This is a genomic window from Streptomyces sp. NPDC018693 (assembly GCF_044391385.1).
GTDB lineage: Bacteria > Actinomycetota > Actinomycetes > Streptomycetales > Streptomycetaceae > Streptomyces.
The window spans coordinates 579173-694515 of sequence record NZ_JBIRZZ010000001.1 but is presented as its reverse complement, the minus strand read 5'-3'; the positions used below and the strand labels follow the sequence as shown (position 1 = coordinate 694515).

General features: G+C 71.5%; 97 protein-coding genes, 2 tRNA genes, 2 pseudogenes and 1 riboswitch (2 of these 102 running past the window's edge). Of the genes and pseudogenes, 42 read left to right on the top strand and 59 right to left on the bottom strand.

The genetic code is table 11. The features are described 5' to 3' along the window. Positions 1–568: the 5' portion of a rhomboid-like protein gene (locus ACH5AC_RS03295; protein WP_398859866.1), read on the bottom strand. It extends 167 nt beyond the left edge of the window; only the first 568 of its 735 coding nucleotides appear in the window; the start codon lies at positions 566–568; the stop codon falls past the left edge of the window. A gap of 172 nt (positions 569–740) precedes the next feature. Between ACH5AC_RS03295 and ACH5AC_RS03290 the strand changes: the two genes are divergently transcribed. From ACH5AC_RS03290 to ACH5AC_RS03275, 4 genes are all read left to right on the top strand, one after another. After that, positions 741–1418, top strand: a complete 678-nt coding sequence (locus ACH5AC_RS03290; protein ID WP_398859865.1) for a spermidine synthase — start codon at positions 741–743, stop codon at positions 1416–1418. Between the two features lie 135 nt (positions 1419–1553). Beyond that, positions 1554–2294, top strand: a complete 741-nt coding sequence (locus ACH5AC_RS03285; protein ID WP_398859864.1) for a response regulator transcription factor — start codon at positions 1554–1556, stop codon at positions 2292–2294. Next, positions 2291–3415, top strand: coding sequence for an ATP-binding protein (locus ACH5AC_RS03280; RefSeq protein ID WP_398859863.1), 1125 nt, complete (start codon positions 2291–2293; stop codon positions 3413–3415). Before ACH5AC_RS03285 ends, ACH5AC_RS03280 begins: the two co-directional genes overlap by 4 nt. Positions 3416–3643: 228 nt before the next feature. Further along, complete coding sequence (locus ACH5AC_RS03275; RefSeq protein ID WP_398859862.1) at positions 3644–7462, top strand: multifunctional oxoglutarate decarboxylase/oxoglutarate dehydrogenase thiamine pyrophosphate-binding subunit/dihydrolipoyllysine-residue succinyltransferase subunit; 3819 nt, start codon at positions 3644–3646, stop codon at positions 7460–7462. Between the two features lie 66 nt (positions 7463–7528). Here ACH5AC_RS03275 and fxsT read toward each other — a convergent pair whose 3' ends face one another. The 8 genes from fxsT to ACH5AC_RS03235 all read right to left on the bottom strand — a co-directional run bounded on the left by fxsT (position 7529) and on the right by ACH5AC_RS03235 (position 22385). Then, positions 7529–10540 carry an FxSxx-COOH system tetratricopeptide repeat protein gene (gene fxsT, locus ACH5AC_RS03270; protein ID WP_398859860.1) on the bottom strand — a complete coding sequence of 1004 codons (3012 nt, stop codon included), beginning with the start codon at positions 10538–10540 and terminating at the stop codon, positions 7529–7531. Positions 10541–10719: 179 nt separating this feature from the next. After that, on the bottom strand, positions 10720–11748 hold the full coding sequence (locus ACH5AC_RS03265) for an aKG-HExxH-type peptide beta-hydroxylase (RefSeq protein WP_398859859.1): 1029 nt from the start codon (positions 11746–11748) through the stop codon (positions 10720–10722). A gap of 878 nt (positions 11749–12626) precedes the next feature. Continuing rightward, positions 12627–13778 (bottom strand): FxsB family cyclophane-forming radical SAM/SPASM peptide maturase, encoded by a 1152-nt coding sequence (locus ACH5AC_RS03260; protein ID WP_398859858.1) that lies wholly within the window; start codon positions 13776–13778, stop codon positions 12627–12629. Positions 13779–13932: 154 nt separating this feature from the next. Then, positions 13933–14094 carry an FxSxx-COOH cyclophane-containing RiPP peptide gene (fxsA, locus tag ACH5AC_RS03255; protein WP_398859857.1) on the bottom strand — a complete coding sequence of 54 codons (162 nt, stop codon included), beginning with the start codon at positions 14092–14094 and terminating at the stop codon, positions 13933–13935. Between the two features lie 31 nt (positions 14095–14125). After that, entirely contained in the window at positions 14126–17548 is a 3423-nt protein-coding gene (locus ACH5AC_RS03250) for an SAV_2336 N-terminal domain-related protein (protein WP_398859856.1), read from the bottom strand. 7 nt (positions 17549–17555) lie between these two features. Continuing rightward, the gene (locus ACH5AC_RS03245; protein WP_398859855.1) at positions 17556–18578 is read right to left on the bottom strand and encodes an AAA family ATPase; all 1023 of its coding nucleotides are present in this window, start codon (positions 18576–18578) and stop codon (positions 17556–17558) included. Positions 18579–18720: 142 nt separating this feature from the next. Beyond that, positions 18721–21936 carry a trypsin-like peptidase domain-containing protein gene (locus ACH5AC_RS03240; protein WP_398859854.1) on the bottom strand — a complete coding sequence of 1072 codons (3216 nt, stop codon included), beginning with the start codon at positions 21934–21936 and terminating at the stop codon, positions 18721–18723. Positions 21937–21947: 11 nt separating this feature from the next. Next, positions 21948–22385, bottom strand: coding sequence for a CU044_2847 family protein (locus tag ACH5AC_RS03235; RefSeq protein WP_398859853.1), 438 nt, complete (start codon positions 22383–22385; stop codon positions 21948–21950). Positions 22386–22547: 162 nt separating this feature from the next. Between ACH5AC_RS03235 and ACH5AC_RS03230 the strand changes: the two genes are divergently transcribed. Then, positions 22548–22727, top strand: a complete 180-nt coding sequence (locus tag ACH5AC_RS03230) for a DUF6104 family protein (protein ID WP_028420339.1) — start codon at positions 22548–22550, stop codon at positions 22725–22727. A gap of 86 nt (positions 22728–22813) precedes the next feature. Here ACH5AC_RS03230 and ACH5AC_RS03225 read toward each other — a convergent pair whose 3' ends face one another. Continuing rightward, entirely contained in the window at positions 22814–23656 is an 843-nt protein-coding gene (locus tag ACH5AC_RS03225) for a hypothetical protein (RefSeq protein WP_398859852.1), read from the bottom strand. A gap of 223 nt (positions 23657–23879) precedes the next feature. Here ACH5AC_RS03225 and ACH5AC_RS03220 point away from each other — a divergent pair, with 223 nt between their 5' ends. After that, entirely contained in the window at positions 23880–24875 is a 996-nt protein-coding gene (locus ACH5AC_RS03220; protein ID WP_398859850.1) for a DUF4097 family beta strand repeat-containing protein, read from the top strand. Position 24876: 1 nt separating this feature from the next. Continuing rightward, complete coding sequence (locus ACH5AC_RS03215; protein WP_398859848.1) at positions 24877–25929, top strand: helix-turn-helix transcriptional regulator; 1053 nt, start codon at positions 24877–24879, stop codon at positions 25927–25929. 48 nt (positions 25930–25977) lie between these two features. Here ACH5AC_RS03215 and ACH5AC_RS03210 read toward each other — a convergent pair whose 3' ends face one another. The 4 genes from ACH5AC_RS03210 to ACH5AC_RS03195 form a co-directional block, all read right to left on the bottom strand. After that, positions 25978–26553 (bottom strand): Clp protease N-terminal domain-containing protein, encoded by a 576-nt coding sequence (locus ACH5AC_RS03210; RefSeq protein WP_398859847.1) that lies wholly within the window; start codon positions 26551–26553, stop codon positions 25978–25980. Continuing rightward, positions 26553–26762 (bottom strand): helix-turn-helix domain-containing protein, encoded by a 210-nt coding sequence (locus ACH5AC_RS03205; RefSeq protein ID WP_018571396.1) that lies wholly within the window; start codon positions 26760–26762, stop codon positions 26553–26555. The genes ACH5AC_RS03210 and ACH5AC_RS03205 overlap by 1 nt, the downstream gene beginning before the upstream one ends. Before the next feature lie 144 nt (positions 26763–26906). Beyond that, positions 26907–27872, bottom strand: coding sequence for a zinc-binding dehydrogenase (locus ACH5AC_RS03200; protein WP_398859846.1), 966 nt, complete (start codon positions 27870–27872; stop codon positions 26907–26909). Between the two features lie 245 nt (positions 27873–28117). Continuing rightward, positions 28118–29359 carry an NADP-dependent malic enzyme gene (locus ACH5AC_RS03195; protein WP_398859845.1) on the bottom strand — a complete coding sequence of 414 codons (1242 nt, stop codon included), beginning with the start codon at positions 29357–29359 and terminating at the stop codon, positions 28118–28120. Between the two features lie 596 nt (positions 29360–29955). On the opposite strand from ACH5AC_RS03195, the gene ACH5AC_RS03190 reads away from it, so the two are divergent. Genes ACH5AC_RS03190 through ACH5AC_RS03180 form a run of 3 tightly spaced genes read left to right on the top strand, consistent with a single transcriptional unit; the run spans position 29956 to position 32694 of the window. After that, positions 29956–30921: an ABC transporter substrate-binding protein gene (locus ACH5AC_RS03190; RefSeq protein WP_398859843.1), complete on the top strand. Its 966-nt coding sequence runs from the start codon at positions 29956–29958 to the stop codon at positions 30919–30921. 31 nt (positions 30922–30952) lie between these two features. Then, positions 30953–31891, top strand: coding sequence for an amino acid ABC transporter permease (locus ACH5AC_RS03185; protein ID WP_398859842.1), 939 nt, complete (start codon positions 30953–30955; stop codon positions 31889–31891). Beyond that, positions 31888–32694: an amino acid ABC transporter ATP-binding protein gene (locus ACH5AC_RS03180; protein ID WP_398859841.1), complete on the top strand. Its 807-nt coding sequence runs from the start codon at positions 31888–31890 to the stop codon at positions 32692–32694. The genes ACH5AC_RS03185 and ACH5AC_RS03180 overlap by 4 nt, the downstream gene beginning before the upstream one ends. 63 nt (positions 32695–32757) lie before the next feature. Here the strand turns inward: ACH5AC_RS03180 and ACH5AC_RS03175 are convergent, their stop codons facing one another. After that, positions 32758–33528 carry a class I SAM-dependent methyltransferase gene (locus ACH5AC_RS03175; RefSeq protein ID WP_398859840.1) on the bottom strand — a complete coding sequence of 257 codons (771 nt, stop codon included), beginning with the start codon at positions 33526–33528 and terminating at the stop codon, positions 32758–32760. A gap of 101 nt (positions 33529–33629) precedes the next feature. Here ACH5AC_RS03175 and ACH5AC_RS03170 point away from each other — a divergent pair, with 101 nt between their 5' ends. Continuing rightward, complete coding sequence (locus ACH5AC_RS03170; protein ID WP_398859838.1) at positions 33630–34259, top strand: CGNR zinc finger domain-containing protein; 630 nt, start codon at positions 33630–33632, stop codon at positions 34257–34259. Here the strand turns inward: ACH5AC_RS03170 and sodX are convergent. Further along, complete coding sequence (gene sodX, locus ACH5AC_RS03165) at positions 34163–34597, bottom strand: nickel-type superoxide dismutase maturation protease (RefSeq protein ID WP_398859837.1); 435 nt, start codon at positions 34595–34597, stop codon at positions 34163–34165. The two genes, ACH5AC_RS03170 and sodX, sit on opposite strands and share 97 nt — an antisense overlap. A gap of 145 nt (positions 34598–34742) precedes the next feature. Here sodX and sodN point away from each other — a divergent pair, with 145 nt between their 5' ends. Both sodN and ACH5AC_RS03155 read left to right on the top strand, forming a co-directional pair. Beyond that, positions 34743–35138 (top strand): superoxide dismutase, Ni, encoded by a 396-nt coding sequence (gene sodN, locus ACH5AC_RS03160; RefSeq protein WP_390822500.1) that lies wholly within the window; start codon positions 34743–34745, stop codon positions 35136–35138. 191 nt (positions 35139–35329) lie between these two features. Beyond that, positions 35330–36169: a VOC family protein gene (locus ACH5AC_RS03155; protein ID WP_398859836.1), complete on the top strand. Its 840-nt coding sequence runs from the start codon at positions 35330–35332 to the stop codon at positions 36167–36169. Here the strand turns inward: ACH5AC_RS03155 and ACH5AC_RS03150 are convergent. The 5 genes from ACH5AC_RS03150 to ACH5AC_RS03130 all read right to left on the bottom strand — a co-directional run bounded on the left by ACH5AC_RS03150 (position 36166) and on the right by ACH5AC_RS03130 (position 40297). Next, entirely contained in the window at positions 36166–36516 is a 351-nt protein-coding gene (locus tag ACH5AC_RS03150) for a DUF952 domain-containing protein (RefSeq protein WP_398859834.1), read from the bottom strand. The two genes, ACH5AC_RS03155 and ACH5AC_RS03150, sit on opposite strands and share 4 nt — an antisense overlap. A gap of 25 nt (positions 36517–36541) precedes the next feature. After that, positions 36542–36796, bottom strand: a complete 255-nt coding sequence (locus tag ACH5AC_RS03145; RefSeq protein WP_398859833.1) for a hypothetical protein — start codon at positions 36794–36796, stop codon at positions 36542–36544. Between the two features lie 26 nt (positions 36797–36822). Continuing rightward, positions 36823–37410 carry a dihydrofolate reductase family protein gene (locus ACH5AC_RS03140; RefSeq protein WP_398859832.1) on the bottom strand — a complete coding sequence of 196 codons (588 nt, stop codon included), beginning with the start codon at positions 37408–37410 and terminating at the stop codon, positions 36823–36825. 258 nt (positions 37411–37668) lie between these two features. Continuing rightward, complete coding sequence (locus ACH5AC_RS03135) at positions 37669–38805, bottom strand: family 2 encapsulin nanocompartment cargo protein polyprenyl transferase (RefSeq protein ID WP_398859831.1); 1137 nt, start codon at positions 38803–38805, stop codon at positions 37669–37671. 85 nt (positions 38806–38890) lie between these two features. Next, a complete protein-coding gene (locus ACH5AC_RS03130; protein WP_398859830.1) occupies positions 38891–40297 on the bottom strand; it encodes a family 2B encapsulin nanocompartment shell protein in 1407 nt (468 codons plus the stop codon). 311 nt (positions 40298–40608) lie between these two features. Between ACH5AC_RS03130 and ACH5AC_RS03125 the strand changes: the two genes are divergently transcribed. Further along, positions 40609–41199: an N-acetylmuramoyl-L-alanine amidase gene (locus ACH5AC_RS03125; RefSeq protein WP_398859829.1), complete on the top strand. Its 591-nt coding sequence runs from the start codon at positions 40609–40611 to the stop codon at positions 41197–41199. A 67-nt stretch (positions 41200–41266) separates the two neighbouring features. After that, positions 41267–42163, top strand: a complete 897-nt coding sequence (locus ACH5AC_RS03120) for a 1-aminocyclopropane-1-carboxylate deaminase/D-cysteine desulfhydrase (protein WP_398859828.1) — start codon at positions 41267–41269, stop codon at positions 42161–42163. On the opposite strand, the pseudogene ACH5AC_RS03115 reads toward ACH5AC_RS03120, so the two are convergent. Beyond that, positions 42138–43066, bottom strand: a pseudogene (locus ACH5AC_RS03115) (cation:proton antiporter); the annotation flags it as partial. The gene ACH5AC_RS03120 and the pseudogene ACH5AC_RS03115 sit on opposite strands and share 26 nt — an antisense overlap. Before the next feature lie 457 nt (positions 43067–43523). Here ACH5AC_RS03115 and ACH5AC_RS03110 point away from each other — a divergent pair. Next, the gene (locus tag ACH5AC_RS03110) at positions 43524–43940 is read left to right on the top strand and encodes an anti-sigma regulatory factor (RefSeq protein ID WP_398859826.1); all 417 of its coding nucleotides are present in this window, start codon (positions 43524–43526) and stop codon (positions 43938–43940) included. Positions 43941–43957: 17 nt separating this feature from the next. Continuing rightward, complete coding sequence (locus ACH5AC_RS03105; RefSeq protein WP_398859825.1) at positions 43958–45067, top strand: SigB/SigF/SigG family RNA polymerase sigma factor; 1110 nt, start codon at positions 43958–43960, stop codon at positions 45065–45067. 56 nt (positions 45068–45123) lie between these two features. Here the strand turns inward: ACH5AC_RS03105 and ACH5AC_RS03100 are convergent, their stop codons facing one another. After that, positions 45124–45573, bottom strand: coding sequence for a hypothetical protein (locus ACH5AC_RS03100; protein ID WP_398859824.1), 450 nt, complete (start codon positions 45571–45573; stop codon positions 45124–45126). A 112-nt stretch (positions 45574–45685) separates the two neighbouring features. Between ACH5AC_RS03100 and ACH5AC_RS03095 the strand changes: the two genes are divergently transcribed. Both ACH5AC_RS03095 and ACH5AC_RS03090 read left to right on the top strand, forming a co-directional pair. Next, positions 45686–46654, top strand: coding sequence for a diacylglycerol/lipid kinase family protein (locus ACH5AC_RS03095; RefSeq protein ID WP_398859823.1), 969 nt, complete (start codon positions 45686–45688; stop codon positions 46652–46654). A gap of 320 nt (positions 46655–46974) precedes the next feature. Further along, positions 46975–47232, top strand: a complete 258-nt coding sequence (locus ACH5AC_RS03090; RefSeq protein WP_016639615.1) for a WhiB family transcriptional regulator — start codon at positions 46975–46977, stop codon at positions 47230–47232. A gap of 196 nt (positions 47233–47428) precedes the next feature. Here ACH5AC_RS03090 and ACH5AC_RS03085 read toward each other — a convergent pair whose 3' ends face one another. Beyond that, positions 47429–48895, bottom strand: a complete 1467-nt coding sequence (locus ACH5AC_RS03085) for a PAS domain-containing sensor histidine kinase (RefSeq protein ID WP_398860069.1) — start codon at positions 48893–48895, stop codon at positions 47429–47431. Positions 48896–49294: 399 nt separating this feature from the next. Between ACH5AC_RS03085 and nagB the strand changes: the two genes are divergently transcribed. Further along, positions 49295–50080, top strand: a complete 786-nt coding sequence (gene nagB / locus ACH5AC_RS03080; protein WP_398859822.1) for a glucosamine-6-phosphate deaminase — start codon at positions 49295–49297, stop codon at positions 50078–50080. 139 nt (positions 50081–50219) lie between these two features. Here the strand turns inward: nagB and ACH5AC_RS03075 are convergent, their stop codons facing one another. The 4 genes from ACH5AC_RS03075 to ACH5AC_RS03060 form a co-directional block, all read right to left on the bottom strand. Then, the gene (locus ACH5AC_RS03075; RefSeq protein WP_398859821.1) at positions 50220–51698 is read right to left on the bottom strand and encodes a glycoside hydrolase family 3 protein; all 1479 of its coding nucleotides are present in this window, start codon (positions 51696–51698) and stop codon (positions 50220–50222) included. 10 nt (positions 51699–51708) lie between these two features. Then, positions 51709–52551, bottom strand: coding sequence for a carbohydrate ABC transporter permease (locus tag ACH5AC_RS03070; protein ID WP_398859820.1), 843 nt, complete (start codon positions 52549–52551; stop codon positions 51709–51711). Next, the gene (locus ACH5AC_RS03065; RefSeq protein WP_398859818.1) at positions 52548–53537 is read right to left on the bottom strand and encodes a carbohydrate ABC transporter permease; all 990 of its coding nucleotides are present in this window, start codon (positions 53535–53537) and stop codon (positions 52548–52550) included. Before ACH5AC_RS03065 ends, ACH5AC_RS03070 begins: the two co-directional genes overlap by 4 nt. A gap of 285 nt (positions 53538–53822) precedes the next feature. Further along, a complete protein-coding gene (locus ACH5AC_RS03060; protein ID WP_398859816.1) occupies positions 53823–55109 on the bottom strand; it encodes an extracellular solute-binding protein in 1287 nt (428 codons plus the stop codon). A gap of 339 nt (positions 55110–55448) precedes the next feature. On the opposite strand from ACH5AC_RS03060, the gene ACH5AC_RS03055 reads away from it, so the two are divergent. From ACH5AC_RS03055 to ACH5AC_RS03030, 6 genes are all read left to right on the top strand, one after another. Next, positions 55449–56213 (top strand): GntR family transcriptional regulator, encoded by a 765-nt coding sequence (locus ACH5AC_RS03055; RefSeq protein WP_398859815.1) that lies wholly within the window; start codon positions 55449–55451, stop codon positions 56211–56213. A gap of 132 nt (positions 56214–56345) precedes the next feature. Continuing rightward, positions 56346–56615, top strand: coding sequence for a DUF3311 domain-containing protein (locus ACH5AC_RS03050; RefSeq protein WP_398859813.1), 270 nt, complete (start codon positions 56346–56348; stop codon positions 56613–56615). Beyond that, a complete protein-coding gene (mctP, locus tag ACH5AC_RS03045) occupies positions 56612–58213 on the top strand; it encodes a monocarboxylate uptake permease MctP (RefSeq protein ID WP_398859812.1) in 1602 nt (533 codons plus the stop codon). The genes ACH5AC_RS03050 and mctP overlap by 4 nt, the downstream gene beginning before the upstream one ends. A 129-nt stretch (positions 58214–58342) precedes the next feature. Then, on the top strand, positions 58343–58846 hold the full coding sequence (locus tag ACH5AC_RS03040; RefSeq protein WP_398859810.1) for a GNAT family N-acetyltransferase: 504 nt from the start codon (positions 58343–58345) through the stop codon (positions 58844–58846). Between the two features lie 6 nt (positions 58847–58852). After that, a riboswitch (cobalamin riboswitch) is annotated at positions 58853–59039 on the top strand. 128 nt (positions 59040–59167) lie between these two features. After that, the gene (locus tag ACH5AC_RS03035; protein WP_398859809.1) at positions 59168–61531 is read left to right on the top strand and encodes a ribonucleoside-diphosphate reductase subunit alpha; all 2364 of its coding nucleotides are present in this window, start codon (positions 59168–59170) and stop codon (positions 61529–61531) included. Continuing rightward, a complete protein-coding gene (locus ACH5AC_RS03030; RefSeq protein ID WP_398859808.1) occupies positions 61531–62544 on the top strand; it encodes a ribonucleotide-diphosphate reductase subunit beta in 1014 nt (337 codons plus the stop codon). Before ACH5AC_RS03035 ends, ACH5AC_RS03030 begins: the two co-directional genes overlap by 1 nt. 51 nt (positions 62545–62595) lie before the next feature. On the opposite strand, the gene ACH5AC_RS03025 is transcribed toward ACH5AC_RS03030, so the two are convergent. From ACH5AC_RS03025 to ACH5AC_RS02985, 9 genes and pseudogenes are all read right to left on the bottom strand, one after another. After that, the gene (locus tag ACH5AC_RS03025; protein WP_398859807.1) at positions 62596–63966 is read right to left on the bottom strand and encodes a cytochrome P450; all 1371 of its coding nucleotides are present in this window, start codon (positions 63964–63966) and stop codon (positions 62596–62598) included. A gap of 3 nt (positions 63967–63969) precedes the next feature. Next, positions 63970–65055 (bottom strand): epi-isozizaene synthase, encoded by a 1086-nt coding sequence (gene cyc1 / locus ACH5AC_RS03020; RefSeq protein ID WP_398859806.1) that lies wholly within the window; start codon positions 65053–65055, stop codon positions 63970–63972. A gap of 282 nt (positions 65056–65337) precedes the next feature. After that, positions 65338–65988, bottom strand: a complete 651-nt coding sequence (def, locus tag ACH5AC_RS03015) for a peptide deformylase (protein WP_398859805.1) — start codon at positions 65986–65988, stop codon at positions 65338–65340. A gap of 97 nt (positions 65989–66085) precedes the next feature. After that, positions 66086–67069, bottom strand: a complete 984-nt coding sequence (locus tag ACH5AC_RS03010) for a tetratricopeptide repeat protein (RefSeq protein WP_398859804.1) — start codon at positions 67067–67069, stop codon at positions 66086–66088. Positions 67070–67186: 117 nt separating this feature from the next. Next, positions 67187–67342, bottom strand: a pseudogene (locus ACH5AC_RS03005) (metal-dependent phosphohydrolase); the annotation flags it as partial. 289 nt (positions 67343–67631) lie between these two features. Continuing rightward, complete coding sequence (gene rsrA, locus ACH5AC_RS03000; RefSeq protein WP_398859803.1) at positions 67632–67961, bottom strand: mycothiol system anti-sigma-R factor; 330 nt, start codon at positions 67959–67961, stop codon at positions 67632–67634. After that, positions 67958–68653: an RNA polymerase sigma factor SigR gene (sigR, locus tag ACH5AC_RS02995; RefSeq protein ID WP_398860068.1), complete on the bottom strand. Its 696-nt coding sequence runs from the start codon at positions 68651–68653 to the stop codon at positions 67958–67960. Before sigR ends, rsrA begins: the two co-directional genes overlap by 4 nt. Before the next feature lie 302 nt (positions 68654–68955). Then, positions 68956–69597, bottom strand: a complete 642-nt coding sequence (locus ACH5AC_RS02990; RefSeq protein WP_398860067.1) for an alpha/beta family hydrolase — start codon at positions 69595–69597, stop codon at positions 68956–68958. Positions 69598–69642: 45 nt separating this feature from the next. After that, positions 69643–70458: an SOS response-associated peptidase gene (locus ACH5AC_RS02985; RefSeq protein WP_398859802.1), complete on the bottom strand. Its 816-nt coding sequence runs from the start codon at positions 70456–70458 to the stop codon at positions 69643–69645. A gap of 49 nt (positions 70459–70507) precedes the next feature. On the opposite strand from ACH5AC_RS02985, the gene ACH5AC_RS02980 reads away from it, so the two are divergent. The 4 genes from ACH5AC_RS02980 (at position 70508) to ACH5AC_RS02965 (ending at position 74089) form a co-directional block, all read left to right on the top strand. Further along, the gene (locus ACH5AC_RS02980; protein WP_398859801.1) at positions 70508–71230 is read left to right on the top strand and encodes a M50 family metallopeptidase; all 723 of its coding nucleotides are present in this window, start codon (positions 70508–70510) and stop codon (positions 71228–71230) included. Positions 71231–71351: 121 nt separating this feature from the next. Further along, entirely contained in the window at positions 71352–72668 is a 1317-nt protein-coding gene (gene aroA, locus ACH5AC_RS02975; protein ID WP_398859799.1) for a 3-phosphoshikimate 1-carboxyvinyltransferase, read from the top strand. Between the two features lie 10 nt (positions 72669–72678). Next, positions 72679–73689: a ribosome small subunit-dependent GTPase A gene (gene rsgA, locus ACH5AC_RS02970; RefSeq protein ID WP_398859798.1), complete on the top strand. Its 1011-nt coding sequence runs from the start codon at positions 72679–72681 to the stop codon at positions 73687–73689. A 76-nt stretch (positions 73690–73765) separates the two neighbouring features. Continuing rightward, positions 73766–74089, top strand: a complete 324-nt coding sequence (locus tag ACH5AC_RS02965) for a DMT family transporter (protein WP_398859797.1) — start codon at positions 73766–73768, stop codon at positions 74087–74089. On the opposite strand, the gene ACH5AC_RS02960 is transcribed toward ACH5AC_RS02965, so the two are convergent. After that, positions 74086–74715, bottom strand: coding sequence for a TetR/AcrR family transcriptional regulator (locus tag ACH5AC_RS02960; RefSeq protein WP_398859796.1), 630 nt, complete (start codon positions 74713–74715; stop codon positions 74086–74088). The genes ACH5AC_RS02965 and ACH5AC_RS02960 overlap by 4 nt on opposite strands. Before the next feature lie 385 nt (positions 74716–75100). Here ACH5AC_RS02960 and hisN point away from each other — a divergent pair, with 385 nt between their 5' ends. The 3 genes from hisN (at position 75101) to ACH5AC_RS02945 (ending at position 76971) form a co-directional block, all read left to right on the top strand. Then, positions 75101–75901, top strand: coding sequence for a histidinol-phosphatase (gene hisN / locus ACH5AC_RS02955; protein WP_398859795.1), 801 nt, complete (start codon positions 75101–75103; stop codon positions 75899–75901). A gap of 130 nt (positions 75902–76031) precedes the next feature. Continuing rightward, positions 76032–76430, top strand: a complete 399-nt coding sequence (locus ACH5AC_RS02950) for a cyclic nucleotide-binding/CBS domain-containing protein (RefSeq protein ID WP_398859794.1) — start codon at positions 76032–76034, stop codon at positions 76428–76430. A 124-nt stretch (positions 76431–76554) separates the two neighbouring features. Continuing rightward, on the top strand, positions 76555–76971 hold the full coding sequence (locus ACH5AC_RS02945; RefSeq protein WP_398859793.1) for a Fur family transcriptional regulator: 417 nt from the start codon (positions 76555–76557) through the stop codon (positions 76969–76971). Between the two features lie 81 nt (positions 76972–77052). On the opposite strand, the gene ACH5AC_RS02940 is transcribed toward ACH5AC_RS02945, so the two are convergent. The 4 genes from ACH5AC_RS02940 to ACH5AC_RS02925 all read right to left on the bottom strand — a co-directional run bounded on the left by ACH5AC_RS02940 (position 77053) and on the right by ACH5AC_RS02925 (position 82548). Then, a tRNA-Met gene (locus ACH5AC_RS02940) sits at positions 77053–77126 on the bottom strand. Between the two features lie 101 nt (positions 77127–77227). Further along, entirely contained in the window at positions 77228–79231 is a 2004-nt protein-coding gene (locus ACH5AC_RS02935; RefSeq protein ID WP_398859792.1) for a tetratricopeptide repeat protein, read from the bottom strand. A gap of 206 nt (positions 79232–79437) precedes the next feature. Then, positions 79438–79511 (bottom strand) — tRNA-Met (locus tag ACH5AC_RS02930). A gap of 43 nt (positions 79512–79554) precedes the next feature. Continuing rightward, on the bottom strand, positions 79555–82548 hold the full coding sequence (locus ACH5AC_RS02925) for a UPF0182 family protein (RefSeq protein WP_398859791.1): 2994 nt from the start codon (positions 82546–82548) through the stop codon (positions 79555–79557). A gap of 141 nt (positions 82549–82689) precedes the next feature. Here ACH5AC_RS02925 and ACH5AC_RS02920 point away from each other — a divergent pair, with 141 nt between their 5' ends. Then, the gene (locus ACH5AC_RS02920) at positions 82690–83232 is read left to right on the top strand and encodes a PPA1309 family protein (protein WP_398859790.1); all 543 of its coding nucleotides are present in this window, start codon (positions 82690–82692) and stop codon (positions 83230–83232) included. Positions 83233–83308: 76 nt separating this feature from the next. Here ACH5AC_RS02920 and ACH5AC_RS02915 read toward each other — a convergent pair whose 3' ends face one another. The 4 genes from ACH5AC_RS02915 to ACH5AC_RS02900 all read right to left on the bottom strand — a co-directional run bounded on the left by ACH5AC_RS02915 (position 83309) and on the right by ACH5AC_RS02900 (position 86578). Continuing rightward, positions 83309–84406 carry a PDZ domain-containing protein gene (locus ACH5AC_RS02915; protein WP_398859789.1) on the bottom strand — a complete coding sequence of 366 codons (1098 nt, stop codon included), beginning with the start codon at positions 84404–84406 and terminating at the stop codon, positions 83309–83311. 61 nt (positions 84407–84467) lie between these two features. Further along, positions 84468–84659: a hypothetical protein gene (locus ACH5AC_RS02910; RefSeq protein WP_398859788.1), complete on the bottom strand. Its 192-nt coding sequence runs from the start codon at positions 84657–84659 to the stop codon at positions 84468–84470. Positions 84660–84799: 140 nt separating this feature from the next. Next, on the bottom strand, positions 84800–85261 hold the full coding sequence (locus ACH5AC_RS02905) for a molybdenum cofactor biosynthesis protein MoaE (protein WP_398859787.1): 462 nt from the start codon (positions 85259–85261) through the stop codon (positions 84800–84802). A gap of 204 nt (positions 85262–85465) precedes the next feature. After that, positions 85466–86578, bottom strand: coding sequence for an SDR family oxidoreductase (locus ACH5AC_RS02900; RefSeq protein WP_398859785.1), 1113 nt, complete (start codon positions 86576–86578; stop codon positions 85466–85468). A 194-nt stretch (positions 86579–86772) separates the two neighbouring features. On the opposite strand from ACH5AC_RS02900, the gene ACH5AC_RS02895 reads away from it, so the two are divergent. Both ACH5AC_RS02895 and ACH5AC_RS02890 read left to right on the top strand, forming a co-directional pair. Then, positions 86773–88200 (top strand): zinc-dependent metalloprotease, encoded by a 1428-nt coding sequence (locus tag ACH5AC_RS02895; RefSeq protein ID WP_398859784.1) that lies wholly within the window; start codon positions 86773–86775, stop codon positions 88198–88200. Continuing rightward, a complete protein-coding gene (locus ACH5AC_RS02890; RefSeq protein ID WP_398859783.1) occupies positions 88197–88721 on the top strand; it encodes an NUDIX hydrolase in 525 nt (174 codons plus the stop codon). Before ACH5AC_RS02895 ends, ACH5AC_RS02890 begins: the two co-directional genes overlap by 4 nt. A gap of 64 nt (positions 88722–88785) precedes the next feature. Here the strand turns inward: ACH5AC_RS02890 and ACH5AC_RS02885 are convergent, their stop codons facing one another. The 4 genes from ACH5AC_RS02885 to ACH5AC_RS02870 form a co-directional block, all read right to left on the bottom strand. Further along, positions 88786–89538: an AIM24 family protein gene (locus ACH5AC_RS02885; protein ID WP_398859782.1), complete on the bottom strand. Its 753-nt coding sequence runs from the start codon at positions 89536–89538 to the stop codon at positions 88786–88788. A 27-nt stretch (positions 89539–89565) separates the two neighbouring features. Further along, on the bottom strand, positions 89566–90243 hold the full coding sequence (locus tag ACH5AC_RS02880; protein WP_398859781.1) for an AIM24 family protein: 678 nt from the start codon (positions 90241–90243) through the stop codon (positions 89566–89568). Between the two features lie 8 nt (positions 90244–90251). Next, the gene (locus ACH5AC_RS02875) at positions 90252–91898 is read right to left on the bottom strand and encodes a TerD family protein (RefSeq protein ID WP_398859780.1); all 1647 of its coding nucleotides are present in this window, start codon (positions 91896–91898) and stop codon (positions 90252–90254) included. Positions 91899–92036: 138 nt separating this feature from the next. Next, entirely contained in the window at positions 92037–92654 is a 618-nt protein-coding gene (locus tag ACH5AC_RS02870) for a M48 family metallopeptidase (RefSeq protein WP_398859779.1), read from the bottom strand. Between the two features lie 314 nt (positions 92655–92968). Here ACH5AC_RS02870 and ACH5AC_RS02865 point away from each other — a divergent pair, with 314 nt between their 5' ends. Together ACH5AC_RS02865 and ACH5AC_RS02860 are read left to right on the top strand one after the other, a co-directional pair. Beyond that, positions 92969–94219: a TOMM precursor leader peptide-binding protein gene (locus tag ACH5AC_RS02865; RefSeq protein ID WP_398859778.1), complete on the top strand. Its 1251-nt coding sequence runs from the start codon at positions 92969–92971 to the stop codon at positions 94217–94219. Next, positions 94212–95582 carry an ABC1 kinase family protein gene (locus ACH5AC_RS02860; protein WP_398859777.1) on the top strand — a complete coding sequence of 457 codons (1371 nt, stop codon included), beginning with the start codon at positions 94212–94214 and terminating at the stop codon, positions 95580–95582. Before ACH5AC_RS02865 ends, ACH5AC_RS02860 begins: the two co-directional genes overlap by 8 nt. Positions 95583–95748: 166 nt before the next feature. Here the strand turns inward: ACH5AC_RS02860 and ACH5AC_RS02855 are convergent, their stop codons facing one another. From ACH5AC_RS02855 to ACH5AC_RS02840, 4 genes are all read right to left on the bottom strand, one after another. Beyond that, positions 95749–96072, bottom strand: a complete 324-nt coding sequence (locus ACH5AC_RS02855; protein ID WP_398859776.1) for a hypothetical protein — start codon at positions 96070–96072, stop codon at positions 95749–95751. Next, positions 96069–96437, bottom strand: coding sequence for a WhiB family transcriptional regulator (locus tag ACH5AC_RS02850; protein WP_005480495.1), 369 nt, complete (start codon positions 96435–96437; stop codon positions 96069–96071). The genes ACH5AC_RS02855 and ACH5AC_RS02850 overlap by 4 nt, the downstream gene beginning before the upstream one ends. Before the next feature lie 174 nt (positions 96438–96611). Further along, on the bottom strand, positions 96612–96935 hold the full coding sequence (locus ACH5AC_RS02845) for a hypothetical protein (protein ID WP_398859774.1): 324 nt from the start codon (positions 96933–96935) through the stop codon (positions 96612–96614). Positions 96936–97101: 166 nt separating this feature from the next. After that, on the bottom strand, positions 97102–99312 hold the full coding sequence (locus ACH5AC_RS02840) for an ATP-dependent DNA helicase UvrD2 (RefSeq protein WP_398859773.1): 2211 nt from the start codon (positions 99310–99312) through the stop codon (positions 97102–97104). Positions 99313–99494: 182 nt separating this feature from the next. Here ACH5AC_RS02840 and ACH5AC_RS02835 point away from each other — a divergent pair, with 182 nt between their 5' ends. Beyond that, positions 99495–99737, top strand: coding sequence for a mycoredoxin (locus ACH5AC_RS02835; protein WP_128434519.1), 243 nt, complete (start codon positions 99495–99497; stop codon positions 99735–99737). A gap of 63 nt (positions 99738–99800) precedes the next feature. Here ACH5AC_RS02835 and nudC read toward each other — a convergent pair whose 3' ends face one another. The 5 genes from nudC to ACH5AC_RS02810 all read right to left on the bottom strand — a co-directional run bounded on the left by nudC (position 99801) and on the right by ACH5AC_RS02810 (position 110262). Continuing rightward, positions 99801–100745 (bottom strand): NAD(+) diphosphatase, encoded by a 945-nt coding sequence (gene nudC, locus ACH5AC_RS02830; protein WP_398859772.1) that lies wholly within the window; start codon positions 100743–100745, stop codon positions 99801–99803. 152 nt (positions 100746–100897) lie between these two features. Next, positions 100898–102310, bottom strand: a complete 1413-nt coding sequence (locus ACH5AC_RS02825; RefSeq protein ID WP_398859771.1) for a dipeptidase — start codon at positions 102308–102310, stop codon at positions 100898–100900. A gap of 10 nt (positions 102311–102320) precedes the next feature. Then, on the bottom strand, positions 102321–105890 hold the full coding sequence (locus ACH5AC_RS02820; RefSeq protein ID WP_398859770.1) for an ATP-dependent helicase: 3570 nt from the start codon (positions 105888–105890) through the stop codon (positions 102321–102323). Positions 105891–105992: 102 nt separating this feature from the next. After that, positions 105993–109646: an ATP-dependent helicase gene (locus tag ACH5AC_RS02815; RefSeq protein ID WP_398859769.1), complete on the bottom strand. Its 3654-nt coding sequence runs from the start codon at positions 109644–109646 to the stop codon at positions 105993–105995. Positions 109647–109875: 229 nt separating this feature from the next. After that, positions 109876–110262, bottom strand: a complete 387-nt coding sequence (locus ACH5AC_RS02810) for an MGMT family protein (RefSeq protein ID WP_398859768.1) — start codon at positions 110260–110262, stop codon at positions 109876–109878. A 185-nt stretch (positions 110263–110447) separates the two neighbouring features. Here ACH5AC_RS02810 and ACH5AC_RS02805 point away from each other — a divergent pair, with 185 nt between their 5' ends. From ACH5AC_RS02805 to ACH5AC_RS02795, 3 genes are all read left to right on the top strand, one after another. Further along, the gene (locus ACH5AC_RS02805; RefSeq protein WP_398859767.1) at positions 110448–113210 is read left to right on the top strand and encodes a YbhN family protein; all 2763 of its coding nucleotides are present in this window, start codon (positions 110448–110450) and stop codon (positions 113208–113210) included. Between the two features lie 135 nt (positions 113211–113345). Next, on the top strand, positions 113346–114893 hold the full coding sequence (locus ACH5AC_RS02800; protein ID WP_398859765.1) for an alpha/beta hydrolase: 1548 nt from the start codon (positions 113346–113348) through the stop codon (positions 114891–114893). Positions 114894–115028: 135 nt separating this feature from the next. Next, a protein-coding gene (locus ACH5AC_RS02795) for an alpha/beta hydrolase (protein ID WP_398859764.1) crosses the window boundary here: on the top strand, positions 115029–115343 show its 5' portion. It continues 1239 nt past the right edge of the window; 315 of the gene's 1554 nt are visible here — the first part of the coding sequence; the start codon lies at positions 115029–115031; the stop codon falls past the right edge of the window.

Genomic DNA, 115343 nt, shown 5'->3' with positions numbered 1-115343 from the left:
AGGGGCGCAGGAGGCCGGTCAGCGCGCCGGCGCATGCGGCGACGCCGTAGCTGACGCCGTAGTCGAGGCGGTGCAGGGAGCTGTCGGGGAGGTGGCCGACGAGGACGGCGAGGCCGACCGGGATCTGGGTGGCGAGGGTGGCCAGCGTGTGGCCGAGGAGGAAGACGCCGGCCGTGCGCAGGGCGCCCACGCGGCGCTCCAGCGCGGTCAGGACGACGAGGAAGGCGAGCGTGAACGGCGAGGCGAGACCCCCGGACACCCACAGGGCGCTGGCCACCAGGACCAGCACCGGCGTCCGGAGCAGGTGGGCCACGTCCGTGCTGGAGCCCTGGTGCAGGGCCGCGACCAGGGCGGGGTCGGCGTGGTCGGCGACGTAGGACGTGACGGCGAGGACGGCGGTGTAGCCGAGGGTGAAGGGGACGGGTATCCGGCGCCACAGCGGGCGGCGGGGTTCGGGGGCGGGCTCCGGCGGCGGCGCGGGTGCCGGTGTGCGCTGCCGTGGCACGCCGTTCAACAGCGTGGTCACGTCCTCGCTCGACGGCGTGGTCACGTCCTCGGTCCGTTCCACGAGAGGCGCTCCTTCCGGTTGCCTTCACCCTCGGTGCCGCACCCGCCCGCTGTCTGTGACCGACGCCACCCGCGCGGCGATTCTCAGAAACCTCTCAACGAGGGTCTTCGCACATTCGGATGACAGGGGAAATTCCCTCAACGATCCGTCAGGAAAGTGCCAGGATGGACTGATGCTCACCTCTTACGACACCCCCGTCGTCCTGGACCGTCGTGAGGGCCCCCACGGCGAGGTGGTGCTGCGCCGGCACGGGGAGTTGCTCCAGATCATCGCCAACGGCTGCTTCCTGATGGACACTTCCGACGGCCGCTCGGAGCGGCTGCTGGTCGACACCGCGCTGGGCGCGCTCGACGGGCGTCCGGCACCGCGGGTGCTGATCGGCGGCCTGGGCGTGGGGTTCTCGCTCGCGCACGCGGCCGCGAACCCGCGCTGGGGCGGGATCACGGTCGTGGAGCGTGAGGCCGCGGTCATCGACTGGCATCGCGACGGTCCGCTCGGCGCGCTGTCGCAGGAAGCGCTCGCCGACCCACGCGTCACCGTCGTACACGACGATCTGCTCGTTTACCTCAATGAGACATCGGACACGTACGACGCCCTGTGCCTCGACATCGACAACGGCCCCGGCTGGACCGTCACCGACGGCAACGGCGGACTGTACTCGCCGGCCGGACTCGCGGACTGCGCAAGGGTGTTGAGATCCGGCGGCGTCCTCGCGGTGTGGTCGGCGCAGCCGTCTCCGGAATTCGAGGGAAGCTTGGGGAATGCCGGGTTCACTCAGGTGCGTACCGAAGAGATCCCCGTTGCCCGAGGCGTGCCGGACGTCGTGCACCTCGCCGTCCGACCTGGATAGCAATGCCGTGGTGACTCCGGGTACGTTGCTGCCCTGACGCCGATCATTCATGCGTCAACCGCAGTCATGCGCAGACAGGGGCGCAGGCAAGGGATCACCCCACTGATTCCGGAAAGCACACCTCAGGGGCGGGCGATGGAGCAGACACACACCTCGCACAGCGGCACGACGACGGCTTCCCCGGGCGCCCAGCGCCGCGTTCTGGTCGTCGAGGACGACCCGACGATCGTCGACGCCATCGCGGCCCGCCTGCGCGCCGAGGGATTCCTCGTGCAAACGGCGGGAGACGGTCCGGCGGCGGTCGACACGGCCGAGGCATGGCAGCCGGACCTGCTGATCCTCGACATCATGCTGCCCGGCTTCGACGGTCTGGAGGTCTGCCGGCGCGTGCAGGCCCAACGGCCGGTACCGGTTCTGATGCTGACCGCCCGCGACGACGAGACCGACATGCTGGTCGGGCTCGGCGTGGGCGCCGACGACTACATGACCAAGCCGTTCTCGATGCGGGAGCTGGCCGCGCGGGTGCATGTGCTGCTGCGGCGCGTGGAGCGGGCCACGCTGGCGGCCGCGACGCCGCGCTCCGGCATCCTGCGCCTGGGCGAGCTGGAGATCGACCACGCGCAGCGGCGGGTGCGGGTGCGCGCGGAGGACGTGCACCTGACGCCGACCGAGTTCGACCTGCTGGTCTGCCTGGCGAACACACCGCGCGCGGTGCTCTCCCGTGAGCAGCTGCTGGCGGAGGTGTGGGACTGGGCCGACGCGTCCGGCACCCGTACCGTCGACAGCCACATCAAGGCGCTGCGGCGGAAGATCGGCGCCGAGCGGATCCGCACGGTGCACGGCGTGGGCTACGCGCTGGAGACACCGGCGCCATGACCGGCGGGCCGGACGGACCGAGAAGCCTCAACGATCCGAGAACCCCCGCGGAGCCCTTCGGAGGCGTGCGCCCGTTCTCGATCAAGACCAAGCTGGGCGCGCTGGTCGTCACCTCGGTGCTGATCACCACCGGCCTGTCGGTGATCGCGGTGCAGACCAAGACGGAGCTGCGCTTCATCACGGTCTTCTCGATGATCGCCACACTGCTCATTACGCAGTTCGTGGCGCATTCGCTCACCGCGCCGCTGGACGACATGAACACGGTGGCCCGGTCCATCTCGCAGGGCGACTACACACGCCGGGTCCGCGAGAACCGCCGTGACGAGCTGGGCGACCTGGCCCAGACGATCAATGCCATGGCCGATGAGCTGGAGGCCCAGGACCGCCAGCGAAAAGAGCTGGTGGCGAATGTCTCGCACGAGCTGCGCACCCCCATCGCGGGCCTGCGGGCCGTCCTGGAGAACGTGGTCGACGGCATCGCCGAGGCCGACCCGGAGACCATGCGCACCGCGCTGAAGCAGACCGAGCGCCTCGGCCGCCTCGTGGAGACGCTGCTGGACCTGTCCCGCCTGGACAACGGCGTGGTACCGCTGCGCAAGCGGCGGTTCGAGGTGTGGCCGTATCTGTCGGGGGTGCTGAAGGAGGCCAACATGGTCGCCTCCGCGCGCGCGGGCATGGCCTCGGGCTCCGGCAGCCACACCCGTACGGACGTCCATCTGCACCTGGACGTGTCGCCGCCGGAGCTGACCGCGCACGCGGATCCGGAGCGCATCCACCAGGTGGTGGCGAATCTCATCGACAACGCGGTCAAGCACAGCCCGCCGCACGGGCGGGTCATGGTGAAGGCACGCCGCGGGGCGCAGCCGGAGTCGCTGGAGCTGGAGGTCCTGGACGAGGGTCCGGGCATTCCGCGGTCGGAGTGGCGCCGCGTGTTCGAGCGGTTCAACCGGGGCGCGGTCAGCCGGCCGCACGGCCCCGGCAGCGACGGCGGCACGGGACTGGGGCTGGCGATCGCCCGCTGGGCGGTGGATCTGCACGGGGGCAGGATCGGGGTGGCCGAATCCGAGCGAGGATGCCGGATTCTTGTCACGCTTCCGGGGGAGCCGTCCGCGTCAAGTTGACGTAAAGTTCGATCAAGGTTCGCATCCGTGGGGTGCCGGACCTGCACTGTCGTACTCGTTTCACAGCGGAACCCCGCTTGTTTCCCGCCATTTCCGGCGCCGAAACACGGTCCTCGATGTGACTTACGCGACGATGCGGTGGCCCGACCTGACCTTCCTGGTCTTGGAGGCGTAGCCTTTATTCCCGCTGTCCATCACCTTGTGAAGCGGAAGAGGGCGGTTGCCGCCGTGTCGCCACAGTCCCCCAGTAACGCATCGAGCGCCCCGACGACCGAAGCGGACCAAGCGGGCAAGAACCCCGCTGCCGCGTTCGGTCCCAACGAGTGGCTCGTCGACGAGATCTATCAGCAGTACCTCCAGGACCCGAATTCGGTAGACCGAGCCTGGTGGGACTTCTTCGCCGACTACAAGCCGGGGGCCGCGAACGCCTCGGCTCCGGCGGGTACCGCGGCCGCGGGGGCCGCGGGGACCACCTCCACGGCCCCGGCCGCACCCGCCGCCCCGGCCGCGCCCGCGGCTCCGGCGGTTCCCGCACCGGCCCCGGCCGCCCCGAAGCCCGCGGCCGCCGCGCCCGCCCCGGCCCCGGCTGCCGCCCCGGCCAAGCCGGCCGCCGCCAAGCCCGCCGCCGCGAAGCCGGCCGCCGCCGCCCCGAAGGCCGCGCCCGCCACCGGAGCCCCGGAGGGCCCCGAGCTGGTCACCCTGCGTGGCCCGGCCGCCGCGGTCGCGAAGAACATGAACGCCTCGCTGGAGCTGCCGACCGCCACCTCGGTCCGCGCGGTCCCGGTGAAGCTGCTGTTCGACAACCGCATCGTCATCAACAACCACCTCAAGCGGGCGCGCGGCGGGAAGATCTCCTTCACGCACCTCATCGGCTTCGCGATGGTCCAGGCCATCAAGGCGATGCCGTCGATGAACTGGTCGTTCGGCGAGAAGGACGGCAAGCCGACCCTCGTCAAGCCGCCGCACGTCAACCTCGGCCTGGCCATCGACCTGGTGAAGCCCAACGGCGACCGCCAGCTCGTCGTGGCCGCCATCAAGAAGGCCGAGACGCTGAACTTCTTCGAGTTCTGGCAGGCATACGAGGACATCGTCCGTCGCGCCCGCGACAACAAGCTGACGATGGACGACTTCACCGGCGTCACCGTCTCGCTGACCAACCCCGGCGGCCTCGGCACCGTCCACTCCGTGCCGCGTCTGATGCCCGGCCAGTCGGTCATCATGGGCGTCGGCTCCATGGACTACCCGGCCGAGTTCCAGGGCACCTCCCAGGACACGCTGAACAAGCTGGGCATCTCCAAGGTCATGACGCTGACGTCGACCTACGACCACCGGGTCATCCAGGGCGCCGCCTCCGGCGAGTTCCTGCGCCAGGTCGCCAACCTGCTCCTCGGCGAGAACGGCTTCTACGACGACGTCTTCAAGTCGCTGCGCATCCCCTACGAGCCGGTCCGCTGGCTCAAGGACATCGACGCCTCGCACGACGACGACGTCACCAAGGCCGCCCGCGTCTTCGAGCTGATCCACTCCTACCGGGTCCGCGGCCACGTCATGGCCGACACCGACCCGCTGGAGTACCAGCAGCGCAAGCACCCCGACCTGGACATCACCGAGCACGGCCTCACCCTGTGGGACCTGGAGCGGGAGTTCGCCGTCGGCGGCTTCGCCGGCAAGTCGATGATGAAGCTGCGCGACATCCTCGGCGTGCTGCGCGACTCGTACTGCCGCACCACCGGCATCGAGTTCATGCACATCCAGGACCCCAAGCAGCGCAAGTGGATCCAGGACCGCGTCGAGCGCCCGCACTCCAAGCCGGAGCGCGAGGAGCAGCTGCGCATCCTGCGCCGCCTGAACGCCGCCGAGGCGTTCGAGACCTTCCTGCAGACGAAGTACGTCGGCCAGAAGCGCTTCTCCCTGGAGGGCGGCGAGTCGGTCATCCCGCTGCTGGACGCGGTCCTGGACAGCGCGGCGGAGTCCCGGCTCGACGAGGTCGTCATCGGCATGGCCCACCGCGGCCGCCTGAACGTGCTCGCGAACATCGTCGGCAAGTCGTACGCCCAGATCTTCCGCGAGTTCGAGGGCAACCTCGACCCGAAGTCGATGCACGGCTCCGGCGACGTGAAGTACCACCTGGGCGCCGAGGGCACCTTCACCGGCCTGGACGGCGAGCAGATCAAGGTCTCCCTGGTCGCGAACCCCTCGCACCTGGAGGCGGTGGACCCGGTCCTGGAGGGCGTCGCCCGCGCCAAGCAGGACATCATCAACAAGGGCGGCACGGACTTCACCGTCCTGCCGGTGGCGATCCACGGCGACGCGGCCTTCGCGGGCCAGGGCGTGGTGGCCGAGACCCTGAACATGTCGCAGCTGCGCGGCTACCGCACCGGCGGCACGGTCCACATCGTCATCAACAACCAGGTCGGCTTCACGGCCGCCCCGGAGTCGTCCCGCTCGTCGATGTACGCGACGGACGTGGCGAGGATGATCGAGGCCCCGATCTTCCACGTGAACGGCGACGACCCCGAGGCCGTCGTGCGCGTCGCCCGTCTGGCCTTCGAGTTCCGCCAGGCGTTCAACAAGGACGTGGTGATCGACCTCCTCTGCTACCGCCGCCGCGGTCACAACGAGTCGGACAACCCGGCCTTCACCCAGCCGCTGATGTACGACCTGATCGACAAGAAGCGCTCGGTGCGCAAGCTCTACACCGAGTCCCTCATCGGTCGCGGCGACATCACCCTGGAAGAGGCCGAGCAGGCGCTGCAGGACTACCAGGGCCAGCTGGAGAAGGTCTTCACGGAGGTCCGCGAGGCCACCGCGCAGCCGGCCGCCGCCGCGGGCTCCGACCCGCAGGAGGGCTTCCCGGTCGCGGTCCCGACCGCGGTCTCCACCGAGGTCGTCAAGCGGATCGCCGAGTCCCAGGTCAACATCCCCGACCACATCACCGTCCACCCGCGTCTGCTGCCGCAGCTGCAGCGCCGGGCGACGATGGTCGAGGACGGCACCATCGACTGGGGCATGGGCGAGACCCTCGCCGTCGGCTCCCTCCTCCTGGAGGGCGTCCCGGTCCGCCTCGCCGGCCAGGACTCCCAGCGCGGTACGTTCGGCCAGCGCCACGCGGTGATCATCGACCGGGAGACCGGCGAGGAGTACACGCCGCTGCAGTACCTCTCCGAGGACCAGGCGCGGCTCAACGTCTACAACTCCCTGCTCTCCGAGTACGCGGCCATGGGCTTCGAGTACGGCTACTCGCTGGCCCGCCCGAACGCGCTCGTGATGTGGGAGGCCCAGTTCGGTGACTTCGTCAACGGCGCCCAGACGGTCGTGGACGAGTTCATCTCCTCGGCCGAGCAGAAGTGGGCCCAGACGTCCGGCGTCGTCCTGCTGCTGCCGCACGGCTACGAGGGCCAGGGCCCGGACCACTCGTCCGCCCGCCCGGAGCGCTTCCTCCAGCTGTGCGCGCAGAACAACATGACCGTCGCCATGCCGACGCTCCCGTCGAACTACTTCCACCTCCTGCGGTGGCAGGTGCACAACCCGCACCACAAGCCGCTGGTGGTCTTCACCCCGAAGTCGATGCTGCGCCTGAAGGCCGCCGCGTCGAAGGCGGAGGAGTTCACCGCGGGCGGCTTCCGTCCGGTCATCGGCGACACGTCGGTCGACCCGGCGGCCGTGAAGAAGGTCGTCTTCTGCGCGGGCAAGGTCTACTACGACCTGGAGGCCGAGCGGGTCAAGCGCGGTGTCACGGACACGGCCATCATCCGTATCGAGCGTCTGTACCCGCTGCCGGGTGCCGAGCTCCAGGCGGAGATCGCCAAGTACCCGAACGCCGAGAAGTACCTGTGGGCCCAGGAGGAGCCGGCCAACCAGGGCGCCTGGCCGTTCATCGCCCTGAACCTGATCGACCACCTGGACCTGGCGGTCGGCGCGGACATCCCGGCCGGCGAGCGCCTGCGCCGCATCTCGCGGCCGCACGGCTCGTCCCCGGCCGTCGGCTCCGCCAAGCGCCACCAGGCCGAGCAGGAGCAGCTGGTGCGTGAGGTGTTCGAGGCGTAAGCCCGACACCGGCCTGTCGAAAGGGCCCGGCCGCGGAGAGATTCCGGGGCCGGGCCCTTCGGCGTGTCATGTCGCCTGGGGTTCGAAGTCCCAGTACGGGCGGTTGCGGGAGCGCGCCGAGATGGTGTGGACGTGCTGCTTGCCCAGGGTCGCCTCCAGGTCGGACAGCGCCTCCTGCTCGACCTTCTCGGCCTGCTGCCGGTCGCGCAGACCGCGCAGGTCGGCCGCGTGGGCCACCCGGGCGGACAGGGTTTGAGGATGGGTGCGGCCCAGGCTCTCGATGGCGCGGGTGACGGTGTCCCGGCTGAGCGCGGCCGCGCCCTCGGTGTCGCCGACCAGGTTGCGCAGGGCGGAGGCGTTGATGGCGACACCCAGGGTGTAGGGGTGGGTCTCGCCGACCGCGGCGGTCATGTCGGCGAGGGCCTCCTCGACGAGGACGTGCGCCTGGTCGCGTTCGCCGACGCTGCGCAGGATCAGCGCGTGGTTGGCACGGGCCCCGGCGATGAACGGGTGCCCGGCGACGAGCAGCTGCTCATAGCGGGCCATGACGGACTCACTGGCCTCGCGGGCCTGGTCGATGTCGCCGAACTCGCGGGCGAAGCAGCTCTGGCTGACGGCGGCGGCCAGGGTCTCCGCGTGCCGGTCGCCGAGCTTGCGCTCGTAGCGCTCCAGGACGCGGGTGAGCAGGGCACCGGCGCCGGGCCGGTCGCCGGCGCGCAGCCGGCACAGCGCCAGGTTGTGCTCGGCGCGCAGGGTCTGCGGATTGTCGCCGCCCAGCACGAGCCGGCACTCGCGGACGTTCTTCGCCTGGATGGACTCGGCCTCGGTGTAGCGGCCCAGCAGCCGCAGCCCGATGGCGTAGGAGACCTCCGAGAGCAGCGCCCAGGGGTGGCGGGCCTTGAGGACCCGGCGGCGCAGCTCCAGGGTCGTCTTGTCGATGTCCAGGGCGTCCTGGTAGCGGCCGAGCAGCCGGTGGGCGAAGCCCAGGTTGTTCAGCGCGTTGAGGGTGCGGGAGTCCTCCTCGCCGAGGAGGTCGCGGTAGGTGGGGTACAGCCACTGGTAGAGCTCCAGGGCCTCGTCGTAGCGGCCGAGCCCCCACAGGTCGGCGCCGAGGCCGTTGACGGCCCGCAGATAGTCGAGGTCCCGGTCGCCGCGCTCCTCGCGGAGGTGGTCGGCGGCCTGCCGTTCCAGGGCCTCGGTGCGTTCGTAGTCGCCGGAGGAGCGCAGCAGGTTGGCGTAGTGGTAGGTGAGTTCCCAGATGCGGGGGTGGTGCTCGCCGAGGGAGGACCGCCAGGCCCGCAGGGCGCGTTCGCCGAGCTTGACGCCGGAGGTGTACTCGCCGGCGAAGTACATGTAGCGCAGGCAGTTGAGGACCAGGCGCTGCACCCGGGCGTCCTGGCTCTTCAGCACGTCGGCGTACTTCAGGTGCGGCACGATCTCGGCGTACGAGTCCCACAGGCGGGTGTCGGTGGCCCGGCCGGGGTCGGCGGCGGCCAGGGCGCGCCGCACGACGTCGATGAACTCCTGCCGGTCCGCGTCCGGCATGTCCTTGCGGACGATCTGGTGGACCATGCGGTGCAGGTACAGCGACTCGCCTGAGGCGGACGAGCCGGGCTCACCGGACGACTCGTGGGACTCCAGGCGCACCACGGAGTACTGGCGCAGCTGGTTGATCGCCCGGTTCCACAGCAGCGGGTCCTGGAGCAGCCCGACGAGCTGTTCGGGCAGTTCGTCGTGCGGCATGTCCTTCAGCAGGCGTACGGGGACGAAGCCGGGCGCGAAGAACGTGCACAGGCGGAGCAGGTCGACCGACTCGGGGACGGTCTCACGGAGTTTGTTCAGCAGTATCGACCACGCGGTCTGGAAGGCCAGCGGGAAGTCGGCGGACACCTTGACGACGTCCTGGTCGATGCCGCCCTCCAGCAGGCCGATGTAGTCCTCGACGGACAGGTCGGAGTCGTTGAGCCAGCCGGCCGTCTGGTCAAGGAGCAGCGGCAGGTCCTCCAGGGCCTCGGCGAGCTGGTCGGCCTCCGCCTCGGTCAGCCGGGGCGCGCGGCGCCGGATGAAGGCGACGGACTCGTCACGGGCGTACACCGGGACCTGCATCAGCTGGCTGTTGTGCTCGCCCCACTGCGGATTGCGGGAGGTGATCAGGACGTGGCCGGGGCCGGTGGGGACGAGGTCCCAGATCTGGTCGGGGTCGTCGGCGCCGTCCAGGATCAGCAGCCAGCGGGAGAAGGGCTCGCCCCGGCGCAGCGCGTCGCGCACCGCGCGCAGCCGCTCGCCGTACTCGGCGCCGGTGGACAGGCCGAGTTTCGGGGCGAGTTCGGCGAGCAGCCGGCGGTACGACACGCGCTTCTCGGCGTTGATCCACCACACGACGTCGTACTCGGAGCTGAACCGGTACACGTACTCGGCGGCGAGCTGGGTCTTCCCGACGCCCGACATGCCGTACATCGTGAGGACGCCGGCGCCGGGCTCGCTGCCGTGCAGCAGGTGGTACGCGTCGTTGAGGAGCGGCTCGCGGCCGGTGAAGCGGGTGTTGCGGCGCGGGACGTTGCCCCACACCTCGGGCATGGCGGACGGGAAGCGGGGTGCGCGGCGGCCGTCGGCGAGCTCCGGCAGCGGCTCGTACGCCAGATCGAGGCGTTCGACGAGGCGGCGCTCGGCCTCCTCGGGGCCGATGTTGACCAGGTCGACGGGGGCCAGGGCGGCGATGGCGGTGGGCACGGGTGCGGTGGTGACCGAGACGGCCGCGAAACGGGACGCGTCCGGGGCGACGACCTCACGCAGCGCCGCGTTCCACTCCTCGAAGGTGCGCGGGCCGAGCCGGAAGTACCAGTCGCTGACCAGCATGAGGACGCGGCCGTCGGCCAGCGCCAGGTCGCGCAGCAGGTCGGTCAGCGGGACCTCCGGTGGCGCGTCCCAGCGCAGATACACCACGCGCAGGCCGCGCCGCTCCAGACGGTCGCCGATCCAGGCCGCCCAGGCGCGGTTGAACCCGGCGAAACTGATCGTGACGGTCTGCCGCGCGGCCCCCCTCTCGACTGACCCGACCGGCCTACGAGTTCCAGACATGCAGCGGCCTCCCGCACGAGATTTTAGAAGCTGGGCACGGCTCCTACCAGATGGGCAACGACCCCTACCTCCCCACGCAACGGATCACTCACACGACTGGCTCAGCCACGCACTGCAGGGGTGCGGGTCTGTGAACCACCACGCACCCGCACCCGCGAACGGACTGACCGTCCCGAGCTCTATACGCGCTGCGCCCACAGACGACGGGCGGTACGAACATACTCACGGGCGCGTACACGGTGCGCTCGCGGAGCGGGACTGTCGGCCATCCGCTCATGCGCGGCCACCATGACCTCCACGAACCGCCGCCCAGGCGGAGTGAGTTCGTCGGAGCCGACGAGCGCGGGCAGCGCGGCACCGACCTGCGCGTGCAGACGCGCGAACTGACCCCAGTCCGTGTCGAGGTGCGCCCGGTCCGTGCCGTCGAGGGCGCGGCGCTGGTAGAAGTCGGCGAGCGCCAGATGCGCGTAGGCGCCCTGGAGGAGGCCGTCGTACGGTCGCGGGTCGGGCCGCCAGGGTGCGAAGTGCCGGGCGCGGTCGTCGGCGTGATGCAGCGGCACCATGTCGCTGACCACGGCGAGTTTTGCGTGGTGGAGTTCGTGCACCAGGGTCGCGGCGAGGCGGGCCGCGTCGGGCGGGGTGCTGCTGAGCACGGCTCCGAACGCCTCCCGCCGGGTCGCGCTGCACGACCCGCGGGTGCGCTCCTCGGCGGAGGTCCCGTCGGGCAGGGCGAGCGGCACCAGGCAGCGCAGCAGGGTGACCGTCTCGGTGAGCCGCTGCTCACCGCCGAGCCGCAGCGCCGCGGCCGTGCCCGACCACGCCTGGAGCCAGTGCTTGCGCTCGGCGTCGTCGAGGGTGGCGGGGCCGGTCAGCCCGTAGCACTGCGGGTCGCCGTGCGCGGCGCGGTACGGGTCGAGGTCGTCCAGGGGCAGCGGGGTGCCGCCCGGCAGCAGGGCGGGCAGGGCGTACGCCGGTGTCCAGGCCCGCGAGTCGGACCAGGCCCCGAAGTCCCCCTCCAGCCGGACGACGACGTCCACCGCACCCGGCCGACGCAGGGTCAGCCGCCCCTGCCGGTGCACGACGTCGACGGGCACCGGTTGGGTCCCGTCCAGGTGCAGCGCCCCGATGGCCGGCAGCACGAGCTGCCCGCCGTGAGCGGTGAGCCGCAGCGCGAAGGGCACCCCGGCGCGAGCGGCGACCGCGGCCACAACAGCACTGAAGTACGCCAGATCCTCAGCAAGTTCCCGCCTGCACCGCTCCCACTCACCTACGGAGCCCACCCCGAACGACCCGGGAACGGCATCGGCCACCACCGAACCCACAGAATCCGCGACACCCGCCGACCCCACATAGCCCCCGGCACCCGCCGACCCCGCATAGCCCCCGGCACCCGCCGGTCCCGCATAGCCTGCCGCAGCCGCCGATCCCGCGTAGCCTGCGGCACCCGCCGATCCCGCATAGCCCCCGGCACCCGCCGACCCCGCATAGCCCCCGGCACCCGCCGACCCCGCATGGCCTGCCGCAGCCGCCGATCCCGCATAGCCTGCGGCACCCGCCGGCCCCGCATAGCCTGCCGCAGCCGCCGACCCCGCATAGCCTGCCGCAGCCGCCGACCCCGCATAGCCCGCGGCACCCGCCGATCCCGCGTAGCCTGCGGGCAGTCGTGCCGCTGGGGCGGCACGGGTGGGCGCAGGCGGCACCCCGTCAGCGCCGGGCTGCGCGACCTCCCCCCGGCCCGCTCCCAGGTCGCCCCCAGTGCCCCCCGGCGCCAGCCCCTGAAGGCAGCGCCGTGCCCAGGGGCCGAGCAGGGGATGGCCCAGGGCGGTGCGGACCGGGGAGTGCCAGGGGGCACCGGGTGGCGAGGTAAGGGCCTCCGTTTCCGCCAGGAGGGCCCAGTCCTCGCGGAGGCGGTCCCGGGCGGCGGGTGGGCAGATGCCGCGGTCGGCCGACTCGGCCGCGTCGAGGACGGCCCGAAGCAGCAGCAGCCGTCGGGTGTCCTGATCGCGGATGAGGAGGGCAAGGGTCTCGGGGCCGCCTCCGGTGCCGCCGAGTTCGGCGAGGGCGAAGTCGGTGAGCGGCGGAAATATCACGGAGTGCCTCCTTCGGCCGAGGAGGAGACCGGTGCGGGGACCTCCTCGGTGAGCCGTCGCGCCACGTGCCGGATGAAGCGCTGGAGGTCGGTGCAGTACACGGACGGGTTGGCGAAGCCGTGCCCGGCACGGTAGCGGTGCGCGTACTGGCCGCCGCCGCAGACGCGCAGCAGGGGGCAGGCCCGGCAGGTGGCGCCCAGCGCGTCCGCGCCCGCCTGCCGTGCCGCCACCGCCGGATGGCGCAGCGCCTCGTCGAAGGTGTGCCGGAAGACGTCGAGGCCGGTCTCGGCCGCTCCGTCGTAGGCCGATTTCAGGGAGTCGACCTGCTCGATCGAACCGTCGGTCTCGACGACCACCGTGTCGAAGGGCGCGAGCCCCAGCGGCTCGACCGCGACGGGCCGCCCCAGCAGCAGCGCGACGCACGCCTCGAACAGCCGGACCCTGGTCTCCCGCCGCCCGGCCCCCCACCAGCGGTCGAAGACGGCGCACAGCCACCGCCCGTAGCGGTCCCCGTCCAGGTGCGGCGGCGGCGTCGACCAGTTGCCGTGCGGCAGGAGCAGGTCCAGGGCGGGAGGGCGCAGGGTGAGCAGTGACTCGTAGGTCTCGACCGGGTCCAGCGTCGGGTCGACGACGGTGAGGACGCCCGCGTACGACGCCGGGAAGCGGTCGGCGAGCAGCCGTACCCCGCGTGACGCGGCGGCCCAGGACGGGCGTCCGGCGTGGTCGACGCGGCGCGTGTTGTGGCCGGGCAGCCCGCCGTCGAGGCTGACGCCGACGCGGATCCCGGCGGCGGCGAGGGTGGCGAGACGGTCCTCGGTGAGCAGGGTGGCGTTCGTCTGGACCGCCGCGTGGACGGTCGTGCCGTGCGGGACGCGGTCACGGACCAGGGAGGTGAAGCGGGCGAGCCGGCCGGCGCCGGCCAGCAGGGGTTCGCCGCCGTGCAGCACCAGGGAGAGGTCCGGGCGGCCGTGGGCGCGCGCGTGCTCGGCGATCCGGGTCGCGGTGCGGTCCAGTACGGCCGGGGAGGCGGCCGCGGGGCGGCCGCGCCAGGTCCGGTCGGGTCCCTCGTAGAGGTAGCAGTAGCGGCAGGCGAGATTGCAGCGGCCGTGCACCTTGACGATGAACTGCCGGAAGGGGAAGGAGGCCATGCCGTACGACACTCCGTCACCCCCTGCCCAAGGCACGCCGTCTCTGGCCGCATTCCCGGGCGGGGCACCCGCAAAGCACATCCCTCGCGAACGCATGCTCCGAAGAGGCAACTTGACCGAATCACGTCGCCCCTTGACGCCCACCGGGTCCGGTTCAGAACGCGCTGCCGTACCCCCAGAGCATCTCGCCGGGCTGTGCGGCCCGTTCGCGCAGATCCTCCAGCACCTCGCGCAGCACAGGATGCTCGACCGTCCTCAGGTCGGCCAGGCTCAGGCCCAGTACGTCCCCGAGCGGCTCCTCCGGCTCCGCACTCATCGGCGCGCTCCCTCCCTCGTCGCTGTTGTCGTCATTCCAGCTCCGCGAGCCTGCGCGTCGTGTCCTCGGCGGTGGGCCCGGCCGTGCCGGTCCAGCCGTCCGGCAGCCGCTGCCACTCCGTCCGTGCGGTGCGGTACGCCTCGCGGGCGGCGCGCGGGCGTGCGGCCGCCTCATAGGTCCTACCCCGCCAGTGGTGCGCCTGAGCGCACAGTTCGACGGCCTCCTGCCGCGACCGCTCGGTCTCGGCCCGCTCCTCGGCCTCCCGCGCGGACTCCGCCGCGTCCCGGAAGGCGTCCACGGCGGCATCCAGCCGGGTGGGCCGGTGCAGGCTCCGGTAGACCTCGAAGTGGGCGCGGCCGAGGGCGAGCCGGCAGCGGGCGGCGAGCAGCGCGTCGTCCGCCGCTGCCGCCGCCAGCCCGAAGAGGTGCTCGGCCTCCCTCAGGTCCACGGGGTCGCCGCGGGTGCCGTAGCGGGCCATCAGCGCCCGGCCCAGCAGGAACAGCCGGTGGGCGAGCCGGGGGTCACCGGAGGGCGTCTCGGTGCGGCACTCCCGCAGCACACGGATCGCCCGGGACAGCGGTCCGAGCGCCCGGCCCCCGCTCTCCGGGCGGGCCAGCCGCAGCAGGGCCTCGCCCCACTCGGCGAGGACGTCGGCGTGCGCGGGCGCGTCCCGGGGCATGCTGGCGGCGGCCAGCTCGAACCGGTCGGCGGCGGTGTGCAGGGCGCGCGGGTCACCGGTCTCGGTGTGCCGGGCGGCGGCGATGCGCCCGGCGCGCACCAGCAGGGCGGACCGCAGGGCGCGCTCGCGGGTGAGGCGCAGGGCGTCGTCGACCCGGTCCTGGGCCTCGTCCAGCGGGCCGCCGGACTTCAACAGCGCGTCGACCAGATCCAGATGGACCCGGACCCGCTCCCGCACGGGCTGGTCGGTGTCCGCCTCGGCGGCGGTCTCCAGGGCGTCGCGCAGCGAGCGGGCCGCCTGGTCGGCGTGGCCGCGGGCCTGCTCGGGGTCGGGGGTGGCGTCGGCGAGGCGGAGCAGGATCCGGCCGTGGGCGAGGGGCAGTTCGGGCGGGCGCCGGCGACGGTCCGGCCAGGCGTCGGCGAACGCCTCCAGCATGCCGACGGCGCCCTGCAGCAGCGCGGCGTCGCCGCCGAGCCGCCACTGGGTCTCCAGCGCGCCCACGCGTTCCAGGGTGAGTTCCAGTGCCTCGTCCTCCGTGAGGCCGGGGGCGGCGCAGGCCACCGCGTACTCGCGGTCGGCGCGGCTGAGCAGGTCCAGCGCGCCGTGCTGGTCACCGCGCCGGCGGCGGTCCACGGCGGCGGCGCGCAGCACCCGGGCGAGCACGGCACGCTCCCGCAGCGCGTGCGGGTGGGCGACGGCCCGCTCGGCGGCCCGCTCCGCCTCCCGCAGCAGCTCGGGCCCGCCCTGCACCTCCCACAGCCGCAGGGTGCTGTGCGCGTACTGCGCCCACAGCTCGGGGTCGGCGCCCTGCGGCCGCTCGTGCTCGGTGGCGCCGCGCAGCAGCTGCACGGCGTCGATGAGGTCCTGCACCATGCCCTCGTCGTCGAACCGCGCGACCAGGAAGCGGGCCCGGACGACGGCCTGGTGGGTGGGCCGCTCCTCGGGTGCCGCCCCGGCGGCGGCCCGTGCGCCGTACACCGCGAACTGCTCCGGCAGCGGCATGAACCGCTCCAGGACCCGCACGGCGACCTCCGCGAAGGGCTGCGGCACGAGGGTCACGTCGCCGTTGTCGCCGGGGTAGGCGCCGCCGGGCGCGTACGGCCGCCCCGAGCCGCCGTTGCCGAGCTGGGCCAGGGCGAGGGCGGGGAAGTTGGGGCCGCCCTTGCCGTAGCGCTGCTCGATGTACTCCGAGCAGTGCTTGAGGACGAGTACGGCCTCGTCGCGGCCGAGGGTGGACAGCAGCGCCTCCTGCACGTCGGGCTGCATCTCGTACCACTGGGCGCCGTCGTCGCCGTGGTCCTCGCCGGCGCGGGTGACCAGTCCGCTGAGCAGCACCTCGGCCAGCTCGGAGGGGCCGGAACCGGGGAGCATGGTGCGCTGCACGAGCTGCATCACCGGCAGGCACAGCGGAGCCGCCGCGAGGTAGACGGCGAGCCGGCCGGCGTCCGGAGAGGCGGTGGAGCGGAACCGGCCGACGCGCTCCACCCACGACAGGGAGCGGGCGGCGGAACCGGCCGGGGCGGGCGGCTGGTCGGCGCGCACCCAGCCGACGGCTCCGTCGACCGGCGCGGAGCCGGCCCCCGACAGCAGGCGCGCCCAGGAGCCGAGCGCGGCCGGGTCGGGCGGCAGCACCGGCAGCGGCAGCCCGGCGGTCCGGCGGTGTCCCCCCGGCGTGCGCACCCGCAGCACGGCCGCCCCGCCCAGCGACTCACCGCGGGTGAGCTCGCCGTACGTCACCGGCAGCCGGGTCCGGCTCCACAGGCGCTGCGGGAGCGGCTGGAGCACGGCGGCGGGCGCCTGCCGGGCCAGGTGGTGCAACAGCCGGTGGGCCTGCCCGCTGCGCCACAGCGGTCCCGCGCAGTCGCTGACCAGGAGCGTGATCCGGCGCCCGGTGGGGTCGCTGAGCCGGTCGGCGGCGTGCAGCGGAGCGGCGTGGGCGTCCGGGCTCCGGCTGATGACCGGCTCCCCCTCCGGTCCCTCGTGCAGATGGCTGACCTGGACGTCCCCGAACGCCCCCAACTGTGCGAACACACCCTCCAGTTCGGCGAACAGACGCTCCCACACCCGCATCGACGGCGAGGCGTCCAGCACCAGCTGCAACCTGGTGTCCCCGCGGGTCACGGCCCGGTACACGGGCATCACCAACCCACCGGCACGGGCACTCAGCTCGGCCGTCGCCACCTCGTCCAGTTCCTTGTGCAGCGGCGGCGCCGGACTCCGGTACCCCTGCAACGGCCGCAGCGCACGCTGCAGTTCCAGCGTCGCGGGCAGCACCGGCGCGGCGGGCACCCCGATCGGCAGCGCCGCCCCGCCCTGCCCCTGCGCCGCGTCCGCCCGCGCCGCCCGCCCCCGGGTCGGCGGATACAACGCCACCCGCCCCTCGCTCCCCGCCTCGTACACCGGCGGTTCACTCACCTCCGGCCGCGCCTCGTCCCGCGCGCCCCGCCCCGGCTCCCGCCGCCCGTCTCCTCCCGGCCTCTCCTCCCGCCCCGGCCGCCGCCCACCGTCACGACCCCCCGGCTCTCCCTCCTCGGCCTCCGGCCCCACCCCCGGCCGCAACCACCGCGCCAGCCACAACGCATCACTCAGCCCCTCGGCATCCGGATCCATCCCGCCCTGCCGAAGCCGAGCCACCAGTTCGGCGATGGGGTCAGGGGGCGAGCCGCCGGAGGAACTGGGCTCACCTCCGGCGCACACCGCAGGCGCGGTGGGGGCGGGTCGGTTCGGGGTGTGGTCGGGGTCCGTCGGGCCGTGGCGGGGGGCTGCGTCCGGCATCAGCGGCTCACCTCGGGCGGTCGAGCCGCTGGATGAGCAGGTCGGCGAGGCGGTCGCGGCTGGGCGGGGCGGCCGCGGCGGTGAGGTGGATGGCGTTCAGGAGCTGGTCCGCCGCGAGGAGTTCGGTGCGCGAACGCTCCAGGAAGCGGGTGATCAGGTCGTCGCCGGCCCGCGCCGCCTCGTCTCCGAGGTGCGCCCGTACGAAGGTGGCGAGCCGGTTGTGGTCGGGCCGCCCCAGCTCCAGATGGATGCAGCGCCGCATCAGCGGTGCCGGGAAGTCGCGCTCGCCGTTGCTGGTCAGGACGACGAACGGAAAGGCCCGGCAGCGCACCCGCCCGTCCCGCACCCGCACCTTGGTGCCGTCGGCGGTGAGCACCTCCGCCTCCCCGTCCGGCAACCGGTCGGCGACGCGCTGGAGCTCCGGTATCTCGAACTCGCCCTCCTCCAGCACGTTCAGCAGGTCGTTGGGCAGGTCGATGTCGCTCTTGTCCAGCTCGTCTATGAGCAGCACGCGCGGTGTGTCGGAGGGAAGGAGGGCGGTTCCGAGCGGCCCGAGACGGATGTAGCTGCCGAGGCTCTCCACCGCGCCGGGGCTGCCGGCCGCCGCCCCGAAGCCGCCCTGCGCGGCGATCTGCACGTCCTGGAGGCGGGCGATGGCGTCGTAGTGGTAGAGCCCGTCCCCCAGGGTGGAGCGGCTGACGATGGACCAGCGCAGCACCTCGCCCAGCCCCAGCTCGTACGCCACCGAGTGGGCCAGTGTGCTCTTGCCCGCGCCGGGGCTGCCGGTGACCAGCAGCGGGCGGCGCAGATACAGCGCCGCGTTGATCATCTCCAGCTCCTCGGCGCCCGGCCGGTGCAGCTCCGCCAGATGCCGGTGCGCGCCGAGCCGGCGGTCCTGGGAGCCGTCGCCGGGCCCGGCCGCGTCCCGGCCGGAGAAGTCGCGCCAGGGCGGCGGCGGGGGCAGCCGGTCCATCCCGTCGTGGGGTTCGCCGGCGCCTCGGTAGATGAGCCACTCATTGGAATCGGTCATGGTCCGGTCCTCGTGTCGTCAACTCGTCAACTCGTCCATGGCAGCCGTCGAACGTGCATCACGGTATCGATCCCCGGGGGGCCTGGTAAGAGGCCAGGCGGCCTGGTGAACGGCCGAAAGGCGTCCCCGGTCCGCCTCAGCCTCACGGCGCCTCCAGCAGGTCGCCGGTACCCGGCAACGGATCATGGGGGTCGTCGTAGTAGAGCGCGATGCCGTCGGCCCAGAACGCCTCCGTCAGGCCCGCCCGCAGCTTGGTCCGCATCGCGTGCACGACGTCCGGCAGCAGCTCGGTGCTGACCCCGTCGTCGACGGCCTGGCGCGCCCCGCGGTGGAACTCCCCGCAGACCGCGTCCGGTTGGCCGGGCCAGCGCCGCCACAGGGCCACCCCGAAACCGGCGTGCACGATCCGGACGAGGGCCGCCCCGTCGTCCTCGTAGCGCTGGTCGCCGTAGCGGCACAGCACGGGCACCGCGCGCCGGGCCAGGCCGCGCAGGTCGGCGACGTCCGGCACGGGCTGTCGTATGCCCTCGTCGCAGTCGAGGACCTCGGCGCGGGCGCCGTGCGTGTGCAACCAGCGCCAGCGGTCCCGGCGTTCGTGGCGCCCGTCGTCGCCGGCCGGGTCGCTCCCGTAGTAGTAGTCGGTGTCGTCGTCGGGTAACTGATCGCGGTCGGAGCAGCGCACCACCACCGGGCGCTGCACCCCCAGCGGCGGTTCACCCGGGCGCAGTCGCCAGTCGTCCACCGGAAGGGCGAGCAGCAGATGGGGCAGCGCGGCCTGGAGCGGCGCGGGCCGGTCCGGTTCGTCGCAGCGGCGGAACGCCTCGGTGAGCGGCTCGGCGACCCGCACCGGGAGCTGGTCGAGGGGCGTTCGCTCGGCCTCGTAGAGCCGTAACACCTCACCGTCGGGGCGGGCCACGGAAACCGACCAGTCGCACCGGTCGGGCTCCCAGCCCCGGCGTAACACCTCCAGCAGAACGGACAGACGGGGCGGGGCGACCCGGGCATGGTCACGGGCGGCCCCGCCCGGCAAGTGGGACCGGCTGTGGTCAGCGGCGGTCGGTCCTGGCGAGTGCGGCTGGGGAGCGGGCTCCGGCGAGACGGACCCGTCCTGGTCCCCGGCGGTCGGAGCGGGCACGTACGGCAAGGTGTCGGACTCCGGCAAGGCCGACCGGCCCTGCTCCCCCACCGCCCCACCTGCCGAGTACGCCCCGATGCCCGCCTCCCGCGAATCCGGCCTGGCCTCCCCCTCCGGCACGACGGACCGGCCCTGATCACCGGCGGTAGCACCCGGCACGTACGGCAAGGTATCGGCCTCAGGCAAGGCCGACCGGGCCTGCTCGCCGACGGCCCGGCCGGGCCCGTACGACCCCGGGTCCGCCTCCGGCGAGGCGGCCCGACTCCGGTCACCGGCCGTGGCACCCGGCACGTACGGCAAGGCATCGGCCTCAGGCGAGGCCGACCGGGCCTGCTCGCCCACCGCACCAGCTGCCGAGTACGCCCCGATTCCCGCCTCCCGCGAATCCGGCCGCGTGTCCCCCTCCGGCACGACGGACCGGCCCTGATCACCGGCGGTATCAGCCGGCACGTACGGCAAAGTGTCGGACTCCGGCAAGGCAGGCCGGGCCTGCTCGCCGACAGCCCGGCCGGGCTCGTACGACCCCGGGTCCGGCTCCCGCGAATCCGGCCGGGTATCCCCCTCCGGCACCACGGACCGGCCCTGATCACCGGCGGTGGCACCCGGCACGTACGACCGGGCGTCACCCTCCGACGCGCCAGACCGATCCCGGTCGCCGGCGGTCGTACCCGGCGACTGCGCCCGGGAGTCGGCCTCCGATACGCCAGACCGGCTCTGGTCACCGACTACCCCACCCGGCAAGTGCGGCCGGGTGTCAGCCCCCGGCGAGGCGGGCCTGTCCTGGTCACCGACGGCCGCGGCAGGCGCGTACGGCCGCGCCCGCCCGGGGCCGTCGGTCGGTGGGTGCGGTCCGGGTGCGGTGGACGGCTGTGTCACTCCAGGCGGGGTCGGCTCCGCTCCCGGCCAGGGCGGAGCCGTCGCCGTCCGCCCCTGCCCCTGCCCCTGCCCCTGCCCCTGCCCCTGCCCCTGCCAGGGGCCGACCGGGCCCGTACCGCCGGTGCTCCCACCGCCCCTACCGCTCCGCGTCCGCTGGCGCCGCAGCCCGGACCACTCGGCCCACTGCCGGGCCAGGCTGCTGCGGTAGCCGCTGTCGAGGCCGGCCGCGGCCTGCCGGATCCACTCCCACAGCGCCCGCTCGGCGTCCAACCAGCTGGGTGTCGGCGGCCGTTCGGCCCGCAGGACGCCCATCGCGTAGTCGAGGACGAGTTTCAGGGCGCCGTCGTCCCGGGTGTTCTCGTAGAGCATGCCGAGGCCGTCGCGCCAACCGCGCGGCGCGGGCAGCAGATGCGGGTCCTGGCCGGCGGGCAGCGCGTCGACGATGTCGAGCAGGCCGCGGGTGCTGACCGGCGGCGGCAACGCGGCCAGCCGGCCGAGCAGCTCGGTGCGCTCACCGGGGCTGAGCGTGCGCCCCGGCCGGGCCTTGAGCCGGCTCTGCGCGTCGGCCCAGGTCGGCCGCCGGGAGTCCCGGGGCTGCTGACGGTCGCGGTGGTAGCGGTCGTGGGCGTGGAAGACCGCCTGGTAGACGTCGTCGTGCTCGGCCGTGACCGCGCCCTGCGGCACCGGCAGGGTGCGCAGCCGCTCGATGCCGGTGGAGGTGCCGCCCTGCCCGTGGTCGGCGCGGGACTTCAGCACGCCGATGACCTCGCCGCGCACCGGATCGATCACGGGCCCGCCCGAGACGCCGGGCGGCAGGTCGTTGTGGCCGAGGCGCATCTGTACGCCCGTCGTCCAGCCGCCGATGGTCCCCTGGACCTCGATCGGGCCGTCGAGGATCTGTAACTGTCCGCCCACCACGGTCCAGCCGGCGTAGAGCACCTTGCCCTCGCTGTAGTACGCCGTAGGCCGCTCGGAGACGTAGACGCAGTCATGGCCGACGGGTTCGCGCAGCCGGACCAGGGCCAGGTCGGGGGCGGGCCAGCTGCCGGTGACGGGCCGGTCCAGCCGCTCCGGGAGCGTGGCCGCTACCTCGCCGGGTACGACGGACGAGCCCTGCTCGGGTCCGCTCTGATAGACCACCGCGAGATCACCCCCCTCCCCGCCGTGCACGACGTGTGCGCAGGTCAGCACCCAGTTCGGGGCGATGAAGAATCCGCTGCCGAGGAAGGTGCCCGGTTCGTCAGGGGCATACCCGACGTCTGTGCGATGGATGCGCACGGTCGCCGCCATCACGAGGTCACGCAGCGCACGGTGGGCGTCATCGAAGCCGCCCGGTGCGCCCCCCATGTGCCGGTGCGTCATGCCCCGCCCCCACCGGCGGCGGTATCGGCGCCCCCGTGCGCCGGGGCGCCGGGGGGCGCGCCCGTACGCGCCGGTGCGTCCGGGTCCGGCGGGCCGCTGTTCCAGGTCAGGGTCACCGTGATGCCGGCCTTCGCCTCCCCGTCGGCCAGCAGACCCACGACCTTCCCGGCCTTCGCGGTCAGCTCGATGCCGAACGCGACGCTCACCTCATCGGGCCGCACCGCGCGCAGCGGCTCAGCCAGCGAGCGGGCGACCCCGGTGATCAGCGAGTGCAGGCTCTCCACGCTCGCCTCCACCCGGTCGGTGAACCCGGTGTCGCTGTACGACAGCTGCCCGGACGCCGCGGTCAGCTCCTCGGCCCCGGAAATACGCGCCCACACCGGTGTCCCGTCCGGCAGGGCGATCCGCGCTACCCGCGTCACTTCCTGACTCATGGCGCTCCCCCGTTCCCCGTCTCCCCTCGGTGCCCCCGGCACCTATCCTTGTTCCCGTCCCCCTCCTCCGGAGCACAGGACCCCTCTCCTTTCGCAGGAACAAGGGTCCTTCCCGCGAGGGCGCATCCCTATACCCCTGCGACCGACCACGGAGCACGATCCATGTACTTCACCGACCGCGGCATCGAGGAACTGGAGAAGCGGCGCGGCGAGGAGGAGATCACCTTCGAGTGGCTCGCCGAGCAGCTGCGTACGTTCGTCGACCTCAACCCCGACTTCGAGGTCCCGGTGGAGCGCCTGGCGACGTGGCTGGCGCGGCTGGACGACGAGGACGACGAGTAGTCCACCGGTCCACCGACGCGACAACCGGGAAGGGGCGCCTCTGTGCGCCCCTTTTTCTTTCCGCCGTACGCCCCGTCCCCTGGCCCTCAGTCGCGAGGCCACCACCCCACGTCGTACACGAGCCCCAGGGTGCCGTGGGCCAGCAGCAGGGCGCCCGCCACGAGCCAGCCGGGGCTGCGGCGGCGCACGCCCCACGCGGTGAGCGGGAGCCCGGCGGCCACCTGGGCGAGGGCGAGGGCACGCGCGCGTGGGCTGCCGGACCAGGGCAGCCAGGGGCCGAGGGGGCTGCTCTCGACGGCGTCGAGTTCCGCGCGGACCGTCTCCCACCGGCCCTGCCAGGCGACCTGCCGGACGTCGGGGCGGCCCCGGACGGCCGCGCGCAGCCGCTCGGCGGGCTCGCCCGGGGTGAGTCCGTCGGGCAGACGGACGCCCGCGCGCGTGAGGACGGCGAGCAGTCCGAGCAGCCGGGAGCGGGCGTCGGCCTCGGTGTCGGGCCGGGTGAGCCGTTCCAGGGCCTGCATGTCGAGGACGGGGTCGAGTCCGAGCCGGGCGGCGAAGGTCCGCATCGCCTCGTCCTCGCCGGCCGGGGTGCCGGGGCGGAGCCAGGTGTAGCCGACGGGGCGGCGGAAGCCGGAGGCGAGGAGGTAGCCGGCGCGGTCGGCGTCCCACCACAGGGCGAGCACGGGCCAGAGAGCGCCGACGGCGAGGGCCGTGGCCCAGCCGGTGAGGACGCGGTCGACCGGTTCCTCGCCGTACTGCCAGGGGGTGCCCTCGGGGACGAGGACACTCCACTCCTCGCCGGCGCGAGTGAGGAGCATCGGCTCGCGCAGGAGGTGGGCGGCGGGGGCGACGGAGTCGGGTTCCGCACGGCACAGCAGGAGGGCTCCGGGGGCGGTGGCTTCCGCGCGTTCCGTCGGTTCCATCGGCATGCTCACACGCTAGGCAGACTGGGACAATTCGTCACCTTTGGGCAGCCGTGAGGTGGTCGCAAGGCCATCGCAAGGTCGCCGCGAGGCAGTCGCGAGGTAACCGCGAGGCAGTCGCGAGGCAGCCGCGATCACCAGAACGAGTGCCTTGACTTCGACGCGGCGCGATATATCGTGTTTAGCGGTAGACGCGATATGGCGCGTCGCGCTTGAGGAGGTCCGCACCATGTCCGAGTGGTCCGTCGCCGAGCCCACGAAGCTCTCCTTCGAGGAGCCCGTGAGCGAACTGCACGTCCGTGTCGTCAACGGCGTGGTGAACGTGGTGGGCACGGACGAGGGCCCCGCCCGCCTGGAGGTCTCCCGGGTCGAGGGACCGCCCCTGACGGTGACCCACCAGGACGGCACGCTGACGGTGGCGTACGAGGACCTGCCGTGGCAGGGCTTCCTCAAGTGGCTCGACCGCAAGGGCCGGCGGCGCAGCGCGGTCGTCTCCCTGGCCGTCCCGGCACGCACCCGCGTGGAGGTGGGCGTGGTCAGCGCGACAGCGGTGGTCTCGGGGGTGGACGGGCACACGGCCGTGAAGGGCGTCTCCGGCGACACCACCCTGGTCGGCCTCGCGGGCCCGGTCCGCGCGGACACCGTCTCGGGCAGCGTCGAGGCCCAGGCCCTCACCGGCGACCTGCGCCACCACTCCCTCTCCGGCGACCTGACCGTCGTGGAGGCGGGCTCCTCGGTGAAGGCCGACTCGGTGAGCGGCTCGATGATCGTCGACCTGGACCCGGCGGGCCGCCCCACGGACATCGACCTGACCAGCGTCTCCGGCGAGATCGCCATCCGGCTGCCGCACCCGGCGGACGCCGAGGTGGAGGCGAACACCGCGAGCGGCTCGGTCGCCAGCGCCTTCGAGGACCTCCGGGTCAGCGGCCAGTGGGGCGCCAAGCGCATCACCGGCCGCCTCGGCGCGGGCAACGGCCGGCTGAAGGCGACGACCGTCTCGGGCGCCATCGCCCTCCTGCGCCGCCCACCTGCGGAGGAGGAGCCCTGGCAGGACCAGCCCTGGAATGCGGAGCCGGCACCCCCGGCGGACGTAGCACACCCCGGTCCGGGAGAGAATTCCGCAGCCGGCCGGGAGCAGACCCCCTCCGCCCCCCTCACCGACACCCCCACCAGCGCCCCCACCGACGCCCCGGCCGACGGCACGACCGACAAGAAGGTGCTCTGACATGCCCCCCGTCTTCGCCCATGGCCGTCTGCGTCTCTACCTGCTGAAGCTGCTGGACGAGGCCCCGCGCCACGGCTATGAGGTGATCCGCCTCCTGGAGGAACGCTTCCAGGGCCTGTACGCCCCGTCGGCGGGCACGGTCTACCCCCGTCTGGCCAAGCTGGAGGCCGAGGGCCTGGTCACCCACACCACCGAGGGCGGCCGCAAGGTGTACGCGATCACCGACGCGGGCCGCGCCGAACTGGCCGACCGCAGCGGCGAGCTGGCCGACCTGGAGCTGGAGATCCGGGAGTCGGTGGCGGAGCTGGCCGCGGAGATCCGGGCCGATGTGCGCGGCGCGGCCGGTGATCTGCGGCGTGAGATGCGGGCGGCGGCCTCGCGGGCGCGCCAGGGCACCGCGGGCGGCGCTTCCGGGGAGTCCTCGGAGCAGCCGGACCAGGACACCTGGCGGGTGGCGAAGGAGGAGATGCGGCGGGCCAAGCAGGAGTGGAAGGAGCAGGCCCGCCGCGCCAAGGACGAGAGCCGCCGCGCCCGCGAGGAGGCCCAGCGGGCCCGCCGCCAGGCCAAGGAGGCCCAGGACCGCGCCCGGGCCCAGGCGCAGGAGGAGGTGCAGCGCATCGCGCGACGCGTCCAGGAACAGGTCCAGGACCACTTCGCGCGCGGCGACTGGCCGACCGGCCTGCGCGAGGGCCTGACCGAACTGGCCAAGGAGTTCGGCGAGTTCGGCATGGACTTCGGAAGGGACCTCGGCAAGGACTTCGGCTTCGGCCGCACCGGCGGGACGGACCCGGCCGACCGGGCGGCTCCCCCGCAGCCGGAGTACAGCCGCACCCCCGAGGACTTCCCTGCCGACTACGAACCGGCCTGGGCCCATGAGCCCTCCAGCGGCGACCCGGCCCGCGACCTGGACCGCCTCCTGGACCGCTTCCGCGACGACATCCGCGACGCGGCCCGCGACCACGGCGTCACCGCAGGCCAGCTCCGAGACGCCCGACGCCACTTGTCGACGGCGGCGGCACACATCGGAGCCCTGCTGCGGACGCCGAAGGGGTGAGAGGAGGCAGTCCGAGGGAGCGGGAGGCGCCGGAGTCGACGCCTCCGCTCAGCCGGCCTGGGCGGCGGCCTCTCCCCCGCCCCCGTAGAGCACGCGCGTCACCGACTCATGGGTGACCCCGTGGTCGGCGAGGACCTCCGCGACGACGCCGGGCCGGACGGTCAGGGCGAGCAGGATGTGCTGATCGCCGATATGCCGGTCCCGGCGGGCGAGAGCGAGACGCAGCGACCTCTCCAGCACATCCTTGGCACCCCGCCCGAAGGACCGGCGTCCGGCTCCCCACCACCCCCGCTCCCTGGCATCACCGGACATCGCGCCGACGCCGTGCACCTCCTCCACCCGGGAGACGATCGCGGACACATCGATCCCGATCCCGGCGAGCGCGTCGGTCTCGGCCCGGGACAGCCCGGCCCGCCGCCGTGCCTGCGCCAGTGCCTCCCGTAGCGACTCCTTCCGCTCCGCGACCCCGAGCGCGGCCAGCACGAAGGAGGCGCGGCCGGCCTCACGATCGAGGAGGGCGAGCAGCAGATGCTCGGGCTCGACGGTCCCCGCCCCGGTTCCTTCACACTGCTCGACCGCGCCCCGCACCACGTCCCGGGCGTCCTTGGTGAACCGCTCGAACATCACTGCCTCCCGTACTTCTTGTGCACGGCCTGCCTGCTGACTCCGAGTTCCGCGGCGATCTCCTGCCACGACCACCCCTGATTGCGCGCACTGCGCACCTGTACCGCCTCCAGCTGCTCCAGCAGCCTGCGCAGGGCGGCGACGGCGCGCAGTCCGACCCGAGGATCGCGATCGCCGGCGCGCTCGGCGAGATCCGTTGCTTCGGTCATGATGTCAACATAGGTTGACAGACAGGGTCGCGTCAACCCTGGTTGACAAAACACAACGGCCGACCCGAAGAAATCGAGTCGGCCGTCGAGGTCGATACAGGAGTCGGCGCAGAAGCCGTCACAGAAGCCGATGCAGAACCGGCGTCAGTCGTTGGTGAGCACGATCTTCCCGAACTGCTCGCCCGCGGCCAGCCGCTCGAAGCCCTCGCGGGCCCGTTCCATGGGCAGCACCTCGTCGATGACGGGACGCACCCCGGTCGCGGCACAGAACGCCAGCAGGTCCTCCAGCTCGTCCTTGGTGCCCATGGTGGAGCCGACGACCTTGAGTTCCAGGAAGAAGATCCGGGTCAGCTCGGCGTGCGAGGGCCGGTCCCCACTGGTCGCCCCGGAGATCACCAGCGTCCCACCGGGCCGGAGCGACTTCACCGAGTGCGACCAGGTGGCGGCACCGACGGTCTCGATCACCGCGTCGACCCGCTGCGGCAGCCGCGCCCCCGGCTCCAGGGCCTCCACGGCCCCCAGCTCGACCGCACGCTTCCGCTTGGCCTCGTCCCGGCTGGTGGCGAAGACCCGCAGCCCCGCCGCCTTGCCCAGCACGATCGCCGCCGTCGCGACACCCCCGCCCGCACCCTGCACGAGCACGGAGTCCCCCGGCCGCACCCCGGCGTTGGTGAACAGCATCCGGTAGGCCGTCAGCCAGGCCGTCGGCAGACAGGCGGCCTCCTCGAAGGACAGCTCCTTCGGCTTGGGCAGCACATTCCAGGTCGGCACGGCGACCCGCTCGGCGAACGTGCCCTGGTAACGCTCAGTGAGGATGGACCGCGGCTCCTTCGGCCCGACCCCGTACCCCGTCTGCCCGATCACGGAGTGCAGAACGACCTCGTTGCCGTCCTCGTCCACCCCGGCGGCATCACACCCGAGGATCATCGGCAGCCGTTCCTCCGGCAGCCCGACCCCCCGAAGCGACCACAGATCATGGTGATTGAGCGAGGCGGCCCGAACATCGACCACGCTCCACCCCACACGACCCTCGGGAGCGGGCCGCTCCCCCAACTCCAGCCCGGACAGCGGCTGATCCCGGTCAATACGCGCGGCGTAGACAGCGAACATGCCCCCGACGATAGGCGCCCAGGGCCCCAGGAGAAACACACAGCCCCTGTGACACACACCCTCTTGCCACCCAGCAAAAAGGGGCGCGGGGCTGTGCCGACACGCGGCTGAGCCGCGTGGGCGCGCCCAGCCACCCACAACGGCCGGCCGCCGACGCACAGCACCCCGCACCCGAAACCCGCACTTCTCAAGCCACCCGAACGGGCGGGCAGGCGGGTAAAAAATCGGCCAAGCCGGCGCAGCGCCTAGCGCCGCGCCACTCCTTCCGCCCGAGCCGCCGCCGCAACCGCCGCCGTGACCGCCGGCGCCACCCGCTCATCGAACGGCGAGGGGATCACATAGTCGGCGGCGAGGTCGTCCCCCACCACCCCCGCCAGCGCCTCCGCGGCCGCCAGCTTCATCCCCTCGGTGATCCGCGAGGCCCTCACCTGCAACGCCCCCGCGAAGATCCCCGGGAATGCCAGCACGTTGTTGATCTGGTTGGGGAAGTCGGACCGCCCGGTGGCCACGACAGCCGCGTACTTGTGCGCGACCTCCGGGTGCACCTCGGGATTCGGGTTGGCCATGGCGAACACGAAGGCCCCCTTGGCCATGGAGGCGACGGCCTCCTCCGCCACCGTGCCACCGGACACCCCGATGAACACATCGGCCCCAGCGAGTGCCGACTCCAGCGACCCGCTGATCCCGGCCTTGTTGGTGAACCCGGCGAGTTCCCGCTTCACCGGCGTGAGGTCCTCCCGGTCCGCCGAGACGACGCCCTTGCGGTCGGCGACAGCGACATCACCGATACCGGCCCCGACCAGCATCTTCGCGATGGCGATCCCGGCCGCGCCGGCGCCCGAGATGACGGCCCGCAGCTGACCGAGCTCCCGCCCGCTGAGCCGCGCCGCGTTCCGCAGCGCCGCCAGCGTCACGACCGCCGTACCGTGCTGGTCGTCGTGGAAGATCGGGATGTCCAGCCGCTCCTGCAGCCGGCGCTCGATCTCGAAGCACCGCGGCGCCGAGATGTCCTCCAGGTTCACGCCCCCGAAGGAGGGCGCGAGCCGGACCACGGTCTCCACGATCTCGTCGACGTCCGTGCAGGCGAGCGCGATCGGCACCGCGTCCACACCACCGAACTGCTTGAACAGGATGGCCTTGCCCTCCATCACGGGGAGGGATGCCTCGGGCCCGATGTCACCGAGCCCCAGCACGGCCGTACCGTCCGTGACGACGGCGACGACCTGGGACTTCCAGGTGTAGTCGTGGACCAGCTCCGGCTGCTCGGCGATGGCGGTGCACACCCGCGCGACGCCGGGCGTGTACGCCAGGGACAGGTCGTCCTTGTCACGGACCGGGACGGTGGCCTGGACGGCCATCTTGCCGCCCCGGTGCAGCGCGAACGCCGGGTCGAAGGAATCGAGGGGCTCCGCACCGCCCCCGGGACCCGTATGGTCCGCCTGGTCGCTCGTGCTCTCACTGCGAGGATTGACGATCTCCGCTGACACTGTGTCTTACCCCTTAGGTCTGCATGGATGAGGGTGGCCGCCCCTGGTTGAGGAGCGGGCGGGACCACGTACCGCCCTGTCGATACATACGGGCAGGTACGCGACGGGCGCGCCGCACACGCGCCCTGAGCCCCGGATGAGGGGTGTAAAGCACTTTCTTACCGGACGGACACCACCCGCGACGAGTCCATTCCGTGCAAGCTCACATCCCCGGGCCTGTGGATGTCCCACAGAAGGGGGGTCAGGACCGTCCTACCCCAGTGACATGACTCATGGGCGAAAAACTGGACACGTCCTGGACAAACCCTTGACACGGGACTCAACACCACGCGCAAGGGTCGTCACCATCGATCAGATCGCGAGATGCGCCGAAGATCTTCCGGCCGGAAGCATGGATTCCCGCAGAAGATCCGGTCGTGATGTACCGGAGTGGTGCGGTTCGGGGGTCGCCCGTTATCCGATTTTGACATGGCGGGCCCCCTGAATGGCGTCGTCCGAATGGCAAGATGCCGTAATCACACGAGGTCGCGACACCCGAAGGTGTGTGTTCTCGTCGACCCATCGGCAACTCCATCCATCCGCCGGAGGAACCCACCATGACCGCAAGCACCACCCGTCGTACGACCGCCGCGCGCACCCGCCTGGCAGCGGTCGGATCCCTCGCGGTCGCGGGCGCCCTGCTGCTCACCGCCTGCGGTGACCAGACGAAGGAGAACAACTCGGGCAGTGGCGAGACCACCCCGGCGACCACGGCCGCCCCGCTGGCCGACAAGCTGCCCCAGGCGATCCGCGACAAGGGCGTCATCAAGGTCGGTTCGGACATCGCCTACGCGCCGGTCGAGTTCAAGGACGCCTCCGGCAACACGGTCGGCATCGACCCGGACCTCGCCGAGGCGATGGGCAAGCAGCTGGGCGTCAAGTTCGAGTTCGAGAACGGCACCTTCGACGCCCTGATCACCGGCCTGCGCTCCAAGCGGTACGACATCGCCATGTCCGCGATGACGGACACCAAGAACCGCCAGGAGGGCATCGACTCCGAGACCGGCAAGAAGGTCGGCGAGGGCGTCGACTTCGTGGACTACTTCACCGCCGGTGTCTCGATCTACACCAAGAAGGGCGACGACCAGGGCATCAAGACCTGGTCCGACCTGTGCGGCAAGAAGATCGCGGTGCAGCGCGGCTCGGTCTCCGAGGACCTCGCCAAGGCCGAGGCCAAGAAGTGCCCGAGCGACAAGAAGCTCGCCATCGAGTCGTACGACAACGACCAGCAGGCCCAGACCCGCGTCCGTGCGGGCGGCGCCGACGCCGGCTCCTCCGACTTCCCGGTGGCCGCGTACGCGGCACGGACCTCGGGCGGCGGCAACGACTTCCAGATCGTCGGCGAGCAGGTCGAGGCCGCGCCGTACGGCATCGCGGTCTCCAAGAGCGACACCCAGCTGCGGGACGCCCTGAAGGACGCCCTCGACGCCATCATCGCCAACGGCGAGTACGACAAGATCATGAAGAAGTGGGGCGTCGAGGACGGCGCCGTGAAGGAAGCCGTCATCAACGGCGGCAAGTGACCGCGCCGGCGGGCACTGAAAGGCAACACCCGTGACTGTTGACATCGACAAGACGGCGGACGCGGACGACACGCCCCCGGCCGGAGCGGAGGCCATCAAGGCCATTCCGGTCCGGCACTACGGGCGGTACGTCTCCGCCGTCGTCGCCCTCGGGCTGCTGGGCGCGATCGTCTACGCGTTCTCCCAGGGCGACATCAACTGGGACGCGATCCCGGACTACTTCTTCGACGACCGCGTCCTCGACGGAGTGGGCAAGACCCTGCTGATCACCGTGCTGGCCATGGTGATCGGTGTCTTCGGCGGCATCCTGCTCGCCGTGATGCGCCTGTCGAAGAACCCGGTGACCTCGTCGATCGCGTGGTTCTACATCTGGTTCTTCCGCGGCACCCCGGTCCTCGTGCAGCTGGTCGTCTGGTTCAACCTCGGCCTGGTGTTCGAGTACATCAACCTGGGCCCGTTCTACAAGGACGAGTGGTCGGACTTCATGACCCCGTTCCTGACGGCGCTGCTCGGACTGGGCCTCAACGAGGCCGCGTACATGGCCGAGATCTGCCGTGCCGGTCTCCTCGCGGTCGACGAGGGCCAGACCGAGGCGTCGCACGCGCTGGGCATGAGCCACGCCAAGACGCTGCGCCGGATCGTCATCCCGCAGGCGATGCGCGTGATCGTGCCGCCGACGGGCAACGAGGTCATCAACATGCTGAAGACGACCTCGCTGGTGTCCGTCGTCCAGTACTCCGAGCTGTTCCGCGTGGCCCAGGACATCGGCCAGACCTCCGGCGCCCCCGCCGAGATGCTGTTCCTGGCCGCGGCCTGGTACCTGCTGCTGACCTCGGTGTTCAGCGTCGGCCAGTACTACCTGGAGCGGTACTACGCCCGCGGCGCCAGCCGCCAGCTGCCGCCCACACCGCTGCAGAAGATCCGGGCCAACCTCCTGTCGCTCGGCCGCCCGAAGGGAGGCACGGCATGACCGAGAAGCTCAGCAAGGCGGAGGAGCCGGTGCAGCACTCCGCCGTCCCCATGGTCAAGGCCGAGGGCGTGCACAAGTCGTACGGCCTGGTGGAGGTGCTCAAGGGCATCGACCTGGAGGTGAAGTCCGGCGAGGTGTTCTGCCTCATCGGCCCCTCCGGCTCCGGCAAGTCGACCTTCCTGCGGTGCATCAACCACCTGGAGAAGATCAACGCCGGACGGCTGTACGTCGACGGAGAGCTGGTCGGCTACCGCCAGAAGGGCGACAAGCTGTACGAGCTCCGTGACAGCGAGGTCGCGGTGAAGCGGCGGGACATCGGCATGGTGTTCCAGCGGTTCAACCTGTTCCCGCACATGACCGCGCTGGAGAACATCATCGAGGCGCCCATCCAGGTCAGGGGCGTGAACCGGGGCCAGGCGCGGGAGCGCGCGATGGAGCTGCTGGAGAAGGTCGGCCTGGCCGACAAGGCCGGCAGCTACCCCTCGCAGCTCTCCGGCGGCCAGCAGCAGCGCGTGGCCATCGCCCGGGCGCTCGCGATGGAGCCGAAGCTGATGCTGTTCGACGAGCCGACCTCGGCCCTCGACCCGGAGCTGGTCGGCGACGTCCTCGACGTCATGCGCGACCTCGCCGAGTCCGGCATGACGATGGTCGTCGTCACCCATGAGATGGGCTTCGCCCGCGAGGTCGGCGACAGCCTGGTCTTCATGGACGGCGGCGTGGTGGTCGAGTCCGGCAACCCGCGCGAGGTCCTGACGAACCCGCAGCACGAGCGGACGCAGGCGTTCCTGTCGAAGGTGCTGTAACACGCGACACAGAAGGGGCGGTACGGGATCCCCGTACCGCCCCTTCTCCTTGCTCTCCTCGGGCTACTTGAGCGCGAGCAGCAGCGTGTCCGACGGGGACGCCCACACCGGCCGCGCCTCCTCGAAGCCCTTCTCGCGCAGTACGCGCGCGTGCCAGGCCGCGGAGGGCATCTCGCCGTCCGCGTGGGAGCCGTAGATCTCGAAGCGGCGGGCGGTGGGTCCGGCGAGGGCGGGGTCCTTGGCGGCGAGGTCCCACCATTCGGCCCAGTCGAGGGCGCCGTTCTTCATGGCCCGGTCCATCCGGGCGCGGCTGAACGTGCTCTCGGTCGCGTTGATCCTGGGCGTGTTCTCGTCGATCATGACGTCGGCGTTGAGGAAGACGCCGCCGTAGCGGACGAGGCCCGCGAGCCGGCCGTACAGCTCCTGGAGGGCGTCCCCCCGCAGCCAGTGCAGCGCTGTGGCGGTCAGGACCGCGTCGTACGTGTCGTGGGGCAGCCGCGCGGGCCAGTCCGGGTCCTTGAGGTCGGCCTCGACGAAGGTGACGCGGTCGTCTCCGGCGAAGGTGCCGCGGGCGATGGTGAGCAGCGCCGGGTCGAGGTCGACGCCGGTGCTGACGGCGGCGGGGAAGCGGTCGAGGAGGCGGGCGGTGATGCTGCCGGTGCCGCAGGCGAGGTCGAGGACGCGCGGTTCGGAACCGACGAACGCCTCGACCATGTCCAGCATGGTGCGGAAGCGGTCCTCCCGGTCGGGCATGTACCACTCCTGCTGCCGGTCCCAGCTCTCCTGCCAGGCCCGCCAGTCGGTTCCCGTGGTGACGGTCCCCGTGTCGGTCATCGCAACCCCTCCCACAGTGCATGCCCGTAATACCCTGGAAGCACGATCGTCTGTTACTCGACCGCATCCACGACCATAAAGCCCCTCCGTAAGGACTACAAGTGGAACTGGCCTATTACTCGGACTATGCCGTACGCCTCGTCAACACCGAGGAACCGGCCCGGGGCAAGGACTCCCTGACCTCGATCGAGGCAGTCCGCGAGCTGTTCGGGGTCAACCAGTCGGCGGCCCGCCGCGCCACGGACGCGGACGTCACCCGCTTCCGCTCGGTACGGGCCCGCCTGCGTGCGGTCTTCGAGGCGGCCGACACCGGTGACGAGACCCTCGCCGTCGACCTGCTGAACTCCCTCCTGCTGGAGTTCCCGGTGAGCCCGCAGATCTCCGGCCACGACCACCGCGACGACGACGACCGCCCCCTGTGGCACATGCACCTGGCCGACCACCCGTCGAACGCCACGGCGGGGTACGCCGCGATCGCCGCGATGGGCCTGGCCTTCCACCTCACCGAATACGGCGTGGACCGCCTGGGCCTGTGCGAGGCACCCCCCTGCCGCAACGCCTACCTGGACACCTCGACCAACCGCTCCCGCCGCTACTGCTCCGACCGCTGCGCCACCCGGGCGAACGTGGCCGCCTACCGCGCCCGCAAGCGCCTGGAGGCGGACCGGTCCGGGAAGACCGGCCGGGCGGCCGAGAAGACCCAGCGCAGCACGGCGATCGGCGAGCGCTGACCGGCCTTGCGCGGCCGGTACCGGAACCGCACCCTGCCCAGGATCAGCTCATCCGGCACGGTCCCGTAATCAGTGCTGTCCCCGCCGGCGTAAGCGTTGTCCCCCAGCACCCACCACCCCCCGTCCCGCCGCTCCACGGCCCGCTTCACGACCAGCAGATCCTGCTGAAAGGGATGCCGCAGCACGACGACGTCACCGACCCGCACCCGGGCCCCGTACCGCACGAGCAGCTGATCCCCCTCGTGCAGCGTGGGCACCATCGACGGCCCGGTCACCTCGGCCAGCCCGTAGGGCGCGGCCACCCGCCCGTGCCCGGACTCCTGCGACAGCTCCGGCATCGCCGGCACCTCCCCTGTCCGTTCCTCCACCAGTCCCAGTCTGACCCCGGACTTTTGTCCTAAGCCCAAGGGGGCACTCGCGAAAACCCGTCGCTCAGGGAGTAATCTCCCATCTGAGAAGACGATCACGAGGAAGGAACGCTCCATGCTTTCCCGCCTGTTTGCTCCCAAGGTCAAGGTCAGCGCACACTGCGACCTGCCCTGCGGTGTGTACGACCCGGCCCAGGCCCGCATCGAGGCGGAGTCGGTGAAGGCCGTGCAGGAGAAGATGGCCGCCAACGACGACCCGCACTTCCAGGCTCGCGCCACCGTCATCAAGGAGCAGCGCGCCGAGCTGGCCAAGCACCACGTGTCGGTCCTCTGGAGCGACTACTTCAAGCCCCCGCACTTCGAGAAGTACCCCCAGCTGCACACCCTGGTCAACGACACCCTGAAGGCCCTCTCGGCCGCCAAGGCGTCCACCGACCCGAAGACCGGTGAGAAGGCCCTGGAGCTCATCGCCGAGATCGACAAGATCTTCTGGGAGACCAAGAAGGCTTGATCCGATCATGCACTTGACCCTGCGATTTCCTTCGATCGCTTGGTCCGCCTGTCCGCACCCGGTCCGCAGGCCGCCGAACACGGCGTCCCCTGACGGACCGGGTGCGGTCTTCTTCGCCCGGCCACGGGTGGGCGTAGAACCGCAGTACGACATCACCGCCCCGCGCACCTCGACACCGTTAGCTTGGTCGCATGGAACTGAAAGTGCGCCAGGGCTTCGTCGCTGTCGACGGCCATGACAAGGCTGCCGACCCGGACGTTTCCTCCGCCGACTGCGACGCCGGCTTCGCCTCGGGCGTCCGGTGGACGTACGCCTTCATAGACCGCCCGGCCGCGCGTTTCGCGGACGCCTGTGCGTTCTGGACCGCCGTGACCGACACCCGGCTGTCCGGACTGCGCGGTGAGCAGGACGAGTTCACCACGCTGCTGCCGGACGGCGCGGACGCCTGTGTGAAGGTCCAGGGCGTCGACGACCCCGACGGCGGCGCCCATCTCGACTTCGCGGTGGACGACGTGGCGGGCTTCGTGGCACGGGCCCTGACGCTCGGGGCGACACCGGTCGCCGAGCATGTGGGCTGGGCCGTGCTGCGGTCCCCGGCCGGGCAGTTGTTCTGCGCGGTGCCCTGGCACGGGGAGGCGGTACGGCCGCCGGTGGTGGCGGGCAGCCGCCTCGACCAGGTGTGCCTGGACCTTCCACCGTCCGCGTACGACACCGAAGTCGCCTTCTGGAGCGGCCTGCTGCCCGACTGGACCGCCCGGCCGGGCTCACGGCCGGAGTTCCACGTCATCGCCCCGCCGTCAGGGCTGCCGGTCCGTGTCCTGCTCCAGCGGCTGGGCGAGGAGCGGCCCGCCTCCGCCCACCTCGACCTGGCGTGCGGCCCGGACCGCCCGGCCGTACGCGCCCACCACGAACGTCTCGGCGCGACCCTCGTCGCCGAGGGCGCCCACTGGACGGTGATGCGCGACCCGGCGGGCGGTATCTACTGCCTGACCGGCCGGGACGCGGAGACGGGCGGACTGCGGCCGGTCTAGGCCGTGCGACTGGTCGGCCACTCCTCCACAGCGACGACGGCGGCCACCGGCAGCGGCCCGTACACATGCGGGAACTCCTCGCCGCCGGGCTCCGCCGCCTCGTACCTCAGCGGTACGTCGAGCCGGGCGGGGTCGACGACCAGCACCACCAGGTCGTCGGGGGCGTCGGGGCCGCCGTACAGGAAGGCGGCGACACCGGGGAGTTGGGCACGCGTGGAGCAGTGGATGAAGCCCTCCTCACGGAGGGTGCGGCCACGGGTGGACCACTCGTACGTGCCGTGGGCGCGGGCCGCCTCCCACAGCGGGCGCTCGGTGATGTGCAGGATGTGCGGCGGGGTCTCGGGCATGCGGGCACGCTACCCGGTCCCCGCTTCAGCGCCGCCGGCTGCCGGTGTCGTCGTGCTCGGGCTCGCGCGCGTCCTGCTCGTCGCGCGCCTGGTCCCGCTCCTGCTCCTGCGCGGGCCGCTGCTCGTGCTCGGCGTCCTGGGGGACGTACGCCTCGCAGTCGGGGTTGTGGCACGGTCCGGCGACCCAGCGCGGCACCCAGGCGCCCAGGGTCTTGTACCGCTGGACCACCGACTCGACGGGCTGCCCGCAGGCCGGACAGACGTGCTCTTCCCTGTCCATGTCCCCAGGGTAGGGCGGCGGGCGCCTCAGCGCTTCCTGCTGTACGTCCGCACCAGGATGCCGTTGCCGAAGGCGCGCACCTCGTCGAGGGCGAACCGGGCGATGTCGGCTCCGGTGCCGCCGAACATCGGCATGCCGGTGCCGTACGCCAGGGGGTACGTCTTGATGACGAGTTCGTCGATCTCGTCGAACAGCTGACCGGCGAGCTGGGCGCCGCCGCACAGGTAGATGCCCAGTCCGCCGTCCTCAGCCTTGAGTTCGCGGATCCTGGCGACCACGTCCCCGGAGACGATCTCGACAGCGGGGTCGGGCGACTCGCCCAGGGAGCGGGAGGCGACGTACTGGCGGAGGTGGGCGTAGGGGCTGGTGATGCCCTCCTTCAGGCCGACCTCGTAGCTGCCCCGGCCCTGGATGACCGTGTCGTACTGGTCGTTCGGCCGCTCGTCGATGCCGAAGGCGCGGCGGGCGGCGGTGGGCAGGGTGTCCGCGCGTTCCGTCCGCAGGTACTCCAGGAACTCCTCGTCGAGGAGGGAGATCATCTCCGATGCGTCGCCGTCCGGGTCGCCGATGAAGCCGTCGACGGAGCAGGCGATGAAGTACGTGAGCTTGCGCAAGCTGGTCTCTTTCCGTAGGCCGCGTCTCTTGACCACCACAGTTGTAGTGCTTCGCTTGTAGTGGTTGCAAGGGGTTAAGCGGTACGGAACGCAAGTGGGAGAGGTGACTCCGCATGAGGTGCGGAAGGGCATGGAAAGGCGGGCCCCGCACACCGTGGGGATGCGCGGGACCCGCCGGACCGGGGCCACCGCATGCCGTGCGGAGTCAGGAGCCGCACGAGCCCGCAGGCCCCGGGGTCTCACCGGTCCTCCCTGATCTCAGGTACTGCGTCGCGTCACGAACTCGGCCAGCGCCAGCAGCCCGCCCGCCGACTCCGGGTCGGGGATCGCCCGGGACAGTTCGTCCATCGCGTGGGACATCCGGTCGGCCGCCTGCTCCTGCGCCCAGTCACGGCCGCCCGCCCGCTCCACGGCCAGGGCGGTGCGCTCCAGGTCCTCCTTGTCGTGGGGCAGGGCGTACAGCTCGGCGAGTTCGGCGGCGGCCGGGGTGCCGGAGGCCAGCGCCGCGACCACCGGCAGGGACTTCTTGCGGGCGGCGAGGTCGGCCCTGGCCGGCTTGCCGGTACGCCGCGGGTCGCCCCAAATGCCGATCACGTCGTCGATGAGCTGGAAGGCGAGCCCGGACTCCCGGCCGAACGCGTCCAGCGCCGCCACATCCTCCTCGGCCGCCCCCGCGTACAGCGCGCCGAGGGCGCAGGCGCAGCCGAGCAGCGCCCCGGTCTTGGCCTCGGCCATGGTGAGCACCTCGGTGAGGGTGACCTCGTCGGGCGCGCGGGTCTCCAGGGCGGTGTCCGCGTGCTGGCCCTCGCACAGCTCGACCACGCAGGCGGCGAGCCGGGCGGCGGCCGCCGGGGCGGCCGGGTGCGGGTCCTCGGCCAGCAGCATCAGCGCCCGCGCCTGCAGGGCGTCCCCGGCGAGGATCGCGTCGGCGTCACCGAACACCGTCCAGGCGGTGGGGCGGTGCCGGCGGGTCGCGTCACGGTCCATCACGTCGTCGTGCAACAGCGTGAAGTTGTGGACCAGTTCGACGGCCGCGGCCGCCCGGACCGCCGCCGTGCGGGCCGGTGCGCCACCGAGCGCGGCCGCCGCGGTGAGCACCAGCGCGGGCCGGATCGCCTTGCCGGCGTGGCCCTCCGCCGGGGTGCCGTCGGCGTGCTCCCAGCCGAAGTGGTAGCGCGCGACCCGCCGCATCGAGACGGGCAACGCGTCGATGGCGGCGCGTAGTTCGGGGTCTACGGCGGCCCGGGAACGCTCCAGGATGGCCGCCGCCTCCTGCCCGTCGGACGGGCCGGTGTGGCTGCCGAGGGGTGTGTGCCCCTCCCCTGTCTCGACGGTCTCGGCGGGGCGCCGTGCCGCGTCGGTGTGCGGCCTGGTCTCCGCCAGGAAGTCGGTCATGAGGTCCCCCCTTTCACGTCCTTCCTCGTCCCCCGGGGGTGTACCCGCCCCGGAGGGCGGGAACACGGCATGCGGACCGGGAAGGTCACCGCCAGCGGCCGATCTGGACGTTCTCCAGGACGCCGAGCGCGTCCGGGACCAGGACGGCGGCCGAGTAGTAGGACGTCACCAGGTACTTGATGATGGCCTGTTCGTTGATGCCCATGAACCGCACCGACAGGCTCGGCTCGATCTCGTCGGGGATGCCGGACTGGCGCAGGCCGATGACGCCCTGGTCCTGCTCGCCGAGACGCATCGCGATGATGGAGCTGGTACGGGCCTCGGTGACGGGGATCTTGTTGCACGGGTAGATCGGCACCCCGCGCCAGGTGGGGATGCGGTTGCCGCCGACGTCGATGGTCTCCGGCACCAGTCCGCGCTTGTTCAGCTCACGTCCGAACGCCGCGATCGCCCGCGGATGGGCCAGGAAGAGCTTGGTGCCGCGCCGGCGGCTGAGCAGCTCGTCCATGTCGTCGGGGCCGGGCACGCCGTCGTGCGGCTGGATCCGCTGGTCGTACTCGCAGTTGTTCAGCAGGCCGAACTCGCGGTTGTTGACCAGCTCGTGCTCCATGCGCTCCTTGAGCGCCTCGACCGTGAGCCGCAACTGCTGCTCGGTCTGGTTCATCGGCTGGTTGTAGAGGTCGGCCACGCGCGAGTGGATGCGCAGCACGGTCTGGGCGATGCTCAGCTCGTACTCGCGGGGCCGGGCCTCGTAGTCGACGAAGGTGTGCGGGATGTCGGGCTCGCCGGAGTGGCCCGCGGCGAGGTCGACCTCCTTCTCGCCGTACTTGTTGGTGCGCTGCTCGGGGATCGCGCGCTGCTGCTGGAGGTGGGCGCTCAGCGACTCGGCGCGCTCCGCGATCTGCTCGACGTCCTGGCGGGACAGGACCAGAACCGTGCACGGAGTACTGGCGCGGGCCGTGTACTCCCAGATGGCGTCCGGGTCGAGCAGCGCCTGCTCACCGAGGTACGCCCCGTCGGCGAGCACGCCGAGGGACTCGTCTTCGCCATAGGGGCCGGTGCCGAACTTCTCGACCCGGCCGTGTGCCAGCAGATAGACCTCGTCGGTCTGGCTGCCGAAGGAGGCGATGACCTCGCCGGCGGGGATCTCCCGCTGCCGGCAGCGCTGGGCGAGCTCGGCGAGCGCCTCCTCGTCCTCGTAGCCGCGCAGCGCGGGCAGTTCGGTCAGTTCGGCGGGGATGACCTCGACGCGGTCACCGGTCTTCACGAAGGTGATACGGCCGTCGCCGACCGCGAACGTGAGCCGACGGTTCACTCGGTAAGTACCGCCCTGTACGTCCACCCAGGGCAGCATCCGCAGCAGCCAGCGGGAGCTGATCTCCTGCATCTGCGGTACGGACTTGGTCGTGGTGGCCAGATTCCGCGCGGCGGTTGTGCCGAGGCTCTGCTGCGGCCGGTCCTGCTCCGTGCGGGTCTCTTCGCCTACCGACATAGAGAAATGCCCTCCCCATACGCGCACCGGCGCCATGCTGCGCCAGGCATCGATCTCACGGGCAAACACTTTCATCACTCACCGTGCCGGTGCTATTACACGAAAGAGCGGGATTGGATCATCGCGCGACTGGGCACGCGGATGATTTCGTCGAGCAAACCCCCGGGCCGTTACACCTTTCAGCCAACCGGACCATACGACTTGTCCGGATCGGCTCGCACAGGATGCGAACGACGTCGTCCGTGCCGACCGACTTCGGTACAAGCACCGGTACGCGGCAACTGCCGCGGGCTCAGCACGAAGGAGACAGCATGGCCACCCCCATGTCCGCGGACGGCTTCCTGCACCGGCTCAGGCGGGAGGGCCTCACCGTCGTCGAGGTCGGCGACTGGAGGCGTCACAACCGCAACCACAAGGGGCCCTGGGGGCCGGTCCACGGCGTGATGCTCCACCACACGGTGACCAGGGGCACGGAACGCACGGTGGAGCTGTGCCGCAAGGGCCACGCGGACCTGCCCGGTCCGCTGTGCCACGGCGTCGTCGCCAAGGACGGCACGGTCCACCTCGTCGGCTACGGCCGCGCCAACCACGCCGGGCCCGGCGACGACGACGTCCTGCGGGCGGTGATCGCGGAGAAGGGCCTGCCGCCGGACAACGAGGCCGACACCGACGGCAACCGCCACTTCTACGGCTTCGAGTGCGAGAACCTCGGCGACGGCAAGGACCCCTGGCCGGAAGCCCAACTGGAAGCGATCGAACGAGCCGCCGCCGCCCTGTGCCGGCACCACGGCTGGTCGGAACGCTCGGTCATCGGCCACCTGGAGTGGCAACCGGGCAAGGTGGACCCGCGGGGCTTCTCCATGACGTGGATGCGCGAGCGGGTCCGGAACCGGCTGAAGTGACCGTCGGGGCGACGCCCCGAAGGACCGTCCGGCCGCGGCCCGTGTGCCGCGGCCGGACAATGGTGGGGTGACCAGCCGCGAAGCCCTCGTTCCCCGTCTGCCGTCGCCGCTTCAGGAGGCGGTCGACGAGCGCTTCGCACGGCGCGGGGTCCGTCTGCTGCTCAAGCGGGACGATCTGATCCATCCCGAGCTGATCGGCAACAAGTGGCGCAAGCTGGCGCCGAACCTGGAGGCGGCCGAGGGCCGGACGCTGGTCACCTTCGGCGGGGCCTGGTCCAACCATCTGCGGGCCACCGCCGCCGCGGGCCGGCTGCTCGGCCTGCGCACGGTGGGCGTGGTCCGTGGTCAGGAGCTCGCGGACCGGCCGCTGAACCCGTCCCTCGCCCGGTGCGCGGCGGACGGTATGCGGCTGCACTTCGTCGACAGGTCGACGTATCGCCGTAAGGCCGATCCCGACGTCGTCGCGCGCGTGCTGCGCGAGGTGGGCGCCGGGGACGCGTACGTCGTGCCCGAGGGCGGCAGCAACACCGCGGCCGTACGCGCCTGCACGGCACTCGGCGCGGAGCTGCGCGGCCGGGCCGACGTGATCGCGCTCGCCTGCGGCACCGGCGGCACCCTCGCCGGTCTGGCCGCGGGCCTGGGCCCCGACCAGGGGGCCCTGGGCATACCCGTGCTCAAGGGCGGCTTCCTGACCGACGAGATACGACGGCTGCAGCAGGCCGCTTTCGGCGGCCCACGGGGCACCTGGTCGCTCGACGAGCGCTTCCACTGCGGCGGCTACGCCCGCACCACCCCGGAACTGCACACCTTCGCCGAGGACTTCGAGCGGCGCCACGGACTGCCCGTCGAGCGTCTGTATGTCGCCAAAATGCTGTACGGACTTGTCGCCCTGGCCGACGAGGGCGCCTTCCCGCGCGGGACCCGGCTCGCGGCGGTGATCACCGGGACGCCTTTCCCGGGCTGAGGCGCGTCACGTCGTCGTCCAGGCGGGGCGCAGCGAGGGTGCGCAGCATCTCGTCGTCGATGTACCGGCCGTCGCGCTGGCGGACGAACACCTCGCGCGCGCTGCCGCCACCGCTGGCCGACCGGCTGCGCGCCGTCCTGGACCGCCGCCGCGACGCCGTCAGGGAACGCCTCGGCCAGGGTCGCGGCCTGCGGGTCGACGGCGGGAACCCTCAGCAGGGCGGATCAGCGCGGGCAGGGTCACGCTGGTGAACGTCAGGAAGAGGATCAGGTTGCGCTGCAGTAACTCGGCCTCGCCGTGCTCCTCGGTGAGCGGGATTGAGAAGGCGATGGCCGGCGACTGCGTGCCAGACGGCGTCCGGGCCCTCGTACGCCCCGAGGCCCCTGAGGACGACCGGCAGCCGCAGGCCGACCATCTTTCACACAGTCTCCTGGCGAAGTGGACCTGCCACGCGCGGTGGCCGTAGAGCGCGACGACGACCACAGCGATGACGCCGGACGCGCGCAACTGCCCGGCGGCCGCGTAGGCGACGAACGACATCAGCAGGGAGGACGTGTTCTGCGGCAGCGCCTCACGCACGCGCGTGCGCAGCCAGTGGATCGGCGCCATGAGGATCAGGCCCACCGCGAGGCCGCCGAGCGCGGCCACGAGAAACTCCTCGACGCCGCCCGCCCGGGAGGCGCCCTGGCCGACCGCAGCCGCGAGGGCCACCTTGTAGGCGGTGATCGCGGTGGCGTCGTTCAGCAGGGACTCGCCCTGCGGGATCGTGGTGATCTCGGAGGGCAGGCCGACCCGGCGGGCCACCGCGGTGGCCGCGACCGCGTCCGGCGGCGGCGCCACCGCGCCCAGCACCAGCACCAGCGCCGCGGTCAGCGGCAGACCGGGCACGAGCAGATACGGGGCCACGGGCCGCGCGTGCGCGCACAGGCCGGGCCCTCACTTCCCGCCGACCCGGCGGTAGGTGCGGCCGAACGCGGTGTGCCGACTGCACAGGGTTACGCTAACAGGACACCACCGCGCTGCCGCGCGAGAAGGCGAGAGCCGGCGCTGGTGCTTCGTGGACCATGTACTCGTCGTGTGAGGGCGTGTGAGGTGCACCATGGAGTGGACGTGCTCGACGTACGGTTCGAGGGTCTGACGTCTGGGTACGTCAACCCGGCGCGCGCTCTTCCCATTTGGGCCCGCAGACCCCCTAGACACGGAGCGTGTCCGAAGGTTTACTGTGAGTGACGCCAGGGGGTCAGGGTCCCGGGGACAGGAAAGTTCCGAGCGCGATAGCGTCACCGCAGTACCACACTTCGCGTTACCCCCGGGGGGCGACCCTCGGCCCCGAACAGCTTGTACCACCTTGGAGGTGAGGGTGTCCCAGATCGCAGGCGAGCCCGCGGCGAACCAGGACTTCGTGGAAGTCCGGCTGCCGGCTGCGGGTGCCTACCTGTCGGTGCTGCGGACGGCCACGGCCGGCCTCGCGGCCCGTTTGGACTTCACCCTGGACGAGATCGAGGACCTGCGCATCGCGGTGGACGAAGCCTGCGCGATCCTGCTCCAGCAGGCCGTGCCCGGCTCGGTGCTCAGCTGTGTGTTCCGGCTCGTGGACGACTCACTGGAGGTCACCGTCTCGGCCCCGACCACCGATGGCCACGCCCCTTCGCGCGACACCTTCGCCTGGACCGTGCTGTCGGCCCTCGCGGGCAAGGTCTCGTCCGCCGTCGACGAGGACAAGACCGTTTCGATCAGCCTCTACAAACAACGCGGCGCCGGCCCCGGGTCGGCGTGAAGGACGGGGACGGGCCGGTGCGGGACGAAGAGCGCGGCACACAGGAGCTGTCCGCCGCGGAGGGCAGCACGGCCCCCGCGGGCGGTTCCCGGCGCATGGCGAACGGCATCGACGGCATCGACGGCATCCCCGAGCAGGCCCGGCCGCACCCGGAGGACGCCTCCCCGGAGGTCGTCTCCCCGGAGGCCGGCTTCCTGGACGGCGAGGGCCGACGGGAACGGCAGGATGCCGTACAGGGCGCGCCCCGGGCACGACGCGGCGGGGGCTCCCCCGGCCGGACGGGGGCGACGGCTCGACAGAGGGCGACGGGCGGGACGATGAGCGAGCACGAGCGAGACGACGAACCGAGCGTGCCGGGCACGCAGCACGAGCCTCAGGATCGCAGCGGGGCGCGGGCGATGTTCGTCGAGCTGCGCGGGCTGCCGGAGGGCAGCCCCGAGTACGCGGAGCTGCGCAACCAGCTGGTCCGGATGCATCTGCCGCTCGTCGAGCACCTCGCGCGCCGCTTCCGCAACCGTGGCGAGCCGCTGGACGACCTCACCCAGGTCGCCACCATCGGCCTGATCAAGTCGGTCGACCGCTTCGACCCCGACCGCGGCGTGGAGTTCTCGACATATGCGACGCCGACGGTCGTGGGCGAGATCAAGCGGCACTTCCGGGACAAGGGCTGGGCGGTGCGGGTGCCGCGCCGGCTCCAGGAGCTGAGGCTGTCCCTGACCACGGCGACGGCCGAGCTGTCCCAGCAGCACGGCCGCTCCCCGACCGTCCATGAGCTGGCCGAGAAGCTCGCCATCTCGGAGGAGGAGGTCCTGGAGGGCCTGGAGTCCGCCAACGCGTACTCCACGCTGTCGCTGGACGTCCCCGACACCGACGACGAGTCCCCGGCGGTCGCGGACACCCTGGGTGCGGAGGACGAGGCGCTGGAGGGCGTGGAGTACCGGGAGTCGCTGAAGCCGCTCCTGGAGGATCTCCCGCCGCGTGAGAAGCGCATCCTGCTGCTGCGCTTCTTCGGGAACATGACCCAGTCGCAGATCGCGCAGGAGGTCGGCATCTCCCAGATGCATGTCTCGCGGCTGCTGGCGCGGACGCTGGCGCAGTTGCGGGAGAAGCTGCTGGTGGAGGAGTAGGCCCCGATGGGTGAGGGCTCCTCTGGGAACTCCGGGGCCCTCGCTTCCGGGACCCCCTACTGCTGTTCGGCCCGGCCCGGCCCTCGGATCCCAAGGGCCCGGGTCGTCTCGCCGTTGACGATCAGCACCAGCGCGGCCACGGCCACCACGGCGATCACGATCCCGGCGGGGATGGCGACGCTGTCGGCCTGGAGCAGGTTGTAGGCGATGGGCAGTGCCATGATCTGCGTGATCACGGCGGGTCCCCGGCTCCAGCCGCGCCGCGCCAGCAGGCCGCGCGCGGCGAGCAGCGGCAGCAGGGCAAGCGCCAGCAGTGTGACGCCCAGGGTCACGGCCTGCTGCCGGTCGTCCGGCTCCCCGACCAGTCCGAGCACCATCGCCAGCACCCCGCCGACGACCAGGGCCAGCCCCTCGAGGCCGACCAGCGCGGCGGCGTACGTCAGCCGCCGGGGGCGGGGGCCCGTGAGGTCCGGTTCCTGGGTGTTCGGGTTCTGCTCAGCGCTCACAGATGAAGGGTAGCCGCCGGGCGGTGCTCTCCTGCCGGGGCCGGGCAGTGATCTCTCACCGGATCTCCACCCGGCCTGTGCCCGGTACCCCCCAGTAGGTACGCTGCCATCCATGCGTGCACTTCTTGTGGTCAACCCGGCAGCAACCACTACGAGTGCACGGACCCGTGACGTCCTGATCCACGCGCTGGCGAGCGAGATGAAGCTCGAGGCGGTCACCACGCAGTACCGGGGGCACGCCCGGGACCTGGGCCGGCAGGCCGCGCAGAGCGAGGACATCGATCTGGTCGTGGCCCTCGGCGGCGACGGCACCGTGAACGAGGTCGTCAACGGACTCCTCCATGACGGCCCGGACCCCGAGCACCTCCCTGGCCTCGCCGTGGTCCCCGGCGGCTCCACCAATGTCTTCGCCCGCGCCCTGGGTCTGCCCAACGACCCCGTCGAGGCCACCGGCGCCCTGCTGGACGCGTTGCGCGAGGGCACCGAACGTACGGTCGGGCTCGGTCTGACCTCCGGCACGCCGGGCACCGAGGACGAGACGGTGCCGTCCCGCTGGTTCACCTTCAACGCGGGGCTCGGCTTCGACGCGGGGGTCGTGGGGCGGGTGGAGCAGCACCGCGAGCGCGGCAAGAAGTCGACCCACGCGCTCTACGTCCGTCAGGTCATGCGCCAGTTGCTGGGCGAGCCGCACCGCCGGCACGGGACGATCACCCTGGAGCGGCCGGACGCCGACCCGGTGACCGATCTGGTGCTGTCCATAGTCTGCAATACGGCGCCGTGGACGTTCCTGGGCAATCGCCCGATGTACTCGTCACCTAAGGCGTCGTTCGATACCGGCCTCGACGTACTCGGTCTCAGCCGTCTGTCCGCCGCCGCGGTTGCCCGGTATGGCACCCAGTTGCTTCTTTCGTCCCCCGAGCGGGGACCCCAGGGCAAGCACGCCGTCTCTCTGCACGATCTGGAGCAGTTCACCTTGCATTCGAAGGTGCCCTTGCCCCTCCAGATGGACGGAGACCACCTGGGACTGCGCACGAGTGTGACGTTCACAGGCGTACGCCGTGCACTGCGTGTGATTGTGTGAGCGGAACGGGCTAAAGTCCTTTCACTCGAACGTTTAGGCCAGGATCCACCCCATGGAAGTACGGCTGTGACCTAGTCGACACCGAGGAATCAAAAAAAACTTTCCGGAAGGGGTTGTATCCGCCGCTGAGGTTTGCGAGTCTCTACGTGGCGATCGGGACGGCCCGCAACACCGGCCTCCGCTGATCACCAGAACCCCTCTTCAAAACTCACAGGACCTCGTCAGGGAACCTGGCGGTCGGCCCTTCACTTGTTGAGGGATTCGTGAAAGCGTTCACATTCACAAGCAACTCAGCAGTAACACAAGGAGAGGTAGCAGCCATGGACTGGCGTCACAACGCCGTTTGCCGCGAGGAAGACCCCGAGCTCTTCTTCCCCATCGGCAACACCGGTCCTGCGCTGCTGCAGATCGAGGAAGCCAAGGCCGTCTGCCGTCGCTGCCCGGTTATGGAGCAGTGCCTGCAGTGGGCGCTCGAGTCCGGTCAGGACTCCGGCGTCTGGGGTGGTCTCAGCGAGGACGAGCGCCGCGCCATGAAGCGCCGCGCCGCCCGCAACCGGGCCCGTCAGGCTTCCGCCTGACACACCCGCCCCGCAACAGCCTGAGCTTGGCGGCGCGTACACCGAGTACGCATCTCCCGCCCCCGAGCCGCAGCGCGCAGTACCCCCGAAGCGCTGAGCAACAGCAGCAGGGAGCACTAGCCCTGGACCGCACGGTCCGGGGCTCTTTGCTTTCCCCGCCGGTCGCTTTTCCCCGCCGGTCCGTGCGGGTGCCGGGCTACTTCTGCGCCCGCACCGGAAGGTCCAGGATCACCCGGGTGCCCCGCTCCGGGGCCGGCACCATGTCGAAGGTTCCGCCCAACTCCCCCTCCACCAGCGTCCGTACGATCTGCAGGCCGAGGTTGCCGGAGGTGTGCGGGTCGAAGCCCTCGGGCAGCCCTACGCCGTCGTCCTGCACGGTGACGAGCAGCCGGGCCTCCCTCGTCGTCCCGCCACGGATCGCGGAGACCTCGACCGTGCCGGTGTCGCCCTGACGGAAGCCGTGCTCCAGGGCGTTCTGCAGGATCTCGGTGAGGACCATGGACAGCGGGGTGGCGACCTCCGCGTCGAGGATGCCGAAGCGGCCGGTGCGCCGGCCGGTGACCTTGCCCGGGGAGATCTCGGCGACCATCGCCAGCACCCGGTCGGCGATCTCGTCGAACTCGACCCGCTCGTCCAGGTTCTGCGACAGCGTCTCATGGACGATCGCGATCGAGCCGACCCGGCGGACCGCCTCCTCCAGGGCCTCGCGGCCGCGGTCGGACTCGATACGGCGGGCCTGGAGACGGAGCAGGGCGGCGACCGTCTGGAGGTTGTTCTTCACCCGGTGGTGGATCTCCCGGATGGTCGCGTCCTTGGTGATCAACTCACGCTCGCGGCGGCGCAGTTCCGTGACGTCCCGGAGCAGTACGAGCGACCCGATGCGGGTGCCCTTGGGCTTGAGCGGGATCGCCCGGAACTGGATGACCCCGTCGTTGGCCTCGATCTCGAACTCACGGGGTGCCCAGCCGCTGGCGACCTTGGCGAGCGCCTCGTCCACCGGCCCCCGGGTCGGGGCGAGTTCGGCGGTGGTCAGGCCGAGGTGGTGGCCGACGAGGTCGGCGGCGAGGCCGAGGCGGTGGTAGGCGGAGAGCGCGTTCGGGGAGGCGTACTGGACGATGCCGTCCCCGTCGACCCGGATCAGGCCGTCGCCGACGCGCGGGGAGGCGTCCATGTCGACCTGCTGGTTGGGGAACGGGAAGGACCCGGCCGCGATCATCTGCGCCAGGTCGGAGGCACTCTGGAGGTAGGTCAGCTCCAGACGGCTCGGGGTGCGCACGGTGAGCAGGTTGGTGTTGCGGGCGATGACACCGAGGACGCGGCCCTCACGCCGTACGGGGATGGACTCCACCCGCACCGGGACCTCCTCGCGCCACTCCGGGTCGCCTTCGCGCACGATGCGGCCCTCGTCGAGGGCGGCGTCCAGCATGGGGCGGCGGCCGCGCGGGACGAGGTGGCCGACCATGTCGTCCTGGTAGGAGGTCGGGCCGGTGTTGGGGCGCATCTGGGCGACGGACACATAGCGCGTGCCGTCCCGGGTGGGCACCCACAGGACCAGGTCGGCGAAGGAGAGGTCGGAGAGCAGCTGCCACTCCGAGACCAGCAGATGCAGCCACTCGAGGTCGGAGTCGTCGAGGGCGGTGTGCTGGCGTACGAGTTCGTTCATGGAGGGCACGTCTGGAGCGTACCTGGGGGTTCGCGGGTGTCCGAAAAACACCCGCGGGCCGCGGCGCCTGGGAGGGACCCTCAACCCTCCCGGCACCGCAGCCCGGAGCAATATCGGCCGCGGGGTGTGCGGTCCCGGCCGGCCGAAGGTGAGGAACCGGGGCAGTCAGGGCAGAGAGCTCCGGGTCCTCGGTCCGCCTTCCTGTGCGGGGAAGACGGAAGTCTGTAGCACATTCTGGACTAGACCACTCGGGGTGTCCATATGCAGGAGGTTGCTTGTTCGTGTCGATTCGCAGCCTAACGCGTGAGGGTTCCTGTGCGGACCAGAAGGACCGAAGCAATTTCTCGACCCTCTGCTAGATTGGTCTAAACCACAGCCTCTCAGAACGGCAGGCCCAGCGTGGAAGTTGTCATCGTTCCGGATGCCAGGGCGGGTGGCGAGCTCATCGCCGACGCCATGGCGCGGCTCCTGCGGCGCAAGCCCGACGCCCTGCTCGGTGTGGCCACCGGCTCGACTCCGCTGCCCGTCTACGAGGCGCTGGCGGCCAAGGTGCGCGCCGGTTCCGTGGACGCCTCGCGTGCGCGGATCGCCCAGCTCGACGAGTACGTGGGACTGCCCGCCGAGCACCCGGAGTCCTACCGTTCGGTGCTGCGGCGAGAGGTGCTGGAGCCGCTCGGCATCGGCATGGAGCAGTTCATGGGCCCCGACGGCACGGCCGACGACGTGCAGGGGGCCTGCGAGGCGTACGACGCCGCGCTGGCGGCGGCCGGGGGCGTGGATCTGCAGTTGCTGGGGATCGGGACCGACGGGCACATCGGGTTCAACGAGCCGTGCTCGTCACTCGCCTCCCGGACGCGGATCAAGACGCTGACCGAGCAGACCCGGGTGGACAACGCGCGGTTCTTCGACGGGGACATCGGGCAGGTGCCGCATCACGTGATCACGCAGGGGATCGGGACGATCCTTGAGGCGCGGCACCTGGTGTTGCTGGCGACGGGGGAAGGGAAGGCGGATGCGGTGGCGGCGACCGTGGAGGGGCCGGTCGCCGCGGTCTGTCCGGCGTCGGCGTTGCAGTTGCATCCGCATGCGACGGTTGTGGTGGATGAGGGGGCTGCGTCGAAGTTGAAGCTGGCGGACTATTTCCGGCACACGTATGCGAACAAGCCGGAGTGGCAGGGGATTTGAGGGTTTCGTTGCGGGGTGCGGGCCGGATGGGGCTGGTCGCGCCCGCGGCGGAGCCGCATATTGACACAGCCCCGCGCCCCTTGGGCAGGACAGGCGCCGGTCCCTGTTGAAGGGACCGGCGCCTGTTTTGTCGTACGGGCTACTGCCCCGCCATGACCTCCGCCGCCGCCCTGCCGCACACCCTTGCCGCGCCATGCGTGGCGATGTGCAGCGCGCCTCGGGCCGGGGACTGCGGTACGCCCATCTCGATCACGATCGTGTCGGGTCGGGTGGACAGGAGGGTGTCGAGGGCCCCGGTCATCCAGGGATGGCGGTGTTCGTCGCGGACCACGGCGACGATACGGCGGTCCCCCGCCGCCGCGAGGGCCTCGTGGCCGGCGTTGTCGCCGGTGAAGCTGTCGGTCTCGGTGCCGGGGAGCAGGCGGGCCAGGTCGGCCGCGACGCCCCACGGGGTCTCGTCGCCCACGGCGATGTTGGCGACCGGGGTGAAGGTGGCGACGTAGGGCGCCTCGGTGAGTGGTGTGAAGGCGTTCGCGCGGGTGATGCGCAGGGCGCGACGGGCGGCGGTCAGGCCGATGTCGGTGCCCGTGAGCGTGGCGGTGGGTGTCGAGGCCGACCAGCGGGCCAAGGCACGGACGCGTTCCGCCGCGTCGGACAGGCGTTCCTCCGGGAGTTCGCCGGAGCGGACGCCGTTGACCAGGGCGTCGCGCAGGCGGCGTACCGTCTCGTCGTCCGCGAGGCCGCCGCCCACGCAGATCGCGTCGGCGCCGGCGGCGATCGCGAGGACGCTGCCGTGCTCGATGCCGTAGGTGGCGGCGATGGCCTGCATCTCCATACCGTCGGTGACGATCAGGCCGTCGTAGCCGAGTTCCCGGCGCAGGAGGTCGGTGAGGATGCGGCCGGACAACGTTGCCGGGCGGTCGGGGTCCAGGGCGTGGACCAGGATGTGGGCGCTCATCACCGCGTGGGTTCCGGCGGCGATGGCCGCGCGGAAGGGAAGCAGGTCGCGGTCGGACAGCACCTTCGCGTCGGCGTCGATGCGCGGCAGCGCGTGGTGGGAGTCGACCGCCGTGTCACCGTGGCCCGGGAAGTGCTTGGTGCAGGCGGCGACGCCGGCCGACTGCAGGCCGGTGACGTAGGCGGCGGTGTGGCGGGCGACCAGGGCCGGGTCGGCGCCGAAGGAGCGGACGCCGATGACCGGGTTGTCGGGGTTGGCGTTGACGTCGGCGGAGGGGGCCCAGTTGAAGTTGACCCCGCACTCGGCGAGCCGGCGGCCCAGCTCGTGGGCGACGGCCCGGGTCAGCTCGACGTCGTCCACCGCGCCCAGCGCGTGGTTGCCGGGGAAGGAGGAGCCGGTACGGACCTCCAGGCGGGTGACGTCGCCGCCCTCCTCGTCGATGGCGACCAGGACGTCGTCCCGTTCCGCGCGCAACTGGGCGGTCAGGGCGGCGAGTTGTTCCGGTGAGGCGATGTTGCGGCCGAACAGACCGACCGAGGCGAGGCCCTCGCCGAGGCGGCGCAGCAGCCAGTCGGGGGCGGTGGTGCCGGGGAAGCCGGGTTGGAGGACCGTCAGCGCGTCCCGGGTGAGAGTGTCGGTGCCGCTGGCGAATGTCGTCATGGAGGTGGAGTCATCCCTTCACGGCGCCCGCGGTCAGACCCGCGGCCATCTTGCGCTGGACGATGAGGAAGAGGGCGACGATCGGGACGGCCATCATGGTGGCGCCGGCCATCATCGGGGCGTACTCGGTGCCGTGCTTGGTGCTGAAGTTGCTGAGCCACACGGTCGCGGTCTGGTTCTGCTGACTCATCAGCATCAGGGCGTACAGGTACTCGTTCCATGCCTGGATGAAGCCGTAGACCGAGGTGGCGACCATGCCGGGGGCGAGCAGAGGGAAGACGACGCGGACGAAGGCGCCGGTGCGGGAGCAGCCGTCGACCATCGCGGCCTCCTCCAGCTCCTTCGGGATGTTGACGATGAAGCCGCGCAGCGTCCACACCGTGAACGGCAGGATGAATGTCAGGTACGTGAGGATCAGGCCGGTGAGCCGGTCGTACTGGCCGAGGTCGTTCAGGAGCAGGAAGACCGGGATGATCATGGCGACCAGCGGGACCATCTGGACCGCGAGGATGCCGACGATCACGATCTTGCGGCCGCGGAAGGCGAACCGGGAGATGGCCAGCGCGGCCAGCATGCCGACCACGATGCCGATCGCGACGACCGACAGGGAGACGACGAGGCTGCGGCCGACCGGCCCCCAGAAGTCGGCGATGTCCAGCGCACGGCTGAAGTTGGACATCGTCAGCCCGGTCGGGAACAGGCTGGGGTCCGGGTCGATGGCGTCCTTGGCCGGCTTGAACGCGGTGTTGAGCATCCAGTACACGGGGAAGCCGGCGGAGAGGAAGACGAGGAGGCCGAGCAGGTTCCAGCCGAGCTTGGACTTCTTGCGCGGCCCGGCAGCGGTGGCGCTCATTCGACCTCTCCGATCTTCAGCATCTGGCGCATGTACACGGCGACCACACCCAGCAGCAGCACCACGGTGATCAGGGCGATCGCCGAGCCCTGGCCGTAGTCGTTGACGACGAAGGCGCGGTCGTAGGAGTAGGTGGTCAGCAGTTGGAACTCGGCCTCGGGGTGGCCGTTGCGCATGACGAAGACCTGCGGGAAGACGCCCATGTCCCAGATGACGGACAGGGTGGTGAGCATCACGATGATCGGCTTGAGGATGGGCAGGGTGACGTACCGGAAGACGCCCCAGGCGCCCGCGCCGTCCAGCCGGGCCGCCTCCTCCAGCTCCTTGGGGACCTGGGTGAGGCCGGCGCTGAGGGTGATGACCACGAAGGGCACGGCGCCCCAGACCACCAGCAGCATGATCACGGCCAGGCCCTGCGGTCCGCTGGCGAACCAGTTGTGGCCGACCAGTTCGACGCCGGGCAGCTTGCTCAGTACGGCGTTGAGGACGCCGTAGTCGGAGTCGAAGAGCCACTTGAAGACGGTGGTGGCGACGATGACGGGCATGCCCCAGCTGGCCACCAGCGCGATGTTGACGAGGACCTTCACCCAGCCGGAGACCCGCTGCAGCAGCAGCGCGATCAGCATGCCGAGCACCATCGTGAAGATGACGCAGCCGGCCGCGAAGACGATGGTGCGCAGCACCACCTGCCAGAACTCTGTGTCGCCGAGCACGTTGGTGAAGTTCCGTACGCCCGCCGACTCGGCCGGCTGGAAGCCCCAGAGCTGGGACTGGCCGAACTCCTGGAAGGACAGGGTGACCAGGCGGACCAGCGGATAGCCCATCACCAGGGCGAGCACCAGCAGACAGGGCCCGAGCAGCAGCCACGGGGTGGCGGCACCGCCCTCCGCGCGCCGTCCGCGCGGCCGGCCCGGGGCGGCGGCCGGTGGCGGCGCCTGCCGCGGTGGCGGCACCTTGGTGGGGGTGGTCGTGTCGGCACTCATCACGCGCTCCTCAGCGGTCCCTCGGTCATACGAAAGCGAAGCCCCACGCGACCGCACGCGGCCGGCCCCGGCAGGCCCCGGCAGGCCGGGCCCCCACGGTCCTGTGCGGTCGGCCCCAGCCGGGCAGGCCCGCGCGGTCGTACACGGTCAGTCCCGGCAGGGCGGGCCCCGGCAGGACGGCCCCGCGCAGTCCTGCGCGGTCGAAGTCCCGTACGCGATACGCGTACGGGGGTGCAGGGCCCGCCGCCCCTGGACAGCCCCCGGGTTCCGACGGGCCCTGCGCGCAGGTCACTTGTTGTTGATGACCTTGTCGATCTCGGCGTCCGCTTCCTTCGCGGCGGCCTCGACCGACTTCTTGCCGGTGCCGATGTTCTGCAGCATGGTCTGCAGGATCTGGGCCTTCTCGACCTGGCCCCAGCCGGGTGCCATCGGGACGAACCAGTTGAGCTCGGCCGCGGTGGCCGGGATCGCCGTCGCGGGGTCGTTCTTCAGGGTCGCGAGGTCGGTCTTGTTGTTGGGCAGGTTGCCCTTGGCCATCAGCCCCTTCTGGCCGGCGGCGCCGGTGAAGGCGTTGATCCACTCCGCGGCGACGGTCTGCGCGTCGGACTTCACGGGGATCGCGAGGTCGGAGCCGCCGAGGAAGACCGGGAGGTTCTTGCCGGACGGGCCGGGCATGACGAAGTTCTCGACGTTGTCCTTGAGCTTGCCGGTCTTGTCGTTCTCCGGGGCGGCGGCGGTCGCGCCCTCCCAGGCCGGCGCGAAGATCATGCCGGAGTTGCCCTGGCCGTAGACGATGTAGCGGTCGGACTCGTCCTTGGTCTTGTCGCCGTGCATGTACGTGTCGAGGACGTTCTTGTACTCGTCCAGCCCCTTGAGCGACTCGGGCGAGGAGAGGCTGGCCTTCCACTGGCCGCCCTCCTCCTTGGCGATGGCGCCGCCCGCGTCGTAGACGAAGGACATCGCGGCGTACCAGTCGCGGGAGGGCTGGTACCAGGCGCTGAACTTGTCGCCCTGCTTCTGCTGCACCTTGTCGAGCGCGGCGGTCAGCTCCGCGTAGGTCTTCGGGGCCTCCTTCGCGCCGACGGACGCGAAGAGGTCCTTGCGCCAGTTGGCGACGCGGCCGCCCGCGTAGTACGGCACGCCGTAGGTCTTGCCCTCGTACGTCACCGATGCCTTGAGGCCGTCCAGCCAGGCGTCGGAGTTCTCGAACCGGGCCGGGTCGACGGGGGCGAAGGCGCCCTTGACCATGTAGGCGAGCATCTCGGTGTTGCCCATCTCGACCACGTCGGGCGCCTTGTCGGTGGCGAGGACGGCGTCGAGCTTGGCGTTCTTGTCGGGCCAGCCGTAGTACTCGTGCTTGATCTTGATGCCGGGGTGCTTGGCGGCCACCGCGTCGTCGGCGGCCTTCACCAGTTCGGGCCAGTTGTTCTGTGCGTCGACGGTGAGCCAGACGGTCAGTTCCTTGGTGTCGCCGCCCTTGTCGGAGCCGCCGCCGTTGTTGTCACTGTCCCCGCATGCCGCGATGGACACCATCATGCCCGCGATACCGATCGCGGCTGCCAGCTTGCGCTTCACGCCACCCTCCTCAGGGATGCCACAAACCCCCCTGCCTCCCCGCGGTCGAGCTCATCGCGTACCGCCCATGGGGCCGGGACCTGGACCAATGGTGTAGACCAGTACCGGGAGCTTGGCCCAGACCACAGGGCGTGTCAAGGCTCCCGGATAGGCTCCGACCAGCCGTTATGGGACCTACATATGCAGGAACCTTTAAGTAAGAACCCCTCAAAAACAGCGCCTCCATGGGGGACACTTCGGGTAGACCACTTGGCGGCGATGGACTAGACCAGAACCAGTGACCGACGGTATACAGAGGGGATCACTGATCGTGCGGGAAACCCCCCGGGAAGGCAGAGGATGAGCACCGACGTCAGCAGTGCGGAGAACGAGGGTGGGGCGACCGTCCGTACCGCGCGCGTGCCCAAGTACTACCGCTTGAAGAAGCACCTGCTCGACATGACCGAGACCCAGGCGCCGGGCACACCGGTGCCGCCCGAACGGACCTTGGCGACGGAGTTCGACACCTCACGCACGACCGTCCGCCAGGCACTCCAGGAGCTGGTCGTCGAGGGCCGGCTGGAACGCATCCAGGGCAAGGGCACCTTCGTCGCCAAGCCGAAGGTCTCGCAGGCGCTCCAGCTCACCTCGTACACCGAGGACATGCGCGCCCAGGGGCTGGAACCCACGTCCCAGCTGCTGGACATCGGCTACATCACCGCCGACGACCGCCTCGCCGGCCTCCTCGACATCGCCACCGGCGGCCGGGTGCTGCGCATCGAGCGGCTGCGCATGGCCAACGGCGAGCCGATGGCCATCGAGACCACGCACCTGTCGGCCAAGCGCTTCCCGGCCCTGCGCCGGTCGCTGGTGAAGTACACGTCCCTCTACACCGCGCTCGCCGAGGTCTACGACGTCCATCTCGCCGAGGCCGAGGAGACCATCGAGACCTCGCTGGCCTCCCCGCGCGAGGCCGGGCTGCTCGGCACCGACGTCGGTCTGCCGATGCTGATGCTCTCCCGGCACTCCCTGGACAAGGGGGGCAAGCCGGTGGAGTGGGTGCGGTCCGTCTACCGGGGCGACCGCTACAAGTTCGTGGCACGGCTCAAGCGGCCCGCGGAGTAGGGCACATGACAGCCGGCCGAACACTGGCCGAATGACAGGACAACATGTGGACTGGGTCTTCCGTTGGCTTTATCCGTCACCTACATTGCCTGCTCATTGATCATGTGAGCTGTTAGGTGACGGAGCCGCCAGATGCCTCAAGCCCCGGACAAGACACCCGGAGGGCCGGTGGTGACGCCCGTGCGCGTCGTCATCGCCCTCTGCCTGCTCGCGCCCTTCGTGGCGATGCTGTGGGTCGGTTCGTACGCCAAGGCGGACCCCGAGTTCGCCGGCATGCCGTTCTTCTACTGGTACCAGATGCTGTGGGTGCTGCTCTCCACCGCGCTCACGATGATCGCGTACAAGCTGTGGCAGCGTGACCAGCGCGCCCGTGCCGCCACGAAGGGCGGTGCGGACGCGTGAACGACGGCGTGAACGGCGTGGCACTCGCCGTCTTCATCTTCTTCTTCCTGGCCGTCACCGTCATGGGCTTCCTGGCGTCGCGCTGGCGCCGGGCCGAGAACGAGCACAGCCTCGACGAATGGGGCCTGGGCGGACGGTCGTTCGGCACCTGGGTCACCTGGTTCCTGCTCGGCGGTGACCTCTACACGGCGTACACCTTCGTCGCCGTACCGGCGGCGATCTACGCGGCGGGCGCGGCCGGCTTCTTCGCGGTGCCGTACACGATCCTCGTCTACCCGCTGATCTTCACGTTCCTGCCCCGTCTGTGGTCGGTCTCCCACAAGCACGGCTATGTGACGACGTCCGACTTCGTGCGCGGCCGCTTCGGCTCCAAGGGCCTGTCGCTCGCGGTGGCGCTGACCGGACTGCTGGCCACGATGCCGTACATCGCGCTGCAGCTCGTCGGCATCCAGGCGGTGCTGGACGTGATGGGCGTCGGCGGCGGCGAGAACACCCACTGGTTCATCAAGGACCTGCCGCTGTTCATCGCCTTCGGTGTGCTCGCGGCCTACACCTACTCCTCCGGCCTGCGCGCCCCCGCCCTGATCGCGTTCGTCAAGGACACCCTGATCTACCTCGTCATCGCGGTGGCGATCATCTACATCCCGATCAAGCTGGGCGGCTTCGACGACATCTTCGCCGCGGCGGACGAGAAGTTCACGACGGCGGGCAAGGGCGGACTGATCCCGCCGGAGGCCGGGCAGTGGGGTTACGCGACGCTCGCGTTCGGCTCCGCGCTCGCCCTGTTCATGTACCCGCACTCGATCACCGCGACGCTCTCCTCCCGGAGCCGCGAGGTGATCCGCCGCAACACCACCATCCTGCCGCTGTACTCCCTCATGCTGGGCATGCTCGCCCTGCTCGGCTTCATGGCGATCGCGGCCGGGGTCAAGGTCGACAACGGGCAGCTCGCGATCCCGCAGCTGTTCGAGAACATGTTCCCGGACTGGTTCGCGGGCGTCGCCTTCGCGGCGATCGGCATCGGCGCGCTCGTCCCGGCGGCCATCATGTCCATCGCGGCGGCGAACCTCTTCACCCGCAACATCTACAAGGACTTCATCAAGCCGGACGCGACCCCGGCTCAGGAGACCAAGGTCTCCAAGCTGGTCTCCCTCCTGGTGAAGGTGGGCGCCCTGGCCTTCGTCCTGACCATGGACAAGACGGTGGCGATCAACTTCCAGCTGCTGGGCGGCATCTGGATCCTCCAGACCTTCCCCGCCCTCGTCGGTGGCCTCTTCACCCGCTGGTTCCACCGCTGGGCACTGCTCGCGGGCTGGGCGGTCGGCATGGCGTACGGCACGATCGCGGCCTACGGCGTCGCCTCCCCCACCCAGAAGCACTTCGGCGGCTCCTCGAAGGAGATCCCCGGCATCGGCGAGATCGGCTACATCGGCCTCACGGCCTTCGTCATCAACGTCGCGGTCACGATCGTCCTCACCTTCGTCCTGAAGGCCGCCAAGGCCCCCGAGGGCACCGACGAAACCAGCCCCGAGGACTACACGGCGGACGCGGGCGACCCCGGAGTGAAGAAGGAGCTCCCCGTGACCGCCGGTCACTGAACCCACCTGGGGGCGCGGGGCTGTATCCACATGCGGCTCCGCCGCCCGCACCCGACCAGCCCACCACAACCCGCAGCGGGCCGCCGACAGGAACCACCACGGCGGCCCGCTTCATGCACACTCACCCGCATGGACATCGCGATCCGCCCCGCAATCCCCACCGAGTACGGCACCCTCGGCGAGCTCACCGCCCAGGCATACCTCGACGACGACCTCCTCACCTTCCCCGAGAGCGCCTGGTACCTCACCGAACTCAAGGACGTCGCCGAACGAGCCTCCGCCGCCGAGATCCTTGTCGCCGTCGACGGGGACGACCTCCTCGGCGGCGTCACCTACGTCCCCTCCCCCGGCCCCATGGCCGACCTGGCGCGCCCCGCGGAAGCCGAGATCCGGATGCTGGCCGTAGCCCGCGCAGCTCGCGGCAGAGGCGTCGGCGAGGCCCTCGTACGGGCGTGCGTCGACCGTGCGAGGGCCGCGGGCGACCGCACCGGTATCGTCCTGTCGACCCAGCCCGCGATGCGCTCCGCCCACCGCATCTACGAACGTCTCGGCTTCACCCGCGCCCCCGAGCGCGACTGGAAGCCGATCCCGGGCTCCGACTTCACGCTCCTCACCTATGAGTTGACCCTCTGAAGTCGCTCCGACACAACATCTGGTGGTGCTCCGGCGCCCCGGCACAAGATGTATGCTCATGCTCGCTGTCGCCGCAGGGGAATCCGGTGCGAATCCGGAACTGTCCCGCAACGGTGTACTTGTGCATGTGCGTTCCCAGAGACGCCGTGCACAGGAGTCAGTCCGAGGACCTGCCGACAGCGCACCCGGCCGTCCGGCCGGTGTGCCCCTGACGTCCGGGCCTCGTGGAATGGGCCGGTGGACGCGACGCCGCGTGCGCTCGTGTGCTGCCCCCTGCCTTCCTGCGCGAGGCCCCCGTGCCGAGCGAGGGAGAGCCCCCACGTGACCATCGCGCCAGCAGACCCGGTTTCAGCCGTCCACATCGACGAGGACGCTCCGGGCACGTCCTTGCTGCGGACCCTCACCAAGCTGACCGCCGACCTCCCCGACGCCGACCCCGGCCGGGTCGCCGCCGCCGCGCTGCGCGGCCGGTCGGCCCACGCCGACGAGGCGGAGCTGCGCGAGCTGGCCACGGAGGCGGCCGCCGGTCTGATCTCCGAGGACCCCGCCTACTCGAAGCTGGCCGCCCGGCTGCTGACCATCGCTATCCGCGCCGAGGCCGCCTCCCAGGGCGTGACCACGTTCACGGAGTCGGTCGCCGTCGGACACCGCGAGGGCCTCATCGCCGACCGCACCGCCGGGTTCGTCCGGCTGCACGCCGAGCGGCTCGACGCGCTGGTCGACACCGGCGCCGACGACCGCTTCGGCTACTTCGGCCTGCGCACCCTGCACAGCCGCTACCTGCTGCGCCACCCCCTCACCCGCAAGGTCGTCGAGACGCCCCAGCACTTCCTGCTGCGGGTCGCCGCCGGCCTCGCCGAGGACGACACCGTCCGCTCGGTCGACGAGGTCGCCGCGCTCTACGGGCTCATGAGCCGCCTCGACTACCTCCCCTCCTCCCCCACCCTCTTCAACTCCGGCACGCGGCACCCCCAGATGTCGTCCTGTTACCTCCTCGACTCCCCGCTCGACGAGCTGGACTCGCTCTACGACCGCTACCACCAGGTCGCCCGCCTCTCCAAGCACGCCGGCGGCATCGGGCTGTCGTACTCCCGTATCCGCTCCCGGGGTTCGCTGATCCGCGGCACCAACGGCCACTCCAACGGCATCGTGCCGTTCCTGAAGACCCTCGACGCCTCCGTCGCCGCCGTGAACCAGGGCGGCCGGCGCAAGGGCGCGGCCGCGGTCTACCTGGAGACCTGGCACTCCGACATCGAGGAGTTCCTGGAACTGCGCGACAACACCGGTGAGGACGCCCGCCGTACGCACAATCTGAACCTCGCCCACTGGATCCCGGACGAGTTCATGCGCCGGGTCAACGCCGACGAGTCGTGGTCCCTGTTCTCCCCGGCCGACGTGCCCGAGCTGGTGGACCTGTGGGGCGAGGAGTTCGACGCCGCGTACCGCGCGGCGGAGGCGGCCGGCCTCGCGAAGAAGACCATCCCGGCGCGTGAGCTGTACGGCCGGATGATGCGCACCCTCGCCCAGACCGGCAACGGCTGGATGACCTTCAAGGACGCCGCGAACCGCACCGCCAACCAGACGGCCGAGCCGGGTCACGTCATCCACTCCTCCAACCTCTGCACGGAGATCCTGGAGGTCACCAGCGACGGCGAGACGGCGGTGTGCAACCTGGGCTCCGTCAACCTCGGCGCCTTCGTGGACCGCACGACCGGCGACATCGACTGGGAGCGGCTCGACGCGACCGTCCGCACCGCCGTCACCTTCCTCGACCGCGTCGTCGACATCAACTTCTACCCGACCGAGCAGGCGGGCCGCTCCAACGCCAGGTGGCGCCCGGTGGGCCTGGGCGCGATGGGCCTTCAGGACGTCTTCTTCAAGCTGCGGCTGCCCTTCGACTCCGCGGAGGCGAAGCGGCTCTCCACCCGCATCGCCGAGCGGATCATGCTCGCCGCGTACGAGGCGTCCGCCGACCTGGCCGAGCGCAACGGCCCGCTGCCCGCCTGGGAGAAGACCCGTACCGCGCGGGGTGTGCTGCACCCGGACCACTACGACGTCGAGCGGGCCTGGCCCGAGCGCTGGGCGGCGCTGCGGGAGCGGATCGCCGCCACCGGCCTGCGCAACAGCCTGCTCCTGGCCATCGCGCCCACCGCCACCATCGCCTCGATCGCGGGCGTGTACGAGTGCATCGAGCCGCAGGTGTCCAACCTGTTCAAGCGCGAGACCCTGTCCGGCGAGTTCCTCCAGGTCAACTCCTACCTGGTGCAGGACCTGAAGGACCTCGGCGTGTGGGACGCCCGCACCCGGGAGGCGCTGCGCGACTCGAACGGCTCGGTGCAGGACTTCGCGTGGGTCCCGGCCGACGTACGCGCCCTGTACCGCACGGCGTGGGAGATCCCGCAGCGCGGCCTGATCGACATGGCCGCCGCGCGGACCCCGTACCTGGACCAGGCCCAGTCCCTGAACCTCTTCATGGAGACGCCGACCATCGGCAAGCTCTCCTCGATGTACGCGTACGCCTGGAAGTCGGGCCTGAAGACGACGTACTACCTGCGTTCCCGCCCGGCGACCCGCATCGCCCGCGCGGCCCAGGCGGGGGCCACCGTGCCCGTCCAGCAGGCCGCCGACCCCGACGCGGTCGCCTGCTCCCTGGAAAACCCCGAGTCCTGCGAGGCATGCCAGTAATGACCACCCGTAACGCCAACCTTCTCGACCCGGGCTTCGAGCTGACTCTGCGCCCCATGCGCTACCCGGACTTCTACGAGCGCTACCGGGACGCCATCAAGAACACCTGGACCGTGGAGGAGGTCGACCTCCACTCGGACGTCGCCGACCTCGCCAGGCTGACCCCGGCCGAGCAGCATCTGATCGGCCGGCTGGTGGCCTTCTTCGCGACGGGCGACTCGATCGTCGCGAACAACCTGGTGCTGACGCTGTACAAGCACATCAACTCCCCCGAGGCACGGCTCTATCTGAGCCGCCAGCTGTTCGAGGAGGCCGTGCACGTCCAGTTCTATCTGACGCTGCTGGACACCTATCTGCCCGACCCGGACGACCGCGCGGCCGCCTTCGACGCGGTGGAGAACATCCCCTCCATCCGCGAGAAGGCCGAGTTCTGCTTCAAGTGGATCAACGAGGTCGAGAAGCTGGACCGCCTGGAGTCCAAGGCCGACCGCCGCCGCTTCCTGCTGAACCTGATCTGCTTCGCCGCGTGCATCGAGGGCCTGTTCTTCTACGGCGCCTTCGCGTACGTCTACTGGTTCCGCAGCCGGGGTCTGCTGCACGGCCTCGCCACCGGCACCAACTGGGTGTTCCGCGACGAGACCATGCACATGTCCTTCGCGTTCGACGTGGTCGACACCGTCCGCAAGGAGGAGCCGGAGCTCTTCGACGACCAGCTCCAGCAGCAGGTCACCGACATGCTGCGGGAGGCCGTCGAGGCCGAGCTGCAGTTCGCCCGTGACCTGTGCGGCGACGGGCTGCCGGGCATGAACACCGAGTCGATGCGCCAGTACCTGGAGTGCGTCGCCGACCAGCGGCTGACCCGGCTGGGCTTCGCCCCCGTCTACGGCTCGGACAACCCCTTCTCCTTCATGGAGTTGCAGGGCGTCCAGGAGCTGACCAACTTCTTCGAGCGGCGCCCGTCGGCGTACCAGGTCGCCGTCGAGGGCACGGTCGACCTGGACGAGGACTTCTGATCTCCGCTCCGGCGGGTGCCGCCCGCGCGGCACCCGCCGGAGGGGGTGCGGTCATCGTGGGATCGCCCGCAGGCGCAGGTCACGCGGGCGCAGGGTGATGCCGATGCGGGGGCGGGCGTCGGAGCCGGGGGCGTGCTCGAAGGTGAACGCGGAGGCGATCGACGCGGTGACGAGCGTCAGCTCGGCCATCGAGAAGTGATCGCTGGGACACTTGCGGTTGCCGACGCTGAACGGGGTCATCGCGTACCTCGGGACCTCCTGGGCCCGGCCGGGCAGCCAGCGGTCGGGGTCGAACTCCTCGTGCCGCTCGTAGGAGCGGGGGTCGCGCTGGATCGCGTACGGGCTGTACACGATGTCGGAGCCGGCCGGGATCCGGTATCCGCCGAGCACGGTGTCGGTCACCGCCCGCCGGGTCAGAATCCACACGGCCGGGTGCAGGCGCATTGTCTCGGTGATGAGATTCGCGGTGTGCGTCAGCTTCCGCACGTCGCCGAATCCGACCGGCCGGTCGCCCGCCACGCTTTTCACCTCGTCCCGGATCTTGTCCGCCAGATCCGGGTGCTCGGTGAGGACGAGCAGCAGCGACATGACCGTGGAGCCGACGGTTTCGCTGCCGGGCGTGACAATCGCGACGACCTGGTCGTGGATCTCCTGCTCCCCGATCGGCTCGCCATTCTCGTCCTTCGCCTCCAGCAAAGCCGTCAGCAAATCGTCCGGCTTTTGACTGCTTGCCCGTCGGTCGGCGATGATCTCGTCGACCAGGAGGTGTAAATCGGCCAGTGCGCGGTTGAATTCACGGTTGGCCGGAAGCGGCACCCGGTAAAGCGGTCCGAGCGGCACGACCATGCGCTGGTACATCCCGCTGAACAGAGTCGCGAGCGCGGAGCATATGCGCTCGGCACGGCTATCCGCGTAACTGCCGCGCATCAGGCAGCGGGCGGAAATGCGGACGGCCACCCGGAAGGACTCCGAGGTGACGTCGAGGACCTTGCCGGAGCGCCAGCGCTCGACGAGCGCGTGTGCCTCCTCCTCCATGATCGGCCCGTAGCCGGGGATCGCGTCGAGCCGGAACGCGGGCTGGATGGTGCGCCGCTGGCGGCGGTGCATCGGGCCGTTGGCGGTGGCCACGCCCTCCTTGCCGAGCAGGCTCTCCAGGGACTCCCACAGCGGCCCGGCGATGATGTAGTCGGGGCTGAGGGCGACGGCTCCGGTGAGTTCCGGGGAGGTGACGGCGTACACCGTCTTGGGGCCGAGCTTCAGCCGGACGATGTCGCCGTGGTCGCGCAGCTGGTTCAGAAAGGCGAGCGGACGGCGGGCCAGTTTCCAGCCGTGGCCGAGGAGCGGAACCCCGCCGCCGGCCAGTGGCGGCTCTCCCGGCTCACGCGTTCCGGACGTCGCGGGCTTCACCGAGTCGAGCGTCATTTTTCACCCTTCGTTGTTGACGTACGGGGGTGTGGAGCGGTCGTCCCAGCTGTCGACCATGTACCGGCCGGACTCGTGATGGAACCAGTAAACAGAACTGAACCAGTTCCGCATGTTCGAAAGGCAGGCTTGTACGGCGGTGCTCAGTTCTCTCCCGGGCACGCTTCCGTCGGCCAGGCTCTCGGCGAAGCGCAATGCGTCGCGCTCCGCGTCCAGGAATTCGGAAATGCATCCCTCGACACGTCGCCGTACTTCCTCGACGGCCTCCTCCAGAGTCAGTCCTTCATGGGTGATGAGACTGATTCCGAGATTGTGCACCTCATCGCCCGCTATTTCCTTGGGAAGTGAGCAGAGGTCGTTGTACCAGGCGGCGAATTCCTGGCTCAGCAGGGCGGCCCGGCGGTATGCCGGGTGTTTCCGCACAGTGTCCGGGAGTTGTCGTCCGGCGCTCGGCTCCAGCAGGTCGGTCCAGATCCAGTGCGCGAAGGTGAGCCGGCGCAGCGCCAGGTACTCCTCGACGGGCGGCACCCGGCCTGTGCTCCGGTTGTGGAACTCCCGGTCGTACGCCTCGATCACCTGGTGGAAGTGCCGGGCGAACCGGGCGTTCCAGGTGGCCGGCAGGAACGAGTAGAGCCGGCCCACGCTGTCCGCCAGCCCGGCGACCAGCGGATCCGTGTGGTGCAGATGGTCGCCGGGTGAGTCCAGGGCGCGGTGCAGCCGGGACCGCAGCAGTCGCCAGGCCGCCGCGCGGCCGTGCACGATGTCACGGTCGTGCCGGTCGTCCCAGACGAAGAACCAGGCGCTGTAGTCCGCGATGGCCTGCATCACCTCGTCGGAGGCGCCGATGTAGTACCCCGCCATCAGGTCGGTGTAGCACAGGCCGTCGGCATATTCCGCGACCTTGTCCGCCGGCATGAGCCGTTTTTCCAGCAGCCAGGCGCGTGTCTTCTCCTGCAACTGAGGCCAATACGGGTGCAGTTGCCGAGAAAACACCGCTTCGATGACCGGGAGAGAGAGCGAGGGCGGGACCGCGATCGCCGTCGCCGTGGATGTGGTGCGATACGTGGTGCTGTGTGGGAAAGCTGGCACGAACAACCCCTCTCAGCCGCCTGTGGCCGCACGCCCCTCCCGCCGTGCCGGGCGTGCGCCGTCGTGCATCCCCGCACTCCCATTCAGCACTACAACTGACCGTTCTGGGAACGGATTTGCTTCATTCACCACCCCAGTATGCTGAGACCCCACCCCGGCCCGACTGGTTGTGGATCAGCACATGTGCGTATGCGATCGAACGTCCGACGGGCAGACGAACGCACGGGAACGGCGCCCGACCGGGAGCCGTTCCGGCCAGGCGCCGTGGGGTGCGGGGCGGCGTCAGTCGTTCGGGACCACGGGATAGCGCGGCTCGTTCTCGGCCATCTGCCGCAGGGCGTCCTTGCGTTCACGCTTGGACAGACGGTCGATGTACAGGTATCCGTACAGGTGGTCGCTCTCGTGCTGCAAACACCGAGCGAAGTATCCGGTGCCGCGCACCTTGATCGGGTTGCCCTTCTCGTCCTGCCCGGTCACCTCGGCGTAGTCCGGGCGGGCCAGTGGCGCGTACGCCGTCGGCACCGACAGACAGCCCTCGTTGCTGTCGTCCAGCCGACGCCGCTCGGCGGGGAGTTCGACGAGCTTCGGGTTGCAGACCACGCCGACGTGGCGCACACCCTCGTCGTCCGGGCAGTCGTACACGAAGACCTTCAGGTCGACGCCGATCTGGTTGGCGGCCAGGCCCACGCCCTCCGCGGTGCGCTGCGAGGCGAACATGTCGTCGACCAGCTTGCGCAGCTCGTCGTCGAACGCGGTGACGTCCTTGACCTCCCGGTGCAGCACCGGGTTCCCGACCACGGTGATCGGCCGCGAGGTACCGCGCTCCCGGTACGCCTGCTCACGCGCCTCGCAGTCCTCCGTGTCGATGACGTACCCCTCGTCGTCGACGGGGAGCACGCCCGCGTGCTGCTGATCGGTGTCCTGCTGGGCCATGACCGACGTATGCCTTCCTGCAAGCCTGAGACAAAGATGCGAGCAATGCCGCGAGTACAGCCTAAACGGGGTGCCGGAACGGGGGTGTCCGTCTCGCTCAGCACACCTCTTCCAGGTCCCGCCAGTCCCGGGAGTCGGGGCTGTCCGCCACCCACCCGTCCAGCAGCCCCCGGACCAGGGAAGCAGGCGCGGCCACCCCGCACTCCCGCTCCGGCACCCACAACTGCCCGTCGGTGCGGTGCCCGAGCGGCCCGGGATGGCCCGGCTCACTGTGGTCGTGCGGGTCGAGGTGGACTCCGTCGCCCTCGTCGGACGGCATCCGTGACTCCGAGCACATCCGGCACAGCAGCCGCACCGAGGACGACCAGTCCTCCGCGGCGAAGCCGGCGTCCGCCGCGAGCTGCTCCAGCGCGTCCCGGTCGTCCTCGGTGGCCGCCTCAAGGAGCACCACCCAGGTGGGGACCGGTGAGGGCGCCCACAGCTCGATCTCGTCGAAGACGGGGTAGGAGTGCCCGGTGGACGTGGTCCGCTCGCCGTGCGGCACACCGTCGTGCAGGACGACCTCGCCCCAGCGCCGCCCCGACGACGGCAGCGGGATCGACAGCACCTCGATCCGGGCGGGGTCCAGCCGCCGCCCCCACACCACCTCGGCCTCGCCCTCCGGCGACAGCCGTACGGCCGCGCTGCCCAGGTCCATCCCGACCGGCTCCCCGGAGGCGGCCGCGCCTCCCCCGGGCACCGGCAGCCCGTACGCCTGCCAGGCGCGCCGGGCCAGCGGCCAGTCCTGCAGGGCGGTGGCCGCGATGCCGACGTTCCACCAGTCGGGCGCCCCGGTCTCCCGGTCCAGCAGCGCGACGGCCCTGAGGCCGGCGGTGCGCGCCTGCTCCCAGTCGTGGCGGAACTTGTGCAGCAGGGCGAGGTTGAACCAGGACTCCGACAGCCAGGGCTCCAGATCGGCGGCGCGGGTCAGCAGCGCGCCCGCGTCCTCGTACCGCCCGTCGCCGATCAGCGTGAACGCGCGGTCGGTCGCCTGCCGCCAGGAGGCGGAGGGCCGGTGCCGCCCCTTGCCGAAGATCCTCACGATTCCCGCCTGCCAGTTCCGTGGAGTGGGCCGGCTGTGCCCCCGGACAGCCTCTCGGAGACCCTCTCCCTTCGCATCCAACCACGTACGGCTGGAAGGGCGCTCATTACCCATGGGTTACCCAGCCAGGGGCGGGGTCAGACAACCCCGGGCCAGCACGCGGGCCAGCGCTTCCACCATTTCCGGCGCGTACTCCCCGGCCGTCTCCAGCCGCAGTTCCTCCAGGGCGGTCAGCGGCCCGCCCGGGCCGGCGCCACGCAGCTTCTCCTCCGGGCAGCGGGACGAGCGCCGCGGCGTGCGGCGACAGCAGAAAGGCCCCGGCGAGCAGCGCCACCGCCCACCAGGGGGTCCGCACGTCGAGCAAGGGCAAGGGGGAGAGACAGACCAGGGCGGCGAGGGCGACGCAGCCGACGTAGGCGCGCGCCCGCCCCGGAACCGCCTCCATGCCGCCCTCCCCAGCCCGTGCATGTCCGGGCTGGGAGCCTAGGCCGGGCAGCGGCGACCCGCGGGCCCATCACCCGCTGATTAGCACATTCGAGTGACGGCGGACCGGTCCGGCGGTTCAGGATTCCTGAGGTGTGACCGGTGCGGCCGGCGCCGCCGGTGGCGACGTGAGGTCGTGGTCGGGCACGGCCTGGCCGGAGCGGATCAGCTCAAGCCGCCCCATGACCTTGGCCCGCAGGTCCGTCGGCACGTCGTCATGTCCGCAGCACCGCTTGACCAGCTTCTTCACGGCCTGCTCGAGTCCGTACTTCTCCAGGCACGGCGAGCACTCCTGGAAGTGCTGCTTGAACTTGTCGCGATCGACGTCCGGCATCTCACTGTCGAGGAACTCGTAGAGATGGTCGAGCACCTCGCTGCAGTCCGTCTCGTGGTGGTCTCCGCAGCTCATGAGCCCGAGCCTTTCGCTTCGTTCGACTCTCCGGCGCCGGCCGGGACCAGTCCGCGCTCGCGGGCGTAGTCCTCCAGCATGCCGCGCAGTTGACGACGACCCCGGTGCAGCCGGGACATCACCGTACCGATGGGTGTCCCCATGATGTCCGCGATCTCCTTGTACGCAAAGCCCTCTACGTCCGCGAGATACACGGCGATGCGGAACTCCTCGGGGATCGCCTGGAGCGCCTCCTTCACGTCCGAGTCGGGCAGGTGGTCGAGCGCCTGCGACTCCGCGGAGCGCAGACCCGTCGACATGTGCGACTCGGCGCGGGCGAGCTGCCAGTCCTCGATCTCCTCGGCCGCGCTGCGCTGCGGTTCGCGCTGCTTCTTGCGGTAGGAGTTGATGAACGTGTTCGTGAGGATCCGGTACAGCCACGCCTTGAGGTTGGTGCCCTCACGGAACTGGTGGAAGGACGCGTACGCCTTGGCATACGTCTCCTGCACCAGGTCCTCGGCGTCGGCCGGGTTGCGCGTCATGCGCAGGGCGGCCGAGTACATCTGGTCGAGGAATTCGAGCGCGTCCCGCTCGAAGCGCGCGCTGCGCTCGGCGTTCGTCTCCGTGGACGTGTCCGCGCTCGTGCCCAGGCCCTCGGGCTGCTCCGCCTGGCCGTTGTCGGTCCCTGCGTCGGTACCGGGAACCGGACCCACCTCCTCAAGTTTCCGGGCAGGGCCGAAACCGGTCCCACCAGAATCGGAGGATAGACGACGATCCCCGCCCGCCGCCGCTCGAATAGGAGTGGTCCTGGCCGCGTGCAGCACCGTCCAGTCCAGGTCGGAACGGCTGGTGCGGTTCGGGCAGATGGTCGAACCCATGCGGCGGACTTCCTCTCCCACTGACGTCGGTGCTGGGTGTTCAGCACTTCTGTCCCGCTCAACAGCGGCCCGCCACGCAACATTCCCCGCTCTTTACCCGAGTGACCCGCTCCACTCACCCGAGTGGCCCGGTGCGCTCACCCAAGTGACCCGGTCCACTCGACGACCCTGTCGGTGATGATCTGCAGCGCCCGCTCCTGGCTGATCTCCGCCCGCTTCGGCACGGCGAGGCCGTGGTCGCCGTACGGCACCTCGACCATCTCGTACGCCCCTTCGGGGAACTCCTCCGGCTTCCCGAACGGGTCGTTCCCGCCCTGCACGACGAGCGTGGGCACCCCCGCACCGAGCAGCTCGTCGGCGCGGGACTTCTCCGGCTTGCCCGGTGGGTGCAGGGGGAAGCTGAGGGCGAGCACGGCGGCCGCCTCCAGCTCGACGGCCGTGCGGCAGGCCACCCGGGCCCCGGCGGACCGGCCGCCGGAGATCACCGGCAGCCCCGGCTTCGCGACCGCCGGCCAGATCCCCCGCCAGCCGGTGTCCAGGGTCTTCGGCGCGGGCGCGACCTTCTTCCCGGCGACCCGCCACGGCTGTTCGACGAGCGCGACGGTCACCCCGTGCGCGGGCAGCGCGGCGGCGAGGGCCTGGAGGTCACGTGCCTCGACGCCCCCGCCGGCGCCATGGCTGACGGCGAGGACGAGCCGCGCCTTCTTCCCGGCCTTGTGCCAGGTGACGCGGGCGTCCCCCGCGTCGGTGGGGACGATCTCGCCGGCCACGTTGGTCATACTCATCACGTTCGCCATGTTCATCACGTCATCACGTTCGTCACGTCAGAACAGTGTGCCCTCCTCGGGCCCCTCCAGCTCCTTCAGCAGCTCCGGTCCGTTGTTGCGGACGTTGCTGACGGCGGTGGAGACGGGGTACGCGCGCATCAGCCCGGCCGGCGGGGGCGTGAGCAGCGGCCGCAGGTCCTCCACGTCGGTGCGGGCGGGGTCCAGCCAGGCGTCCCAGCGGTCCGGGGTGAGCATCAGTGGCATCCGGGGGTGGATGTCGGCGAGGGCGCGCGGCCCCTCGGCCGGGGCGACGGCCAGCGGGCTCGCCTCCGCCTCGGTGGTGAGGACCGAACAGGTGACCCACCATGCCTGCGGGTGGTCGTCCGGCAGCGTCCGGTCCCGCCAGAACTCGTACAGCCCGGCCATCGCGAACACCGACCCGTCCGCCGGCAGCACGAAGTACGGCTGCTTGCGCGGCCGCTTCTTCTTCCCCTCCACCTCCAGGTCCCGCTCCTGCTGGCCGGTGACCCACTCGTAGTAGCCGTCGGCGGGCAGGATGCAGCGCCGGGCGGTGAAGGCGCGCCGGTAGGCGGGCTTCTCGTGCACGGTCTCGGCGCGCGCGTTGATCATCCGGGCGCCACCCTCGGGCGTCTTGGCCCAGGAGGGTACGAGCCCCCACTTCAGCTTGCGCAGCTGCCGAACCGGACGTGGGTCGTCCGCGTCTTTCAACGGACGGTCGAGAACGGCGTAGACCTCCTTGGTCGGCGCCACGTTGTAGTCGGGCGCCAGGGCCTCCTCCGGCTCCCATTTCTCGATTTCAAAGATTCCTGCGAGATCCTCGGGCCTGCGACTCGCTGAATACCGTCCGCACATACGTGCCACACTGCCAGACTCCGTACGACCAGAGGGAGCGACGCCGACAATGGACAGCACCGCCGCCACCGCGCTGCCCGACCTCTGGGACCGGCTCACCGGCCTCCAGCCCGACCCGGACCTGTGGGTGGTGCTCGCCACCGCCGTCGCGGCCCTGTGCGTGGTCGTACCGCACACCCTCTGGCGCCTGGCCCGCAACGCGATCACCATCGCGCACGAGGGCGGCCACGGCCTGATCGCCCTCCTCACCGGCCGCCAGCTCACCGGCATCCGCCTGCACTCCGACACCAGCGGCCTCACCGTCAGCCGCGGCAAGCCGTACGGCCTCGGCATGATCCTCACGGCGGCGGCCGGCTACACGGCTCCCCCGCTCCTGGGCCTGGGCGGCGCGGCCCTGCTGGGCGCCGGCCGCATCACCCTGCTGCTGTGGGTGGCCACGGCGCTGCTGGTGGCGATGCTGGTGATGATCCGCAACGCGTACGGCGCCCTGACGGTCATCCTCACCGGCGGCACCTTCGTCACCGTGTCATGGCTGACGGGACCACAGGTGCAGGCCGCGTTCGCCTATGCCGTGGTGTGGTTCCTGCTCCTGGGCGGCGTACGCCCCGCTTTCGAGCTCCAGGCGAAGAGGCGCGGGGGCGGGGCCGGAGACTCGGACGCGGACCAGTTGTCACGCCTGACGAACGTACCGGCGGCGATGTGGCTGTTCCTGTTCCACGCGGTGTCACTGTGCTCACTGATAGGTGGGGGCAGGTGGCTGCTGGGGGTGTGATGCGCCCCGAAGGGGCAGCACCGGGGCGCGGGGCTCTGTCGATTTCCGGCTCCGCCGCGTGGGCGCGACCAGCCCCAACGCAGCCGCACCCGAACAACCGCCTCCTTATAGAGTGGGCCCCATGGCCCGAACCCCCGCACAGACCGCCCTCTGGCCGGCCCCCCACGCACGCGGAGCCGTCGACGCGACGGTCCACGTACCGGGGTCCAAGTCCGTCACCAACCGCGCCCTGGTCCTCGCCTCCCTCGCGAGTGAGCCCGGCTGGCTGCGCCGCCCCCTCCGCTCCCGCGACACCCTCCTGATGGCGCAGGCCCTGCGCGCCATGGGCATCGAGATCGAGGAGGGCGTGGGTCCCGACGGCACCGGCGAGGCATGGCGCGTCCTGCCGGCGGGCCTGCGCGGCCCGGCCCAGGTGGACGTCGGCAACGCCGGGACCGTGATGCGCTTCCTGCCGCCGGTCGCCGCGCTCGCCGACGGCCCCGTCCGCTTCGACGGCGACCCCAGGTCGTACGAGCGTCCGCTGCACGGCGTGATCGACGCGCTGCGTGCCCTCGGCGCCCGCATCGACGACGACGGCCGGGGCGCGCTGCCGCTGACCGTGCACGGCGGAGGTGCCCTGGAGGGCGGCCCGGTGCAGATCGACGCGTCGTCCTCGTCGCAGTTCGTGTCGGCGCTGCTGCTGTCCGGCCCGCGCTTCAACCAGGGCGTTGAGGTCCGCCACATCGGCGGCACGCTCCCGTCCATGCCGCACATCCGGATGACGGTCGACATGCTGCGCGCGGTCGGCGCCCAGGTGGACACCCCGGAGTCGGGCGGCGAGCGGAACGTGTGGCGGGTCACGCCGGGCGCGCTGCTCGGCCGGGACCTGACGATCGAACCGGACCTGTCCAACGCGCAGCCGTTCCTGGCGGCGGCGCTGGTGACGGGCGGCAGGGTGATGATCCCGGACTGGCCGGTCCGCACCACCCAGCCGGGTGATCGGCTGCGGGAGATCTTCACCGAGATGGGCGGTTCCTGCGAGCTGACCGAGTACGGCCTGGAGTTCACCGGTTCCGGCGCGGTCCACGGCATCGACGTCGACCTGGGCGACGTGGGCGAGCTGACGCCGGGCATCGCGGCCGTCGCCGCCCTCGCGGACTCCCCGTCGACCCTGCGCGGCGTGGCGCATCTGCGCCTGCACGAGACGGACCGCCTGGCCGCGCTGACCAAGGAGATCAACGAGCTGGGCGGTGATGTCACGGAGACGGCCGACGGCCTGCACATCCGTCCGCGCCCGCTGCACGGCGGCACCTTCCACACGTACGACGACCACCGCATGGCCACGGCGGGCGCGATCATCGGCCTCGCGGTCGAGGGCGTGCTGATCGAGAACGTGGCGACGACCGCGAAGACCCTGCCGGACTTCCCGGAGCTGTGGACCGGGATGCTCGGGGTCTAGGGAATTCGCCATGCGCCGCTACGGCAAGCACACCGACGAGGACGACATCCGCACCCGCCCCGGCCGCCGGGGCACCCGACCCCGCACGAACATCCGCCCGAAGCACGAGGACGCGGCGGAGGGCATGGTCCTGACCGTCGACCGGGGCCGGCTCACCTGCCTCGTCGAGGACCGCACGATCCTCGCGATGAAGGCCCGCGAACTGGGCCGCAAGGCGGCGGTGGTCGGCGACCGGGTGGCGCTGGTCGGCGACCTGTCCGGCAAGAAGGACACCCTGGCCCGCATCGTGCGCATCGAGGAGCGGTCCTCGGTGCTGCGGCGCACGGCAGACGACGACGACCCGTTCGAGCGGGTGGTGGTCGCCAACGCCGACCAGTTGGCGATCGTCACGGCCCTCGCCGACCCCGAACCGCGTCCGCGCCTGATCGACCGGTGTCTGGTCGCGGCGTACGACGGCGGACTGGAGCCGCTGCTGGTGCTGACCAAGTCGGACCTGGCCCCGCCGGACAAGCTGCTGGAGCTGTACGGCGACCTGGACATCCCGTACGTCGTCACCAGCCGCGAGGAGTTGGAGAACGGTGGCGCGGCGGACCGGGTGCGCGGGCATCTGGCCGACCGGGTCACGGCGTTCGTCGGCCACTCGGGTGTGGGCAAGACGACCCTGGTGAACGCGCTGGTCCCCAAGGAGCGTCGGCGTCTGACGGGTCACGTCAACCTGGTGACGGGCCGCGGCCGGCACACGACGACATCGGCCCTGGCGCTGCCCCTCCTGGGGGCCGACGGCTGGGTGGTCGACACCCCGGGCGTCCGTTCCTTCGGCCTGGCCCACGTCGACCCGTCCCGGGTGATCCACGCCTTCCCGGACCTCGAACCGGGCACGGAGGGCTGCCCGCGCGCGTGCAGCCACGACGAGCAGGACTGCGCGCTGGACGAGTGGGTGGCGCAGGGCCACGCGGATCCGGCCCGCCTGTACTCGCTCCGCCGGCTGCTGGCGACGCGGGAGCGCACGGAAGGCGACTGACCTCAGCGTTGTTTGCGTGTACACGGGTTCGGTAAGTGCATAATCGCACCGAGCCTGACCTACGGGAGGACAGCACATGGCGTGGCTGCTGGTCGTTGTGGCCGGGTTGCTCGAAACAGGCTTCGCCGTCTGCTTGAAGCTCTCGCACGGCTTCACGCGCCTCTGGCCGACCATCGCGTTCGCCATCTTCGCCCTCGGCAGCTTCGGTCTGCTCACTCTCTCCCTGCGCAAGCTCGACGTGGGCCCCGCGTACGCGGTGTGGACCGGTATCGGGGCGGCGGGTACGGCGATCTACGGGATGGTCTTCCTCGGCGACCTGGTGTCGACCCTGAAGATCGTCTCCATCACCCTGGTGATCGTGGGCGTGATCGGCCTGCAGCTGTCGGGGTCGGCGCACTAGGAGTCTTTGACGGACTCTTTCGCGGCGGGCCGGGCGAGGGCGCACCGCACCAGATCCGTGACCCCGCCCTCCCCCGGCGGTGCGGACACGCAGGACAGCGCCAGGCGGACCGCGAGTTCACAGGAGCGGGCCAGGTCGGTGGCCTCGGACTTGGCGGTGCCGGGTCCGGTCAGCACCGTGACGGCGCGGTCGCACACCAGGGTCACGAAGTCGCCGGGCGAGGGCAGCGGGCCGTCCGCCCGCCGCTGCGCCGGTACGGCGGAGGAGGACGGGACCGGGCGGAGCGTCGGCGCGGGCAGGCGCTCGCTCCAGCAGCCGGTGAGCAGGGCGCGGACGAGGGCGTTGTCGCGGGCGGCCGAGGTGGTCCACTCGGCGGTGGCGGTGAGCCGCTCCCTGATGTCCCCGTGCACGGCGAGCGCCCGGTCGACACCGGCGAGATAGCCGTCGGCCTCCCGCCGCACCAAGGCCCGCGCGAGCCCCTCCTTGCTCCCGAACTCGTTGTACAACGTCTGCCGGGACACCCCGGCCACCACCGCGACCTCCACCATCCGCACCGCGGCCCAGGGCCGCTGCGCAAGCGCCGAGTAGGCGGCGTCCAGTAGGGATTCCCGCGCTGCAGGCATCATCGCCTCCCTGAGGCAGCGACTCTCGGCCCAGATTTGACTCACCGGAATGCAGTGTCAAGGGTTCCGGTACACCGACGCGCCCTACGACCCACCCGGACAGTCCCGCCCGCAGGCAGCCATGCCACCTCCCCCAAACCCGCGCCGCCTTAGCCCGCAGGCAGCCATGCCACCTCTCCCCAAACCCGCGCGCCGCCTTAGCCTGCGGGCAGCCATGCCACCTCCCCCCCAACCCGCGCCGCCCCAGCCTGCGGGCAGTCGTGCCGCTGGGGCGGCACGGGTGGGCGCAGGCGGGACCCCGCCGCGCCGGGCTGCGTCCCCGCCCCTCGCCCGGCTCCGGCCAGGGCCCGTGTAGCCCCGTGTCCCCACCGACAGATACCGTTCCCCCATGCCGGACTACCTCGACGACCTGCGCCTGGCCCACGTCCTCGCGGACGCCGCCGATGCCACCACCATGGACCGCTTCAAGGCCCTCGACCTGAAGGTCGAGACCAAGCCGGACATGACCCCGGTGAGCGAGGCGGACAAGGCCGCGGAAGAACTCGTCCGCGGCCACCTCGCGCGCGCCCGCCCGCGGGACGCGATCCTCGGCGAGGAGTACGGCATCGAGGGCACCGGCCCCCGCCGCTGGGTCATCGACCCGATCGACGGCACCAAGAACTACGTACGCGGCGTCCCCGTCTGGGCCACCCTGATCTCCCTGATGGAGGCGGCCGAGGGCGGCTACCAGCCCGTCGTCGGCGTCGTCTCCGCCCCGGCCCTCGGCCGCCGCTGGTGGGCCGCGAAGGGCCACGGCGCCTACACCGGCCGCAGCCTCACCTCCGCCACCCGCATCCACGTCTCCCGCGTCTCGAACCTCGCCGACGCCTCCTTCGCGTACTCCTCCCTCTCCGGCTGGGAGGAGCGGAACCGGCTGGACGGCTTCCTCGACCTCACCCGCGAGGTGTGGCGCACGCGCGCGTACGGCGACTTCTGGCCGTACATGATGGTCGCCGAGGGTTCGGTCGACCTGTGCGCCGAGCCGGAGCTGTCCCTGTGGGACATGGCGGCCAACGCGATCGTGGTCACCGAGGCCGGCGGCACCTTCACCGGCCTCGACGGCCGCCCGGGCCCGCACAGCGGCAACGCGGCCGCCTCGAACGGCCTGCTCCACGACGAACTGCTCGGCTATCTCAACGCGCGCCGCTGAGCGAACGAATGCGCACCTGAGCGCCCCCTTGTTGACTCCCCCTTTGCCTGCCACCCTGAAAGTCCCCTCACTTGTGAATTTGTGAAACCATGAACAAACGTGAGGGACACTCCAGGAGGTGGCTCAAGACATGCTCGTCCGTGACGCCATGAGCACAGTCGTCCTCACCATCGGCCCCGACCACACGCTCCGCCAGGCAGCCGCCCTGATGGCCGCCCGCAGGGTGGGCGCGGCCGTGGTCCACGACCCCGACGCCGGCGGCATCGGCATCCTCACCGAACGGGACATCCTCAACTCCGTCGGCCTGGGTCAGAACCCGGACGCCGAGCGCGCCCATGCCCACACCACCACCGACGTCGTGTTCGCCGCCCCGGCCTGGACCCTGGAGGAGGCGGCCCACGCCATGGCCCACGGCGGCTTCCGCCACCTGGTCGTCCTCGACCGCGGCGAGATCACCGGCATCGTCTCGGTCCGCGACATCATCCGCTGCTGGGCCCCGGCCCGCAGCCACGCCACCTCCCTGACCTGACCGGGCCGACCCCAGCCTCATCGCAGCCGTTCCAGAGCCCCACACTGGACTGTGTCTAATTCCATGGGGCATCCAAAGTCACACCCGTTCGGAACCTGGGCTCCTCTGCTGTTAGGCTGGTTCCATGAGTGACCTTCTGGAACGGCTGCGCGGACGCGGATGGCGGATGACCGCGCAGCGGCGTGTCGTGGCGGAGGTGCTCTCCGGCGATCACGTCCATCTGACGGCCGACGAAGTGCACGCCAGGGCGGTCGCCAAGCTGCCCGAGATCTCCCGCGCCACCGTCTACAACACGCTGGGCGAGCTGGTCTCCCTCGGCGAGGTCCTCGAGGTCAGCACGGACAAGCGGGCCAAGCGCTACGACCCCAACGCGCACCGTCCGCACCACCACCTGGTCTGCGCCCGGTGCGGCGCGATCCGCGACGTCCACCCCAGCGGCAACCCGCTCGCCGACCTGCCCGACTCGGAGCGCTTCGGCTTCACGGTCTCGGACGTGGAAGTGACCTACCGGGGCGTCTGCCCGAACTGCGCGGCGGCGTAGCGGCGGCACAGCGGTCGCGTAAGCGACGCAAACACGATCGAGGGCCGGAACCCTGATGGGTACCGGCCCTCGATCTTTCAGTAGCGGGGACAGGATTTGAACCTGCGACCTCTGGGTTATGAGCCCAGCGAGCTACCGAGCTGCTCCACCCCGCGTCGGTGAACGCAACGCTACGTCAAGGATGCGGACGAAAGCAAATCAACGACGACCCGCCCCGCCCGACGTCACGCGGACCGCTCGCCACACCGACCGCTCGTCACGCCGACAGCTCCTCCCGCAGCGCGTCCCGCAGCCGCCCCGCCCGCTCCGCCACCTCCGCCGGCCCGAGGCTCACCGCACGGTCGGCCCAGCGCTGCCCCTCGTCCAGCTCACCACGACGCGCGTAGACCAGGGCCAGCCGGAGCGCCGCCCGACCGTGACCGTCGTTCGCCGCGCGGGTCCACCACACGACCGCCTCGGGCTCGCTGCCCTCCCGGGCCAGCAGCAGCCCCAGGTTGAACGCGCCGTTGCGCGACCCGGCCTCCGCGGCCTCCCGGTACCACCGCGCCGCCTCGACCACGTCCCCGCGCGCGGCGGCCAGCATTCCGACCCGCACCTGGGCGCGCCGGTGCCCCTGGGAGGCGGCCCGCTCGTACCACTCCTCGCACTCGGTCTTCTCGTGCACGGACTCCCCGAGTTCGTGCGCGGAGGCGCGGGGTCGCCGGGCGTCCAGCACGGCGGCCAGTCGGTACGCGGCCTCCGCGCTGCCGCCCCCGGCCGCGCACCGCAGATGCCGTTCGGCCGTCTGCTCGTCACCGTCCCGCAGCCGGGCGATGCCCACCTGCAGCGCGGCCTCGGTGTGCCCGGCGGCCGCCGCCCGTTCGTACCACCGCAGGGCGGCCTCGTCCTCCCCGCGCCCGGCGTACAGGATGCCCAGGTTGAACGCGGCGTCGACGCTGCCGGCCTCGGCCGCCTTGGAGAACCACGGCTCGGCGCCGGTGGTGTCACCGACCTGCAGCAGCAGGATCGCGAGCGCGTTCGCCGCCTCGCGGTGCCCGGCGTAGGCGGCCCGGCGGTACCACTGCTCGGCCTGCGCGGTCCGCCCCTGCTCGGCGCAGAGGAGCCCGAGGTTGTAGGCGCCGTTGTCGTCACCGGCGTCCATGGCCGCCCGGTACCACCGCTCGGCGGTCTGGGTCTGCCCGCGCTCGGCGTGCAGCGCGCCCAGCGCGTTCGCCGCGTTGCCGTCGCCGTCCTGGGCGGCCCGCAGCCACCAGACGGCGGCGTTCTCGGTGTCGCCGGCGTCCCGCAGCAGGAACCCGAGCGCGCAGGCGGCCCGCGCCTCCCCGTCCTCGGCGGAGGTCAGATACCAGCGCCCGGCCTCCTTGAGCTCACCGCGCTTCTCCAGGATCGTCCCGAGGTACAGCGCGGCCCGCCGGTGCCCGCGCGCGGCGGCCTGCCGGTACCACTGCTCGGCCTCGGCGGCCACGGAGACACCGTTGTCACCGCCCGCCTCCCGCGCCGCGGCGCGTCCGGCGGGACGACCGGCGGATACCCGCACGATCGCGTGCCCGCCGGTTTCCGGTACGACGCCCCGCCCGCCGACGGCCCAGCCGCCGAACCCGCGCTCGGCACCCCGCTCACCGGCACGCTCTCCGATACGCTCGCCGCCGCGCTCGGCACCCGTGTAGTCGCCGCCCGCCCTGCGGTCCAGCGTGCGCGCCAGCCGGTAGGCCGCCTCGCGGTGGCCGCGCTCGGCCGCGGTCCGCATCCACTGCTCGGCCCCGCTGTCGCCCCGGTGCTCCAGCAGGTCGGCGAGAGCGTACGCGCCCAGCACATGGCCTTGCTCGGCGGACTGGCGCAGCCAGTACTCGGCGGCGGGTTCGTCGCCGCGCTCACGGTGGTGGCGCCCCAGCGCGTGCGCGGCCGCGGTGGAACCGGCGACGGCGGCGACCCGCCACCATCCGGCGGCCTCGTCGGCGTATCCGCGCTGGTGGAGAAGGACACCCAGGTTGTTGGCGGCGGCCCGGTCACCGGCCGCGGTGGCGGCACGCAGCTGGGGCTCGGCGCCGTCGAGGTCGCCACGGCGCAGCAGCATCGCGCCGAGGACGCTGGCCGCCTCGGCGTCGCCGGCCTCCGCCGCGAGCCTCAGCCGCACCTCCTCGGCGGCTTCCCCCGTCTCGTCCGTGGTCTCCTCCGGGGCCGCTTCCTCACCGGTGACTCCGGAAGGCTGCACAAATCGCCCTGTCTCGAACAGAGTTGCCTTGTCCCCCATAACGTCCATCGTCGCACCACCTGCAACCTGGGTACACCCGGTATACCGCAGCCTGTGAGGTCACTTCAGCGTTTTGTCGACATGCCCACAGAGAGACAAGTCAAACACAGTTCTCCCAACTCCCCACGACGGCGCGGCCCTCCACCCCGTCTGCACATGCGTTCGCACATCACGAAGGCCCGGATCCCTGTGAGGATCCGGGCCTTCGCCTTCAGTAGCGGGGACAGGATTTGAACCTGCGACCTCTGGGTTATGAGCCCAGCGAGCTACCGAGCTGCTCCACCCCGCGCCGTGTTGATCAACAGTATCACAGCGCGGAGTGGATCATATGATCAGCCGCTTCCGGCGGTACTGGTGGGACTCGGACTCGGACTACTGCTCGGACTCGGGCTGCTGCCCGCGCCACTGCCCGAACCGCCGCCGGAGCCGCCCGTGTTCTTCTCCGCCTCGGCCTGCGCCTCCTCGGCCCGCTTGAGCGCGGACTCAAGGTCCTTCTGCGCCTTGCCGTACGCCTCCCAGTCGCCGTTCTTCAGGGCCTCCTGGCCGGCGGTGAACGCCTTCTGGGCGTCCTCCAGGGCCTGTTGGACCGTGGCGTCGCCGGTCGGCGGCGGGGTGGTCGTCCCGTCACCGTCGTCGTCGGCCGGTGGCTTCGGTGCCGCGCCCTCCGCGCCGAAGACCTTGTTGAGGGCCTCCTCAAGGGTGTCCTCGAAGGCGGTGTTGCCTCCGTAGGTCACCAGCACCTTGCGCAGCAGTGGGTACTTGAGGCCGCCACCGCGCACGTACACCGGCTCGACGTAGAGCAGTCCGCCTTCGAGCGGCACCGTCAGCAGGTTGCCGTACTCGACCTCGGAGTCACCGCCTCTGAGGAGCCTGATGGTCTCGGCGATGGCCTGTTCGGAGTTGAACTGGCTCTGGACCTGCTTGGGTCCGTTGACGGTTGTGCTCGTCGGCAGTTTCAGGATTCTGATCTTGCCGTAGCCGGGCGTACCCGCCTCGGAGTCGACCGCCATGAACGCGCTGAGGTTGTCACGCCCGTTGGGTGTGAACGTGGTCGTCAGCGAGAACGCCTGCTCCTGCTGGTCCGGCATCTTCATGCTCAGGTAGTACGGCGGCACCGCGTCGCCCGACTTGTTGGTCGGGTCGTCCGGCACCTGCCACACCTCGCTGCCGCTGAGGAACGTCGTGGCGTCCTTCACGTGGTAGCGGCTGAGCAGTTCGCGCTGCACCTTGAACAGGTCCTGCGGGTAGCGCAGATGGGCCATCAGCGACGACGAGATGTCGGTCTTCGGCTTCACCGTGCCGGGGAAGGCCCTCATCCACGTCTTCAGGACCGGGTCCTGGGTGTCCCACTGGTACAGCACGACATCGCCCGTGTACGCGTCGACGGTCGCCTTCACCGAGTTGCGGATGTAGTTGACCTGGTTCTGCTGGGCGACCACCGCGCGGTTGTCGTTGGTCGCGGTCAGCGAGTCGGAGGTCGTCTCACCGAGGGTCGTACGGGAGGCGTAGGGGTAGCCGTTGGTCGTGGTGTAGGCGTCGACGATCCACTGGATCCGCCCCTCGACGACCGCCGGGTAGGCGTCGCCGTCGATGGTCAGCCACGGGGCGACCGCCTCGACGCGGTCCTTGGGCGTGCGGTTGTACAGGATCCGCGAGCCCTCGCCGATGGCACCCGAGTACAGGATCTGCGGCTCACCGAACGCCGCCGCGTACGCGGCCCGGTTCAGCGGGTTGGAGAGGTTGACCCCGCTGTCGCCGGTGTAGGTGAAGGTCTTCTCGCCGCTGTCGTCGGAGTAGTCGATCTCCTTCTGGGGACCGCCGACGATCGAGTACGTGGTCGTCTTCTCGCCGTAGTAGATGCGCTGCTCGTACGTGCCGAGGTCGCCCTTGGACGGCAGGTCGGACTCGGTGAAGACCGGGCGGCCCTCGGAGTCGGCGGCGGTGCCCTTGGCGGAGACCACGCCGTAGCCGTGCGTGTAGCGGAAGTGGTTGTTGATCCAGTTCTGCTTGTCGACGCCGGCGAGGTTCAGCTCACGCAGACCGATGACCGTGTCCTGGTCGCTGCCGTCCTTGCTGTAGCGGTCGACGTCCAGGTTGGTCGGGAAGGCGTAGTACTTCCTGATCTGCTGGAGCTGCTGGAAGGTGGGCGAGACGATGTTCGGGTCGAGGATGCGGATGCTGGCGGTGGAGTCGACCTTGTCGCGCAGCGCGCTGATGTCCTCGCTGGTGTTGGTGCCCCGGTAGTCGCTGACCTGGGTGGCGTCGATGCCGTACGCCTCACGCGTCGCCGCGAGGTTCTTCTGGACGTACGGCGCTTCCTTGGCCTGCTCGTTCGGCTGGACCTGGAACTTCTGGACGATGGCCGGGTAGAGGCCGCCGATGAGGATGGCGGACAGGACCATCAGGCCGAAGCCGATGACGGGCAGCTGCCAGGTGCGCCGCCACAGGGTGGCGAAGAACAGCAGGGCGCAGATGACGGCGATGCAGAACAGGATCGTCTTGGCCGGCAGATAGGCGTTGGCGTCGACGTAGCGCAGACCGGTCCAGTTGTCGGTCGCCTTGAAGTCACTGGACTTCACCGCGAGCCCGTACCGGTCGAGCCAGTAGGCGACGGCCTTCAGCGCGACGAAGACGCCCAGCAGCACCGACAGATGTCCGGTGGCCGCGGAGGTGGCGCGCGCGCCCGGGCTGGTGATGCGCAGCCCGCCGTACAGGTAGTGGGTGAGCGCCGCGGCGATCAGGGACAGGATGGTGGCGGCGAAGCCGAAGCCGAGCAGGAACCGGTACCAGGGCAGGTCGAAGGCGTAGAAGGAGACGTCCAGGTGGAACTGGGGGTCCTTCTTGCCGAAGGACACGCCGTTGACCCACATCAGCCAGGTCCGCCACTGGCCCGCCGCGGAGGCGCCGGCGATCAGTCCCACCAGGGCGGTGATCGACAGCAGCAGCCACTTCTTGTACGGCGCGATGCCCATCCGGTAGCGGTCGAGGCTCTGCTGCTCCATCGACATGGCACTCAGCGGCGGCCGCAGCCGGTGGGCCAGCCAGATGTTGAAGCCGACCGCCAGGGCCATCAGCAGGCCGAAGACGAAGAAGAGCCCGACCTTGGTCCACAGGGTGGTGGTGAAGACGGACGAGTACTTCACGGACCGGTACCAGAGCCAGTCGGTCCAGAACCCGGCGAACATGGTGAACGCCATGGCGAGCACGGCCAGGACGCCCAGTGTCATCAGCAGGGTCCGGACCCGCCGGGACGGTCGGCCCACTCTGATCCGTGGCCCCGTCGGGCCTCCGCCGCGGTCCGGCATCTGGAAAGCCAAGGTGCGCACCTCGAAGTCGCTGTCGATCCTTCAGACCCGCGTGTTCGCCGGCCCTTCGTGGCCCCCGTGATCCTGGGCCCACACCTATGCAACTTACTCAGTGTTTACTCAGTTCCCGATTCCGGGTGGGAACGAGGCAGGATTGTGACCATGTCCAACACTCCCATGGCGGCGAGCCCGCTCACCCGGGCCGTACTCGAGATCGACGAGTACGCCTCCGGCCTCGGCTGGGACCAGCCCGCTCGCCTCTTCGCCCTCGTAGACACCGCACGGCTGCGGGCCCAGGAACCCTCGCTCGCCGCCCAGCTCGGCCTGGAGGACGAGCCCGAGACCACCGGTCTCACCCCGATCGAGCAGGACGAGGTGCCGACGGACAAACCGCTCGACGAGTTCCTGGCCACCATCGCCTGGCCGGACGCGGTGACCGGCTGCGCCCTGACCATCGAGCGTCTGATGCTCCCGCCGTCCGCCGAGGCCCAGGTCCCCACCGGTCTGGACGAGGCGGGGCTGGCGAAGTGGGTGGCCGCCCACCCGAACCGCCAGGAGGTCCGGATGACGGTCGCGGTGCTGCGCGACGGCTCCCGCGAGTCGGCCCTGCGCCTGCGGGAGAAGGACGCGCCGTCGGAGGTCCTCACGGGCGCGGACCTGGTGCCGGGCCTGGCGGAGGCGCTGGCGGCCACCTTCGAGGACTGACCGGATCGTTCGGTACGGCACTGGGGGCGCCCTCGGTCACGAGGGACGCCCCCGGTCGTACGCACGCGTGTGCCGTTCAGCCCTTGGTGGTGCACTTCGGCAGGTCGGCGGTGTCGCCGTTGCGGATGTCCTCCAGGGCGCCGAGGGCGTCGTCGAGGGTGTTCACCTTGACGAGCCTGAGGCCGCTCGGGGTGTCCTTGGCGGCGGCCGCGCAGTTCTCGGCGGGCGTGAGGAAGTACTCGGCGCCCTTCTCGCGCGCGCCCACGGTCTTCATCTGGACACCGCCGATGGGCCCGACCTTGCCGTTGTCGTCGATCGTGCCGGTGCCGGCGACGAAGGTGCCGCCGGTGAGGGCGCCCGGGGTGAGCTTGTCGTAGATGCCGAGGGCGAACATCAGCCCGGCGCTGGGGCCGCCGACGTCGGCGAGCTTGATGTCGACGGTGAACGGGAAGGTGTGGTCGGTCCCGGCGGAGATCCCGACGATGGCCCGCTTCTCCCCGCTGTCGTCCGAGGTCGCGGTGGTGATCGTGACGTCCTGCGTCCTGGTCGCCGTGCGGTTCTCCTTCTCGGCGGCGGCCTGCTCCTTGGCGGGCACGATGGTGAAGACGACGTCCTCGCCGGGCTTGTGCCGGGTCACCAGCTTCGCCACGTCGGACGGCTCCTTCACCGCGGTGCCGTCGACGGCCTTGACGACGTCACCGGCGTGCAGCTTGCCCTCGGCGGGCGAGTCCTTCACGACCGTGGAGACGATCACCCAGGACTGCACGGGGATGTCCAGCGCCTCCAGGGCGGCGACCTTGGCGGACTCCTGGGACTGGCTGAACTCCTCGGCGTTCTCCTGGGTGGACTCCTCCTCCGTCTGGCCGTCCGGGTAGAGGGTGTCGTGCGGCACGACCTTGTTGTCGTGCGCCAGCCAGCCGTACACCGCCTCGACGAGGTTCATCCGGTAGTCGGCACTGGTGACCCGCACGGTGGTCATGTTCAGGTTGCCGTCGGTCGGGTAGGTCTTGCGCCCGGAGATCTGCAGCACCGGCTCGCCACCGTGCTCACCGAGGGTGTTGACCGTCGGCCCCGGGGACATCTCCGAGTACGGCACGGGGATGAGCACTCCCGCGCACAGGAGCGCGATCAGCATCAGGGTGGAGGCGAGCATCGTCGCGGTGCGGCGTGGCATGCCTCGACAGTACGGGACGCCTCTGTCAGCGCACCGTCAGGGCCGCCGGGCGGGGAGGGGCTCAGCCGGCCCGGCTGCCGGTGCGGGACTTGTCCAGGCGGACGGGCCTCTCCATGGCGGCGCGGAAGCGGGCGTACCCGTCGAGCTCAGGGCCGTCACTGCGGATCTTGCGGGTCCGGTTGGCCCAGCTTCCCCACAGGCCGGCCCCGATCGCAGCCACAAGCGGAATCAGCAACCAGGCGAGCGCCGCCATGCAGACCTCCCAACCCCGACTGAGCGACCGCAACTGACTGATCAGCAGATTAACCATCCGCACGGACAACGCTCACGCCAGGGGTGCGGTTACGCAACCGGAGGAGCCGGGCGGCACGGCCCGGGACCCAGGACCACGGCCTAGCAGGCCCCCACCCACTCCTCGGTGCCGTCGGAGAACGTCTGATGCTTCCAGATGGGCACCTCGTGCTTGAGGTCGTCGATCAGCTTCCGGCAGGCGTCGAACGCCTCACCCCGGTGCGGGCAGGACACGGCGACGACGACGGCGAGGTCCCCCACCTGGAGATCCCCCACCCGGTGCACGGCGGCCAGCGCCCGCACCGGGTACTCGGCGACGACCTTCTCGGCGATCCGCCGCATCTCGGCCTCGGCGCTGGGGTGGCAGGAGTAGCCGAGCCGGTCGACGTCGGCGCCCCCGTCGTGGTTCCGTACGGTGCCCACGAACAGTGCCGTCCCGCCGGCCGCGTCGTCCCCCACGGCGCGGAAGACCTCGTCGACGGACAGGGCGGTCTCACGGATCGCGATCAGCTTGACGGGATCCTGTGCGCCCCGCTCGCCGGGATGATCATTGCTAGGTGCCATACCCCCATCGTGCCGCACGCCGCAGACCCCGGGAAACCACAGAATCACCGGCACGCGCGCGTACCACTTCGGAGCCTCCTACAGTCGGCGATCCTGCCCGCCCGGCATCCCGGCCCGTCTGGGGTCCCCCGCTGGGGGAGTTCGAGGACGAGGCCCCTCAAGGGCCGAAGCGGGGGTCCCTGGGGGCGGCGGGGGCGAAACCCCTCACCCCCTGCGCCGCGCCTTCCGAGCCTTGCGCACCACGGCCGCCGCGCCGAGCAGCGCCACCGTCGCCCCCGCGGCCCCCGCGGCCGTCGCGTCCTTGCGCCCCAGCCGTCGCCCGGCCACCGTGTGCCGCCCGGAGACCTCCTCCAGCAGCTCCGCGAGTACCTCCTCGTTGGTCCACCGCGGCCGCCAGCCCGCGTCGTGCAGCCGGCTGCCGCTGACCACCCACGGGTACATCGTGTACGCCAGGTCGCCCGCCGGGGACGGCGTCAGCCCGATCCGGTGCAGGCGGGCGGCGGCGCCGAGCGCGACGGCCGACGGCAGCTCCATCCGCCGGATCCCGCTGAGCTCCTCGACCTCCTCCTGCTCCAGCCACCCGTCGCACCCGACGGCCAGCTCCCCGTCCACCTTCTCCAGGACCGCGTACTCCAGGGCGCTGCACAGGTCCTCGACATGGCAGAACTGCCAGGCGGGCCGCGAGCCGGCGACGACGAGCAGCCGCGGCGACTCGAAGTACCTGGTCAGCGCGGTGTCCGTGCCGCCGACCAGCACCGCGGGGCGCACCACGGTGACATTGAGCCCCGGGTGCGCCCGCGGCGCCCGCCGCGCCAGCCGCTCGATCTCCAGCAGATCCCCGACCCCGGTCGCCTCGGCCGTCGCCCGCAGCTCGGCGTCCTCCGACAGCGGCAGCTCGTTGTCGGGCAGCGCGCCGTACACCATCGCGGAGGTGCACAGCACCACCCGGTGCACACCGGCCGCCGCGGCCGCGGTCAGCACGGTCTGCGTGCCGCGCACGTTGTAGGCCGTCCGGGCGGCGGCGTCACTCCCCAGGTCGAGATCGAGCGCGAGATGGACGACGACGTCGGCGCCCCGCAGCTTGTCCGCGATCGCGGGGTCCCGCACGTCGAGGATGTGCCAGCGCGCCGCGTCGCACTCCCCGCGCCGCTCGTCGATGGCGACGACCTGCTTGATCTCGTCGGACGCGGCGAGCCGCTCGGTGAGCAGCTCGCCCACCCCGGTCGCGGCGCCGGTCACGGCGACGACGGGCCCGCGCCCGCCGCCCGGGGTTGAGTGGTTTCGCGCTGCGCGAACCTGCGGATCTGGGGAACTCACCAGGTGTCTCCAGCGGTTGTCTTCCATACGAGCGCGAGTGACGCGTACGTACCAGGTGGCATCCATCCTGCCGCAGGCAGAGAGTCGGCGAAGCACCGAGGCCCGATCGAGCCGGGGTGTCTACGCTGGGTGGTGTTGCAGGGCAGCCGTGCCGTCGGACGAGAACCGGCGGCCTTAACCAGCCGAGGAATCCCGTGAGTGACACCCCATTCGGATTCGGCCTTCCGCCGGAGGAGCCGGAAGACGGCGACGAGGGCAAGAAGAAGGACCAGCAGAGCGGCGGTGGTCAGGGCCCGGCCAACCCGTTCGGTTTCGGGCTGCCCGGATTCGGCGGCCCCGGCGGCGACGACAATCCGTTCGCCGCCATGTTCGGCTCGCTGAACCCCACCGACCTGGGCGCCGCGTTCCAGCAGCTCGGCCAGATGCTCTCGTACGAGGGCGGCCCGGTGAACTGGGACATGGCCAAGCAGATCGCCCGCCAGACGGTCTCCCAGGGCACGCCGGACGGCGTGAAGGACTCCAGCGTCGGCCCCGCCGAGCGCACCGCCGTCCAGGAGGCCGTCCGCCTGGCCGACCTGTGGCTCGACGACGTGACGTCCCTGCCCTCCGGGGCGGGCATCGCGGTGGCGTGGTCGCGCGCGGAGTGGGTCGAGTCGACCCTGCCCGCCTGGAAGGAGCTCGTCGACCCGGTCGCCGAGCGGGTCGGCACCGCGATGGGTGACGTCCTGCCGGAGGAGATGCAGGCCATGGCCGGCCCGCTGATCGGCGTGATGCGCTCCATGGGCGGCGCCATGTTCGGCTCGCAGATCGGGCAGGCCGTGGGCGTCCTCGCCGGTGAGGTCGTCGGCTCCACCGACATCGGCCTGCCCCTGGGCCCGGCCGGCCGCGCCGCGCTGCTCCCGCTGAACATCGAGACGTTCGGCAAGGACCTGGGCGTGCCGAAGGACGAGGTGCGGCTGTACCTGGCGCTGCGCGAGGCCGCCCACCAGCGGCTCTTCACGCATGTGCCCTGGCTGCGCTCGCACCTGTTCGGCGCGGTCGACGGCTATGCGCGCGGGATCAAGGTCGACACCGCCAAACTGGAGGACGTGGTCGGCCAGTTCGACCCGTCGAACCCGGAGCAGCTGCAGGACGCTCTGCAGCAGGGCATGTTCCAGCCGGAGGACACCCCGGAGCAGAAGGCCGCCCTGGCCCGTCTGGAGACGGCTCTGGCGCTCGTCGAGGGCTGGGTGGACGCGGTGGTGCACGCGGCCGCCAAGCCCCGTCTGTCGTCGGCGGACGCGCTGCGTGAGACGCTGCGCCGCCGCCGCGCCTCCGGCGGGCCCGCGGAGCAGACCTTCGCGACGCTGATCGGCCTGGAGCTGCGCCCGCGCCGGCTGCGCGACGCCTCCCGTCTGTGGGCCTCGCTCACGGACGCGCGCGGTGTCGACGGCCGCGACGCCCTGTGGGCCCACCCGGACATGCTGCCGACGGCCACCGACCTGGACGACCCGGACGGCTTCGTGCACCGGGAGCAGCTGGACTTCTCCGAGCTGGACAAGATGCTCGGCGAGGCCGCCCAGAAGCCCGACCTGAAGAAGGGCCCGCAGCAGGACGACACCAAGGACGACGACACCGAGTGAGCCTCCACGACGACGCGGTCCTCGTCCTCAAGGGCTACGAGGGCCAGCCTGACCTGCGCCAGACCTACCTGGACCACCTGGCGGCCCACCCGGACGACGGCATGTGGAAGTCCTGCGCGGACGGACACATCACGGCGAGTGCCCTGGTGATCGACCCGTCACGCGGGCGTGTGCTGCTCACCCTGCACAGGAAGATGCGGATGTGGCTCCAGATGGGCGGCCACTGCGAACCGGCCGACACGGACCTGGCGGCGGCCGCGCTGCGCGAGGCGACCGAGGAGTCGGGCGTCAGGGGCCTGACGCTGCTGCCCGGCGGCCCGGTGCGCCTGGACCGCCATCACACTCCGTGCGCCTGGCACCTCGACGTGCAGTACGCGGCGCTCGCCCCGGCCGGTGCCGTGGAGGCGATCAGCGACGAGTCCCTCGACCTGCGCTGGTTCCCGTACGCCGAGGTCGCGGACGTGGCGGACGAGTCGGTCGTACGCCTGCTGGACGCGACCCGGGCGCGGCTGGACGCATGACTCCCGGGTAAGGGGCGGTCGTCCATGGCGACCGCCCCTTACACGTGCCCCCACGGGGGGGGTGTCAGTTGCGGCTGCCGCCGAGGGAGTTCCCGCTCAGCCCGCCGGCGCCCATGCCGAACTGCCCGAGCAGCCCGGACGTGCGCAGATGCTGCGGCGGCAGCAGCTCGCTGGGCTGCACCAGGACATGTCCGGTACCGGAGAACTGCATCTCCCAGCCCTCACCGGTGGAGCCCCGCCGACGCCACACGGCGGATGTGGAGGTGGGTGCCTGCAGCTGGGTGCGCAGCGAGGTTGACCAGGCGATGACCGCGTCCGAGTCGCAGCAGACGTTCCGCTCCGGGGTCACCTCCAGGACCAGGGGCTCGCCGGAGGTCATCACGACGACCTGCCCGGCGCCGGACAGCTCCAGGTTGTACGCGCCCGCCGACGCCACCTGGACCGCGCTGTCCACGGCGACGATGCCGACGCCGAGGGACCCGTCGAGGGCCAGGACGGCGGAGGAGTCGACGGTGATGCCGCGGCCGACCTCCATGATGTGCAGGTACTGCGCGAAGTTGGCGAGATAGACGATCCCGTTGCCCTGGCAGCGCATCAGCTCCAGCCGCTCGCCGGTCATGCGCTCCACGTTGCGCCAGCCGCGGTCGCGGTACTGGCTCTGGAAGTCGATCTGCCCCTCGAAGGCGACCATCGCGCCCTGACGGGCCAGGACCGGGCTGTGGCCCCGGGTGACGTCGACCTTGAGCAGCTGCGGGTTCTGCAGCGTGTAGCGCTCGGTGGACTCCACCGGGATGTGCGCGAAGAGTGTGCTGTGCATGTGTGCTGGTGCTCCTCTCAGCCCCGGTCAGCCACGGATCTTGAAGCGGTCGCCGGTGTCCTCGCTGGGCTGGACGACCACGAAGCCCTGCCCCTTGAAGCCGACCTGGAATGCCTCGCCGCTGCCCCGCCCGATCAGCGCGCTCGCCTTGACGGTGCGGCGGGCCTTCATGTCGAGGCCGCCGGTCCACGCGATGAGCGCGTCGGGATCGACGTAGGTCTCCCGCTCGGCGCAGTCCAGGGCGATCGGCACGCCCCGGCTGACCAGCGCGACCCAGCCGGTGCCGCGGACGACGAGGTTGGTCAGACCTGAGCCGGACAGCTTCGCCAGCCCCTTGACCGGTTCGATCTTCAGCTCCAGCGAGGCGTCGCAGGCCAGCAGGGTGGGGCCGTTGACGGACAGGGCCTCGTTGGCGAGGTGGACGACGAGGACGTCACCGCCGTAGTCGGCGAGGTAGAGCTCCCCGTCGCCACGGCAGAGCATCAGCTTGCCGCCCTCGCCGGTGACCATCTCCTCCGCCGTGCGGCGCAGGGTGCCGGGCGGCGCGTCGAACTGCACATAGCCGTCGTAGGCGATCATCGAGCCGGCCTTCGCGTACAGGTCCTGCCCGGTGACCATGGTGACCTTGAGCGTCTTGGAGCTGTGCACGCTCATCCGGACGCCGGTGGCAGCGGAGCGGTGGGCGTTGAGTGCCTGAAGGTCCATGGACTGCCTCACACCTCGAAGGGCTGTACGACGACGAAGTTGCCCGGTGCGCCCCGGAACTGGAGGTTCACGGCCTCCGCGGTCTGCCGGGCGTACCCGGAGCGGCGCAGCCGCAGCGAGGTCGTGGTGACGGCCTGGGCGCCCGCCGACCAGGCGATCACGGCGTTGCCGTCGACGTAGGTGGCCGGTCCCACGGGCAGCACCACGGGCGTCCCGCGCGTCTTGACGACGACGGCTCCCGTGCCGGAGAAGAGCATGCTGAACAGGCCGCCGCCGGGCAGTCCCACGCCCTCGATGCGGCGGATCTCGGTGTCCAGCGACTCGTCGAAGGCGAGCACCCCGCGCGCGCTGGTGTACAGCTGCTCCCCCTGGAGGCGGATCACGAACAGCCGGCTGCCCTCGTCGGCGAGGAAGACCTCGCCGTCCCCGGAGCAGCGCATCAGGGCCATGCCCTGGCCGGTGAGCTGCCCGGTCAGCTTGCCGAGCAGTCCGGAGCCCTTGTGGGCGAAGTCGATGTCGCCCTGGTAGGCGACCATGCTGCCCTGCTTGGCGAGGATGTTGGCGCCCTTGGCGAGGGTGGCCCGCACCAGTTGGTGGTTCTGCTCGGTCCAGCGGTCCCCGACCGGGGCCTCGGCGTACTTCGTCAGGACCGCTCTGAGCCCCGCCTCGGGCGGCACGGGCGCGAGCGCGGCCCCTCCGCCGAAGGGCTGGCCCTGCCCGGGTACGCCCAGGGGGGCGCCGGGGGGTGGGAAGGGGCCTCCTGGGGGCGCCGTACCGGGCGGGGTGAACGGGCCTCCGGGAGGGGTCGTGCCCGGAGGCGTGAAGGGGCCGCCGTGCGGTACGGGGGCCGGGGCGGGCGCGGGCGCGGGCGGCGGCACCGTGCCCGTGGGCGGGGTGTACAGCCCCGCGGCGATGGTCGGCGCGGCGTGCACGGAGGGCGAGGGCGCGGGTGCGGGCGGCGGGGTCGCTCCGGGGGGTGCGGAGAAGCCTGGGGCGGGCTGCGGCGCGGGGGCCGGTGCAGGGGCCTGGGCCGTCGGTGGGGGCGGGGCGAACGCGGGCGGTGCGAAGCCGGGAGCGGCCCCGGTCTGCGGCTGCTGGGCCTGCGGCGCGGCGGCGGGTGTCTCCTCCTCCAGGACCTCACCGCCGAAGTTCTTCAGCAGCGCCTCCAGGCCGCCGTCGAAGCCCTGCCCCACGGCCGCGAAGCGCCACACGTCCTTCAGGTAGAAGTCGCCCAGCATCACGGCCCGCTCGGTGGAGAACTCCGCACCGTTGAACGCGTATCGGGCCACCTCCTCGCCACCCGCGACGATACGGATGTAACCGGAGTCGATCTGCGACATCTGTCCGGCGCCGTCGATGGTCGCCGTGAACGACAGCTTCTGGATCCGCGCCGGGATCCGGTCCAGCGTGACCCGGAAGGACTCCGTGTCCCCGGCCTGGGCACCCAGAAGCTGAATGGCCTCCTCCGGCGACTTCGGCTGGTTGAAGAAGACGAAGTACCGGTCGTCGGAGAGCCGTTCCTCGGCGTCGAGGCCGAAACAGCTGATGTCGAAGGTCAGTCCGGGGGCGGAGATCTGCACGCCTACGTACAGATCCGTGCCCGCGGTGAGGTCACTGATCCTGGCCTTGTGGCCGCGTTGGAATTCCCTGGCCATGCGTTACGACCGTCCCCCATCCCGAATGTGAGTACGTCGCGTCAGGCTAACGGCAATCCCGGACAACGGAGGAAGTCGGTACACACCCGGTACACAACACCCGTACGGCCACGGAACAGGGCCCTCACCGAGGCGGACTCACTCCCCGCCGGGCGTGGACTCGCCGCCCCGCGCGCCCGGCACATGCGGCAACCGTTCGGCGGCCACCACCCCTTCGAGGTAGCCACGGGCCCGCTCGGTACGCGGATACGCCTCCAACAGCCGCCAGAAGTCCGGACCGTGACCCGGCACCAGAAGATGCGCGAGCTCATGGAGCAGGACGTAGTCGATGACGTACTCCGGCATGCCCTTGAGCCGATGCGAAAGCCGAATGCTGCCCTCGGCGGGCGTACAGGAGCCCCAACGCGTGTTCTGGTTGGTCACCCAGCGCACCGAGGAGGGCCGGGCCCGCCCCGCGAAGTACTGCGCGGACAGCCGCTCGGCACGCTCGGCGAGCTCCGCGTCACCGGGCACCCGCCGGCTCTCCTGCGCCGCCAGCTTGTCGAGCATGACGCTCACCCAGCGCTGCTCCTCCGCCTCGGACATCCGGGCGGGGATGAGCACAATGGTGCGATCGCCCTCGCGGTACGCCGAGACCGTCCGGCGGCGCCGGGCACTTCTGCGCACCTCGATCGCGCTCGCCCCCGAGCCGCTCGGCGGCTGACTCGTCGGCTTGCGCTGTGGCGTTCCGGCGCGGTGCAGTGGGTCGGCGGACACGCCCCGACGTTACCCGCTGCACACGGGAGAAGTCCCGGCTCCTGGGAGGTTCCGCCCCGAACCCACACGTCCCCCGTGCCTCGTACGACGGATTTGTACGACGAATCCCGGCGCCTGTGGACAACTCTCCGCACCCATCGGCCCGCCCCCGGCATGCTGGCACTCGTCGGCGGAGCGAGGACACCCCACGCCCCCGCTCCGCCGGCACACGGGGACAGATCCACGCACGGGCACTGGCCTACGGGGACAGAACCACGCACGGGCACGGGCCTACGGGGACAGACACCCATCCGACGGACCTACGGGGGACAGAGATGCATCCGATGGTGAAACCGGCGCTGCGACGCGGCTGGCGCGACCTCAACACCGTGCAGTTCGGCATGACACCGGCACACGCGCTCACGCTCGGCCCGATGGACACGGCGACCGGCCACTTCCTCGACCTGCTGGACGGCACCCGCGGCCTGGACCTCCTGCGTGAGGAGGGCCGGCGCATGGACCTGCCCGACGGCCATGTCGACCTGCTGGTGCGGCGCCTGTCACACGCGGGCCTGATCGAGGACGCCCGCGGAGGCGGCCCGGACGCCGACGCCCTGCGGGAGAAACCGGACGTCCTGGACCGGCTGCGCCCCGACCTGGCCGCACTCTCTCTGGTCACCTCGGAGCCGGGTGACGCGATGCGTACCCTGGCCGCGCGCCGCCGACTGCGCGTACAGGTCCGCGGCGCCGGCCGGGTCGGCGCCGTGCTGGCCTCCCTGCTGTCGGGCGCGGGCATCGGCGAGGTCGACGTGCGCGACGGCGGCCGGGTCGAACCAGACGATGTGACCCCGGGCGGCCTGCCCGCCGAGGCCATCGGCGAGCGCCGCGACGAGGCGGCCCGCCGCGCGGTCCGCCGCTCCGCACCCGGCCGCCCACCCCGCAGAACCACGGGCCCGACGAGCGAGGTGGGCACCCCCGGCTTCTCCCTGGTGCTCCTCACCCCTCGGGACGACGTGTCCGTACACGCCCCCGACCCGTCCGCCGCCGCACCCCTGATCGACTCGGGCATCCCGCACCTCTACGCGGGCGTGGTGGAGGGCACCGGCACCGTCGGCCCCCTCGTCCTGCCCGGCGAGACCGGCTGCGCCGGCTGTCTGCAGCAGACCCGCATCGACCGGGACCCGACCTGGCCGCGCCTCGTCGCCCAGTGGCGCTCCGGAGGGCCCCGCCCGGCCCGCCCCTGCGACCTGCCGCTGGCCACGACGGTCGCCGGCCTGGCCGCCGCACACGCGCTGACCTTCCTCGACGGCCACAGCCCGGCGAGCACCGGGGCCCGCTGGGAGATCTCCGCACCCACCCTTCAGTGGCACGCCCGACCGGTCTGGGCCCACCCGGCATGCCCCTGCCGGGCCGCGGAGAAAGCCGGAGAGAGCGGCGAGGAGAGCAGCGGAGGGAAAGGTAAGGGAGAACACACCCCCATGGACACGGAGTCGCACGAGACAATGGCGGAGCAACGCCATTCGAAGGAGTTGCGCCGTACGGCACACTCGACGCGGCAGGCTGGGACTTGGAGGGCGCATGTCTGATCTTCCCCGGAAGGCGGTCACCCGGACCGCCAAGCTCGCCGCGCTCCCGCTCGGCTTCGCCGGGCGGGCGACCTGGGGCTTGGGCAAGCGCATCGTGGGCGAGTCCGCGGAGATCGTCGGCCGCGAGCTGCAGCAGCGCACGGCGGAGCAGCTGTTCAAGGTGCTCGGCGAGCTCAAGGGCGGCGCGATGAAGTTCGGGCAGGCCCTGTCCGTCTTCGAGTCGGCCCTGCCGGAGGAGGTCGCCGGCCCCTACCGGGCGGCCCTGACCAAACTGCAGGACGCGGCACCGCCCATGCCGACGCGCACCGTCCACATGATGCTCGCGGAGCGACTGGGCGAGAACTGGCCGGAACTGTTCCTCGAATTCGAGGACAAGCCCGCCGCGGCCGCCTCGATCGGCCAGGTGCACCGGGGCGTGTGGCACGACGGCCGGGAGGTCGCGGTCAAGGTCCAGTACCCCGGCGCGGGCGACGCTCTGCTGTCCGACCTGAACCAACTCAGCCGCTTCGCCCGCCTGCTGGGCCCCCTGGTCCCCGGCATGGACGTCAAGCCGCTGATCACCGAGCTGAAGGACCGCGTCTCCGAGGAGCTGGACTACGGCCTGGAGGCCGCCGCCCAGCAGACCCACGCGGAGGAGTTCGCGGACGACCCCGATGTCGTCGTCCCGGCCGTGGTCCACCAGTGCGACCAGATCCTGATCACCGAGTGGATCGACGGTGTGCCCCTGTCCGAGGTGATCTCCGACGGCACACCGGAGCAGAGGAACCGGGCCGGCCAGCTCCTGGCCCGGTTCCTCTTCTCCGGACCGGCCCGCACCGGCCTGCTGCACGCCGATCCGCACCCGGGCAACTTCCGCCTGCTGCCCGGCGGCCCCGACGGAGAGGACGACTGGCGGCTCGGCGTCCTCGACTTCGGCACGGTCGACCGCCTGCCGGGCGGCCTGCCGACCCCGATCGGCGAGTCCCTGCGCATGACCCTCGACGGCGAGGCCAACGCCGTCTATGAGCTGCTGTGCGCGGAAGGCTTCGTGAAGGAGTCGATCGAGCTGGACCCGGACGCGGTCCTCGACTACCTCCTGCCGATCATCGAGCCGGCCCAGGTGGACGAGTTCACCTTCACCCGCACCTGGATGCGCAGCCAGGCGGCCCGCATCGCCGACCCCCGCTCCCCCGCCTACCAGCTGGGCAAGCAACTCAACCTCCCCCCGGCCTATCTGCTGATACACCGGGTGACTCTCAGCACCATCGGCGTCCTCTGCCAGCTCGGCGCGACGGTCCGACTGCGCGAGGAACTGGAGGAGTGGCTACCGGGTTTCGTCCTCGAGGAGGAGCTGGACGAGGAGGAGACGGCCGCGGAGGCGTGAGCTGACGCGGACTGTGCCGATGCCGTGCCGGGGGAGGGGAGGGGGGAGGGGGGAGGGGGGAGGGGGGCCCAACGCACTGCGGGGGCCGGTCCGTTCGGTTGGACCGGCCCCCGCGAGGAGAGCTTGGTCTCCCGGCTCGGGAGACCACCGCTTCAGATGTTGTCGGTTACTGCATCAGGGCCATGGCGAGCGCCCGGCGGGCGCGCAGCGAGGCGCGCTCGGCCCGGCGCTGCATCCGGCGGGCGGCCGCCAGGCGCAGGGCCTGTCGGTCCCGCTCGGCCTCGTGCAGTCGCTCGTGCATATGCGCACGGGCGAGGGCTTCTGGGATGAGTTGCATTTCTCGGGTCCTGTTCTGACGCGAGTCGATCGCGCCGGTCATGGTGACGTCTTCGGTCGCGGAGCCTGCGAGCTCGCTGGTGGACGGCTTCATCGGGGCCTGCTTCTTGGGGTCGTGCGTGAGGGGGCGGTCGATCGTTCCTGCGGTGTTCATGCCGTGACCGGGTTCTTGCGCGGGCGGCCACGCGGCCGCTTCCGGGCGACGACGACGCCCTGGACGAACAGCTCGCCACCCCAGACGCCCCACGGCTCACGCCGCTCCTTGGCGCCGGCGAGGCATGCCTCCATCAGCGGGCAGGTGCGGCAGAGGGACTTGGCGTACTCGACGTCCGCCGGGGACTCCGCGAAGAAGACCTCGGGGTCATAGGAACGGCAGGGGACGGGTACGCCGAGGTTCTCGATGGCGTCGTCGAGCGCGGTGAGCGCGGTGAGCGGGGTCAAGGTGGAGTCCTCCGTGAGGCCGGGCGGGGGGATCGTTTCGGAAGGCGGTACGGACGGGGCGTGCGCTTCGAGTTGCACGGTTCGTCTTCCTCGTCTGGTCGTTCCGGCCCTGTTGGGCCGGGTGGCGGCTGGTACCGGGTCTTTTCTTGTCCCGAGGCTCCTTCGGTCTGCTGTCCCGCTTGAGGGAAAACAGAAGGGCCGCGGATCCCGGATGGGGTTCCGCGGCCCTGAAGGCGCCGGCCTGATCGGCGATCAGGCTGGATCACTCCAGGGTTCTGGCCCACGGAAGGCCCACATCAGGTGGTGCTGCGTCGTCTGCTTCCGGAGTCCGGCACCGGCCGCCGTAAAGGCATAGGCATGCGCCTGTGCCGCTACTGCTTCCAGTGCCTTGGTCGGTCGCTCATCGCGCTCACGGATGGGAAGACCCGCGGGGGCGATGGAGGCGGACGCCGGGCGGTCGGCACGGATGCCGGACACACCGGTGCCCCGGTTCGAAGCGCCGAGCATGCACAGGGAGACGACCGAGCGATCGGTCAGTTTGGCGGTGCAGGTGGAGCTGCTGTTGATGATGATCACTTCAATCGCCTCCTCTCGGCGTCTCGGGGGATCGGGGCGAGCCCGATCCGGCGGATATGCAAGTACAGCACGGAATCAGGGCCTTCGAGAAGGCCGCTGTTCGCGTGCTTAAGAACCTATGGGGATTGCTGGGGCATGCGCAAACTATTTTTTCGACGAGTTGGTATCAGTCCTCCGCGTCGTCCCTTCCTACGTCCTGGCCTGCGCAGATGGCCAGGACATCGGTTCCGTAGCGGTTGAGCTTGCGCATGCCGACGCCTGGGATGCGCGCGAGCTCGCCCGGCTCCTCCGGGGCGGTCTCGGCGATCGCCATCAGGGTCTTCTCGGTGAAGACGCAGAACGCGGGCTGACCGTTGCGCCGTGCCTGGATGTCGCGCCAGGCCAGCAGCCGCTCGTAGAGACCCTCGTCCATGTCGGACGGGCAGTCCTCGCAGCGGAGCAGTTTCAGCTCTCCGCCGTCGGTGAGGGGGCGTCCGCAGACCCGGCAGCGGGCGGGGCTGCGCTGGGTGCGGCGCGGGCCGACGGCCGGGGTGTCCGCTCCCCCGCCGGTGAAGCCGCGTTCGATGCCTCCGGCGGCGCCGGAACCGCTGTGGCCGCCCTGTGTGGTGCCGGAGCCGGGGCGCAGGCCGTTCAGGAAGCGGCTGGGGCGGCGGTTGGGGCGTCCGCCGGGCGAGCGGGACAGTGCCCAGGAGACGTGGAGTCGCTCACGGGCCCGGGTGACTCCGACGTAGAGCAGGCGGCGTTCTTCCTCGATCTGTTCGTCGGTTCTGGCGTAGGTGATCGGCATCATGCCCTCGGCGACGCCGACGACGAAGACGACGTCCCATTCGAGGCCCTTCGCCGAGTGCAGGGAGGCGAGGGTGACGCCCTGGACGGTGGGGGCGTGCTGGGCGTTCGCCCGTTCGTCGAGTTCGGCGACCAGGTCGGCGAGGGTGGCGTCGGGCTTGGCGCCGGCGAAGTCCTGCGCGAGGTTGACCAGGGCGGCGAGTGACTCCCAGCGTTCTCTGACCGCTCCGGAGCCGGCGGGCGGCTGCGGGGTCCAGCCTTCGCCGGAGAGGACGGCACGCACCTGGGAGGCCAGGTCGACGGCGTCGTCGAGCGCGGAGTCGTTGCCGCCGAAGCGGGCCGCGCCGCGCAGGGCGATGCCGGCCATGCGGACCTCGGGCCGGTCGAAGAAGCGCTCGGCGCCGCGCAGCTGGTAGGGGATGCCGGCGTCGGCGAGGGCCTGCTCGTAGGTCTCGGACTGGGCGTTGGTGCGGAACAGGATGGCGATCTCGGCGGCCGGGGTGCCTGCGTCGAGGAGTTCGCGGATGCGGCGGGCGGCGCCCTCTGCCTCGGCGGGCTCGTCGGTGTACTCGGTGTAGGCGGGCTCGGGTCCTGGTGCGCGCTGGGAGATCAGCTCCAGGCGGTGGTCGGCGGCGCGGCCGCGGGCCTGGGCGAGCAGGCCGTTGGCGAGGTGGACGACCTGGGGGGTGGAGCGGTAGTCGCGGACGAGTTTGACGACGGTGGCGTGGGGGTGGCGGGTGCGGAAGTCGAGGAGGTGGTCGGGGGTGGCTCCGGTGAAGGAGTAGATCGTCTGGCTGGCGTCGCCGACCACGCACAGGTTGTCCCGGTCGCCGAGCCAGAGTTCCAGTAGGCGCTGCTGGAGGGGGCTGACGTCCTGGTACTCGTCGACGACGAAGTGCTGGTACTGGGCGCGGACCTGTTCGGCGATGTCGTGCCGGTCCTGGAGGACGGCGACGGTGAGCAGCAGGACGTCCTCGAAGTCGATGACGGCGCGGTCGCGCTTGAGGTCTTCGTAGGCGGCGTAGATCTGGGCGATCTCGGCGGCGTCGCGGGGGGCTTCGCGGCCGGCCTTGATGGCGGCGAGGGGGTAGTCGGCGGGGACGGTCTGGGTGACCTTGGACCATTCGATCTCGCCGGTGACGTCCCGGAGCTCGCCGCGGTCGAGGCGGATGCGGCAGGCGGCGGTCGCGTCGGCGACGAGTTGGGCCTTGCGGTCGACGAGCCGGGGCAGGGAGCCACCGATCGCTTTCGGCCAGAAGTACTGGAGCTGTCGGAGGGCGGCGGAGTGGAAGGTGCGGGCCTGGACGCCCTGGGCGCCGAGCTGGCGCAGTCGGCCGCGCATCTCGCCGGCGGCGCGGTTGGTGAAGGTGACGGCGAGCACGCTGGAGGGGTGCAGGATGCCGGCGCGTACGCCGTAGGCGATGCGGTGGGTGATCGCGCGGGTCTTGCCGGTTCCGGCTCCGGCCAGCACGCACACCGGTCCGTGCAGGGCGGTGGCGACCTCGCGCTGCTCGGGGTCGAGCCCTTCGAGCACCGCGTCGGCCGAGTCCGGTACCTGCGGGAAGAGGGTGGAGTGCGTTGCTGCTGTCACACCGCCATGCTGCCAGGTCGGCGGAGACGTGCGAGCCGGTTGTCCACAGGCGGGGCTTCGTAGTCGTATTAATGCGGCGGGTGTCACGTCGGGGCGGGCGTGGTGGCGGGGAATGCAGGGCAGTCGGTGTGCGTTCTCTTCCCGGACGACCTTCCCGAGCTGCTTTAAGGAGCGCTAGCGACATGCAGGGCACTGTGACGATGTACAGCACCACGTGGTGCGGTTACTGCCAGCGGCTGAAGAAGCAGCTGGAGCGTGAGGGCATCGCGTACACCGAGATCAACATCGAGCAGGACCCGGAGTCGGCCGCGTTCGTGGAGAAGGCGAATGGCGGAAACCAGACGGTCCCGACCGTGCTTTTCGCGGACGGTTCGACGCTGACGAACCCGTCGCTGGCGCAGGTGAAGCAGAAGATCGGCGTCTGAGTGCGCTGAAGGTGAGCACGAAGGGCGGCTCTCCCGTGCGGGGAGGGCCGCCCTTCGTCGTGTTCAGACGGAGCCGCGTGTCGGCAGCGGCTTGCCGTACCAGAGTTCGATCAGGCGGGCCGCGATGGAGATGCCGTAAGGGGGCAGGACCTCGCCGGATGCGAAGGCGGCGTCCAGTTCGTCGCGGGAGAACCAGCGGGCTTCGTGGATCTCGTCGCCGTCGACGTCGAGGGTGGTGGAGGTGGCGCGGGCCATGAAGCCGAGCATGAGGCTGGACGGGAACGGCCAGGGCTGGCTGGCGATGTACTCGACAGTGCCGACGGTGACGCCGGCCTCCTCGAAGACCTCGCGTCGTACTGCCTGCTCGATGGACTCGCCGGGCTCGACGAAGCCGGCGAGCGTGGAGAAGCGGCCCTCGGGCCAGTGGACCTGGCGGCCGAGGAGGATGCGGTCGTCCTCGTCGGTGACGGCCATGATCACGGCGGGGTCGGTGCGCGGGTAGTGCTCGGCGCCGCAGGCGGGGCAGCGGCGGATGTGGCCGGCGGCGGCGATGACGGTGCGTTCGCCGCAGCGGGAGCAGAAGCGGTGGGTGCGCTGCCAGTTCTCCAGGCCGACCGCGTGCACCATGAGGCCGGCGTCGCGCGGGGACAGCAGCAGGCCGGCCTCGCGCAGGCCGGCGGGGCGTGCGGACTGGTCGATGCGGCCGGGCAGCGCGTCCTTCTGGAGGGCGAAGTAGCTGACGCCGTCGCCGTCGGTGCCCAGGAAGTAGCGGTGGGCCTCGGTGAGGGGCGCTTCGAAGGAGGGGGTCATGACGAGTTCGGTCCGGCCGTCGGACGTCTCGTCGATGAGGACCTGACCGCCGGAGACCACGAAGCAGCGTGTGGTGGGGTGGCTCCACGCCGCCGCGAGCCATGCCTCGTCGAGCCGGTGGTGCGCGGCCCGGTCGATGCCGCTGGGGGCGGTGAGCGAGATGGGTCGGTCGGCGTTCTGGTCGGTCCAGGTGGTCACGGGTGCTTGCAACTCCCCCGGTGGAACGGTGGTTTCGGCGGGCGGTTCAGCGGGACGTGCGGCAGGGGCGACCTGGTCCGGTGCGGTGTCCTGGTGCGGGGCGGTCCTTCCAGTGTGCCCCGCGGGCGGCCGCCGCGGACCGTGCGGGGGCGTCAGGGTGCGTGGCGCCAGTTCTCGGCGAGGTCGCCCCACAGGTAGGCGCTGGTCTCGACGCCCTTGCGGAGGAGGTCGAGCTCGACCTTCTCGTTGGGGGCGTGCCAGCCGTCGGAGGGTACGGAGATGCCGAGGAAGAGGACGGGCGCGCCGAGGACTTCCTGGAGGTCGGCGGCCGGTCCGGAGCCGCCCTCGCGGGTGAAGCGGACGGGCCCTTCGAAGGCGCGGCTCATGGCGCGCACCACGGACTGCAGGGCCGGGTGGTCGAGCGGGGTCAGGCAGGGGCGGGTGGCGGGGCTGAAGTCGATCTCGTGGCGGATGCCGGCGGGCAGCTGGTCGGCGGCCCAGGCGCGGACGGCCTTCTCGATGTGGCCGGGGTCCTGGCCGGCGACCAGCCGGAAGGACAGCTTCACCATGGCCGACGAGGGGATGATCGTCTTGCTGCCGGAGCCCTGGTAGCCGCCGCCGATGCCGTTGACCTCGGCGGTGGGGCGGGCCCAGATGCGTTCCAGGGTGCTGTGTCCGGCCTCGCCGTGGGTGGCGTAGGACTTGGCGGTGCGCAGCCACTGCTGCTCGTCGAAGGGCAGTTCGGCGAAGAGTGCGCGTTCGCGGTCGCTGATTTCGACGATGCCGTCGTAGAAGCCAGGGATGGCCACGCGCGCGTGCTCGTCGTGCAGCGCGGCGACGAGGCGCGCGGCGGCGGTGGCCGGGTTCGGTACGGCGCCGCCGAAGGAGCCGGAGTGGATGTCCTGGTCGGGGCCGTGGAGCCGGATCTCGCAGTCGGTGAGGCCGCGCATGCCCGTGCACACGGTGGGGGTGTCCTCGGACCACATGCCGGTGTCGGAGACGATCACGGCGTCCGCGGTGAGCCGGTCGGCGTTCTTCTCGACGAGGGCGCGGAAGTTCGGGGAGCTGGACTCCTCCTCGCCCTCGATGAGCAGCTTCAGGTTGACGGCGGGCGCGGTGCGGCCGGTGGCGGCGAGGTGGGCGCGGACGCCGAGGGTGTGGAAGAAGACCTGGCCCTTGTCGTCGGCCGCCCCGCGCGCGTGGAGGCGGTTTCCGCGGACGACGGGCTCGAAGGGGTCGCTGTCCCAGCCGTCCTCGCGGGCGGCGGGCTGCACGTCGTGGTGGCCGTAGACGAGGACGGTGGGCGCCTCGGGGTCGCCGGAGGGCCACTCCGCGTAGACGGCGGGTGCGCCGGGGGTCGGCCAGACCTCGGCGACGGGGAACCCGGTCTCCTTGAGCTTGGCCGCGAGCCAGTCGGCGCTGCGTCGCACGTCGGGCGCGTGCTCGGGCTGCGCGGAGACCGACGGGATGCGCAGCCACGCGGCGAGGTCGTCGAGGAAGGCGGCGTGGTGCTGCTCGATGTACGCGCGGACGGCGCTGACGTCGCTGTCAACGGGATGGCTCATGGTCAGGAGCCTATCGGCCCGCGCCGACATCCTCGCCGGGCGGTTGCGCGGGGTCGGCCCCCGTGGATCGCTCCCCGCGCGCGTCCGTGACCGGTTCTTCCTGCGTCAACAGGCGCTCCAGAGCGGCCCGGTCCGGTAGGTCGGCGGGGCGTACGACGTCGCCGGTGCGCACATAGAGGAACGCCGCCGTGACCGATTCCACAGGGACGTGCTGCTGTTCGGCCCAGGCGAGCCGGTACAGGGCGAGTTGCAGCGGGTCGCCGGTGCGGCCGCGGCCGGTCTTCCAGTCGACGATCTCGTACGTCACCGTCTCGCCGTCGCTGTCCCGGTAGACCGCGTCGATACGGCCCCGTACGACGCGGCCGGCGAGGGCGAGCTGGAAGGGGGCCTCGACGCGGTACGGGGTGCGGCGGGCGTACTCGGTGCGTTCGAAGGCGTCCTTGAGGGCCTGGAGGTCCCGCTCGTCGTCGATCTCCGCGTCCTCCCCGGGCAGCTCGTCGGGCTCCAGCAGGGGCAGCGTCAACTCCTCGAAGCGGGCCTCCACCCATGCGTGGAACCGGGTGCCTCGGCGCGCGGCGGGTTGCGGGGGGCGCGGCATGGGGCGTGCGAGTTCCCGTGCGAATCCGTCGGGGTCGTCGGCCAGGCGCATCAGCTGCGAGGCGGTGAGCGTCGTCGGCAGGGGGACGTCGGTGACGGCCTGCCGGGTGCGCAGGAGCTCCCCGGTGAGCGCGTCGAGGTCGCGGTCCCAGGAGGCGACGGTACGGGCCTCCTCGGGCGTCAGCCGCTCCCTGCCCGGCGCGGTGGTCGAGGGCTCGGGGGCCGGTGCCTGGTGGGGGACGGCCGGCCGGAGGTCGGTCCGTGTGGGCTCGGCACCGAAGCGCTCCGCATCGAGCAGGCCGGCGTCGGGAGCATGGGTGTCGAGGGGGTGGGCCTCTTCAATGAGGTCGGCCTCGAAGGGGTCGGTGTCGAAGGGGTCGGTCTCGTCGTACGGCGGTTCGTCGTCCTCCGGTGGTGGGGGCCATTCCGGGTCGTCGTGGGTGTCCGGGTCGTGTACGGCGGTGGGGTGGGCGTCCTGGTGGGAGGTGAGGGCGTCGAGGTGGGCGAGGACGGTCTCGGCGGCGGCGCGGCGGCGGGCCAGGGCGGCGGCGTCCAGGGGCAGCGGCCACATCTGGTCGGCGGTGGCCTGGTGGAGGACGGGGTTCTCCTCGCCTTCCTCGGGCTCGTCCGCCCATGCCTCGATCTCGCCGTGTCCGGCCACGCAGTGGTCGTACAGGGCCCGCAGGAAGTCGGAGGGGCCGCGTGGCTTCTTCTGGGTGGGGCCCCACCAGTGGCCGGAGCCGAGGAGGAGGGAGCGGGGGCGGGTGAAGGTGACGTAGCCGAGGCGGAGTTCCTCGGTGTGCTGGTGGTCTTTCATGGCCTCGTGGAAGGTCTTCATGCCGCGTGAGTCCCAGGAGGCGATGTCGGGGAGGGTGTCGGCGTCGCCGCGCAGCTCGTGCGGCAGCACCTTGGCCTGGGCGGTCCATTTCTCGCGGCCCTGTGCGCTGGGGAAGGTGCCGGTAACGAGGCCGGGGACGGCGACGACGTCCCATTCCAGACCTTTGGACTTGTGCGCGGTGAGCACCTTGACGGTGTTCTCGCCGCCGGGGAGGGCGTTGTCGAGGCCCTTCTCGTACTGGGCTGCGGTGCGCAGGAAGCCGAGGAAGGCGAGCAGGCTCGCCTGGCTCTCGTGGGCGGCGAAGGAGGCGGCGATGTCGAGGAAGTTCGACAGGGTCTCGCGGCGGCGGGCGGCGAGGGCGTGCGGGGACGCCGACAGTTCGACCTCGAGGCCGGTGACGGCGAGGACGCGGTGCAGGACGTCCATCAGCGGGTCGGACAGGGAGCGGCGCAGGTCGCGCAGTTCGGCGGCGAGGCGGGCGAAGCGGACGCGCGCGTCCGGTGAGAAGGGCAGCCCGTCGTCGTGCGCGGTGTCGGCCGGGCTGTCGAGGAAGGTGTCGAGGGCGTCGGCGAGCGAGGTCACCTCGGCCGGGTCGACTCCTTCGACGGCTTCGGCGAGCCTGCGGTCGGGGTCGTCGCTGTCGTCCACGCGCGCGTGGGTGACGAGCAGCCGGGCGCGCCGCCCGAGGAGGGCGAGGTCGCGGGGGCCGATGCGCCAGCGGGGGCCGGTGAGCAGGCGGACCAGGGCGGCGTTGGCTCCGGGGTCCTGGAGGACCTCGCAGACGGCGACCAGGTCGGCGATCTCCGGCAGGTGCAGCAGCCCGGACAGGCCGACGACCTCGACGGGTACGTCCCGGGCGACCAGGGCGCCCTGGATCTCCGCGAAGTCGGTCGCGGTGCGGCACAGGACGGCGATCTCGCCGGGTGCGGTGCCGGTGTTGACGAGGTGGGCGACGGAGTCGGCGATCCAGTGGATCTCCTCGGCGTGGGTGGGCAGCAGGGCGCAGCGGACGGTGCCGTCGCGTTCGGCGCCGGGGGCGGGGCGCAGGGCCTCCACGCCGGCGTGCATGGCGCGCAGGGGTGCGGCGAGGCCGTTGGCGAGGTCGAGGAGGCGGCCGCCGCTGCGGCGGTTCTCGCTGAGCGCCTGGCGGGTGGCGGGGCGGCCGTCGGCGTGGGGGAAGTGCTCGGGGAAGTCGTCGAGGTTGGCGACGGAGGCGCCGCGCCAGCCGTAGATCGCCTGGCAGGGGTCGCCGACGGCGGTCACGGGGTGGCCGGTGCCGCCGCCGAAGAGGCCGGCAAGGAGGATGCGCTGGGCGACGGAGGTGTCCTGGTACTCGTCGAGGAGGACCACGCGGAACTCGTCGCGCAGGACGCGGCCGACCTCGGGGATCTGTGCGAGCCGTGCGGACAGGGCGATCTGGTCGCCGAAGTCGAGCAGGTCCCGTTCGCGTTTGGCGGCGCGGTAGCGGATGACCAGGTCGGCGAGTTCGCGGCGGGCGGCGGCCGTCTCGGGCACCTTGCGCAGGTCGGCGTTGCTGAGCTTGGCGCTCTGGAGGGTGAGCAACAGGTCGGCGTCGTGGGCGCGCAGCGTCTCCGGCCGGACGAGGTGCTCGGCGAGTTCGGCGTCGAGGGCGAGGAGGTCGCTGACCAGGTCGGCGAAGGAGCGGGTGAGTGCCGGGTAGGGGCCGGGGGCCTCGCGCAGTACGCGCGCGGCGAGCTGGTAGCGGGTGGCGTCGGCGAGCAGGCGGGAGGTGGGTTCCAGGCCGATGCGCAGGCCGTGGTCGGTGAGCAGGCGGCCCGCGAAGGAGTGGTAGGTGGAGATGACGGGCTCGCCCGGCGGGTTGTCCGGGTCGATGGCGTCGGGGTCGGTGACGCCGGCTTTGACGAGGGCCTTGCGGACGCGTTCGGCGAGTTCTCCGGCGGCCTTGTTGGTGAAGGTCAGGCCGAGGACCTGCTCGGGGGCGACCTGGCCGGTGCCGACCAGCCAGACCACGCGTGCGGCCATGACCGTCGTCTTGCCCGAGCCGGCGCCGGCCACGATCACCTGCGGGGCGGGCGGCGCGGTGATGCAGGCCGTCTGCTCCGGGGTGAACGGGATGCCGAGGAGCTCTTTGAGCTGCTCGGGGTCGGTGATACGGGCGGGCATGTCGTCAGAGGCTAGCGGCGGGCACTGACAGCGGAGGCCCGATCATCCTTCCAGCGCGGAAGAAGCGCAGGTCAGTCCCTGTGGTGCGATATGTCACCCCGGTCACTCGACGACGTGCCGGCCTTCGGGCCGGGCGCTGCACGAGGCCCGGAACGCGCAGTGGGTGCAGTGCTGGCCGCTGGTCGGGGTGAACCGTTCGTCGAGGACCTTGCCGGCGGCGGTCGCCAGCAGGTCGCCGACCCATTCGCCCTCCAGCGGCTCCTGGGCCTGCACCTTCGGCAGGGTGTCACCGCCGTCCCGCTTGGCGGCGCCCTGGCGCAGGTGGACGAGTTCCGCGCCGCCCGGCTCGGGTCGTGTGCCGTCGAACGCCTCGTCCACGGCGCCCTCGCGGACTGCGAGCTGGTACACGGCGAGCTGGGGATGGCGGGCCACCTCGGCGGAGCTGGGGGCCTGTTTGCCGGTCTTGAAGTCGACGACGTAGGCGCGGCCGTCGCCGTCCGTCTCGACGCGGTCCATCTGGCCGCGGATGCGCACCTCGTAGTCGCCCGCTTCGAGGGTGACGTCGAAGTCGTGCTCGCTCGCGACCGGGGTGCGGCCGGTGCGGTCCATGACGTGCCAGGTCAGGAAGCGTTCGAGGGCCACGCGCGCGTTGTTCTTCTCCTGCTCCGACTTCCAGGGCGCGTCGAAGGCGAGCGCGTTCCACACGGAGTCGAGGCGTTCCATGAGGACGTCGAGGTCGGCGGGGGTGTGTCCGGAGGCGACCTCGTCGGCGAGGACGTGCACCACGTTCCCGAAGCCCTGGGCGGCGGTCGCGGGTGCGTCGGCCTTGACCTCGCGGCCGAGGAACCACTGCAGGGCACAGGTGTTGGCGAGCTGGTCCAGGGCGCTGCCGGACAGCACGACGGGCTGGTCGCGGTCGCGCAGCGGGGCCTTGCTCTCGGTCGGTTCCCACATGCCCCACCAGCGGTACGGGTGCGCGGACGGGACGAGGGGGCGGCCCTCCTCGTCGGCGAGTGCGGCAAGGCGGGCGAGGCGGCGCGCGGCGGCCTCCCTGAGGGCCGCGGAGGCGCGGGGGTCGACGGTCGTGGCGCGCAGTTCGGCGACGAGCGCGGCGACGGACAGGGGGCGGCGGGGGCGGCCGGTGACGTCCCGGGGTTCGACGCCGAGCTCGGTGAGGAAGCGGGAGGGCTGGTCGCCGTCGTCGGCGGGGGCCTTCACGGCGGTGACGACGAGCCGTTCACTTGCGCGCGTGGCGGCCACGTAGAACAGGCGGCGTTCCTCGGCGAGCAGCGCGCCGGGGGTGAGGGGTTCGGCGAGTCCGTCGCGGCCGATGCGGTCGGCCTCCAGGAGGGAGCCGCGGCGGCGCAGATCGGGCCAGAGACCCTCCTGGACGCCGGCCACGACGACGAGACGCCACTCCAGGCCCTTGGCGCGGTGTGCGGTCATCAGGCGGACGGCGTCGGGGCGCACCGCGCGTCGGGTGAGGGTGTCGGCGGCGATGTCCTCGGCATCTATCTCGGCCAGGAAGTTCAGGGCGCCCAGGCCGCCGGTGCGCTCCTCGGCGCGCGTGGCCGTCGCGAACAGCGCGCACACGGCGTCGAGGTCACGGTCCGCGTTGCGGCCGGCGGCGCCACCGCGCCGCGCGGCCCGTTCCAGGCGCGCCGGCCAAGGGGTGCCCTCCCAGAGGTCCCAGAGCGCTTCCTCGGCCGTTCCGCCACCGGCGAGGCGCTCGCGGGCCTTCCTGAGCAGCGCGCCGAGGCGCTGTGCCCCGCGCGCGTACGTGGGGTCGTGCACGGCCAGGCGTTCCGGTTCGGCGAGGGCCCATGTGAGGAGTTCGTCGGAGGGCGGCGGCAGCGGGTTGCCGGCGGCGCGCTCCTCGTCGCGCAGGGCGCGCCCGAGACGGCGCAGGTCGGCGCTGTCCATGCCGGCGAGGGGCGAGGCGAGCAGGGTGAGGGCGGTCTCGGTGTCGAGCCAGCACGCGCGCGGGTCGGAATCTCCGGTCGGCTGCTCACTACCTCCGTCGCCGACGGGCGGCAGCCCCGCCTCGGCCGGGGGATCGGACTCCTCGCCGACCGGCGCCGCGTCGGCGGCAAAAGCCTGCGGCTCGTGACCGGCCGGCACGGACCGGGGCTTGTCACCGGCCGATCCCGCCGCCACGTCCACCGACGGCGACACGCCACCCGCCGACCCCACCACCACATCCACCGACGGCGACACGCCACCCGCCGACCCCACCACCACATCCACCGACGGCGACACGCCACCCGCCGACCCCACCACCACATCCCCCGACGGCGACACGTCATCGGCCGCTCCTGCACCCCCGGCGAGAGGCTCAGGTCCCGCCCCGGCCCGTTCCGCCGCCTCCGCCGTGGCCACCGCCCACAGTGCCGTGAGCAGCGGTGCCACGGCCGGTTCCTGCCGCAGGGGCAGGTCGTCGCCGTCGATGTCGAGGGGGACTCCGGCGGCGGTGAGGGCGCGGCGGACGGTGGGGATGGTGCGGGCGCCGGCGCGCACCAGGACGGCCATCTCGCCCCAGGGGATGCCGTCCTCCAGGTGGGCCCGGCGCAGGATGTCGGCGATGTTGTCCAGCTCGGTGCCGGCTGTCGGGTACGTGTACACCTCGACGCGGCCGCCGTCACGCGTGGCGGTGAGTTCGCGGTGGGCGCGCACCTTCTCGGCGGGCAGGCGGGTCAGCGGCATGCGCTGGGTGAGCAGGCGGGTGGCGGTGAGCAGGGCGGCCCCGGAGCGGCGGGAGGTGCGCAGGACCTCGACGGGCGCGGGTCGGCCGTCGGCGCGCGGGAACGCGCGGGGGAATTCGAGGATGCCGTTCACGTCGGCACCCCGGAAGGTGTAGATCGACTGGTCGGGGTCCCCGAAGGCGACCAGGGTGCGTCCGCCGCCGGCCAGGGCGTGCAGCAGCCGTACCTGGGCGGGGTCGGTGTCCTGGTACTCGTCGACGTAGACGGCGTCGTACTGCGCGGCGAGCCTCTGGGCGGCGTCGGGGCGCCGGGCGAGGAGGACCGCGCGGTGGACGAGTTCGGCGTAGTCGAGGACGCCTTGGAGGTCGAGGACGTCGAGGTACTCGGCGAGGAAGGCGGCCGCGGCCTGCCAGTCGGGGCGCCCGATGCGGCGGGCGAAGGCGTGCAGCGCACCGGGGTCCAGGCCCAGTTCCCGGCTCCGGGCGAGAACCGCGCGGACCTCGTCGGCGAAGCCGCGTGTGGTCAGGCAGGCGCGCAGTTCGTCGGGCCAGCGCACGTGCGCGAGGCCGAGCCTCCGCAGCTCGGCCTGCCCCTCCAGGAGCGAACGGACGGTGACGTCCTGCTCGGGGCCGGACAGCAGTCGTAGGGGCTCGACGAACAGGTCGCTGTCCTGGTGGGCGCGGACCAGGGCGTAGCAGAACGAGTGGAAGGTGGTCGCCTGGGGGGCGTGGGCGGTGCCCATGCGCAGGGCCATGCGGTCGCGCAGTTCGACGGCCGCCTTGCGGCTGAACGTCAGCACCAGGATCCGTGCGGGGTCACCGCCGCGGGCGACGCGGGCGGCCACGGACTCGACGAGGGTGGTCGTCTTTCCGGTCCCTGGGCCTGCGAGGACGAGGAGTGGGCCGGTGCGGTGGTCAACCACGGCGTGCTGGGCGGCGTCCAGACGAGGGGGATCCACGGGGGTCGGCGGGGTACGGACCAGCCGGTAAGCGCCACGGCTCCCCTGCCGCACCTGGGAGTGCGGCAGGCGTCGGGTGGAGGAAGAGGAGCTCACGTGGTTCGCCGGTCCTGGTGGGTGTGCGGGATGAGGGGGGAGGAGTGCCGCCGACGCTACGCCGCCGGACCCCACGGAAGCAGGGCTTCCGCTTCTTCCCGTGCGACCCAGGGGGCCCGTGCGACACGCCGGTCCCTTGCCCCTCGAACGTACGTCATGTCACGGCAGTGCCCGATTTCCCCCGTACGGGCCACAGGTGCCCCGCGGTCCGGCCGAATGGCGGAAGCTGTCAGGTGTGACCCTCCGCGTGTTCGCCGCCGTCCCAGCGCGCCCGTCTCATGTCGATGCGCGGCAGGTGCCCCTCGGCGGCCCTGCCGGCCTCCTTCAGGGGCGTGCCCTCCGCGCGGTAGTGGTCCAGGGCCCGCAGCTCGTGGCCCGGCAGCAGCACCCCGTCGGCGCGCACCACGCGCCACCACGGGGCGGAGCCCCCGTAGAGGGCCATCACCCGGCCGACCTGCCTCGGGCCGCCCTCGTCCAGCCACTCGGCGACGTCCCCGTACGTCATGACCCGCCCCGGCGGGATCAGCTCGGCGACGTCCAGGACCCGCTCGGCGTACTCCGGCAGGGCGTCCGCGTACTCCGGGCGGGCGTCGTCCGGAAGGCTCTGCTCGCTCATCCGCCCCATCCTGCCGCACCCCACCGACAATGCGACGGGTTCGCGACGGTGCGTGAACCTCGCTCCGGGGCGGCGCTTCGGGCAGACTGTGCGGCCCGCGTCCGCACCCTGATGCCCCCGTGGGCCGGTGGGACATGCCACCATCGTGCGGGCGGTGACCGGTGATTCGAGACCAAGAAGAGACGATGAAGCAGCAGGGTGTGCATCCCGAGGACGCGGAGGGCACCTCTGATGCTGCGTCGCGCCCGCCCACCGGGGACGCCCCGGAGACCGCGGACGCCCGGGACAGCGGGGGTCGCAAGGCAGGATCGGACGGGCCGCCCGCGAAGGAGACGGGCCCCGTCGAGGTGACGCACATCGATGAGGTGGAGGGCGACGAACCGCTCCTCCCCGCGCGCGTGCATCGCCCGTCCGACCTGATGCGCCTGCTGATCGGTGTGCTGGCGGTCGTGGTCCTGATCGCGATCGCCGCGTTCGCGCACGGCACCACCTCGGGCCTCGAACAGGACATCAACAAGGGCACCGGTCAGGCACCCGACCTGCTCATCAAGATCGCGGGGCTGGGCTCCAGCATCGCGATCCTGCTGGTGCCGGTCGCGTTCGCGATCGAGCGGCTGATCAAACGGGACGGCCTGCGCATCGCCGACGGCGTGCTCGCGGCGGTCCTCGCCCACGGGGTCACCCTGGCGACGGATCTCTGGGTCGCCAAGGCCGCGCCGGACTCGATCCAGGAGGCGCTCACCCAGCCCTCGCCCGGCGACATCAACGCCCTGACCGATCCGGTGCACGGCTATCTCGCCCCGGTCATCGCGTACATGACGGCCGTGGGCATGTCGCGCCGGCCGCGCTGGCGCGCGGTGCTGTGGATGGTGCTGCTGCTCGACGCGTTCTCGATGCTCGTCACCGGCTACACCACGCCCTTCTCGATCATCCTGACGGTGCTGATCGGCTGGAGCGTGGCCTACGGCACCCTGTACGCCGTCGGCTCGCCCAACGTACGGCCCACCGGGCGCACCCTGATGGCGGGTCTGCGCACGGTCGGCTTCCGCCCGGTGAGCGCGGCGCGCGACGAGACGCTGGACGCGGAGAACGGCGACCGCGGCCGGCGCTACTTCGTCACCCTGGAGGACGGTCCGCCGCTGGACGTCACGGTCGTCGACCGGGAGCAGCAGGCGCAGGGCTTCTTCTACCGCGCGTGGCGCAATCTGACCCTGCGCGGCTTCGCCACCCGCTCCAGCCTGCAGTCGCTGCGCCAGGCGCTGGAGCAGGAGGCGCTGCTGGCGTACGCGGCGATCGCGGCCGGCGCCAACGCGCCGAAGCTGATCGCCACCAGCGAGCTCGGTCCGGACGCCGTGATGCTCGTCTACGAGCACAGCGGCGGGCGCACCCTGGACTCGCTGGCGGACGAGGAGATCACCGACGAGCTGCTGCACAACGCCTGGCGCCAGGTGCGGGCGCTGCAGTCGCGGCGGATCGCGCACCGGCGGCTGTCGGGCGACGCGATTCTGGTGGATCGTTCCGGCACGGTGGTCCTCACCGATCTGCGCGGCGGCGAGATCGCGGCGGGCGAGCTGCTGCTGCGCATGGACATCGCCCAGCTGGTGACGACGCTCGCCCTGCGGGTGGGTGCCGAGCGGGCGGTGGCGTCGGCGGTCGCCGTGCTGGGCCCGGACACGGTGGCGGACTGTCTGCCGATGCTCCAGCCGATCGCGTTGACGCGCTCCACGCGCGCGAGGCTGCGCCGACTGGCCCGGGAGCGGGCTCAGCGGGAGCGTGAGGCGGTCCTGGAGGCGTCCCGGCAGTCCCGGCAGTCCCGGCTTGAGGGGGCGGAGGAGGGGGCCGCCGAGGCCGTACCGGAGAAGGCGGACAAGAAGGCCGTACGCGCGCAGGCGCGGGCCGAGAAGCGGGCCATCGACGAGCGGCTGGAGGAGGCCCGCGAGGAGGACCCGCTGACGCAGATCCGGCACGAGGTGCTGCGGATCCGCCCGCAGGCGCCGGTCGAGCCGGCCCGGCTGGAGCGGGTTCGGCCGCGCACGCTGATCAGCTTCATCGCCGGCGCCATCGGCGCGTACTTCCTGCTGACCCAGCTCACGCACATCGAGTTCGGGCCGCTGGTGGCCAACGCCGAGTGGGGCTGGGTCGCGGCGGCCGTGCTGTTCTCGGCGCTGACCTATGTGGCGGCGGCGATGGCGCTGCTGGGGTTCGTGCCGGAGCGGGTGCCCTTCCCGCGGACGGTGGCGGCGCAGGTCGCCGGGTCGTTCGTGAAGATCGTGGCACCGGCCGCGGTGGGCGGGGTGGCGCTCAACACGCGATTTCTGCAGCGCGCGGGCGTGCGGCCGGGGCTCGCGGTGGCGAGTGTGGGCGCCTCGCAGCTGTTCGGGCTCGGCGCGCACATCCTGATGCTGCTGTCCTTCGGCTATCTGACCGGCACCGAGAAGACGCCGTCGCTGTCGCCGTCCCGGACGGTCATCGCCGGTCTGCTCACGGTGGCGGTGCTGGTGCTCGTGGTGACGTCGGTGCCGTTCCTGCGAAAGTTCGTCGTCACGCGCGTGAGGTCGCTGTTCGCGGGTGTCGTGCCGCGCATGCTGGATGTGCTGCAGCGGCCGCAGAAGCTGCTCACCGGCATCGGCGGCATGCTGCTGCTGACGGCCTGCTTCGTGATGTGCCTGGACGCCTCGATCCGCGCCTTCGGCACCGAGGAGACCTCGATCAGCATCGCCAGCGTCGCCGTCGTCTTCCTCGCCGGCAACGCGCTGGGCTCGGCCGCACCGACACCGGGCGGTGTGGGCGCGGTGGAGGCCACCCTGACGGTCGGTCTGATCGCCGTCGGCCTGCCCAAGGAGGTCGCGGCGCCCGCCGTCCTGCTGTTCCGGCTGCTGACGCTGTGGCTGCCGGTGCTGCCGGGCTGGCTGGCGTTCAACCACCTCACCCGCAAGGGCGCTCTCTAGGGCACGCATCCGCCAAGGCGCTCTCCAGGGCACGCATCCGTGAGGCTCTCAACGGCACAGGAGAGCGCAAGGGCGCGATCCCTCGTACGGCTCGTGCCCCGCGCGCGTGTGGGTGCGCGGCCCCAGGATGAGGGCATGCCCCACCGCTCCCGTCGGCGCGCCGCCGTTCTGACCGCCACCGCCGTTCTGCTGTCCTCCCTGGTGGCGGGGTGCGGCGATGACGGCTCCGAGGACGAGGAGCTGACGGAGCAGACGCTGAGCTGGAAGGACTGCCCGAAGCCGTCCCAGGCGGAGGGCGGCGGCAGCGCCCCCTCGCCACTGCCCGACGGCACCCGCTGGGAGTGCGCCACCATGAAGGCGCCCCTGGACTGGGACGATCCGGAGGGCGACAGGATCGGCATCGCCCTGATCCGCGCCCGGGCCGACGGCGAGGCGAGCGAGCGCATCGGCTCACTGGTGTTCAACTTCGGCGGTCCGGGCGGCTCGGGCGTCACCGCGCTGCCCGCGTTCGGCGAGGACTACGCGAAACTGCGCACCCGCTACGACCTGGTGAGCTTCGACCCGCGCGGTGTCGGCCGCAGCGCCGGTGTGAGGTGCGAGAACGACCAGCAGCTCGACGCCTACTTCCAGCAGGACATGACACCGGACGACGCGGCGGAGCGCACCGCGCTGCTGGACAACACCAAGGAGTTCAACGCGGCCTGCGAGAAGAACTCCAAGAAGGTGCTGCCCCATGTGGCCACCACCGACGCGGCCCGCGACATGGACCTGATGCGCCACCTCCTCGGCGACGACCGGCTGTACTACTTCGGCATCTCCTACGGCACCGAGCTGGGCGGTGTGTACGCCCATCTGTTCCCGAGGAACGTCGGGCGGGCCGTCTTCGACGCGGTCGTCGACCCCACGCAGACACCCGAACAGGGCTCCCTCGGACAGGCCAGGGGCTTCCAGCGCGCGCTCGACAACTTCGCCGAGGACTGCACCTCGCAGATCGAGGACTGCCCCGTCGGGGACACCCCGCAGGACGTGAAGGACCGTATCGCCAAGCTGCTGAAGGGCCTCGACAGCAATCCTCTGCCCGGGATCTTCCCGCGCGAACTGACCCAGAGCGCCGCGACCAACGGCATCGCGCAGGCGCTGTACTCGAAGGACTTCTGGGAGTACCTGACCGAGGGCCTGGCGCAGGCTTACGCCGGGGACGGCAGAATCCTCATGCTGCTGTCCGACTCGCTGAACGGCCGCCGGGAGAACGGCGAGTACAGCAACCTCGCCGCCGCCAACGTGTCCATCAACTGCGCCGACGACAGGCCGCGCTACTCCGCCGAGCACGTCGAGCGCAGGCTGCCGGAGTTCCGGGCGGCCTCCAACCTGTTCGGGGACTTCCTGGCCTGGGGCATGGTGGGCTGCACCGACTGGCCGGTGGCCGGGGCCGCCGACCACCCGGACGTCAGCGCCCCGGGATCGGCTCCGATCCTCGTCGTGGGCAACACCGGCGACCCGGCCACCCCGTACGAGGGGATGCGGAAGATGGCCGCCGCGCTGGGTGAGGGCGTCGGGATCGAGCTGACGTACCGGGGGCAGGGGCACGGCGCGTACGACAGCGGGAACAAGTGCGTGCAGGACGCGATCAACGGCTACCTGCTGGACGGGAAGGTGCCGGCCGCCGGGACAGTCTGCTCCTGAAAGCCACTCAGCTCACAGGAGAACCAGCAGGTCAGAGAGTTATCCACAGGCTCCGCCGCGGCTGGCGTGATCCGCATACCATGGCCTGACCGCCGTTCGCCGCACGGTGCGGACGGCCTGCAAGGGGGGACGCACATGGCGCGTTTCGTACGGTGGACGGCGCTCGGTGCCGCCGCCGCACTGCTGATGACCGGCTGCGGAGGCGGCTCGTCGGGCGACGGAGACGACAGGAAGTCTGCGGACCGGAAGCCGGCGAGCTCCGCGCCGCCGTCGGCGAGTGCCTCGGCGAGCGTGGCCGCGCTGCCGGCCTCGCTGACCGGACAGAAGCTCGACTGGGGCCGCTGCAAGGGTTCCGGTGCGCCGGGCGACGAGTGGCAGTGCGCGACGCTGAAGGCACCGCTGAACTGGGCCGATCCGGGGGGCCGGACGATCGACCTGGCGCTGGTGCGC

Coding starts and splice junctions, on each gene's coding strand:
- rsgA (WP_398859798.1), top strand. CDS start 72,679: ATGCGCCGCTACGGCAAGCACACCGACGAGGACGACATCCGCACCCGC.
- ACH5AC_RS03205 (WP_018571396.1), bottom strand. CDS start 26,762: ATGACCGAAGCAACGGATCTCGCCGAGCGCGCCGGCGATCGCGATCCT.
- def (WP_398859805.1), bottom strand. CDS start 65,988: ATGGCCCAGCAGGACACCGATCAGCAGCACGCGGGCGTGCTCCCCGTC.
- ACH5AC_RS03030 (WP_398859808.1), top strand. CDS start 61,531: ATGACCACCCGTAACGCCAACCTTCTCGACCCGGGCTTCGAGCTGACT.
- ACH5AC_RS02990 (WP_398860067.1), bottom strand. CDS start 69,597: ATGACCAACGTGGCCGGCGAGATCGTCCCCACCGACGCGGGGGACGCC.
- ACH5AC_RS03130 (WP_398859830.1), bottom strand. CDS start 40,297: ATGTCGGTAGGCGAAGAGACCCGCACGGAGCAGGACCGGCCGCAGCAG.
- ACH5AC_RS03040 (WP_398859810.1), top strand. CDS start 58,343: ATGGACATCGCGATCCGCCCCGCAATCCCCACCGAGTACGGCACCCTC.
- ACH5AC_RS03240 (WP_398859854.1), bottom strand. CDS start 21,936: ATGGGGGGCGCACCGGGCGGCTTCGATGACGCCCACCGTGCGCTGCGT.
- ACH5AC_RS02875 (WP_398859780.1), bottom strand. CDS start 91,898: ATGGCCAGGGAATTCCAACGCGGCCACAAGGCCAGGATCAGTGACCTC.
- ACH5AC_RS02915 (WP_398859789.1), bottom strand. CDS start 84,406: ATGCCACGCCGCACCGCGACGATGCTCGCCTCCACCCTGATGCTGATC.
- ACH5AC_RS02820 (WP_398859770.1), bottom strand. CDS start 105,890: ATGCCCGCCCGTATCACCGACCCCGAGCAGCTCAAAGAGCTCCTCGGC.
- ACH5AC_RS03125 (WP_398859829.1), top strand. CDS start 40,609: ATGGCCACCCCCATGTCCGCGGACGGCTTCCTGCACCGGCTCAGGCGG.
- ACH5AC_RS02865 (WP_398859778.1), top strand. CDS start 92,969: ATGCATCCGATGGTGAAACCGGCGCTGCGACGCGGCTGGCGCGACCTC.
- ACH5AC_RS02880 (WP_398859781.1), bottom strand. CDS start 90,243: ATGGACCTTCAGGCACTCAACGCCCACCGCTCCGCTGCCACCGGCGTC.
- ACH5AC_RS02800 (WP_398859765.1), top strand. CDS start 113,346: ATGCCCCACCGCTCCCGTCGGCGCGCCGCCGTTCTGACCGCCACCGCC.
- ACH5AC_RS03215 (WP_398859848.1), top strand. CDS start 24,877: ATGCCCCCCGTCTTCGCCCATGGCCGTCTGCGTCTCTACCTGCTGAAG.
- ACH5AC_RS03235 (WP_398859853.1), bottom strand. CDS start 22,385: ATGAGTCAGGAAGTGACGCGGGTAGCGCGGATCGCCCTGCCGGACGGG.
- ACH5AC_RS02960 (WP_398859796.1), bottom strand. CDS start 74,715: ATGATGCCTGCAGCGCGGGAATCCCTACTGGACGCCGCCTACTCGGCG.
- ACH5AC_RS03250 (WP_398859856.1), bottom strand. CDS start 17,548: ATGCCGGACGCAGCCCCCCGCCACGGCCCGACGGACCCCGACCACACC.
- ACH5AC_RS03290 (WP_398859865.1), top strand. CDS start 741: ATGCTCACCTCTTACGACACCCCCGTCGTCCTGGACCGTCGTGAGGGC.
- ACH5AC_RS02905 (WP_398859787.1), bottom strand. CDS start 85,261: ATGGCACCTAGCAATGATCATCCCGGCGAGCGGGGCGCACAGGATCCC.
- ACH5AC_RS03225 (WP_398859852.1), bottom strand. CDS start 23,656: ATGCCGATGGAACCGACGGAACGCGCGGAAGCCACCGCCCCCGGAGCC.
- ACH5AC_RS02920 (WP_398859790.1), top strand. CDS start 82,690: ATGTCCAACACTCCCATGGCGGCGAGCCCGCTCACCCGGGCCGTACTC.
- fxsT (WP_398859860.1), bottom strand. CDS start 10,540: ATGTCTGGAACTCGTAGGCCGGTCGGGTCAGTCGAGAGGGGGGCCGCG.
- rsrA (WP_398859803.1), bottom strand. CDS start 67,961: ATGAGCTGCGGAGACCACCACGAGACGGACTGCAGCGAGGTGCTCGAC.
- ACH5AC_RS03095 (WP_398859823.1), top strand. CDS start 45,686: ATGCGTGCACTTCTTGTGGTCAACCCGGCAGCAACCACTACGAGTGCA.
- sodX (WP_398859837.1), bottom strand. CDS start 34,597: ATGCCGGAGCTGTCGCAGGAGTCCGGGCACGGGCGGGTGGCCGCGCCC.
- ACH5AC_RS03180 (WP_398859841.1), top strand. CDS start 31,888: ATGACCGAGAAGCTCAGCAAGGCGGAGGAGCCGGTGCAGCACTCCGCC.
- ACH5AC_RS03155 (WP_398859836.1), top strand. CDS start 35,330: ATGGAACTGAAAGTGCGCCAGGGCTTCGTCGCTGTCGACGGCCATGAC.
- ACH5AC_RS03025 (WP_398859807.1), bottom strand. CDS start 63,966: ATGACGCTCGACTCGGTGAAGCCCGCGACGTCCGGAACGCGTGAGCCG.
- ACH5AC_RS02985 (WP_398859802.1), bottom strand. CDS start 70,458: ATGTGCGGACGGTATTCAGCGAGTCGCAGGCCCGAGGATCTCGCAGGA.
- ACH5AC_RS03210 (WP_398859847.1), bottom strand. CDS start 26,553: ATGTTCGAGCGGTTCACCAAGGACGCCCGGGACGTGGTGCGGGGCGCG.
- ACH5AC_RS02855 (WP_398859776.1), bottom strand. CDS start 96,072: ATGAACACCGCAGGAACGATCGACCGCCCCCTCACGCACGACCCCAAG.
- ACH5AC_RS02805 (WP_398859767.1), top strand. CDS start 110,448: ATGAAGCAGCAGGGTGTGCATCCCGAGGACGCGGAGGGCACCTCTGAT.
- ACH5AC_RS02810 (WP_398859768.1), bottom strand. CDS start 110,262: ATGAGCGAGCAGAGCCTTCCGGACGACGCCCGCCCGGAGTACGCGGAC.
- fxsA (WP_398859857.1), bottom strand. CDS start 14,094: ATGAGTGCGGAGCCGGAGGAGCCGCTCGGGGACGTACTGGGCCTGAGC.
- ACH5AC_RS03245 (WP_398859855.1), bottom strand. CDS start 18,578: ATGACCGATTCCAATGAGTGGCTCATCTACCGAGGCGCCGGCGAACCC.
- ACH5AC_RS03145 (WP_398859833.1), bottom strand. CDS start 36,796: ATGGACAGGGAAGAGCACGTCTGTCCGGCCTGCGGGCAGCCCGTCGAG.
- hisN (WP_398859795.1), top strand. CDS start 75,101: ATGCCGGACTACCTCGACGACCTGCGCCTGGCCCACGTCCTCGCGGAC.
- ACH5AC_RS02860 (WP_398859777.1), top strand. CDS start 94,212: ATGTCTGATCTTCCCCGGAAGGCGGTCACCCGGACCGCCAAGCTCGCC.
- ACH5AC_RS03090 (WP_016639615.1), top strand. CDS start 46,975: ATGGACTGGCGTCACAACGCCGTTTGCCGCGAGGAAGACCCCGAGCTC.
- ACH5AC_RS03285 (WP_398859864.1), top strand. CDS start 1,554: ATGGAGCAGACACACACCTCGCACAGCGGCACGACGACGGCTTCCCCG.
- ACH5AC_RS02835 (WP_128434519.1), top strand. CDS start 99,495: ATGCAGGGCACTGTGACGATGTACAGCACCACGTGGTGCGGTTACTGC.
- ACH5AC_RS02965 (WP_398859797.1), top strand. CDS start 73,766: ATGGCGTGGCTGCTGGTCGTTGTGGCCGGGTTGCTCGAAACAGGCTTC.
- ACH5AC_RS03070 (WP_398859820.1), bottom strand. CDS start 52,551: ATGAGCGCCACCGCTGCCGGGCCGCGCAAGAAGTCCAAGCTCGGCTGG.
- ACH5AC_RS03175 (WP_398859840.1), bottom strand. CDS start 33,528: ATGACCGACACGGGGACCGTCACCACGGGAACCGACTGGCGGGCCTGG.
- aroA (WP_398859799.1), top strand. CDS start 71,352: ATGGCCCGAACCCCCGCACAGACCGCCCTCTGGCCGGCCCCCCACGCA.
- ACH5AC_RS02980 (WP_398859801.1), top strand. CDS start 70,508: ATGGACAGCACCGCCGCCACCGCGCTGCCCGACCTCTGGGACCGGCTC.
- ACH5AC_RS02935 (WP_398859792.1), bottom strand. CDS start 79,231: ATGGACGTTATGGGGGACAAGGCAACTCTGTTCGAGACAGGGCGATTT.
- ACH5AC_RS03150 (WP_398859834.1), bottom strand. CDS start 36,516: ATGCCCGAGACCCCGCCGCACATCCTGCACATCACCGAGCGCCCGCTG.
- ACH5AC_RS02885 (WP_398859782.1), bottom strand. CDS start 89,538: ATGCACAGCACACTCTTCGCGCACATCCCGGTGGAGTCCACCGAGCGC.
- ACH5AC_RS03085 (WP_398860069.1), bottom strand. CDS start 48,895: ATGAACGAACTCGTACGCCAGCACACCGCCCTCGACGACTCCGACCTC.
- ACH5AC_RS03200 (WP_398859846.1), bottom strand. CDS start 27,872: ATGTTCGCTGTCTACGCCGCGCGTATTGACCGGGATCAGCCGCTGTCC.
- ACH5AC_RS02825 (WP_398859771.1), bottom strand. CDS start 102,310: ATGAGCCATCCCGTTGACAGCGACGTCAGCGCCGTCCGCGCGTACATC.
- ACH5AC_RS02910 (WP_398859788.1), bottom strand. CDS start 84,659: ATGGCGGCGCTCGCCTGGTTGCTGATTCCGCTTGTGGCTGCGATCGGG.
- ACH5AC_RS03230 (WP_028420339.1), top strand. CDS start 22,548: ATGTACTTCACCGACCGCGGCATCGAGGAACTGGAGAAGCGGCGCGGC.
- ACH5AC_RS03260 (WP_398859858.1), bottom strand. CDS start 13,778: ATGGCCTCCTTCCCCTTCCGGCAGTTCATCGTCAAGGTGCACGGCCGC.
- ACH5AC_RS02945 (WP_398859793.1), top strand. CDS start 76,555: ATGAGTGACCTTCTGGAACGGCTGCGCGGACGCGGATGGCGGATGACC.
- ACH5AC_RS03280 (WP_398859863.1), top strand. CDS start 2,291: ATGACCGGCGGGCCGGACGGACCGAGAAGCCTCAACGATCCGAGAACC.
- ACH5AC_RS03050 (WP_398859813.1), top strand. CDS start 56,346: ATGCCTCAAGCCCCGGACAAGACACCCGGAGGGCCGGTGGTGACGCCC.
- ACH5AC_RS03075 (WP_398859821.1), bottom strand. CDS start 51,698: ATGACGACATTCGCCAGCGGCACCGACACTCTCACCCGGGACGCGCTG.
- ACH5AC_RS03055 (WP_398859815.1), top strand. CDS start 55,449: ATGAGCACCGACGTCAGCAGTGCGGAGAACGAGGGTGGGGCGACCGTC.
- ACH5AC_RS03135 (WP_398859831.1), bottom strand. CDS start 38,805: ATGACCGACTTCCTGGCGGAGACCAGGCCGCACACCGACGCGGCACGG.
- ACH5AC_RS02950 (WP_398859794.1), top strand. CDS start 76,032: ATGCTCGTCCGTGACGCCATGAGCACAGTCGTCCTCACCATCGGCCCC.
- sodN (WP_390822500.1), top strand. CDS start 34,743: ATGCTTTCCCGCCTGTTTGCTCCCAAGGTCAAGGTCAGCGCACACTGC.
- ACH5AC_RS03190 (WP_398859843.1), top strand. CDS start 29,956: ATGACCGCAAGCACCACCCGTCGTACGACCGCCGCGCGCACCCGCCTG.
- ACH5AC_RS03220 (WP_398859850.1), top strand. CDS start 23,880: ATGTCCGAGTGGTCCGTCGCCGAGCCCACGAAGCTCTCCTTCGAGGAG.